Origin of the sequence: Nonomuraea sp. 10N515B (assembly GCF_052245915.1) — a bacterium.
Lineage (GTDB): Bacteria > Actinomycetota > Actinomycetes > Streptosporangiales > Streptosporangiaceae > Nonomuraea.
Map to the genome: position 1 here is coordinate 54,120 of NZ_JBQQBQ010000013.1, position 104,635 is coordinate 158,754.

At 67.5% G+C, this 104,635-nt stretch carries 143 protein-coding genes and 3 pseudogenes (1 of these 146 running past the window's edge); 59 read left to right on the top strand and 87 right to left on the bottom strand.

Going from position 1 to position 104,635, the window contains the following annotated elements; all coding sequences use genetic code 11:
• The first annotated feature begins 190 nt into the window (after positions 1-190).
• Positions 191-547: a hypothetical protein gene (locus ACTWQA_RS21205; protein ID WP_305915048.1), complete on the top strand. Its 357-nt coding sequence runs from the start codon at positions 191-193 to the stop codon at positions 545-547.
• Positions 548-565: 18 nt separating this feature from the next.
• Complete coding sequence (locus ACTWQA_RS21210) at positions 566-931, top strand: ClpX C4-type zinc finger protein (protein ID WP_443160886.1); 366 nt, start codon at positions 566-568, stop codon at positions 929-931.
• A 223-nt stretch (positions 932-1,154) separates the two neighbouring features.
• Here ACTWQA_RS21210 and ACTWQA_RS21215 read toward each other — a convergent pair whose 3' ends face one another.
• Positions 1,155-1,637 (bottom strand): CHRD domain-containing protein, encoded by a 483-nt coding sequence (locus ACTWQA_RS21215; protein ID WP_443160887.1) that lies wholly within the window; start codon positions 1,635-1,637, stop codon positions 1,155-1,157.
• A gap of 123 nt (positions 1,638-1,760) precedes the next feature.
• Positions 1,761-2,330, bottom strand: a complete 570-nt coding sequence (locus tag ACTWQA_RS21220; RefSeq protein ID WP_443160888.1) for a CGNR zinc finger domain-containing protein — start codon at positions 2,328-2,330, stop codon at positions 1,761-1,763.
• 72 nt (positions 2,331-2,402) lie between these two features.
• Here ACTWQA_RS21220 and ACTWQA_RS21225 point away from each other — a divergent pair, with 72 nt between their 5' ends.
• The 3 genes from ACTWQA_RS21225 to ACTWQA_RS21235 all read left to right on the top strand — a co-directional run bounded on the left by ACTWQA_RS21225 (position 2,403) and on the right by ACTWQA_RS21235 (position 4,219).
• Positions 2,403-3,161: a class I SAM-dependent methyltransferase gene (locus ACTWQA_RS21225; RefSeq protein ID WP_327585803.1), complete on the top strand. Its 759-nt coding sequence runs from the start codon at positions 2,403-2,405 to the stop codon at positions 3,159-3,161.
• Positions 3,162-3,417: 256 nt separating this feature from the next.
• Complete coding sequence (locus ACTWQA_RS21230) at positions 3,418-3,843, top strand: archease (protein ID WP_305915043.1); 426 nt, start codon at positions 3,418-3,420, stop codon at positions 3,841-3,843.
• A gap of 100 nt (positions 3,844-3,943) precedes the next feature.
• A complete protein-coding gene (locus ACTWQA_RS21235) occupies positions 3,944-4,219 on the top strand; it encodes an isoamylase early set domain-containing protein (RefSeq protein ID WP_443160889.1) in 276 nt (91 codons plus the stop codon).
• Positions 4,220-4,247: 28 nt separating this feature from the next.
• On the opposite strand, the gene ACTWQA_RS21240 is transcribed toward ACTWQA_RS21235, so the two are convergent.
• The 3 genes from ACTWQA_RS21240 to ACTWQA_RS21250 form a co-directional block, all read right to left on the bottom strand.
• Entirely contained in the window at positions 4,248-4,703 is a 456-nt protein-coding gene (locus ACTWQA_RS21240; protein WP_443160890.1) for a hypothetical protein, read from the bottom strand.
• 143 nt (positions 4,704-4,846) lie between these two features.
• Positions 4,847-5,596: an SDR family oxidoreductase gene (locus ACTWQA_RS21245; RefSeq protein WP_443160891.1), complete on the bottom strand. Its 750-nt coding sequence runs from the start codon at positions 5,594-5,596 to the stop codon at positions 4,847-4,849.
• Positions 5,597-5,885: 289 nt separating this feature from the next.
• A complete protein-coding gene (locus ACTWQA_RS21250) occupies positions 5,886-7,223 on the bottom strand; it encodes an MFS transporter (RefSeq protein WP_443160892.1) in 1,338 nt (445 codons plus the stop codon).
• Positions 7,224-7,441: 218 nt separating this feature from the next.
• Between ACTWQA_RS21250 and ACTWQA_RS21255 the strand changes: the two genes are divergently transcribed.
• Entirely contained in the window at positions 7,442-8,170 is a 729-nt protein-coding gene (locus ACTWQA_RS21255) for a FadR/GntR family transcriptional regulator (protein ID WP_443160893.1), read from the top strand.
• Here the strand turns inward: ACTWQA_RS21255 and ACTWQA_RS21260 are convergent.
• Positions 8,143-9,450, bottom strand: coding sequence for an L-fuconate dehydratase (locus tag ACTWQA_RS21260; protein WP_443160894.1), 1,308 nt, complete (start codon positions 9,448-9,450; stop codon positions 8,143-8,145). The genes ACTWQA_RS21255 and ACTWQA_RS21260 overlap by 28 nt on opposite strands.
• Positions 9,451-9,640: 190 nt before the next feature.
• On the opposite strand from ACTWQA_RS21260, the gene ACTWQA_RS21265 reads away from it, so the two are divergent.
• The 9 genes from ACTWQA_RS21265 to ACTWQA_RS21305 all read left to right on the top strand — a co-directional run bounded on the left by ACTWQA_RS21265 (position 9,641) and on the right by ACTWQA_RS21305 (position 16,489).
• Complete coding sequence (locus ACTWQA_RS21265; protein ID WP_443160895.1) at positions 9,641-10,666, top strand: zinc-dependent alcohol dehydrogenase; 1,026 nt, start codon at positions 9,641-9,643, stop codon at positions 10,664-10,666.
• On the top strand, positions 10,663-11,424 hold the full coding sequence (locus tag ACTWQA_RS21270; protein WP_443160896.1) for an SDR family NAD(P)-dependent oxidoreductase: 762 nt from the start codon (positions 10,663-10,665) through the stop codon (positions 11,422-11,424). The genes ACTWQA_RS21265 and ACTWQA_RS21270 overlap by 4 nt, the downstream gene beginning before the upstream one ends.
• Before the next feature lie 101 nt (positions 11,425-11,525).
• On the top strand, positions 11,526-12,191 hold the full coding sequence (locus ACTWQA_RS21275) for a maltokinase N-terminal cap-like domain-containing protein (RefSeq protein WP_443160897.1): 666 nt from the start codon (positions 11,526-11,528) through the stop codon (positions 12,189-12,191).
• A 111-nt stretch (positions 12,192-12,302) separates the two neighbouring features.
• Positions 12,303-13,283, top strand: a complete 981-nt coding sequence (locus ACTWQA_RS21280) for a threonine ammonia-lyase (RefSeq protein ID WP_443160898.1) — start codon at positions 12,303-12,305, stop codon at positions 13,281-13,283.
• A 226-nt stretch (positions 13,284-13,509) separates the two neighbouring features.
• Positions 13,510-13,911 carry a hypothetical protein gene (locus ACTWQA_RS21285; RefSeq protein ID WP_327585819.1) on the top strand — a complete coding sequence of 134 codons (402 nt, stop codon included), beginning with the start codon at positions 13,510-13,512 and terminating at the stop codon, positions 13,909-13,911.
• Positions 13,912-14,044: 133 nt separating this feature from the next.
• Positions 14,045-14,215, top strand: a complete 171-nt coding sequence (locus ACTWQA_RS21290) for a hypothetical protein (RefSeq protein WP_443160899.1) — start codon at positions 14,045-14,047, stop codon at positions 14,213-14,215.
• 179 nt (positions 14,216-14,394) lie between these two features.
• Positions 14,395-15,423, top strand: a complete 1,029-nt coding sequence (locus ACTWQA_RS21295; protein ID WP_443160900.1) for a LysR family transcriptional regulator — start codon at positions 14,395-14,397, stop codon at positions 15,421-15,423.
• Positions 15,424-15,776: 353 nt separating this feature from the next.
• On the top strand, positions 15,777-16,163 hold the full coding sequence (locus tag ACTWQA_RS21300) for a type II toxin-antitoxin system RelE/ParE family toxin (RefSeq protein WP_443160901.1): 387 nt from the start codon (positions 15,777-15,779) through the stop codon (positions 16,161-16,163).
• Complete coding sequence (locus ACTWQA_RS21305) at positions 16,160-16,489, top strand: helix-turn-helix domain-containing protein (RefSeq protein WP_185068243.1); 330 nt, start codon at positions 16,160-16,162, stop codon at positions 16,487-16,489. Before ACTWQA_RS21300 ends, ACTWQA_RS21305 begins: the two co-directional genes overlap by 4 nt.
• A 566-nt stretch (positions 16,490-17,055) precedes the next feature.
• On the opposite strand, the gene ACTWQA_RS21310 is transcribed toward ACTWQA_RS21305, so the two are convergent.
• The gene (locus ACTWQA_RS21310; RefSeq protein ID WP_443160902.1) at positions 17,056-17,556 is read right to left on the bottom strand and encodes a hypothetical protein; all 501 of its coding nucleotides are present in this window, start codon (positions 17,554-17,556) and stop codon (positions 17,056-17,058) included.
• 170 nt (positions 17,557-17,726) lie between these two features.
• Between ACTWQA_RS21310 and ACTWQA_RS21315 the strand changes: the two genes are divergently transcribed.
• Entirely contained in the window at positions 17,727-18,185 is a 459-nt protein-coding gene (locus tag ACTWQA_RS21315; protein WP_443160903.1) for a hypothetical protein, read from the top strand.
• Between the two features lie 913 nt (positions 18,186-19,098).
• Here the strand turns inward: ACTWQA_RS21315 and ACTWQA_RS21320 are convergent.
• From ACTWQA_RS21320 to ACTWQA_RS21330, 3 genes and pseudogenes are all read right to left on the bottom strand, one after another.
• Positions 19,099-19,641 (bottom strand): hypothetical protein, encoded by a 543-nt coding sequence (locus ACTWQA_RS21320; protein WP_443160904.1) that lies wholly within the window; start codon positions 19,639-19,641, stop codon positions 19,099-19,101.
• Between the two features lie 315 nt (positions 19,642-19,956).
• On the bottom strand, positions 19,957-20,643 hold the full coding sequence (locus ACTWQA_RS21325) for a response regulator (protein WP_305915028.1): 687 nt from the start codon (positions 20,641-20,643) through the stop codon (positions 19,957-19,959).
• 82 nt (positions 20,644-20,725) lie between these two features.
• Positions 20,726-21,376: pseudogene (locus ACTWQA_RS21330) on the bottom strand (sensor histidine kinase); the annotation flags it as partial.
• Between the two features lie 51 nt (positions 21,377-21,427).
• Here ACTWQA_RS21330 and ACTWQA_RS21335 point away from each other — a divergent pair.
• The gene (locus tag ACTWQA_RS21335; RefSeq protein WP_443160905.1) at positions 21,428-22,207 is read left to right on the top strand and encodes a hypothetical protein; all 780 of its coding nucleotides are present in this window, start codon (positions 21,428-21,430) and stop codon (positions 22,205-22,207) included.
• Positions 22,208-22,659: 452 nt separating this feature from the next.
• The gene (locus tag ACTWQA_RS21340) at positions 22,660-23,733 is read left to right on the top strand and encodes a serine/threonine protein phosphatase (protein WP_443160906.1); all 1,074 of its coding nucleotides are present in this window, start codon (positions 22,660-22,662) and stop codon (positions 23,731-23,733) included.
• Positions 23,734-24,163: 430 nt separating this feature from the next.
• On the opposite strand, the gene ACTWQA_RS21345 is transcribed toward ACTWQA_RS21340, so the two are convergent.
• A complete protein-coding gene (locus ACTWQA_RS21345) occupies positions 24,164-24,712 on the bottom strand; it encodes a C40 family peptidase (protein WP_443160907.1) in 549 nt (182 codons plus the stop codon).
• 359 nt (positions 24,713-25,071) lie between these two features.
• Here ACTWQA_RS21345 and ACTWQA_RS21350 point away from each other — a divergent pair, with 359 nt between their 5' ends.
• From ACTWQA_RS21350 to ACTWQA_RS21360, 3 genes are read left to right on the top strand one after another with little or no spacing between them, the layout of a single operon-like run.
• Positions 25,072-25,260: a hypothetical protein gene (locus ACTWQA_RS21350; protein WP_443160908.1), complete on the top strand. Its 189-nt coding sequence runs from the start codon at positions 25,072-25,074 to the stop codon at positions 25,258-25,260.
• Positions 25,261-25,292: 32 nt separating this feature from the next.
• On the top strand, positions 25,293-26,462 hold the full coding sequence (locus ACTWQA_RS21355; RefSeq protein WP_443160909.1) for a sensor histidine kinase: 1,170 nt from the start codon (positions 25,293-25,295) through the stop codon (positions 26,460-26,462).
• Positions 26,459-27,133: a response regulator gene (locus tag ACTWQA_RS21360; RefSeq protein WP_443160910.1), complete on the top strand. Its 675-nt coding sequence runs from the start codon at positions 26,459-26,461 to the stop codon at positions 27,131-27,133. Before ACTWQA_RS21355 ends, ACTWQA_RS21360 begins: the two co-directional genes overlap by 4 nt.
• Here ACTWQA_RS21360 and ACTWQA_RS21365 read toward each other — a convergent pair.
• The gene (locus tag ACTWQA_RS21365; RefSeq protein ID WP_443160911.1) at positions 27,045-27,962 is read right to left on the bottom strand and encodes a major capsid protein; all 918 of its coding nucleotides are present in this window, start codon (positions 27,960-27,962) and stop codon (positions 27,045-27,047) included. The genes ACTWQA_RS21360 and ACTWQA_RS21365 overlap by 89 nt on opposite strands.
• Before the next feature lie 280 nt (positions 27,963-28,242).
• Entirely contained in the window at positions 28,243-28,911 is a 669-nt protein-coding gene (locus ACTWQA_RS21370; RefSeq protein ID WP_443160912.1) for a hypothetical protein, read from the bottom strand.
• A gap of 259 nt (positions 28,912-29,170) precedes the next feature.
• Between ACTWQA_RS21370 and ACTWQA_RS21375 the strand changes: the two genes are divergently transcribed.
• Positions 29,171-29,812 carry a hypothetical protein gene (locus tag ACTWQA_RS21375; RefSeq protein ID WP_443160913.1) on the top strand — a complete coding sequence of 214 codons (642 nt, stop codon included), beginning with the start codon at positions 29,171-29,173 and terminating at the stop codon, positions 29,810-29,812.
• A 426-nt stretch (positions 29,813-30,238) separates the two neighbouring features.
• Positions 30,239-31,009, top strand: coding sequence for a hypothetical protein (locus ACTWQA_RS21380; RefSeq protein ID WP_443161125.1), 771 nt, complete (start codon positions 30,239-30,241; stop codon positions 31,007-31,009).
• A 189-nt stretch (positions 31,010-31,198) separates the two neighbouring features.
• Here ACTWQA_RS21380 and ACTWQA_RS21385 read toward each other — a convergent pair.
• A pseudogene (locus tag ACTWQA_RS21385) lies at positions 31,199-31,420 on the bottom strand (helix-turn-helix domain-containing protein); the annotation flags it as partial.
• Between the two features lie 101 nt (positions 31,421-31,521).
• On the opposite strand from ACTWQA_RS21385, the gene ACTWQA_RS21390 reads away from it, so the two are divergent.
• On the top strand, positions 31,522-31,737 hold the full coding sequence (locus ACTWQA_RS21390; protein ID WP_443160914.1) for a hypothetical protein: 216 nt from the start codon (positions 31,522-31,524) through the stop codon (positions 31,735-31,737).
• 313 nt (positions 31,738-32,050) lie between these two features.
• On the opposite strand, the gene ACTWQA_RS21395 is transcribed toward ACTWQA_RS21390, so the two are convergent.
• Positions 32,051-32,503, bottom strand: coding sequence for a hypothetical protein (locus ACTWQA_RS21395; protein ID WP_443160915.1), 453 nt, complete (start codon positions 32,501-32,503; stop codon positions 32,051-32,053).
• An 89-nt stretch (positions 32,504-32,592) separates the two neighbouring features.
• Between ACTWQA_RS21395 and ACTWQA_RS21400 the strand changes: the two genes are divergently transcribed.
• The 4 genes and pseudogenes from ACTWQA_RS21400 to ACTWQA_RS21415 all read left to right on the top strand — a co-directional run bounded on the left by ACTWQA_RS21400 (position 32,593) and on the right by ACTWQA_RS21415 (position 37,576).
• Complete coding sequence (locus tag ACTWQA_RS21400) at positions 32,593-33,714, top strand: DUF4062 domain-containing protein (protein WP_443160916.1); 1,122 nt, start codon at positions 32,593-32,595, stop codon at positions 33,712-33,714.
• 1,136 nt (positions 33,715-34,850) lie between these two features.
• A pseudogene (locus ACTWQA_RS21405) lies at positions 34,851-35,378 on the top strand (FAD/NAD(P)-binding protein); the annotation flags it as partial.
• Between the two features lie 291 nt (positions 35,379-35,669).
• Positions 35,670-36,698 carry a hypothetical protein gene (locus ACTWQA_RS21410; protein ID WP_443161126.1) on the top strand — a complete coding sequence of 343 codons (1,029 nt, stop codon included), beginning with the start codon at positions 35,670-35,672 and terminating at the stop codon, positions 36,696-36,698.
• Positions 36,699-36,916: 218 nt separating this feature from the next.
• Positions 36,917-37,576, top strand: coding sequence for a hypothetical protein (locus ACTWQA_RS21415; RefSeq protein WP_443160917.1), 660 nt, complete (start codon positions 36,917-36,919; stop codon positions 37,574-37,576).
• Positions 37,577-37,938: 362 nt separating this feature from the next.
• Here ACTWQA_RS21415 and ACTWQA_RS21420 read toward each other — a convergent pair whose 3' ends face one another.
• Positions 37,939-38,667, bottom strand: coding sequence for an XRE family transcriptional regulator (locus tag ACTWQA_RS21420; protein ID WP_443160918.1), 729 nt, complete (start codon positions 38,665-38,667; stop codon positions 37,939-37,941).
• Positions 38,668-38,821: 154 nt separating this feature from the next.
• Between ACTWQA_RS21420 and ACTWQA_RS21425 the strand changes: the two genes are divergently transcribed.
• From ACTWQA_RS21425 to ACTWQA_RS21435, 3 genes are all read left to right on the top strand, one after another.
• Positions 38,822-39,175: a hypothetical protein gene (locus ACTWQA_RS21425; RefSeq protein WP_443160919.1), complete on the top strand. Its 354-nt coding sequence runs from the start codon at positions 38,822-38,824 to the stop codon at positions 39,173-39,175.
• A gap of 4 nt (positions 39,176-39,179) precedes the next feature.
• The gene (locus ACTWQA_RS21430) at positions 39,180-39,632 is read left to right on the top strand and encodes a GntR family transcriptional regulator (protein ID WP_443160920.1); all 453 of its coding nucleotides are present in this window, start codon (positions 39,180-39,182) and stop codon (positions 39,630-39,632) included.
• A gap of 82 nt (positions 39,633-39,714) precedes the next feature.
• Positions 39,715-40,281 (top strand): HD domain-containing protein, encoded by a 567-nt coding sequence (locus ACTWQA_RS21435; RefSeq protein ID WP_443160921.1) that lies wholly within the window; start codon positions 39,715-39,717, stop codon positions 40,279-40,281.
• Here ACTWQA_RS21435 and ACTWQA_RS21440 read toward each other — a convergent pair.
• Positions 40,249-40,725, bottom strand: coding sequence for an NUDIX hydrolase (locus tag ACTWQA_RS21440; protein ID WP_443160922.1), 477 nt, complete (start codon positions 40,723-40,725; stop codon positions 40,249-40,251). The two genes, ACTWQA_RS21435 and ACTWQA_RS21440, sit on opposite strands and share 33 nt — an antisense overlap.
• Before the next feature lie 2 nt (positions 40,726-40,727).
• The gene (locus ACTWQA_RS21445) at positions 40,728-41,468 is read right to left on the bottom strand and encodes a helix-turn-helix domain-containing protein (RefSeq protein ID WP_443160923.1); all 741 of its coding nucleotides are present in this window, start codon (positions 41,466-41,468) and stop codon (positions 40,728-40,730) included.
• A gap of 151 nt (positions 41,469-41,619) precedes the next feature.
• Here ACTWQA_RS21445 and ACTWQA_RS21450 point away from each other — a divergent pair, with 151 nt between their 5' ends.
• A complete protein-coding gene (locus ACTWQA_RS21450; protein ID WP_443160924.1) occupies positions 41,620-41,835 on the top strand; it encodes a hypothetical protein in 216 nt (71 codons plus the stop codon).
• A complete protein-coding gene (locus tag ACTWQA_RS21455; RefSeq protein WP_443160925.1) occupies positions 41,832-42,023 on the top strand; it encodes a hypothetical protein in 192 nt (63 codons plus the stop codon). The genes ACTWQA_RS21450 and ACTWQA_RS21455 overlap by 4 nt, the downstream gene beginning before the upstream one ends.
• Here the strand turns inward: ACTWQA_RS21455 and ACTWQA_RS21460 are convergent.
• Positions 41,983-42,351 carry a GntR family transcriptional regulator gene (locus ACTWQA_RS21460; RefSeq protein WP_443160926.1) on the bottom strand — a complete coding sequence of 123 codons (369 nt, stop codon included), beginning with the start codon at positions 42,349-42,351 and terminating at the stop codon, positions 41,983-41,985. The two genes, ACTWQA_RS21455 and ACTWQA_RS21460, sit on opposite strands and share 41 nt — an antisense overlap.
• Positions 42,352-42,460: 109 nt before the next feature.
• Here ACTWQA_RS21460 and ACTWQA_RS21465 point away from each other — a divergent pair, with 109 nt between their 5' ends.
• The 9 genes from ACTWQA_RS21465 (at position 42,461) to ACTWQA_RS21505 (ending at position 48,382) form a co-directional block, all read left to right on the top strand.
• Positions 42,461-42,790, top strand: coding sequence for an SCO3933 family regulatory protein (locus ACTWQA_RS21465; RefSeq protein ID WP_443160927.1), 330 nt, complete (start codon positions 42,461-42,463; stop codon positions 42,788-42,790).
• A complete protein-coding gene (locus tag ACTWQA_RS21470; protein ID WP_443160928.1) occupies positions 42,783-44,102 on the top strand; it encodes an FtsK/SpoIIIE domain-containing protein in 1,320 nt (439 codons plus the stop codon). The genes ACTWQA_RS21465 and ACTWQA_RS21470 overlap by 8 nt, the downstream gene beginning before the upstream one ends.
• A gap of 18 nt (positions 44,103-44,120) precedes the next feature.
• Entirely contained in the window at positions 44,121-44,780 is a 660-nt protein-coding gene (locus ACTWQA_RS21475; protein WP_443160929.1) for a DUF2637 domain-containing protein, read from the top strand.
• 20 nt (positions 44,781-44,800) lie between these two features.
• On the top strand, positions 44,801-45,136 hold the full coding sequence (locus ACTWQA_RS21480) for a hypothetical protein (protein ID WP_443160930.1): 336 nt from the start codon (positions 44,801-44,803) through the stop codon (positions 45,134-45,136).
• A gap of 17 nt (positions 45,137-45,153) precedes the next feature.
• Positions 45,154-45,315, top strand: a complete 162-nt coding sequence (locus tag ACTWQA_RS21485) for a hypothetical protein (RefSeq protein WP_443160931.1) — start codon at positions 45,154-45,156, stop codon at positions 45,313-45,315.
• Positions 45,312-45,443, top strand: coding sequence for a hypothetical protein (locus ACTWQA_RS21490; protein WP_443160932.1), 132 nt, complete (start codon positions 45,312-45,314; stop codon positions 45,441-45,443). The genes ACTWQA_RS21485 and ACTWQA_RS21490 overlap by 4 nt, the downstream gene beginning before the upstream one ends.
• Positions 45,444-45,577: 134 nt before the next feature.
• Positions 45,578-46,915: a replication initiator gene (locus tag ACTWQA_RS21495; RefSeq protein ID WP_443160933.1), complete on the top strand. Its 1,338-nt coding sequence runs from the start codon at positions 45,578-45,580 to the stop codon at positions 46,913-46,915.
• Entirely contained in the window at positions 46,905-47,087 is a 183-nt protein-coding gene (locus ACTWQA_RS21500; protein ID WP_443160934.1) for a helix-turn-helix domain-containing protein, read from the top strand. The genes ACTWQA_RS21495 and ACTWQA_RS21500 overlap by 11 nt, the downstream gene beginning before the upstream one ends.
• On the top strand, positions 47,087-48,382 hold the full coding sequence (locus ACTWQA_RS21505; RefSeq protein ID WP_443160935.1) for a site-specific integrase: 1,296 nt from the start codon (positions 47,087-47,089) through the stop codon (positions 48,380-48,382). The genes ACTWQA_RS21500 and ACTWQA_RS21505 overlap by 1 nt, the downstream gene beginning before the upstream one ends.
• Positions 48,383-48,563: 181 nt before the next feature.
• Here the strand turns inward: ACTWQA_RS21505 and ACTWQA_RS21510 are convergent, their stop codons facing one another.
• The 4 genes from ACTWQA_RS21510 to ACTWQA_RS21525 all read right to left on the bottom strand — a co-directional run bounded on the left by ACTWQA_RS21510 (position 48,564) and on the right by ACTWQA_RS21525 (position 50,403).
• Positions 48,564-48,932, bottom strand: a complete 369-nt coding sequence (locus ACTWQA_RS21510; protein ID WP_443160936.1) for a DUF397 domain-containing protein — start codon at positions 48,930-48,932, stop codon at positions 48,564-48,566.
• A complete protein-coding gene (locus ACTWQA_RS21515; protein WP_443160937.1) occupies positions 48,835-49,665 on the bottom strand; it encodes a helix-turn-helix domain-containing protein in 831 nt (276 codons plus the stop codon). Before ACTWQA_RS21515 ends, ACTWQA_RS21510 begins: the two co-directional genes overlap by 98 nt.
• 134 nt (positions 49,666-49,799) lie before the next feature.
• A complete protein-coding gene (locus tag ACTWQA_RS21520) occupies positions 49,800-50,063 on the bottom strand; it encodes a GntR family transcriptional regulator (protein WP_443160938.1) in 264 nt (87 codons plus the stop codon).
• Positions 50,064-50,157: 94 nt separating this feature from the next.
• Positions 50,158-50,403, bottom strand: a complete 246-nt coding sequence (locus ACTWQA_RS21525) for a winged helix-turn-helix domain-containing protein (RefSeq protein ID WP_443160939.1) — start codon at positions 50,401-50,403, stop codon at positions 50,158-50,160.
• 209 nt (positions 50,404-50,612) lie between these two features.
• Between ACTWQA_RS21525 and ACTWQA_RS21530 the strand changes: the two genes are divergently transcribed.
• The 7 genes from ACTWQA_RS21530 (at position 50,613) to ACTWQA_RS21560 (ending at position 55,853) form a co-directional block, all read left to right on the top strand.
• Positions 50,613-50,867, top strand: a complete 255-nt coding sequence (locus ACTWQA_RS21530; protein WP_443160940.1) for a hypothetical protein — start codon at positions 50,613-50,615, stop codon at positions 50,865-50,867.
• 5 nt (positions 50,868-50,872) lie between these two features.
• On the top strand, positions 50,873-51,100 hold the full coding sequence (locus tag ACTWQA_RS21535; protein WP_443160941.1) for a hypothetical protein: 228 nt from the start codon (positions 50,873-50,875) through the stop codon (positions 51,098-51,100).
• A gap of 181 nt (positions 51,101-51,281) precedes the next feature.
• On the top strand, positions 51,282-52,658 hold the full coding sequence (locus ACTWQA_RS21540; RefSeq protein WP_443160942.1) for a hypothetical protein: 1,377 nt from the start codon (positions 51,282-51,284) through the stop codon (positions 52,656-52,658).
• Positions 52,655-53,116 (top strand): transcriptional regulator, encoded by a 462-nt coding sequence (locus ACTWQA_RS21545; protein WP_443160943.1) that lies wholly within the window; start codon positions 52,655-52,657, stop codon positions 53,114-53,116. The genes ACTWQA_RS21540 and ACTWQA_RS21545 overlap by 4 nt, the downstream gene beginning before the upstream one ends.
• Complete coding sequence (locus ACTWQA_RS21550; protein ID WP_443160944.1) at positions 53,116-55,218, top strand: hypothetical protein; 2,103 nt, start codon at positions 53,116-53,118, stop codon at positions 55,216-55,218. The genes ACTWQA_RS21545 and ACTWQA_RS21550 overlap by 1 nt, the downstream gene beginning before the upstream one ends.
• 210 nt (positions 55,219-55,428) lie before the next feature.
• Positions 55,429-55,653, top strand: a complete 225-nt coding sequence (locus ACTWQA_RS21555; protein WP_443160945.1) for a hypothetical protein — start codon at positions 55,429-55,431, stop codon at positions 55,651-55,653.
• A complete protein-coding gene (locus tag ACTWQA_RS21560; RefSeq protein WP_443160946.1) occupies positions 55,650-55,853 on the top strand; it encodes a hypothetical protein in 204 nt (67 codons plus the stop codon). Before ACTWQA_RS21555 ends, ACTWQA_RS21560 begins: the two co-directional genes overlap by 4 nt.
• Positions 55,854-56,142: 289 nt before the next feature.
• Here ACTWQA_RS21560 and ACTWQA_RS21565 read toward each other — a convergent pair whose 3' ends face one another.
• The gene (locus ACTWQA_RS21565; protein WP_443160947.1) at positions 56,143-57,675 is read right to left on the bottom strand and encodes a helix-turn-helix domain-containing protein; all 1,533 of its coding nucleotides are present in this window, start codon (positions 57,673-57,675) and stop codon (positions 56,143-56,145) included.
• A 54-nt stretch (positions 57,676-57,729) separates the two neighbouring features.
• Here ACTWQA_RS21565 and ACTWQA_RS21570 point away from each other — a divergent pair, with 54 nt between their 5' ends.
• From ACTWQA_RS21570 to ACTWQA_RS21580, 3 genes are all read left to right on the top strand, one after another.
• The gene (locus ACTWQA_RS21570) at positions 57,730-58,074 is read left to right on the top strand and encodes a hypothetical protein (RefSeq protein ID WP_443160948.1); all 345 of its coding nucleotides are present in this window, start codon (positions 57,730-57,732) and stop codon (positions 58,072-58,074) included.
• 134 nt (positions 58,075-58,208) lie between these two features.
• Entirely contained in the window at positions 58,209-59,132 is a 924-nt protein-coding gene (locus tag ACTWQA_RS21575; RefSeq protein WP_443160949.1) for a radical SAM protein, read from the top strand.
• A 2-nt stretch (positions 59,133-59,134) separates the two neighbouring features.
• Entirely contained in the window at positions 59,135-60,295 is a 1,161-nt protein-coding gene (locus tag ACTWQA_RS21580) for a protein-L-isoaspartate O-methyltransferase family protein (RefSeq protein WP_443160950.1), read from the top strand.
• 121 nt (positions 60,296-60,416) lie between these two features.
• Here ACTWQA_RS21580 and ACTWQA_RS21585 read toward each other — a convergent pair whose 3' ends face one another.
• The 5 genes from ACTWQA_RS21585 to ACTWQA_RS21605 form a co-directional block, all read right to left on the bottom strand.
• Positions 60,417-60,698: a hypothetical protein gene (locus tag ACTWQA_RS21585; protein WP_443160951.1), complete on the bottom strand. Its 282-nt coding sequence runs from the start codon at positions 60,696-60,698 to the stop codon at positions 60,417-60,419.
• A 122-nt stretch (positions 60,699-60,820) separates the two neighbouring features.
• Positions 60,821-61,225, bottom strand: coding sequence for a hypothetical protein (locus ACTWQA_RS21590; RefSeq protein WP_443160952.1), 405 nt, complete (start codon positions 61,223-61,225; stop codon positions 60,821-60,823).
• Positions 61,183-61,977, bottom strand: a complete 795-nt coding sequence (locus ACTWQA_RS21595) for a peptidoglycan recognition protein family protein (RefSeq protein ID WP_443160953.1) — start codon at positions 61,975-61,977, stop codon at positions 61,183-61,185. The genes ACTWQA_RS21590 and ACTWQA_RS21595 overlap by 43 nt, the downstream gene beginning before the upstream one ends.
• Positions 61,974-62,708: a DNA-methyltransferase gene (locus ACTWQA_RS21600; protein ID WP_443160954.1), complete on the bottom strand. Its 735-nt coding sequence runs from the start codon at positions 62,706-62,708 to the stop codon at positions 61,974-61,976. Before ACTWQA_RS21600 ends, ACTWQA_RS21595 begins: the two co-directional genes overlap by 4 nt.
• A gap of 161 nt (positions 62,709-62,869) precedes the next feature.
• A complete protein-coding gene (locus ACTWQA_RS21605; protein WP_443160955.1) occupies positions 62,870-63,214 on the bottom strand; it encodes a hypothetical protein in 345 nt (114 codons plus the stop codon).
• A gap of 185 nt (positions 63,215-63,399) precedes the next feature.
• Between ACTWQA_RS21605 and ACTWQA_RS21610 the strand changes: the two genes are divergently transcribed.
• On the top strand, positions 63,400-64,161 hold the full coding sequence (locus ACTWQA_RS21610) for a DUF4190 domain-containing protein (RefSeq protein WP_443160956.1): 762 nt from the start codon (positions 63,400-63,402) through the stop codon (positions 64,159-64,161).
• On the opposite strand, the gene ACTWQA_RS21615 is transcribed toward ACTWQA_RS21610, so the two are convergent.
• From ACTWQA_RS21615 to ACTWQA_RS21750, 28 genes are all read right to left on the bottom strand, one after another.
• Positions 64,092-64,343 carry a hypothetical protein gene (locus ACTWQA_RS21615; protein WP_443160957.1) on the bottom strand — a complete coding sequence of 84 codons (252 nt, stop codon included), beginning with the start codon at positions 64,341-64,343 and terminating at the stop codon, positions 64,092-64,094. The two genes, ACTWQA_RS21610 and ACTWQA_RS21615, sit on opposite strands and share 70 nt — an antisense overlap.
• Positions 64,336-67,545: a hypothetical protein gene (locus tag ACTWQA_RS21620; protein ID WP_443160958.1), complete on the bottom strand. Its 3,210-nt coding sequence runs from the start codon at positions 67,543-67,545 to the stop codon at positions 64,336-64,338. Before ACTWQA_RS21620 ends, ACTWQA_RS21615 begins: the two co-directional genes overlap by 8 nt.
• Before the next feature lie 4 nt (positions 67,546-67,549).
• Positions 67,550-68,734: a hypothetical protein gene (locus ACTWQA_RS21625; RefSeq protein ID WP_443160959.1), complete on the bottom strand. Its 1,185-nt coding sequence runs from the start codon at positions 68,732-68,734 to the stop codon at positions 67,550-67,552.
• Entirely contained in the window at positions 68,727-72,203 is a 3,477-nt protein-coding gene (locus tag ACTWQA_RS21630) for a phage tail protein (protein ID WP_443160960.1), read from the bottom strand. The genes ACTWQA_RS21625 and ACTWQA_RS21630 overlap by 8 nt, the downstream gene beginning before the upstream one ends.
• Positions 72,204-72,235: 32 nt before the next feature.
• The gene (locus tag ACTWQA_RS21635; RefSeq protein WP_443160961.1) at positions 72,236-72,427 is read right to left on the bottom strand and encodes a hypothetical protein; all 192 of its coding nucleotides are present in this window, start codon (positions 72,425-72,427) and stop codon (positions 72,236-72,238) included.
• A 29-nt stretch (positions 72,428-72,456) separates the two neighbouring features.
• Positions 72,457-72,942 (bottom strand): hypothetical protein, encoded by a 486-nt coding sequence (locus tag ACTWQA_RS21640; protein ID WP_443160962.1) that lies wholly within the window; start codon positions 72,940-72,942, stop codon positions 72,457-72,459.
• Positions 72,943-72,945: 3 nt separating this feature from the next.
• Positions 72,946-73,500, bottom strand: coding sequence for a phage tail tube protein (locus ACTWQA_RS21645; protein WP_443160963.1), 555 nt, complete (start codon positions 73,498-73,500; stop codon positions 72,946-72,948).
• 3 nt (positions 73,501-73,503) lie between these two features.
• The gene (locus tag ACTWQA_RS21650; RefSeq protein WP_443160964.1) at positions 73,504-73,782 is read right to left on the bottom strand and encodes a hypothetical protein; all 279 of its coding nucleotides are present in this window, start codon (positions 73,780-73,782) and stop codon (positions 73,504-73,506) included.
• Positions 73,782-74,111, bottom strand: a complete 330-nt coding sequence (locus tag ACTWQA_RS21655) for a hypothetical protein (RefSeq protein WP_443160965.1) — start codon at positions 74,109-74,111, stop codon at positions 73,782-73,784. Before ACTWQA_RS21655 ends, ACTWQA_RS21650 begins: the two co-directional genes overlap by 1 nt.
• A gap of 1 nt (position 74,112) precedes the next feature.
• Entirely contained in the window at positions 74,113-74,523 is a 411-nt protein-coding gene (locus ACTWQA_RS21660) for a hypothetical protein (protein ID WP_443160966.1), read from the bottom strand.
• Positions 74,524-74,545: 22 nt separating this feature from the next.
• On the bottom strand, positions 74,546-74,986 hold the full coding sequence (locus tag ACTWQA_RS21665; protein WP_443160967.1) for a hypothetical protein: 441 nt from the start codon (positions 74,984-74,986) through the stop codon (positions 74,546-74,548).
• Between the two features lie 10 nt (positions 74,987-74,996).
• Positions 74,997-75,443 carry a hypothetical protein gene (locus tag ACTWQA_RS21670; RefSeq protein ID WP_443160968.1) on the bottom strand — a complete coding sequence of 149 codons (447 nt, stop codon included), beginning with the start codon at positions 75,441-75,443 and terminating at the stop codon, positions 74,997-74,999.
• 79 nt (positions 75,444-75,522) lie between these two features.
• Positions 75,523-76,173, bottom strand: coding sequence for a hypothetical protein (locus ACTWQA_RS21675; protein WP_443160969.1), 651 nt, complete (start codon positions 76,171-76,173; stop codon positions 75,523-75,525).
• A 3-nt stretch (positions 76,174-76,176) separates the two neighbouring features.
• Positions 76,177-76,560, bottom strand: a complete 384-nt coding sequence (locus ACTWQA_RS21680; protein ID WP_443160970.1) for a hypothetical protein — start codon at positions 76,558-76,560, stop codon at positions 76,177-76,179.
• A gap of 9 nt (positions 76,561-76,569) precedes the next feature.
• Positions 76,570-77,499, bottom strand: coding sequence for a phage major capsid protein (locus ACTWQA_RS21685; RefSeq protein ID WP_443160971.1), 930 nt, complete (start codon positions 77,497-77,499; stop codon positions 76,570-76,572).
• 70 nt (positions 77,500-77,569) lie between these two features.
• The gene (locus ACTWQA_RS21690; RefSeq protein ID WP_443160972.1) at positions 77,570-77,947 is read right to left on the bottom strand and encodes a capsid cement protein; all 378 of its coding nucleotides are present in this window, start codon (positions 77,945-77,947) and stop codon (positions 77,570-77,572) included.
• 3 nt (positions 77,948-77,950) lie between these two features.
• Positions 77,951-79,387, bottom strand: a complete 1,437-nt coding sequence (locus ACTWQA_RS21695; protein ID WP_443160973.1) for a hypothetical protein — start codon at positions 79,385-79,387, stop codon at positions 77,951-77,953.
• A 3-nt stretch (positions 79,388-79,390) separates the two neighbouring features.
• Positions 79,391-81,448 (bottom strand): phage portal protein family protein, encoded by a 2,058-nt coding sequence (locus ACTWQA_RS21700; protein WP_443160974.1) that lies wholly within the window; start codon positions 81,446-81,448, stop codon positions 79,391-79,393.
• The gene (locus ACTWQA_RS21705; protein ID WP_443160975.1) at positions 81,441-81,659 is read right to left on the bottom strand and encodes a hypothetical protein; all 219 of its coding nucleotides are present in this window, start codon (positions 81,657-81,659) and stop codon (positions 81,441-81,443) included. The genes ACTWQA_RS21700 and ACTWQA_RS21705 overlap by 8 nt, the downstream gene beginning before the upstream one ends.
• A gap of 45 nt (positions 81,660-81,704) precedes the next feature.
• Positions 81,705-81,980, bottom strand: a complete 276-nt coding sequence (locus ACTWQA_RS21710; RefSeq protein ID WP_443160976.1) for a hypothetical protein — start codon at positions 81,978-81,980, stop codon at positions 81,705-81,707.
• 17 nt (positions 81,981-81,997) lie between these two features.
• Complete coding sequence (terL, locus tag ACTWQA_RS21715; RefSeq protein ID WP_443160977.1) at positions 81,998-83,548, bottom strand: phage terminase large subunit; 1,551 nt, start codon at positions 83,546-83,548, stop codon at positions 81,998-82,000.
• The gene (locus ACTWQA_RS21720; RefSeq protein ID WP_443160978.1) at positions 83,545-83,829 is read right to left on the bottom strand and encodes a hypothetical protein; all 285 of its coding nucleotides are present in this window, start codon (positions 83,827-83,829) and stop codon (positions 83,545-83,547) included. The genes terL and ACTWQA_RS21720 overlap by 4 nt, the downstream gene beginning before the upstream one ends.
• Positions 83,829-84,731, bottom strand: coding sequence for a hypothetical protein (locus ACTWQA_RS21725; protein WP_443160979.1), 903 nt, complete (start codon positions 84,729-84,731; stop codon positions 83,829-83,831). The genes ACTWQA_RS21720 and ACTWQA_RS21725 overlap by 1 nt, the downstream gene beginning before the upstream one ends.
• A 262-nt stretch (positions 84,732-84,993) precedes the next feature.
• Entirely contained in the window at positions 84,994-85,416 is a 423-nt protein-coding gene (locus tag ACTWQA_RS21730; protein ID WP_443160980.1) for a hypothetical protein, read from the bottom strand.
• Between the two features lie 13 nt (positions 85,417-85,429).
• Positions 85,430-85,717: a hypothetical protein gene (locus tag ACTWQA_RS21735; RefSeq protein WP_443160981.1), complete on the bottom strand. Its 288-nt coding sequence runs from the start codon at positions 85,715-85,717 to the stop codon at positions 85,430-85,432.
• Between the two features lie 16 nt (positions 85,718-85,733).
• Positions 85,734-86,273 (bottom strand): hypothetical protein, encoded by a 540-nt coding sequence (locus ACTWQA_RS21740; protein ID WP_443160982.1) that lies wholly within the window; start codon positions 86,271-86,273, stop codon positions 85,734-85,736.
• A gap of 10 nt (positions 86,274-86,283) precedes the next feature.
• Positions 86,284-86,622, bottom strand: coding sequence for a hypothetical protein (locus ACTWQA_RS21745; protein ID WP_443160983.1), 339 nt, complete (start codon positions 86,620-86,622; stop codon positions 86,284-86,286).
• Between the two features lie 13 nt (positions 86,623-86,635).
• On the bottom strand, positions 86,636-87,436 hold the full coding sequence (locus tag ACTWQA_RS21750; RefSeq protein WP_443160984.1) for a hypothetical protein: 801 nt from the start codon (positions 87,434-87,436) through the stop codon (positions 86,636-86,638).
• Positions 87,437-87,488: 52 nt separating this feature from the next.
• On the opposite strand from ACTWQA_RS21750, the gene ACTWQA_RS21755 reads away from it, so the two are divergent.
• Positions 87,489-87,830, top strand: coding sequence for a hypothetical protein (locus tag ACTWQA_RS21755; protein WP_443160985.1), 342 nt, complete (start codon positions 87,489-87,491; stop codon positions 87,828-87,830).
• On the opposite strand, the gene ACTWQA_RS21760 is transcribed toward ACTWQA_RS21755, so the two are convergent.
• From ACTWQA_RS21760 to ACTWQA_RS21810, 11 genes are all read right to left on the bottom strand, one after another.
• Complete coding sequence (locus ACTWQA_RS21760) at positions 87,827-88,078, bottom strand: hypothetical protein (protein WP_443160986.1); 252 nt, start codon at positions 88,076-88,078, stop codon at positions 87,827-87,829. The genes ACTWQA_RS21755 and ACTWQA_RS21760 overlap by 4 nt on opposite strands.
• 95 nt (positions 88,079-88,173) lie before the next feature.
• Positions 88,174-88,317: a hypothetical protein gene (locus tag ACTWQA_RS21765; RefSeq protein ID WP_443160987.1), complete on the bottom strand. Its 144-nt coding sequence runs from the start codon at positions 88,315-88,317 to the stop codon at positions 88,174-88,176.
• 8 nt (positions 88,318-88,325) lie between these two features.
• On the bottom strand, positions 88,326-88,601 hold the full coding sequence (locus ACTWQA_RS21770) for a hypothetical protein (protein ID WP_443160988.1): 276 nt from the start codon (positions 88,599-88,601) through the stop codon (positions 88,326-88,328).
• Positions 88,594-89,007: a helix-turn-helix transcriptional regulator gene (locus ACTWQA_RS21775; RefSeq protein ID WP_443160989.1), complete on the bottom strand. Its 414-nt coding sequence runs from the start codon at positions 89,005-89,007 to the stop codon at positions 88,594-88,596. The genes ACTWQA_RS21770 and ACTWQA_RS21775 overlap by 8 nt, the downstream gene beginning before the upstream one ends.
• 233 nt (positions 89,008-89,240) lie before the next feature.
• The gene (locus tag ACTWQA_RS21780) at positions 89,241-89,696 is read right to left on the bottom strand and encodes a hypothetical protein (RefSeq protein WP_443160990.1); all 456 of its coding nucleotides are present in this window, start codon (positions 89,694-89,696) and stop codon (positions 89,241-89,243) included.
• Between the two features lie 85 nt (positions 89,697-89,781).
• Positions 89,782-90,108: a hypothetical protein gene (locus ACTWQA_RS21785; RefSeq protein WP_443160991.1), complete on the bottom strand. Its 327-nt coding sequence runs from the start codon at positions 90,106-90,108 to the stop codon at positions 89,782-89,784.
• The gene (locus tag ACTWQA_RS21790) at positions 90,105-90,284 is read right to left on the bottom strand and encodes a hypothetical protein (protein ID WP_443160992.1); all 180 of its coding nucleotides are present in this window, start codon (positions 90,282-90,284) and stop codon (positions 90,105-90,107) included. Before ACTWQA_RS21790 ends, ACTWQA_RS21785 begins: the two co-directional genes overlap by 4 nt.
• Complete coding sequence (locus tag ACTWQA_RS21795; RefSeq protein WP_443160993.1) at positions 90,274-90,498, bottom strand: hypothetical protein; 225 nt, start codon at positions 90,496-90,498, stop codon at positions 90,274-90,276. The genes ACTWQA_RS21790 and ACTWQA_RS21795 overlap by 11 nt, the downstream gene beginning before the upstream one ends.
• Positions 90,495-90,908 (bottom strand): helix-turn-helix domain-containing protein, encoded by a 414-nt coding sequence (locus ACTWQA_RS21800; protein ID WP_443160994.1) that lies wholly within the window; start codon positions 90,906-90,908, stop codon positions 90,495-90,497. Before ACTWQA_RS21800 ends, ACTWQA_RS21795 begins: the two co-directional genes overlap by 4 nt.
• A 5-nt stretch (positions 90,909-90,913) precedes the next feature.
• Positions 90,914-91,318 (bottom strand): hypothetical protein, encoded by a 405-nt coding sequence (locus tag ACTWQA_RS21805; RefSeq protein WP_443160995.1) that lies wholly within the window; start codon positions 91,316-91,318, stop codon positions 90,914-90,916.
• Entirely contained in the window at positions 91,311-91,499 is a 189-nt protein-coding gene (locus tag ACTWQA_RS21810) for a hypothetical protein (RefSeq protein WP_443160996.1), read from the bottom strand. The genes ACTWQA_RS21805 and ACTWQA_RS21810 overlap by 8 nt, the downstream gene beginning before the upstream one ends.
• A 122-nt stretch (positions 91,500-91,621) precedes the next feature.
• Between ACTWQA_RS21810 and ACTWQA_RS21815 the strand changes: the two genes are divergently transcribed.
• The 4 genes from ACTWQA_RS21815 to ACTWQA_RS21830 all read left to right on the top strand — a co-directional run bounded on the left by ACTWQA_RS21815 (position 91,622) and on the right by ACTWQA_RS21830 (position 93,072).
• On the top strand, positions 91,622-91,990 hold the full coding sequence (locus tag ACTWQA_RS21815) for a helix-turn-helix domain-containing protein (protein WP_443160997.1): 369 nt from the start codon (positions 91,622-91,624) through the stop codon (positions 91,988-91,990).
• Positions 91,991-92,070: 80 nt separating this feature from the next.
• On the top strand, positions 92,071-92,376 hold the full coding sequence (locus ACTWQA_RS21820; RefSeq protein WP_443160998.1) for a hypothetical protein: 306 nt from the start codon (positions 92,071-92,073) through the stop codon (positions 92,374-92,376).
• Positions 92,377-92,408: 32 nt separating this feature from the next.
• Positions 92,409-92,627, top strand: a complete 219-nt coding sequence (locus ACTWQA_RS21825; protein WP_443160999.1) for a hypothetical protein — start codon at positions 92,409-92,411, stop codon at positions 92,625-92,627.
• A gap of 40 nt (positions 92,628-92,667) precedes the next feature.
• On the top strand, positions 92,668-93,072 hold the full coding sequence (locus ACTWQA_RS21830) for a hypothetical protein (protein WP_443161000.1): 405 nt from the start codon (positions 92,668-92,670) through the stop codon (positions 93,070-93,072).
• Between the two features lie 53 nt (positions 93,073-93,125).
• Here the strand turns inward: ACTWQA_RS21830 and ACTWQA_RS21835 are convergent, their stop codons facing one another.
• Genes ACTWQA_RS21835 through ACTWQA_RS21855 form a run of 5 tightly spaced genes read right to left on the bottom strand, consistent with a single transcriptional unit; the run spans position 93,126 to position 94,931 of the window.
• Entirely contained in the window at positions 93,126-93,407 is a 282-nt protein-coding gene (locus tag ACTWQA_RS21835) for a hypothetical protein (RefSeq protein WP_443161001.1), read from the bottom strand.
• Complete coding sequence (locus ACTWQA_RS21840) at positions 93,404-94,207, bottom strand: hypothetical protein (protein WP_443161002.1); 804 nt, start codon at positions 94,205-94,207, stop codon at positions 93,404-93,406. Before ACTWQA_RS21840 ends, ACTWQA_RS21835 begins: the two co-directional genes overlap by 4 nt.
• Before the next feature lie 3 nt (positions 94,208-94,210).
• Positions 94,211-94,429 carry a hypothetical protein gene (locus tag ACTWQA_RS21845; protein WP_443161003.1) on the bottom strand — a complete coding sequence of 73 codons (219 nt, stop codon included), beginning with the start codon at positions 94,427-94,429 and terminating at the stop codon, positions 94,211-94,213.
• Positions 94,426-94,743 (bottom strand): hypothetical protein, encoded by a 318-nt coding sequence (locus tag ACTWQA_RS21850; protein WP_443161004.1) that lies wholly within the window; start codon positions 94,741-94,743, stop codon positions 94,426-94,428. The genes ACTWQA_RS21845 and ACTWQA_RS21850 overlap by 4 nt, the downstream gene beginning before the upstream one ends.
• Entirely contained in the window at positions 94,740-94,931 is a 192-nt protein-coding gene (locus ACTWQA_RS21855; protein WP_443161005.1) for a hypothetical protein, read from the bottom strand. The genes ACTWQA_RS21850 and ACTWQA_RS21855 overlap by 4 nt, the downstream gene beginning before the upstream one ends.
• 66 nt (positions 94,932-94,997) lie before the next feature.
• Between ACTWQA_RS21855 and ACTWQA_RS21860 the strand changes: the two genes are divergently transcribed.
• On the top strand, positions 94,998-95,552 hold the full coding sequence (locus tag ACTWQA_RS21860) for a hypothetical protein (RefSeq protein WP_443161006.1): 555 nt from the start codon (positions 94,998-95,000) through the stop codon (positions 95,550-95,552).
• 10 nt (positions 95,553-95,562) lie between these two features.
• Here ACTWQA_RS21860 and ACTWQA_RS21865 read toward each other — a convergent pair whose 3' ends face one another.
• The 14 genes from ACTWQA_RS21865 to ACTWQA_RS21930 all read right to left on the bottom strand — a co-directional run.
• Positions 95,563-96,210: a hypothetical protein gene (locus ACTWQA_RS21865; protein ID WP_443161007.1), complete on the bottom strand. Its 648-nt coding sequence runs from the start codon at positions 96,208-96,210 to the stop codon at positions 95,563-95,565.
• Positions 96,203-96,688 (bottom strand): DUF5662 family protein, encoded by a 486-nt coding sequence (locus ACTWQA_RS21870; RefSeq protein WP_443161008.1) that lies wholly within the window; start codon positions 96,686-96,688, stop codon positions 96,203-96,205. The genes ACTWQA_RS21865 and ACTWQA_RS21870 overlap by 8 nt, the downstream gene beginning before the upstream one ends.
• Positions 96,681-97,094: a YkgJ family cysteine cluster protein gene (locus tag ACTWQA_RS21875; RefSeq protein WP_443161009.1), complete on the bottom strand. Its 414-nt coding sequence runs from the start codon at positions 97,092-97,094 to the stop codon at positions 96,681-96,683. Before ACTWQA_RS21875 ends, ACTWQA_RS21870 begins: the two co-directional genes overlap by 8 nt.
• Positions 97,094-97,420 carry a hypothetical protein gene (locus tag ACTWQA_RS21880; RefSeq protein ID WP_443161010.1) on the bottom strand — a complete coding sequence of 109 codons (327 nt, stop codon included), beginning with the start codon at positions 97,418-97,420 and terminating at the stop codon, positions 97,094-97,096. Before ACTWQA_RS21880 ends, ACTWQA_RS21875 begins: the two co-directional genes overlap by 1 nt.
• Entirely contained in the window at positions 97,417-98,040 is a 624-nt protein-coding gene (locus ACTWQA_RS21885; protein ID WP_443161011.1) for a hypothetical protein, read from the bottom strand. The genes ACTWQA_RS21880 and ACTWQA_RS21885 overlap by 4 nt, the downstream gene beginning before the upstream one ends.
• Positions 98,037-98,630, bottom strand: a complete 594-nt coding sequence (locus ACTWQA_RS21890) for a hypothetical protein (RefSeq protein ID WP_443161012.1) — start codon at positions 98,628-98,630, stop codon at positions 98,037-98,039. The genes ACTWQA_RS21885 and ACTWQA_RS21890 overlap by 4 nt, the downstream gene beginning before the upstream one ends.
• Positions 98,627-98,965: a DUF7352 domain-containing protein gene (locus ACTWQA_RS21895; protein ID WP_443161013.1), complete on the bottom strand. Its 339-nt coding sequence runs from the start codon at positions 98,963-98,965 to the stop codon at positions 98,627-98,629. The genes ACTWQA_RS21890 and ACTWQA_RS21895 overlap by 4 nt, the downstream gene beginning before the upstream one ends.
• An 84-nt stretch (positions 98,966-99,049) precedes the next feature.
• Positions 99,050-99,685 (bottom strand): hypothetical protein, encoded by a 636-nt coding sequence (locus ACTWQA_RS21900; protein WP_443161014.1) that lies wholly within the window; start codon positions 99,683-99,685, stop codon positions 99,050-99,052.
• Entirely contained in the window at positions 99,682-99,927 is a 246-nt protein-coding gene (locus ACTWQA_RS21905) for a hypothetical protein (RefSeq protein ID WP_443161015.1), read from the bottom strand. Before ACTWQA_RS21905 ends, ACTWQA_RS21900 begins: the two co-directional genes overlap by 4 nt.
• Positions 99,927-100,319 carry a hypothetical protein gene (locus ACTWQA_RS21910; RefSeq protein ID WP_443161016.1) on the bottom strand — a complete coding sequence of 131 codons (393 nt, stop codon included), beginning with the start codon at positions 100,317-100,319 and terminating at the stop codon, positions 99,927-99,929. Before ACTWQA_RS21910 ends, ACTWQA_RS21905 begins: the two co-directional genes overlap by 1 nt.
• Complete coding sequence (locus ACTWQA_RS21915; RefSeq protein WP_443161017.1) at positions 100,316-100,795, bottom strand: hypothetical protein; 480 nt, start codon at positions 100,793-100,795, stop codon at positions 100,316-100,318. Before ACTWQA_RS21915 ends, ACTWQA_RS21910 begins: the two co-directional genes overlap by 4 nt.
• A gap of 478 nt (positions 100,796-101,273) precedes the next feature.
• Complete coding sequence (locus ACTWQA_RS21920; protein ID WP_443161018.1) at positions 101,274-104,129, bottom strand: YfjI family protein; 2,856 nt, start codon at positions 104,127-104,129, stop codon at positions 101,274-101,276.
• 32 nt (positions 104,130-104,161) lie between these two features.
• Entirely contained in the window at positions 104,162-104,629 is a 468-nt protein-coding gene (locus tag ACTWQA_RS21925) for a DUF2493 domain-containing protein (RefSeq protein ID WP_443161019.1), read from the bottom strand.
• Positions 104,626-104,635 carry the end of a hypothetical protein gene (locus ACTWQA_RS21930; RefSeq protein ID WP_443161020.1) on the bottom strand. It continues 341 nt past the right edge of the window, so only the last 10 of its 351 coding nucleotides appear in the window; its start codon lies beyond the right edge, outside the window — the gene reads right to left on this strand; its stop codon occupies positions 104,626-104,628. The genes ACTWQA_RS21925 and ACTWQA_RS21930 overlap by 4 nt, the downstream gene beginning before the upstream one ends.

Below are 104,635 nucleotides of genomic sequence, written 5' to 3' on the forward strand. Positions count from 1 at the left end.
ATAAGCCCCGGCAAGGTCGCCAAATACCACATTCAGCCGCCGACCGAACGGGCTTCAGGAAAGAGGTTTTCCCACCCGGGAGGAGAAACCTCTCCGTCAGGTGCATGGAGGTCTCCCCGAACGGCCCGGGTGATCCGCTCGCAAGGGTTGCGCGTCTACAGTTAGGCAACCTTGACCGGGAGGTGGCGGGATGGGATCGGATCTCCGCAGGCGGACGACCGAATCGGCAGTGCACACTGCTGAGTTCATCGTCTCTTCTGCTCGGCTGGCAGAGCTGCACGAATGCTCTGCATTGCTGCGCCGTACGAGGATGCGGGCCGAAGAGATCGTCGACGAGGCCCGCTCGTTGCTGGCCGCGGCCGAGCGCCTCGGCGACGCCGACCGCATCCTGAGCCTGCGGGCCCATGTGGACCAGGCGCGCCAGGCGTACTCCAAGGTGTTGACCGCTTACGTGACGATCTGCCGCAGGATCACCGAGGAGCGGCAGGCCATCTTGCAGGCACAGATGGAACGGGATCGGCGCGCGGGGTTGTCAGGTGCGGCCTGACGGGTCTAATGTCAGGCCATGCCTGACTGGAAGGACAAGATCCGCTGCTCCTTCTGCCACAAGAAGAGCTCGGACGTTCAGAAGCTCATTGCCGGTCCTGGTGTGCATATTTGTGACCAGTGCATCCAATTGTGCAATGACATCCTCGCGGAGGAACGACTCGTCGCCTCCACTGAGCCCCGGCTCCCCATGTGGGAGTCGATGACCGAAGAGCAAATACTCGAGCACCTTCCGAAAATCGCCGCCGTGCAGGCCCAGGTCGACGACAATCTGCGCGACTGGGTGGCGCATCTGCGCGGCAGGGACGTCAGCTGGGAGCGCATCGGGGCCTCGCTCGGCATGACCCGTCAATCGGCATGGGAACGCTTCAGAAGCGAGACCTAGGGCGTCAACCGCTGTGACGTCTGGGGCGTCATTACGTCAGGGAGGCCCATTATGCGCGTCCTTGACGGCCTCGCGGCGCCGGGTCTGGAAGAGCTCCAGCTGGAGCTGATTCTCATCCTCGCGCTGCAGGAAGAGGCAGAACGGCTAGCCGCCGAATGAACGGGCTCCAGCTCCCCGGCCCGCGCCGGGGAGCTGGAGCAGGGGGCCGGTTATACCCGGACCACTACCGGAGCTGGCCGCGGATGGCGCCCGCCGGGAACTTCTCGTTGTGGACGTTGACGTAGTAGAGGTGCGGCCACTTCACGATGCCGCGCAGCTCGCGGAAGGTCAGGACGACCTCGGCGTTCTTCTTGTTCTGGTGCTTGACCGCCTTGACGCAGCCGCTCGCGAAGCCCTTCGCCGGGGCCTTCAGCGTGACCACGATCGGGCCTGCCACGCCCTTCTTGCCCGCGTGGATGTGGGCCGCGGTGGCCGGCCTGATCTTGCGGGCCGCGATGGCGTAGCAGAGCTTGCCGTCGCGCACCCGGTAGGCGAAGGTGCCGAAGCCGTTGCGGTCGCCCGGCCCGGGGACCTCCTGCTTGCCGGTCAGCTTGACCCGGTCGACGTGCGGATATGCGGTATCCGCACTGGCCGGCCCGGGGAGCGCGACGAGTACGGCGGCGGTGGCAGCTGTGGCGAGGGTTGCCGCTGCCAGTTGTCTACGCATGGGATGAATTCCTCTCCCATCGGACTTCAGGACACCACCCATACGACCGAGCGGAAGACGCGGTTCATGCGGGTAAGAGGAAACCCGCCCTGTGGTGACACGGCCTTCACGATGCCGACGTGCTCAGCCGGCCTTGCTCCTGGCGCGGAAGGCGGCCGTCTTGACGCGGTTCTGGCAGGCCGTGGAGCAGAACCTGCGGGTGCCGTTGCGCGAGACGTCCACATAGACCCGGTCGCAGTGCGGCGCCGTGCAGACCCCGAGGCGGTCGCTGAACTCGCTGCCCAGCACGACCGCCAGCCCGGTCGCGCAACTCGCCGCCCAGTCGCCGGCCGTGGTGCCGCCGCGGCTGTGAAAGTGCAGGTGCCATGGCTCGCCGTCGTGCTTTTCGAGCAGCGGCCTGGCACGGGTCTCCTCCAGGAGCGCGTTGACCTGCGTGGCCGCGGCGTCGATGTCGGCCGCGGCGACGGCGGCGAAGACCGTCCGCAGGCGGGCGGCGACCTCGGCCAGCTCCGCACCCTCGACCGCGGTGACCGCGCGGTAGGCCGGATAGACGCTGCGCAGGCCCTCGGTGGCGGCGGCGCCGGCGTCGGCAGGCGCGGGGATGGGCCGTCCGCGCTGCTCGCCCGGGGTCAGCGCGTTCACCAGGGCGACCGCCACCCTGACCACCGCGTCTGTGTGACTGTTGTAATCCAATTGACCGGTTACACCTTCATGTCTTACGTTGTGACTGCCGAAAGCTTAGACGACGGTCACAAGGAGATGTTCGTGCTCACTCACAATGCCGCACGGGAATGGATCGCGCGCTGGGACCGCCAGCAGGAGGGCTACCTCCCCGATCGCGAAGAGCGGTTCACCGCCTTGATCGACGCCGTGGAGGCACTGGGGAGGCCCGATCCGCTGGTCATCGACCTGGGATGCGGGCCGGGGTCGTTGTCCGCGCGGCTGCTCGATCGGCTGCCCAAGGCCACGGTCGTGTCGGTGGACGCGGATCCGCTGCTGCTCGGGCTCGGGCGGGCCGCGTATCCGCAACTGACGTTCGTACCGGCCGATCTGCGTACGAGCGGCTGGACGCGGCTGCTCGGCCTGGACCGGCCCGCAGACGCCGCAGTCAGCACGACGGCATTGCACTGGATTTCCGGGCCTGACCTGCGCCGCGTCTATGCCGAACTGGCCGGCGTGCTACGGCCGGGCGGGCTGCTGCTCAACGGCGACCACATGGACACCGACGACGCCACGCCCGTGCTGGGGCGGCTGGAGCGCGCCGTGCATGAGCGCCAGACCGAGCGGGCCTTCGGCACGGACCGGCCGGAGGGCTGGCGGGCCTGGTGGGACGCGATTGCCGCGGATCCGGCATTCGCCGAGCTCAACCAGGAGCGCACCACGGCTGGGGCCGATCATCACGGCTCGGAGTCGCACCTGATGTCCCATCATGTCGAGGCGCTGCGGGACAGCGGCTTCACCGAGATCGGCACGCTGTGGCAGCACGGGAACAACCGGCTGCTGTGCGCCGTGCGAGGACACTGATCGGCTCGTGGCACGCCTTGCCACTCCTCGTCCGAGCCCGGCAGATACACCACGGTTGCCCACCGCCGATCCTCGCCCCGCGCCACGCGTACCCGCCCCGACCTGTTGAACCGTTCCCCATGGAGCAGGGCAGAGGCCGTCGCCCACGCCTGCGCAAACCACACGGTGTCTGCCGCGAAGGCCGCCGTAGCGGCGGTGCCAGGGGAGCTGGAGATACCTCTTCACAGCGGCGCGTCTTGCTGGTGGAGTGGACAGAGTGAGCAGAGGGCATCGCGCCGTGCCGCACATGGCCGGCATCGTCATGGAGGCGTGGGCGGACACCCGGGAGGAGTGCCTGGCAGAGACGGTGCAGGCGCTGGTGGAGAACTTCGCCGACGTGGGCGACGCCGTCCCGGACGACAGCGTCGTGTTCGTCTCGGCGGAGGAGACCGACGAGGCACTGCTCATCGGCGTGCTGGACGAGACCATCCACCAGGTGGAGGCATACGACCGGGTGGCGGTGGACGTGTCCGTGGACGAGCGCACCAAGGCCACCAAAGGGCAGGTCGAGGTGCGGCTGGCCACCGTGCCGGTCGCCGCGGTGAACCGGGTGGGCTCGATACCCAAGGCGGTCGCCGTCTACCACCTGCGCTTCGGCAAGACCGAGGGCTTGTGGCGGGCTCACGTGAATGTCGATTTGTGAATTCTGATGAAATGTAGGTTACGAGGCGTGTGTCCTATTCCTCCCAGCTGTCCGGTCCCAGCAAGCTAGGGCCGTTCCCCACATCCTGGGAGGGTTCGCAATGCTCAGGCGTACGCCCCTGTTCGGCAAGAAGACCCGCATCACCTTCGCCCTGCCCGCACACCAGCCCGACGGCATCGTCAGCGTCGTCGGCGACTTCAACGACTGGTCGCCCGGTCACCACGAGCTCCTGCGGCGCCGCAACGGCATGCGCACCGTGTCAGTGATCCTCCCGCCGGGGATCCACTACTTCCGTTATCTGGCGACCGGTGGCGTGTGGTTCGACGATGACACGGCCGACCACATCGACCAGCACGGCAGCATGCTTCACCTCTGACTTGAGGAAGCAAGGCCGTTCACCGGTGTCATGGCTGCTCGAGGCGTAGGAAGGTGGCGCCCTGGGCGGCCGCGCGGGCGCCGAGGACGTGGCCGTCGCACATCCTCGTCTCCGTCCCGGCCCGGTCGATCACCTTCCACGTCACCGGCTCCTTGCACGGTTCGCCGGGCCGGTCGTAGTTCCAGGTGCGGCGGCACACCCGGCACGTGGAGACGCCTGCACTGGAGGAGAGGGTGTTGCCGTGTTCGGGGCAGACGCTCCACGGCAGGCCGCACGGCTGGGCCTGGATCCTGGCCAGGTCTGTGGCCGCGCGCTGCAGGTCCTCGGCGCCTCGGGCCAGCCAGTTGGCGGCCTGCCCCGCCACCGCGAGGTGCTCCCGTTCCGGCGATCCGTTCGGGGCACCGTCGCAGAGTGCCCGAACCTCGGCGGTCAGCGCCTCGGCCCGGCTCGCGAGGGCGCGCAGGTGCGCGGGAGTGACGGTCATGCAGGCTCCCATCTCCGCAGGGACTGGTTGCTGATCTGGACCCTACGTCGCCTCCGGCGCAACCGGACCGACGGGAGATCCGGTTCCTCAGCCAGTTACGGATCCGCGCTCAGGACGGACGCGGGGCGCGGCGGTGAGCGCCGCTACCGGGCGGCGGTCTTGAGCCAGTCGCGGTATCGGATCTGGCCGAAGGTGGCGCCCTCACCGGGCACCAGCGTGCGCTCGCCCGGCACGCTGCCGAAGTAGCGGGCCTGCGGGTCGGTGACCACCTCGCGCGGGTCGCCCCAGCCGGCCAGGGCCTCGCGGAAGAACTCGTCCATCCGGAACTGCTCGGGCCCGGCCACCTCCACCCGGCCGTTCAGCGGCGTCCCCACCGCGACCCGGCCGACCGCCTGCGCGACGTCGTCACCCGCGATGGGCTGGAAGCGCACCGGCGCGATGTGCACCTTGCCGTCGATCGTGGCCTCGTCCGCGATGCCGCGGGCGAACTCGAAGAACTGCGTCGCGTGCACGAGCGAGAACGGGATCGACGACTTCTCGATCAGCTGCTCCTGGACGATCTTCGCCGCGAAGTAGCCGTTGTCCGGCATCCGCTCCGTTCCCACGACCGACAGCGCGACGTGGTGACCGACGCCCGCCGCCGCCTCCGCGGCCAGCAGATTGCGGGTGGAGGTCTCGAAGAACTCCATCACCGCGGCCGGCTCGAACGACGGCGAGTTCGACACGTCGATCACCACCTGCGCGCCCGCCAGCACCTCGGCCAGCCCTTCGCCGGTGAGAGTGTTGACGCCGGTGTTCGGCGACGCCGCCACCGCCTCGTGACCGTGCTCTCCCAGCTTCGTCACGAGCTTCGACCCGATCAGGCCGGTACCACCGATAACCACGATCTTCATGATGAGCCTTCCTGCCTCGCCGGGGCACTTGGTTGCCGGCCGGTCGCCAGCTACGACCGGGCAGCCTCCCGATCTGTGACAGCCTCAGCGAAATCTTTTTTTGGAGCTTCTCTTCGGCCTCCCTCCCCCGGCTCGTCTCTTCTCGCGCACGCCTCCAAGCAAAAGACTCACCTCAGGGCCTCCGGCCGGCGACCGCTCCGAATGGCGCGAAGAAAGGCGGGCGCCGCGGCGGTGCGCGGCGCTCCCGTCTCTACGACGAGGACGAGCTGGTGGCCGTGCTCGAAAGCCCTTAGGAGCCGCTCGTGGCGGCAGGGGCGGAGCCGATGAGCTTGAGCGGCTCGATCCTGCCCATGATCACAAGGTAGTTGAACGCCCCCACCAGAGCGACCACGCCGATCACCAACAGCGGCACGACGAACGACCCCGTGGCGTCCACCAGCGCGCCCACCACGATCGGCGTGATGATTCCGGCGAAGTTGGACGCGAAGTTCTGTACGCCGCCGAGAGATCCGACGTGCCTGGAACTGGGCGCGACATCGGCGGGGAGCGACCAGATGCCGGTGCCGGCGACGGTGAGGCTGCCGTACGAGATCGACAGGAGCGTCAGCGCCATCCACGCCTCCGGGACCAGCGCGGCGAACATGATCACCGACCCGCCGACGAGCCCGCCGACGATGACCGTCTTGCGTACCCGCGTGACCGAGGCGCCTCTGCGGATGGCCCGATCGGCCAGGAGGCCTCCGGCCCAGCCGGACAGCACCGCGAACAGGCCGGGGATGGCCCCGAAGAAGCCCAGCTTCAGCAGGGAGAAGCCGCGCTCGGTCACCAGGTACGACGGGAAGAAGGTGATGAAGAAATAGATGACGCTGTTCAGGCAGAAGAAGCCGAACATCATGCTCAGGACCGTGCGGTAGCGGAACAGCGACCGCCACGGGATCCGCGCGGCCTCCTCGCCGTCGGTCTCCGCCGTACGGGCGCCGCCGCCCTCGATGTACTCGATCTCGGCCGCGCTCGCGCCGGGGTGCTGCCGCGGGTCCCGGTAGTACTTCCACCAGACGAGCGCCCAGACGACCCCGACCGCGCCGATGACGACGAAGACGGCGCGCCAGTGCAGCCACGCGATGAGACCGGTCACGACGGGGAGCGCGATGACCGCGCCGACTCTGGAGCCCGAGTCCCAGATGCTGGTGGCGAAGGCGCGTTCCCTGGTCGGGAACCAGGTCGCCACGACCTTGGCCGCGGTGCTGGGGGCCGGGCTCTCACCGACGCCGAGCAGGAAGCGGAGCGTGATGAGGGACCAGAAGCCGCGGGCGAGCCCGGTCAGCGCGGTGAAGATCGACCACCACACCGCGGCGAGGAAGAAGGAGCGCCGCGGCCCGACCTTGTCCACGTACCAGCCGGCGACGAGCTGGCAGGCGTCGTAGGCCCAGAAGAACGCCGCGAAGACCAGCCCCTGCTGCGTCGCGGTCAGGTGGAAATCCTCCCCCATGAACGGCAGCGCGACGCTGAGACTCGCACGGTCGAGGTAATTGATCGACAGTCCGGCGAACGCCAGCCAGATGATCGTCCATCGGATCCTGGTCGTTCCCGTGCGTGACCTGACCGGCTGGGGATGCGCTTGCGTCATCGCGACGCCCTCCTTCGTGCGGGGGAGCAGCCGCCGGAAAGCCCTGACGAATGGCGTGACAAACCCGGACGGCTTTCCGGAATCATCTGATGAATCATGTGTTACGTCAAGGTTTCAGCAGGAAAATCGCGGACGACGGGCAATCACTCTGCACGATTGATCTGATGATTGACTTCTGGTACGGCCGCGCGGGCTGGCGTTGGCTTTAAACTGGTCAGATGACTACCCGCGAGCCGCGCGCATCGCAATCCGACATCGTGGTCGAGGGCATCAAGCACATGATCATCAACGGTGCGCTGACGGCGGGATCCCGCCTTCCCGTGGAGAAGGACCTGGCCGCCCAGCTGGGCGTGTCACGCAGCTCGCTCCGCGAAGGGGTCCGCGCGCTGGTCATCACCGGAGTGCTGGAGACCCGGCAGGGCGACGGCACTTACGTGACCGCGCTCGACCCGGGGATACTGCTGAGCCCGATCGGTTTCCTGGTCGACCTGCACCGGCCGGAGAACGTCGCCGACCTGCAGTCCGTGCGGCGCGTGCTGGAGACCGAGGCCGTGGCGCGGGCCGCACTGCGCATCACCGACGAGGAGCTCGACCGGGCCGAGCAGATCCTGGCGTCCATGGAGCTGCTCGTCCAGGCCGAGTTGATCGACCATGAGGCGGTCATGAACGCCGACATCGCGTTCCATCGCCTCATCGCCGCGGCGTCACACAACACGACCTTGGAAGCGCTGATCGAGGCGCTGGCCAGCCGTACCGTGCGGGCCCGCCTGTGGCGGGCCATCAACGCCGACGGAGCCGAGCTCGACACCCACAAGGAGCATCAGGCCATCCTCCAGGCGCTCAGGACACGGGATCCCGATGCGGCCCGGCTGCGGATGGGGGTGCACCTGCTCGCCGTGGAGCAATATCTGTCGGCGAATCAGGACTCCGTGGCCCTGGCCCAGTAGTCGCCGTCGGGGAAGGAGAACGTCGCCAGCGTGGCGTCGTACATCTGGGCGCTGTAGCCGGGGCGGGCCGGCAGCGTGTAGGCGCCGTTCTTGACGACGCACGGGTCGACGAAGTGCTCGTGCAGGTGGTCGACGTATTCCGTCACCCTGCCCTCGAGCGAGCCCGACACGGCGACGTAGTCGAAGATCGACAGATGCTGCACCAGTTCGCAGAGGCCGACGCCGCCCGCGTGCGGGCACACCGGCACGCCGAACTTCTTGGCCATCAGATAGACCGCGAGAATCTCGTTGACGCTGGCGAGCCGGGCGGAGTCGAGCTGGCAGAAGTCGATGGCCTCGGCCTGGAACATCTGCTTGAACAGGACCCGGTTCATCCCGTGCTCGCCGGTGGCCACGCCGATGGGCGCGACGGCCTTGCGGATCGCGGCGTGGCCGAGGATGTCGTCAGGGCTGGTGGGTTCCTCGATCCACAGCGGCTCGAACTCCGCGAGCGCGCGTACCCACTCGATCGCCTGCGGCACGTCCCAGACCTGGTTGGCGTCGATCATCAGGCTGGCGTCGGAGCCGATGACCTCGCGGGCGATGCGCAACCGGCGGATGTCGTCCTCGAGGCTGGCGCCGACCTTCAGCTTCACGTGCTTGTATCCGGCCTCGACGGCTTCCTGGCAGAGCCGCCGCAGCTTCTCGTCGGAGTATCCGAGCCAGCCCGCGCTGGTCGTGTAGCACGGGTAGCCGGTCGCGGCCAGCTCTGCGACGCGGTCGGCGCGGGTCGGCTCCAGCTCCTTCAGCAGCTCTACAGCCTCGTCGCGGGTGAGCACGTCCGACAGGTACGACAGGTCGGCGACGTCGGCCAGCTCCTCCGAGGTCATGTCGGTCAGCAACCGCCACAGCGGCTTGCCGGCGACGCGGGCCGCCAGGTCCCACACGGCGTTCATGACGGCGGCCATGGCGAGGTGTTCGACACCCTTCTCCGGCCCCAGCCAGCGCAGTTGCGAGTCTGACTTGAGGTGACGGTAGACGCCGCCCAGGTCCGCCACCACGTCCTCCACGGCCATGCCGACCAGGGGAAGTCCACGCTGCTTGGCGGCGAGCACGCAGATGTCGTTGCCCCTGCCGATCGTGAACGTGAAGCCGAAGCCGGACAGATCCGGGTCATCGGTCCTGATCACGACATAGGCGGCCGAGTAGTCGCCGTCCTTGTTCATCGCGTCGGAGCCGTCCAGGCTCAGCGACGTCGGGAAGCGTACGTCGAAGGCGTCCACGCCGATGATCGCGGTCATTCACTCTCCAGCGGAGCTCGTACGGTGCGTCACAATCTGTGACACCAGATCAGCTCTCGCCAGGATACATCTGATGAATATCCCTGCAAAGGCGAAGAGAGTCCCGCAAATACGGAGAGAATCACATCTTTCATCTGATGTCTGTTGTGTATGCTGCTGCCGGAACACCAGAGCGATGGGAGCCCGAACGGTGCTAACCGCCAATTACCTGGGGAATCAGAAGATCGGCATCCGTGAGGCGGATCCGTCGCCCCCGAAGGCCGGCCAGGTGCAGATCGAGGTCGCGTACACCGGAATCTGCGGCACTGACCTGCACATCCTCCAGGGACACATGGACGGCAGGGTCAAGCCGCCCGCCATCATCGGCCACGAGATGAGCGGAGTCATCGCCGCCGTGGGCGACGGAGTGACCGGGTGGGCCGCCGGCGACCACGTCACCGTCATGCCGCTGGACTGGGACGGCTCCTGTCCCGCGTGCCGTGCGGGCAACCAGCACATCTGCCAGAACCTCGTCTTCGTCGGCATCGACTCCCCCGGCGCGCTCCAGGGCCTGTGGAACGTCGACGCCAATCTCCTGGTCCCCCTGCCCAAGACCCTCCGCCTGGACCACGCGGCCCTGGTCGAGCCCGTGGCGGTCGCCGTCCACGACGTACGGCGAGCCGAGCTCGTGCCGGGCGACCGCGCGGTGGTCGTCGGCGGCGGCCCCATCGGCGTGCTCATCGCCGCGGTCGCCAGGCACGAGGGCGCGGACGTCGTGGTCGTCGAGATAGACCCGCGACGCAGACAGGCCGCCGCGGCCATGGGGTTCCGCGTGCTCGATCCCTCGGCCACCGACCAGGTCGCGTGGGTCGAGGAATGGACGCAGGGAGCCGGCGCGGACGTGGCGTTCGAGGTGTCCGGCGCGGCGGCGGCGGTCCTCGGCGTGACGGACCTGGTGAAGGTGCGGGGGACGGTCGTCGTGGTGGCCATCCATCCGCAGCCGCGGCCGGTCAACCTGCAACGTGTCTTCTGGCGCGAGCTGCGCCTGCTGGGCGCGCGCGTCTACCAGCGCGCCGACTTCGAACGCGCCGTCGAGTTGCTCGCCACGGGCGTGATCCCGGCCGGCGAGCTGATCACGGAGATCGTGCCGATCACCGGGACGGCGGACGCCTTCGCCGCCCTGGAGTCGGGGCAGGCCATGAAGATCCTCGTGAACGTCTCTGGGGGTACGGCATGAGCCGCGAGCTCTTCGACCTGACCGGGAGCACGGCCGTCGTGACGGGCGCACGCCGCGGCATCGGCCTGGCCATCGCCGAGGCGCTGGCCAGGGCGGGCGCCGACATCATCGGCGTCAGCGCGGCCATGGAGCCGTCGGGCAGCGAGGCGGCGCGCCGCGTGGAAGCGACGGGACGGACTTTCACCCCGCTCCAGGCCGACTTCTCCGACCGGGCGGCCGTCAGCGCGCTCGCCACTCACCTCGAGGGGCTCGGCGTCGACATCCTGGTGAACAACGCGGGCACCATCGAGCGGGAGCCCGCCGCCCAGCACCCGATCGAGCTGTGGGACCGGGTCATCGAGACCAACCTCAACAGCCAGTTCGTGCTCAGCCAGGCCGTCGGCCGATCGATGATCGAGCGAGGGCACGGCAAGATCATATTTATCGCGTCGCTGCTGAGCTTCCAGGGCGGCATCAACGTGCCCGGCTACACCGCTTCCAAGTCGGCGCTCGCGGGGCTGACGAAGGCGCTGGCCAACGAGTGGATGCCGAAGGGCGTGAACGTCAACGCCATCGCCCCCGGCTACATCGCCACGGACAACACGCAGGCGCTGCGGGAGGACCCGGAACGCAGCAGATCCCTTCTGGAGCGCATCCCGGCCGGCCGGTGGGGGTCGGCGAGCGACCTCGGCGGCGCCGCGGTGTTCCTGTCCAGCCGCGCCTCCGACTACATCTCCGGCATCGTGCTGCCCGTGGACGGCGGCTGGCTCGCCCGCTGACGTCCACGCCGCGTTGCTGGTCCTGTCGGCTGAAGAACCGCCCTGCCGGCAGATGGGAAGATCTGAAGGTCTTACCCGCTCAACGGAAGAGAACCCTCGGCATGGCCGTCATCCACCACACCACCCTCAAGCCGACCAAGCTGGAACTGCTCACCTCCTGGCTACCCTCCCGGCCGTGGTACCTCGGCGGCTCGGGCGAACCAGAATTGGCCAAGGCCGGCGGCTTCCGGCTGGACGACCCGCAGGGTGAGGTCGGGATCGAGTTCATGGTGGTCACCGACACCTCCGGCACTCACCCGGCCAGCTACCTGGTGCCGCTCACCTATCGCGGCGCCCCTCTCGCCGGGGCGGAGCACGCCCTCGTCGGCACCATGGAGCACGGGGTGCTGGGGCGGCGCTGGGCCTACGACGGCTGCCACGACCCTGTGCTGGTCGCCCAATTGCTGGCCTTGATCGAGGGCCGCGTCCAGGCCCAGGACCAAAACACCAGCGACATCCCCGACCGGGAGGTCACCCGCTCCTGCATCGGTGACGACCTCGCCGTCACGGACTTCACCACCACTGCCATCGACGACCACGAGGGCACCGAGCTGCCTGCACCGAACGGTACGGCCCTCCGCTTGCACCGGGTCCTGCGTCCCGCCCTGGACAACGCGCCTCTCCCCCCACCGGAAGCGACCGGCCACGTCGCCGGCGCCTGGCACCTGCCGGATGGCACCCGCGCGCGGGGGCTGTTCGTTGTCATGCACAGCGGCCCTCGTACCTAGATCTCAGCGAGGGGCGGCCTCGTCGAGGCCCTCCAGGGCGGCAGCCGGGAATGAGCGTGCCCCACGAGAGCCGCGATCCCCTGCAGGCCGGCGGCGCTACGCTGCTGAGTCATGCAGGAGACGCGCCTCGACACTGCTCGGATCCGGGCGGCTCGCCGGTTAATCGACCCGATTTTCCTCGACACGCCGCTGTACCGCTGCGAGGCGCTGGAGCCCGACCTCGGGTGCACGGTGAGCATCAAGCTCGAAACGGCGAACCCGGTCCGCAGCTTCAAGGCCCGCGGCACCGAGGTGGTCGCGAGCCTGCTCGCCGACAGCGGCTCGCGAGCCGTGGTGTGCGCCAGCGCGGGCAACCTTGGCCAAGCCCTCGCTTGGTCCGGTCGCGGACGGGGGCTCGACGTCACCGTCGTGGCATCCCGCTTTGCGCCCGCGGCCAAGCTTGATCGCATCCGCGCATTGGACGCCAGGTTGGAGCTGGTGGACGGCGACTTCGACCTGGCTCGCGAGCGGGCGGCGGCCATCGCGCGGTACGACGGCATCCGGCTGGTCGAAGACAGCCTGGACATCGAGACCTGCGAGGGCGCGGCGACCATCGGCCTGGAACTGGTGGACACCTTGCCGTCCTTCGACGCCGTCCTGATCGCTCTCGGCGGCGGGGCGCTGGCCACCGGTGTGGGTCATGTAGTGAAGGCCTTGGCGCCCGAAGTCGAGGTGATCTGCATCCAGCCGCTGGGCGCACCGGCGATGACACACTCGTGGCGCCAACGGCGCGTCGTCACCACCGACTCGACCAACACCATCGCTGACGGCGTCGCCGGTCGGCGTCCCATCCCGGCCGTCCTGGACGATCTCCTCCTGGTCGCTGACGACGCCGTCCTGGTCCAGGAGGCGTCGATCATCGCCGGTATGCGGATGCTCCTCGACCACGCCGGCCTCGTCGTCGAACCATCGGCCGCGCTCGGCATCGCGGCGATCCTCGAAGACCGTGACCGCTTCGCCGGCCGACACGTAGTCACCATCGTGTGCGGCAGCAACGTCGACGTAGACGCCTACCACCGCTGGGTCGGTGCGGCTCCCCTCCACAGGACCTGACAATCGCTCCTGCGCCTGGCCTTCCGCGGGGTGCTGACGGTGACGATCCCGCCCCTCTGAGATGGCCGCAAGATCGCCGGAGCCCTCGGCCCAGCTGACCAACCCTCGCGCTGACCATGCGGTGCCGTGTCAGCGGCGGCGTCAGAACGGCAACGGCCCGGTATCAGAGCGGTCGGCGATGGTGGACTTCAGAAAGTTCGTACCAGATGTGAAGGAGCACACCACCATGTCCGTCACCCTTACCGACCAGGACAAGCTCACCCTGCGGACCGCCGCGTGGGGCGCCGTCTCGCTGATGTCCGCCGCTGCTGCCGCCGGCTCGGCCCACAAGGCCGCCACCGGGTCCAGCATCGCTCTGACCTCCGCGACCGGCGTGGTCGGGCACGTGCTCGTCAAGGCGCCCAAGGGCCTGAAAGGCAAGTCCGTAGCCGCACTCGCCGACCAGGTCCTGCCGGCTCTGACGGCGGCCATGACCCTGCTCAAGCAGCAGGCTCCGGCAGAGGCCGACAACTTCCGCCGTACCGTCCTTGTCGCCATCGACGCGGCCGCGCGGACCCAGAAGGGCGAGCCCAGCCCCACCATGGCGGAGATGGCCCGCAAGATCACTGAAGCCCTCGACGCCGCTTGATGGATGTCGATCGTGCATCAAGCAGAGCGCGAACCGGGCCACGCCGAGCTCGCTGAGCTCGGCGTGGCCGGTTCACAGGCGCGGACGCCGGGCCCCGCGCAGGCGCGGCCGGGATGCCTGTCGCCTGGCGCTGTTGACGAACTTCGAGACGAACTTCGAGCGACATAGCCGGTTCGATGCGACGGTCAGCGCGCGTCCGCGACGCCGGCACTACGTCGTGCTGGTGCCGAACTTCCTGTTCTTCGGCTTCTTCTTCGGCAACTTCATCGCCGACTTCGTGGGCGACCCGCTCGGGACGTTCTGAGCCGTCAGCCCCGGTGGGTGGACCAGGCTCAGGAGAACGCCGATCTGGGCGGGCGACAGCGGCATGCCGCTGAGCAGCTCTTTCATGGGGATCACGCGTCCAGCCTGATGGAGATCGCGAGGCACGGTCCAACACCGAAAAAGGCCGGATTAACGCGGATCTGTTGTTAATGTTGCCGCGTGGACCTGCATCCCCGGCTGCTCAGGGTGTTCGTGACCGTCGCCGAGGAGCTGCACTTCGGCCGCGCCGCCGCCCGCCTGTACGTGGCCCAGCAGGCGCTCAGCCGTGACGTGCGGCGGCTGGAGGAGCAGCTCGGGGCGGCGCTGTTCACCAGGTCCACCCGGCGGGTGGAGCTGACCGCGGAGGGAGCGCGGCTGCTGTCCGGGGCCAGGCGGCTGCTCGCGCTGCACGACGAGCTGGTCGCGGAGGTCTCCGGCGCTCGAGGACCGCTGCTCGTGGACGTCAACATGCAGGGGCACGAGCCGCCGCAGCCGCTGGTCAGAGCCAGGGAGCTGGCGCCGGGAGTGGAGATACTCGCTCGCTTCCACGGCGGGTTGGCCTCTGGGGTCGCCGCCATGCGGGAGGGGCGTCTCGACGTGTCGTTCGGCCGGTTCGCCGGACTGCCCGCCGACGTGCGCAAGGGACTGGCCCAGGTGCCCGTGCGACTGGATCCGCTCGCCCTCCTGGTGCCCGAGCACCATCCGCTGGCCGCGCTGGAGGACGTGCCGCTCGGCGTGCTGGCCGACTTCCCGCTGGACGCCATGGCGGGCAACCCCGCCACCACCGAGTGGACCGACCTGGGCGAACGCCTGGCAGAGGAGTTCGGGCTCACCCTGGCCACGCCACACGCGCCGCCGGTCGGATCCCACGAGATGGGCCTCTACCTGCAACGGCACCAAGAGCCCGTGCTGGCCACGGCCAAGATCGGCGGGATCCCCGGCGCCGTGGTGCGGCCCCTGGTCGATCCCGTGCCGCTCGCCCTGGAGAACCTCGTCTTCCCCGAGGGCCTGCGGCATCCGGGTCTGGACGCGCTGCTCCAGGCCGTGACGGAGTTCCGGAGGGTGGGGCGCCGGCTGCGCCGCCCGCCGCACTCCTGGCTGCCCGAGGCCGACGAGGCGGTGCTGAGGCGGTCGGGACATGGTCACGGGGATCGCGATCTCCGGGGGCCAGCGGCACTGTCACGACCCGACATACCGAAGATCATCTAGTTGGATGAGTCGCATGTCATGCGATCAGAAATCACTTGGTCGAGTTAGGCGAAGAGCTGGCCCGAATCGGCGCTTCCTCCATCGCTCCGCTCCCGGCCACCGAGGCGGATGCCTTGGAGGAGGTGATCGGCGCGCCATCCCCGATGAGTTCCGGTCGTTTCTCCATCGATTCGGCCTCGGCGGCCACCCCCCGGGCCGGTGTTTGACCTGGCCTGGATCGCCGATGAGACGCGGCGAGAGATGAAGTACTTCTTGGAAGAGCCGAACATGGCGGTGTCTACAGGCCTTCCCCATCATCGCTCAAGGTGGACCATCTACCCGCCTGGACATAAGCTAGGTATTATAATGTGTGTATGGCCTGGGAGATCGTGCTGCTCGAACCTGTCGAATCATGGTTCCTCAAGCTCTGCGAGAGCGACCCAGAGTCCGCCTCTCTCATAGAAAGAGCCATCGACCGGCTTGCAGAAGTCGGCCCAGCTCTCGGACGTCCGCTGGTGGACACCCTGATAGACGGCGACATGAGCAACCTCAAGGAGCTACGCCCAGGCTCGCGGAAGCGAACCGAGATTAGAATCGTGTTCGTCTTCGACCCGGACAGGGAAGCCATCTTCCTTGTAGCCGGCGACAAGGCCGGCAGGTGGTCGCGCTGGTACGAGGAAGCAATCCCGCTGGCCAAAGCACGCTACGCCGAGTACCGCGCCGCGAAGTCGGCTGAGAGGAAGAGGGAGGACAAGCGATGAGCCCAGGACGCAACTGGCGTGAGGTCAAGGCGGAAGCGCACCGGTTGTACCCCGAACTGGCCGACCCGCAGCGGCAGGCCGCCGCCGACGCCCAGCTGGATGCCTACGTCGCAGGCCACCACTTGAAGGAACTGCGCAAGTCTGTCGGCAAGACACAATCCGAGGTGGCGGCTGCCCTTGGAATCTCACAAGCACGTGTGTCTCAGATCGAGAACGGTGATCTGGACTCGATGGAACTCGAGACCATCCGCGCGTACGCAGCCGCTCTTGGTGGTCACGTGGATGTGACGATCAGCGTCGGACCCCACTCGGTGCGGGTCGCTTGACCATGAGCCCGGCTGTCGATCGGTATGGGGTATCTCCCACACCTTGGTGTCGCAAGGTGATTTCACACTGTGGTTCGAATGGCTGGGACCCAAGAAGTTGTTCTCAGCTCCGATAGCTGGACGAGCCGCCACTGGGGTCAATTAGTGGGCACGGCGACGGGGTGCCAGAACCTCAGTGACCTTGGCGATGGCTTCAGCACATGCGGCTGCTGGTCGGCCAGTTGTCTCGACCAAGCACGCCGGGGCCACTGATGCCGGACGAATCGAGGACGCCCTATACGAGGCGGCCACGTTGGCCGTCGCAGTCAGCGCGGGTCTGTGCCGACGATGACAAGGCGGGCCGTCACGCGTTCGGACGTCTAGCGCCTCCCACAGCTCCCCTGCCTGAGCGATCCCCTTGTGGTCAGCGACAAGGCCGGCAGATGGTCGCGTTCGAACCGATTCGCCCATGAATCGCGGATGCAGATCCTCGGGTGCTCCTCCTGATCAGCGTCGCGGGGAGCGGTGGATACGGCCAGGATCGTCTGAGGAGAGCCGTTCCCTGTAAGCGCGAACATTTGCACTCGTCAGGTCGGGCAGGTCCTCTGCCGCCTCGATGGCTGCATCCCGGCCGAGCGCGAGGGGCCATGCGCAGACGAGATAGTCCTCGACTGGCTCGTCAGTGTCGGGGGTACCGATACGGGGGCGAGCCGAAGCATGCACCCGCAGCCTGTACACCCAAGCCCTTGAGGGGTAAGCGAAGGAAGATCTGGTGGAGGGGTATCGCCCATAAAGCCGAACAGGCGCATGTCCCCGATTGAGGTGGGGAACATCACCTCCTCCACGTCGGCCCACTGCCGCACCCCGTCGAGAGGAGGTGCGGAAGTGGTCGTCTGCACTGTGACGCTCACATAGCCGGTATGCACCCCGGTGAAAATTGCAGCAGCATCCAGGTGGGCAGCCACCAGTCCGTTAGGGGCATGACTCGGAGGATCGGCGTAGTCAACCTCGCCAAGGGCCTTGATGAGGATCTTGCTGTAGGAGACGAACACCTTGGCGGTGGCCGCCGTCGATGCGTTGTCGCTCATGCGGGAACCGTAGTCGAGGATCAGACGGCGTTAGACGGGAAGCCGCAACCCCGCACCCATCCCAATTGTTAACCGACCTTCTCCCTGCCCGCTGCGGCATACCCGCGCTATACCGGCGCTCCCTAGGGTCTAGCGAGACAAGAAGTCGTCAGAAGGAGAAGATCGTACGCATGCGGAAGATCGTGGGGCGCATCGCGTCTATCGGCACCGTGGGCCTGGTGGCGGCGGCCACGCTGGCCATGAGCACCTCCAGCGCCCAGGCGGCGAACTACTGGTCGTCCAGCGCGCCAAAGTACGCCACCAGCGTGGGCACAGTGACGTCGAAGACCGTCACGGTCACGCCTGACACGTACACGCTGCAGATCCGGTCGGGCAAGTGGGGCGGCAACTACTACCTGTGGGCTCGGGTCCCCAACCCCGCCGGCAATATGGGCGACAACGACATTCTCTGGCTGGAGGTTTACAACCCCTCGACGAGGAAGTGGGAATCCAGCGGCCATACATCGATCAAGAGCAAAACCGCCTACTCCAAGGCGCACCGCAGCAAGGCCGGCTGGGGTTACAAGGCCTGCGCGAAGGACGTCATGCCCGGCGGCAGCGCGGCCAAGTGCATCACCTGGTGGGTGTGAGTTCCTGAACGCGTACGGCACGCGTGCCGCGACAACGCGCACGCGTGCCGTATGTATGACTTTCGCCGATAAATGGCCGGGGGTTCTTCGGCACTGAGCTCAAACAGCGTCGCGAGCTGCAAGACCAGGCCCGCGAAGCGGATGGTGTCAGGTGGACGAGGTCGGACCTGGTGTTCACCACAAAGTACGGCACACCCATCGAACCGCGGAACCTCAATCGTGCCTTCGACTCGCATGGCAAAAACGCCGGTGTCACGCGAATCCGCGTCCACGACACCCGACGCCCGCCACACCTGCGCGTTCTGGGAGTGGACTCCGTCACGGGGTCTCGGCATGCTGTGAGGATGTCGCCTCCACAGTGCCCGCTTTGTTACGGTGACACCCTGCCGGTGTTATTCGGCCTGCCAACTCCCGCCGCACGCGAGGCTGCGGAATCCGGAGACCTGCGCTTGGCCGGTTGCATCCTGTGGGACGAAACCCTGGAAGCGAGCTGGGAATGCCGCCAGTGCCACCACCACTTCCCCGCTCCCAAGCGGTCAGCGTGGTCTGACGCCATCAACGAGATCGTAACCCGGCATGGCGAAGACGAGTCGATGCCGTAGCTGTACTGCACTGTTGCACAAGATCAAAAGGCCTTTCCGGAGTCCGGGAGGGCCTTCCACCTGGGACGAACGAGGGGAATCGAACCCCTGACCTTCTGTTTACAAGGTCCCCAAACGATCTTCATGATCGTTCAGGGCCGTCCGCCGCACCGGTCACCGGGAATCCGGCCTTTTCAGATCCGTTCAGCCCAGTTCATGATCGTCCATTCGAGTGGCTCCCAAGGTGGCTCCCAGCAAGGCCAATGGTTCACCTCGCCGAGGTACCCCCGGCCCTGGCGAGCACTTGGCGCCCGCGACGGACGAATCGTCTATCAATCGTCGATCCAGATGTACCACGGTCCGTCGAAGTGACGGTAGTAGCCTGGCGCATCGATGTCCGGCTCGCCATTCGGACTCCAGGCGAGGCCGTAGCTTCCGAAGAAGCCCGTGTCTTCGATCATGAAGCCGAAGGCCCGGCGGGATCCTTCAAGGTACTCGACGGGATATAGGCCGATCCAATTCCGCGTCCCCGGCGGCGTCCCCTCTGACACCGTCTTCGCGAAGTGGTCGAGGCTGCTGCGCGACAACTCGAAACGCATCCTGACCGGCGCACCGACGTAGACCAGTGAGCCGGCCAACGCCAAAATCAGGGGCGGCACAGCCCAGAACGGCCAGTTACGACGCAATGCGACTAACCTCCCCCGCCCGACAAGGACGACACCGAGCACGATCAGCCAGCCCACGCCGAACGACAGCCAGCCGACGCCGACGAGCATGAGCCACGTGAAATGCCACCCGGGAACACTCGTCGCATAAATCGTCCCGAGCCCCAGCCATACGGCGACCGTCCCCCATGCCCTGCCGCTGACGTCCATGGGAGCGCGCTGGCGAGACGCATTAGGAAGATCGCTCGTTATGTCCACCGCGTGATCCTAACTTTCGCTGGTGGCGATTCCGCCGAGCTGGCGTGTACGGATTGTGCAGAAATCCACGATCGACGTCGGGAGCTTCGTTCATGGCATTCATGCGCGCGCTCCTGTCGCCGGGAGCGTGATCGTGACCCCGGTCGGTAACAGGCTACGGATACACGGATGCGGCGCTGCTGGCGGTCCTGCTCAGCCTGCTGCTGTCGGCGTTCTCCCCCGTGGTCGCGGTCCGCGGCTTCCGCCGCACCCTGTGACGGGCGGGGGTCAGCCGTGTCTGCGGGGTCGCGCTTCGACCAGGCCGGCCTCGTAGGCGACGATGACGAGCTGGGCCCGGTCGCGGGCACCGAGTTTCGCCAGCAGGCTGCCGATGTGGGTCTTCACCGTGGCCAGGCTGACCTGCAGGTGGCGGGCGATCTCGGTGTTGGACAGGCCGCGGGCGACGTGTAGCAGCACCTCGCGCTCCCGATCGGTGACCCCCGCCAGGGCGCGGTTGCGGGCGGGGACGGTCAGCGGTTCCGGCCGCCCGGCGAACTCGGCGATGAGCCGCCGCGTCACGGCAGGCGAGATGAGTGCGTCGCCGCCCGCCACCACCCGGATGGCGGCGAGTAGATCGGCGGGCAGTGTGTCCTTCAGGATGAAGCCGCTCGCCCCCGCCCGGAGCGCGCCGTAGACGTACTCGTCCATGTCGAAGGTGGTCAGGACGAGCACCCGCACGCGGCTCTCCGGGCTCGCGCAGACCCGGCGGGTGGCCTCGATGCCGTCCATGCCGGGCATCTGCACATCCATCAGGATCACGTCGGGGTGGCAGCTCGGCACCAGCTCCAGCACCTCGCCACCGGTCCCGGCCTCGCCCACGACCTCGATGTCGGGCGCCGATTCGAGCAGCAGGCGCAAACTGCCGCGGAGCAGCACCTGGTCGTCGGCGATGAGCACTTTGATGCCCTCGGTCATGAGCCTCCGTCCCTTGTCGCCGGCGGTACGGCAGCCTGGCCGCGACCCGGAATCCGCCCTGTTCCCGCGGGCCGGCGGTGAACTCCCCGCCCTGGAGCAGGGCCCGCTCCCGCATGCCGATGAGGCCGTGCCCACCCACCTGGGTGGAGGGGACCCTACCGGCTTTCCCGTCGTCGATCACCTCGACCAGGACCTCCATGGGGGTCACCGCGACCGAGACCGCGCAGGACACCCGCTCCCCCGCGTGCTTGATCACGTTGGTGAGGGACTCCTGCACGATGCGGAAGACCGTGCTCTCCACGCCGCGGGGCAGGGCGTACCAGCCGTCCACGTTAATGGTGACCCGCACGCCCGCCTCTCGCGCCCGCCTGGCCAGGGTCTCCAAACCAACCAGGCCCGGCACAGGGGTGAGCGGGGAGTCCTCCGGGTCGCCGACGCCAGCGGATCGCAGGACGCCCACCATGCGGCGCATCTCGTCGAGCGCGCCGCGGCTGGTCTCCTGGATCACCTCCAGCGCCTTGACCGCCTCTCCGGGGCGATCCCCGGCCACGTGCACGGCGACGCCGGACCGCATGGCGATCAGGCTGAGGCTGTGCGCGACGATGTCGTGTAGTTCCCGGGCGATGCGGACCCGCTCCTCGGCCACGGCGAGGCGGGCCTGCTGCTCGGCGACCCTGGCCGCGCCGGTCCGCCGCTCCCGTACGGCCAGGCCGAGCAGCCAGGCGGCGGCCATGGTCAGCCAGCTCAGCCCGATCAGCCCGACGCTGCTCACCAGGTTGGGCTCGTGCGTCAGCGGTACCAGGGCGGCGACGCCGGCCAGGCCGGCCGCGAGGCCGAGGTAGGCCGGCGGGCCCGAGGTCGCCAGCCCGACCGTGTAGAGCACGAACGCCCACACCAGCCACGGGTTGATCAGCGCGCCGGCCTGCACCCCGACGGCCGCGAGAGCCAGCACTACGGCGAGGGTGGGCAGCGGCCAGAGCCGCCGCAGCCCGGCTGCGAGTCCCAGGGCGACGCCGAACAGCCCGGCATCCTCGCCATCACCTCGGAGAGCACCACAGGCATGCTGCGCCAGACGCTCACCGCGGTACCGCAGCGGCGCACCCTGCTGATGGCGAAGGCGCTGGTGGTCGGCGTGATCTCGCTCATCGCCGGCCAGCTGAGCTCGTTCGCCGTCTTCTTCGTCAGCCAGGCCGTGCTCGGCACCCGGGGCATCGGCGTGACCCTCGCGTCGCCGTACGCGCTGGCCTCCGTCCTCGGCGCCGGGTTCAGTTGCATGGTGATGGGACTGGTGGGGCTGGGTGTGGGGGCCGTGCTGCGCTCGTCGGCCGGAGGGTTCATTGTGATCTTCGCCCTGCTGTTCGTGGTGCCCGCGCTCATCTCGCTGCTGCCGGACCCGTGGAACGAGCGGATCGGCTCGCTGACCCTGCCGATGGCCTCCAACCTGCTGCCCGGCCGCATCCCGGACGCGTGGCTGCCGCCCGCCGGGGCGGCGCTGGTGCTGCTCGGATACATCGCGCTCGCGCTGGCGGCCGCATCCGCCGCCATCTCCCGCCGCGACCCCTGACCGTTCCGCGCCCTCCGGGCGGATCAGATCTTCACCGTTTACTCGTCGTCGGCAATTCCACACGCCAGGCGAAAGAGCCGCGGGTGATCGTGCCGGTTGCCCCGTAGGTCTCCAAACGATCTTCGGGGCTGCCCGAACACGTTCGTTGGGCTGGTCATCAGGGTTCCGGGCATTCGGACCCGTTCGCCTCAGTTCTTGATCGTCCGCTCGGGCCCAAGGTGGCTCCCAGAAAGCCCAGGGAACCGCCGTGCGCGGTGTCCGCGTGCGCGCCGACGGCAGCAGCCGGTCCAGCGTGTTGCGCGAGATAACCACCGGCGCCGGAGGTGCTCGTGCTGGCCGCCGCGCTCAAACGTGAAACCCGGAAAGGCCCATACCCGACGGGTGTAGCGTCGGACACGCGAAGTTGATCAGAGGGGTGCCTGCCATTGGACCTGCAAGACACACGGTTAGACATGTCGCAAAGTGAACGTGTCCACCGATACAGCGATGTCGCAAGCGCATTGGCGTTGCACAGTGACCGGCAGCTCGGCGAGTCACTGGAGCAGGCGCAGATTCTGGGCTCCGGGATCGGCGGTACCTCGGTACTGCTGGACATCGATGGCGTGCCGGTCTTCGCCAAGCGAATCCCACTGACCGACCTGGAACGCCGCGCGGGCAACGTGATGTCCACCGCGAACCTGTTCGGGCTGCCTCCGTTCTGCCAGTACGGACTCACCGCTCTCGCCGGGCCGGGCTTCGGTGCCTGGCGTGAACTCGCGGCCAACGTCATGACAACCAACTGGGTCCTGGCCGGCCGCAGTGCGGCCTTTCCGCTGCTGTATCACTGGCGAGTGCTGCCCGGAGCGCCACCACCCACCGATGAGCACGCCGACGTCGAGGCGGTCGTGCAGTACTGGGATGGATCGCCGGCGGTACGGGATCGTCTCCACGCCCTTGCCCGCGCCTCGGCCAGCATCGTGCTGTTTCAGGAGTTCATCCCTTACAACCTCGACAACTGGCTCGCCGCTCAGCTCACCGCCGGCCAGGACTTTGCGGTAGCGGCAAGCGCCATGGTCGAATCGTGCCTGCTCGCCGACGTGGCCTTCATGAACGGCCGGGAGCTGATGCACTTCGACGGTCACTTCGGCAACATCCTCACCGATGGTGAACGCCTGTACATTGCCGATCTCGGACTGGCGACCTCCACTCGGTTCGACCTGTCCAAGCAGGAGATCGACTTCCTGGAGCGCAACCGGACCCACGACGTCGGTTACGCGCTGATGCGGCTGGTCAACTGGCTCGTCACCAATATCTGCGGGGTGAAGGTGCCGCCGAACGGCATTCCGGGAGAACGCAACGAGTACATCCGAGCGTGCGCAGACGGCGCGGAACCCACTGGTGCCCCGCCGACCGTAGCCGCAGTGATCCGCCGGTACGCACCCGTAGCGGCAGCCATTAACGACTTCTACTGGGACCTGTACGGCACCAGTAGGACAACGCCGTATCCGAGCGAGAAGATCGAACGCGCCATGAGCGCAATGCGCTGATCCCCATCAGACCCGGCAGCACGAACCGCCGTGCTTGCGGGATTGCTCGAGAACGGCGTGGCGGCGGCTTTGCCGCCGACGGACGGGGAGCCGCATCCGGCCACGAGAACGGCACCTCCAGCCGACAGGAGAGATCGGGGGGACGGCGTGCAGCTCACAGGGACCCCAGGGGATTGGCGTGTCCGTTGACGCCTAGGTCGGTGACTCGGCGTACCTCTGTCTGTACGGCATGCATCACCCGATCTTGGCAAAGAACACCCCACACCTGAATCGCTGGGCGACCTGGAGCCCCCACACAGGGCAAGCCCGGGTGTCAGGAGAGCCCCTGGGCTTGCCGATTTCAGTAGTAGTGCGGCGGATCTAGGCCGCGACAGCCATCGCGTGCACCGCCACCCCGGCCGCGGCCGCGCCTGGGCGCCCTGAGGCTGTGTCAGGTGCCGGGGCGCACGGCGCCGACGAATGACGACATGCGTCTTGCGCTGAGCTTCTCGATGCGCACGCGTTCACCTGTCCGCGGCGAGTGGATCATCCTACCCTTGCCGACATACATGACCACGTGGCCGAGCCCCCTGAAGAACATCAGGTCGCCTGGCTGGAGGTTCCTCCAGGAGACTTTAGCTCTGGTGGCGACGAACTGGCCGCTCGCCACCCGCGGGAGCCTCACCCCGGCCTTCTTCCAGGCGTACCGGGTGAGGCCGGAGCAATCGAACGAGCCGGGGCCCTCGGCACCGTAACGGTACGGGGCGCCGATTTGTCTCTTTGCCACGGCCACGGCCTTGCGGGCCCGTTCCTTCTGTCGAGCGATCCTGGTCGCCTTCGCGGACCTGGTGGTGGCCGAATCGCTCGTCGCCGCCCGGGTCGTTGGGGCATGGAGGATCAGGCCTCCGGCCGTCACGGTCATCGTGAGGGCTACGCCGCTTAGGGCAAGGCGGGATAGCCGGAGGTTATGCAGAGAAGGCAGACACACCTTCTTCTCCAAGGTATCCGCCCACGGTCAGGGGGCGACTGCCTCGCTCTCGAACGGGCGCTGCTGTCCGCTCTGGCACGTGCCATGCTGACCCATGAGTCGACCTTTCTAGGCGGAAACACCGTGAACCTACCCTTCGTGTTCGTTCAGTTACGCGTCGCCCTGCTAAGGATCCTTTAGATCATTTGGAGGGTAGTCATCACCTAGCGCCTGTCGCGGTAGGTCCAGACAAAGCTGCGTTCAGCGCTTCGCACGGCCTACGCCCCGAAAACGTGGCCGCGCGGCCTCATGCTCATCTCCACCCGCTCTCCACCCTGATCTCCATCGTGCGGAGGTGCCCGTACCGCCGGGCGGTCCGTACGGTTCCGTCCATGAACAGACGCGAAGCAAGCCGGCTCGACCTCGTCAACGCGGTCATCAGCTGGGTGCTCGGCCCGAATGGGGGGAAAGTGGGCGGAAAGTCTATAGTCGCCTTGGTTGTCGTGGGGTTGATTGTCCTGGTGGGGTTCATCGGTTACCGGCTACTCGCCTTTGAACTCATCGCCAACTTGCGCAACTAACCGACGTCATGCAGTCCGGGAGCCACCATCACATGACCGACGCACCGCACAAGACGAAACGGCCGTCTTGGTGGGGCTATCTGTCCCCGGGATGGCGCGTTGAACGACTGGTCGGCACGATCATGATGGTGGCCGCCCCGCTGACGGCGCGTCCGGGCGTGCTCACCGGTACGACCTGGGCGTTGCTGGGCCTGAGCGTGGCCGGCTGGGCGGCCTTCGTCCTTTGGGAACGGCGAGCGCCCGCACCCGCCCTGGTGATGCTGGGCGCCTCGGCGCTCGCTGCGGCAGCAGCCGTCGGCTCGACTGCCGACGGGACGGCAATGATCATGTCGTGCGTGGGTCTGGTGGCCTTCTCCATGCACACGCGGCCCAGCCCTCTGGTCATCATGACGATGACCGGTGCGGCTGTAGCGGCGGTCGCCTTCTCGTGTGTGCTCCTGGAGCGATCAGCCGGTGACGTGTTCGGCAACGCAGCGGTGATGCTGGTCGTCGTGGTGCTGGGCTTGAGCCGCAGGCAGTACCGTGTCCAGGCCGAGCACGCGCAGCGCCTTCTGGAGCAAACCCGGCGCGCCCAGGCCGAGCATGCGCGAGCCGCCGCGCTGGATGAACGGACCCGGATCGCCCGGGAACTGCACGATGTGCTCGCGCACTCCCTGGGCGCCCTGAGCGTGCAATTGGAACTGGCCGAGGCGTTGCTGAGCGAGAAGAACGACGTGGACGGCGGATTGGACCGGGTACGGCAGGCCCGCCGACTGGCCGTCGAAGGCCTGTCCGAGGCACGACATGCGGTGGCCGCGCTGCGCGAGGACATCCCCCCGCTGCCCGAATCCGTGGCCCTGCTGACAGCGGCCCACCGCGGCAACCATCCAGCGGCCGTCTCCCTTGAGGTCGGCGGAATACCCCGCGCATTGCCGCCGGCAGCCACTGTCTGCCTGGTGCGTACCGCACGGGAGGCGCTCACCAACGCCGCCAAGCATGCCCCGCATGCCGCGATCACAATCCGTCTCGACTATCACGCCGACACCGTGACCCTCGCGGTCCGCAACGAGCCCGCTGCCACCCCGGCCGAAGGCGACCGCACCGGCGGGCCCGGCGGGTACGGTCTGACCGGCATGCGCGAACGGCTCGCCCTCGTGGGCGGCCGGCTCACGGCCGAGGAAAACAACGGGGGCTGGCAGGTGTTCGCGGAGGTGCCGGCGTGAGTGCTGCCACGGTCATGCGCGTGATCGTCGTCGACGACCAGCAGATCATCCGGGAAGGATTGGTGGCCCTGCTCGGCCTGCTGGACGACGTCGAGGTCGTCGGTGCAGCAGGCGATGGCGAGGGCGCGCTTCGGCTGCTGGAGGAAACCTCGGCCGACATCGTGCTGATGGACCTGCGGATGCCGGTGATGGACGGGGTGGAAGCCACTGAGCGCATCACCCGTCAGCATCCCCAGGTCGCAGTCTTGGTCCTGACCACGTACGCCGACGATGAGTCGATCATCGCTGCCCTGCGCGCGGGCGCTCGCGGTTATCTGACCAAGGACGCTGGGCGATCGGAGATCGCAGCTGCCCTTCGGGCCACCGCGTCCGGCCAGTCCGCCTTCGACGCTGCGATCTCCCAGCGCCTCGTGGCTGCCATGCTACGGCCGGATCCCGTCAATGCTGCACCGGTTCGCTGGAGTAACCCCGACGGGCTCACCCCTCGCGAGGCCGAGGTCTTGAGGTTGATCGCGCAGGGCATGAGCAACCAGCAGATCGCGGCCTCGCTGTTCATCGGCGAGTCAACGGTCAAAACGCACATCAACAACGCCTTTTCCAAGATCGGTGCGCGGAGCCGGAGCGACGCGATGCGCTACGCCTTTCGACATGGGTTGGTTCAGGAGGCCTGAAACTGTCCTCAGACGATGACCTGAATCGCCCCGTGTTCGGTGGAGACTGCCGGCTGGTCATCTCACAGATCTCCCGGCGAACCAGTGCGAGACCGCGCGCGAACTGGACCCGCACCCCCAACGTGCCGAACAGGTCCTGGATGCGGTTCGGGTTCAGGTCGCACGCGTTGACGCCGTTCTGCCTGGCGAGGTCAGCCAGGAACAGGTTCTTGGCCCACCATGGGAAGACGACCTCGAGGCTGATGCGGTCACACGGCGAGTGCCGCTCGATCATGTCTGCCGCCTGCAGCGCGACCGCGCCGTACACGGCTGACAGGGCCGCCATCGTCGCCGGGACGGTGACTGGGGTGGCGGTGGCGACGGCCCGGTTGAACAGCTCCTGCCGGATGCGGATCTCGTGTGCCACCATGGGGTTGCGCAGGCACCAGTTGACCAGCTCGGGGAAGTGCCGCTGGGTGAGGATGCCGGTTTCGAGGCAGACGCCGACCGCGTCACAGCGGACTTCGACCGGGTCCGGGCCCGGAATCTTGAAGCAGGGCTTCGTCGCGCCGGAGATGTCGTCGGCTTCGGTGTGCACCCACGTCAGGCTGGCGACGTCCAGCGACGGGGTCATGAAACACCTGAGGCCGCCGCGGGCGAGATGGATCTCGGGGGCGTCCCACAGCATGTCCGGGCAGGACACGCCGGTACACGCATATCGCCAAGGAGTGGCGCATCCAGCTCCGGAAGGATCTGTAGGAGGTGTGGGAGCAGGCGCTCGCCGAACGCGCCTGGTTCTGCCGTTGGCCGCAGCTGAGCAGCGACCGAGGCGTCGCACTGTCGCACTCACAGCGCATTCGATCAAGAAAGCCCGGCCTGAGGTGATCTCAGACCGGGCATTTCTGCTGGTCAACCCTAGAGCCGACGAGGGGAATCGAACCCCTGACCTTCTGTTTACAAGGGAAGGGCAGAGGCCTCGTTACTGGCTTCCTGCCCTGGTGAAGCAGTAGATGCGGATCGCTACCGGGTGATCGTGTATGGCGGTGTTGCTGTACGCACTGCTGTACAGCACCTTGCCAACTCGCTTCAGCGCTGTTGCCACCCAGTTCGCGTCGGAAGGGTCGCGCTTCTCAGCCAGCAATGGATGGATACCGGGCTGCCGCGAGGTCGTCGGTGAGGTCCGTCAGGGGGAGGTCAGCATTCAGCGCGGTGACCACCGCCTGCGTCAGCGGACGGAGGGCGTAGACGTGCCGCACCGCATTGAGATCCACGGGTACCTCGTAGTAGTCCTCCGCGAACCGCCGGAACGCCTCCGGAGACGGATCGACGAGCCGTGCGAACAGGTGCACCGCCCCATCAGGGTCGCCCACGCCGTTCGGGTAGTCGATCTCACCCACCCGCCAGCCGTCATCACCGGCCGCGCGCCACAGGCAGGCGGTCACGACCGGCAGGCCATGCTCGTCGCAGAACGCAGGCTCCTGCACACAGTGGCGGAACACCTCAGGGACGGAGTCGAGCACCCCGGGCCACGGTCCGTCATTGCCGTACGGGCTCATCGCCGCCTCGTGGTCGAAGCCCCGGATATACGCACCCGCCGCAGAAAAGACAATGGAGTATTCGTCTCCCGACCCGTTGCGCATCGAGGCCATCTCCTCCCCAGGACTCCAGCCCGCGTCGAAGGAGTGGTAGCGGCTGGACCATTCCGGGCTCAGGATGGCCTCCAGTAGTGCCACGGACCGGCACAGATCACGGAGCTTCGGGATCTCGGGCAGCAGACGGGCCACATCGTGAGCAGTCATGAGCCTCATCCAATCGGATGCCGGCGACATCTACCTGCGTCCTTTCGGACGGCATAGGAGTACCAGCGCTTCCGCAAGGGCTCCAGCCGAGGCAAGAGAGCACCGCTTAGGAGAGAGGCTGGGGTGTCTGACCAGTGACCTGCTGGTTCATCGGTCTGGCACGGATGCACCCGTCCTATTCCGCGCTCCACGGAGATGAGGGTGAACCGTCCGGGTCCAGCCCGTACTGCCATCTCTCGTGGCCCAGCAGCGAGCGGAGATGGCCAGCGTCGGCGGCGTGCCGGTAGAGGGCGTCGAGGCCCCCCCGATCACCAGCCTCTCCTCGCATTCGCTCAAGGTCGCGCAAGATGTAGAAATCACCAGCGTCGGCAGCTTTCAGGGCAAGGGCTTCGGCGCCCTCTCGGTCCCCGACCTCCTCCCGAATCCGTGCCAGGTGGGCGGGGGTAGGGCCGCCATTAGCCTCCGCGGCCTGCCGGAAGGCGGATTCGGCGCCCTTCAGGTCGCCGTTGTCGAGCCGCGCTCGCCACAGCGCCAACAGAGGGAAGATGTCACCGGCCTCGGCGGCTTCCCGGGCGATGGCTTCGGCGCTTTCCCAGTCCCCGGCTTCATCCCGCATTTCTGCGAGGATCTCGAAGCACAAGGTATCGCCAGCGTCGGTGGCTTCCCGGGCGATGGCTTCGGCACCTTGCCGGTCCCCGGCGTGCTCTCGCATCATCATCAGTTCGGACAGGGAATTGGGGTCACCGGCGTCGGCGGCTCGCCGGTAAAGAGCTTCGGCTCCCTCCAGATCTCCGACCTGTTCCCGCAGCCGCGCCAGACCGCGTATCGCATCTGGATCACCAGCTTCGGCGGCCTGCCGGAAAAGAAGCTCGGCACCCTCCCGGTCCCCAGCCCTCTCTAGCTTCTGGCCCAAGAATTTCAGGCCTCTGGGGTCCCCAGCGCCCGCAGCCTGCCAGAACAGGGAATCGGCGCCTTCCTGGTCTCCGACCCTTTCCCGCACCCAGGCTACTTTGATCATGGCACCAGGGTGGCCGGCAGTGGCAGCTCGGAGGCGCAGGTGGTGGGCCCATTGCGCACGGCCCCGGTCCTGGGCGGCTTCAGCGAGGCTGTTGAGGTCGTCGGGGTGAGTGAGATGTGTGTAGGCGGCGTGCCAGAAGGATGCTGGTGGACAGAGTAGACGGCGGGCGGTTCTTCCATGCTGTTCGAGATAGTCGGCGAGGCGGAGCATGGGGCCCGTTGGCGGGGCCTCAGCCCTGGTCGGCGTCGGACCGATCGGAGGACGACGCGCGGGGCGAGGATTTGTACGGCCTAGTGGGACCTGCTTGCCGTGGACAGGGCGGGCGAGGTCCGCGTAAGCGGCTTCTGCCCAGTCGTTGGCGAGGCGATCCCAATCGTCGTCGGTGAGATAATCGGCGGCAGCGTCGGTGAGAAACGCTTGGGGGAGGTGGAGGCCCATCCCGAGACGGCGGGCATCCATCGCGGCTTCCAGCAAAGCCCGGACGGTCGGGGCGCCGTGCTCGTAGCGGCGCAGCAGTTCGGGGGCGCCAGCGAGGTCTTGGGCAACGCGCCCCTGGGTGCCAGCGCGGGCAAGGGCACCCGCCAGCAGGCGGTCACCGTCCTGGGCAAGCCTTGCGGCAGCTCCGAGTGCATCATGGTCGAAGGTGTCGGGGACAGTCACTGTGCGGCCGGCGAGCAACTCCCGGGCGCGGCTGTGCGGGTCGGGACTGCCGGGTCTGGGGATGGTGGTGTATTGATCCTCGTACTCGGGCTAGAGGGTTCCCAGGATGAGGACCGTTCCGCGGCTAGGATCGGTGACGAGGGTATGCAGGGCGGCGGCGATGCGCTCGCCTGCTTGGGGGTCGCCAAGGTAGTGCTGGGCTTCGTTGAACCACACCACCGTGTGCGGCGCAACACGTTCGAGGTCGGCGAGCGCTGCTTCGGCCCTTGTCGGGTCGTATGGATGCCACAGAAGCCACCCCTCCGCGGCAAGAGGCTGGACAGCCTCCCAGCACGCTCGGGTCTTGCCCGTGGACGACGAACCGACCAGGACCAACATCCGGCTGCGGCCATCTATGACTTCGCGTACCGCATCGGCTAACACCTGGTCGTGAGCACGGCGGACATAGCCGGACAAAGCTCGTACCGAGCTGGCGGATGCGGCGGCTTCGGATGGATGGACCTCCAGGTCGTGCGGATCCCACTGCCCAATCGGCCGACCGGGGCCCTCGCCGCCTCCGGGCACTACACCGTTCCGGTGGACAGCAGCCCTACGCCGAAGATCTAGTAGCTCCTCTTCTGGTAGGCCGAGCACTCGGGCCAGCGCCGCGACGGTTTCAGCAGACGGGACGGCCCCGTCTGCCCGGAACGCTTCCTGGACGGTCGTACGGCCCAGCCCGGACCTGGTAGCGAGCTGGGTCTTGGTCAGCCCTTTGTGAGCCAGCCCATCGCTGAGCTTGTCACGCAGCTTGGCCAGCGGATTCTCCCGCCCATCGTGTTCCTCGCCTGGCATCAGGCCCCCAGTCGGATGTGTTCACCGACGTTCATCATCGTCCGGCCGAACCACGGCGAACATTACTTCGGCGAACTTCGGTCACGTCAGCATCCCACCGTGTGCAGGAGATCATCATGGCTCGTGTAATCATCGTCCTTCTGACCGTTGCCGTGGTCGTCGTGTTCGCGCTCCTGGTTGCCGCTGCCGCGGGCACACTGGCCCGCCTTGACGGCGCCACCTACCCGGCCGCTCTGATGCGTGCTGCCGCTACCTTTGCCGCTGCGATCATCCTCGCCACTGCTGTCGCCAGCGTGCTCACTCAGTACCTCAGCTGAACGGGAGCCTATGTTTGTGCTGATCAAAAAATGCCCCGGAAGTGTGCTGGCAGGAACCTGCTAGGCGAGTGCGCGCTACTCCGGCTATTTAGGCATGTTGAGCTGGGCGAACATCCTCCGGACTGTGATGGCAGCGAAAATCATCCTCCGGACATCCCCAGCCCGAAAGGGAGAGCACCCACGTCATCCGGTGGCAAGCCGACCCGGAGCGCAGGGCCGCCAGGCCCGAGGCATCCCCGGCGGCCCGACCGGCGGGGCGTGACTTGCCCCACCGTCATTAGCACCGGAAGCCGCGTGGCAGAGATCGCCCCGATCACGCCATGACCACACATACCAACAGCAGTGACAGGCCATAGAGCCCGATGGCGAAGTGCAGGGCCACCCACAGCCGATGAAGGCGGAAGCGATGCATACGGGGGAAGGCACGGTAGTGATCAGCGCGTGCTTTTACCAACCTCTCATCAGTGCCCAGTACTCCACGCTCCGCGAGGTCTTTGGTCAAAGCACGCGCCTGAGACAGGTGATAGGAAGCCCTCTCGTAGTACTTCGAGACAGCGACAGCGCCATACAGGCCAGCTATCGAGATAAAGACACACAAGGGCAGGACGTACAGCGAGAAGCGCTGCTGAACGATCAGAGCGCTCAAGGCGGCCGTGATGATAATCAGAAGGTTGCTAAGTGTCGAGCGCTGAGTCTCACACTGGCGTAACTGCTCCCGATGCTCCTTCCAGTAGGCGCGTATCGCTTCATCCGAGATCTCGGCCATCAACTCCGCCCCACCTGCATCCGGATACCATGTGCTGTACGAACCGCCCTGGTTCGCAAGTGAACCTCGACCAGTGGAGACACCATATCGTGAGAGTCTTCATCAGCAGCGTACGGAAGGGTTTGGAAGAAGAGCGCGACTCCCTCCCCGGCTTGATCACCGCGCTGGGCCATACACCAGTGCGCTTCGAAGACTTCTCAGCCCAGGCCACCCCGAGCAGAGAGGCATGCCTGGCCGCTCTGGAGTCCGCAGATGTCTGTCTGCTCCTTTTGGGTCCCAACTATGGTCACGTGTTCCCGGAAACGGGACAGTCGGCCACACATGACGAATGGGTGCACGCGCAACGTCTGGGGAAGCCACGGCTGGTCTACCGCAAGAACGGGGTGAGATTCGAGCCCGACCAGCACGCGTTCACGCGCATCGTGGAGGCGTACGCGACGGGCGTGTTTCGGGATTCCTTCTCCAACAGCGTGGAACTTCAGACCAAGGTCGTCCAAGGCTTGCGCGAGCTGGATTCAAAACCATCTCCCCTAGAATTCAGAAGGTTGGCCCAGAAGCCTCCCCTCATCTGGATCGCAAATGACGACAGAGTACATTCATCCGGAAGCAGCCAAGACTCTCTACTTGAACTACACGTCCTATCAGTAGATCACCCTGGGTATTCGGCCCGCGAAATGGATCGACTCGTTGATTCATTGGTCAGCCGGGTTCGCGGGACCGAATACATCGAGAGTGGCCAGGCACTCAACCTTTTCAAATCCCAGCATCACGCGGCCGTCAGTATCGAGAACGATCGGCGTCGCGCATGGAACAAACCCCAGAGCGGGGAGATCAGGGAAGTTCGGCTGTATAAGACAGGGCAGGTCTCCACCCGAGCAACCCTCCCCAGGGACCAGATGGGCTCAATTCTGGATCCCGAGGTGCTACCGAAGCAGTTCGCTGAGATGCTGCGATTGACAGGAGCGTTGGGCATCCTCCAACAGGGACATGTCGTTGTGGCAGCCGGCGTGCCGTCGGACGGACTTATCAGCGTCGATACCTTTGATCCGCATCGCTCGCGGTCCCGTGCCCAGCCGTTGGGCTTTGGCCGTTCGGTTGGCATTTACCGCACTGAACCGGACGAGTCCGTCAGTCTGGCAGCTTTGGAGACTGGAGCCAACGAAGTTGGCAGGGACCTTTCCCGAGCACTGTTTGATCGGCTACCGACGTAATTATTTGTAGTCCCCTGGTCCAGCAGACCGCTCCGCATGGAGAAGCTCGTTCTCCGGCCTCCTCAAGTACGAGGCCACTCACGGCAGGCTCGCCACCCCCAATCGTGGCACTGCGTTAGCACGCTCCGTGCACCAAAAATCTGCTTGCCCGGTGGCAAGCGGACCCGTACCGCAGGGCCGCCAGGTCCGAGACATCTGGCCGACCCGACCGGATCCGGGGAACATGCCCGCGACCGTAATTAGGAATGGAAGGCCCCGCGGCAGCATGACCTTCCGCTTTTCAGGCGGAGCAATCACGCTGCCTAGCTGACCGAGACCGTGGTCAGGCGGGTGTGTACGGTCGCGCGGATGTGTCGGCGTGTGGGGATGTAGCTGTCAGTTCTGCTGTCACCTCAGCCACAGTCACCCGGTGCCGGGGCCCGACGAAGGAGGGCTCCGGCGTCGATCGCCCCAGCCATGGTTGGCGGGCGCCGAAGTCTGCGATCGTCACGGCCTGACCACAGCGATGCGAATCAACGGCAGTGCCGTGGCAAAGGGCTTGTGCGCTGGTCAGACGTGTGACGGTGTGCGGAGTGACGAACTGCTGTAAGGGCTCGTTGCTGTACTCGTCTGCTGTCCGGCAGAGGCGAAAATGTCATGTCCGCTAGCAAGCGGACCATACCGCAGGGCCGCCGAGGCCCGAGTAATGGGAGCCATGCGGCAGCAAAGAGATCCTCCTTAGGAGGCGGTGATAACGCCCATGACATTCGCCGTGAGTTACAGAAACGCCTCACCTTCTGATCGCCTTTGATCGCTCACAGCCCTGATCATGCTCTCCATGGCTCCCAAAATCCCCTTTTTCAACGCTATCGGACACGACGCGGGCACGCCCACATGGGGTCGAGATCAGATCCGCTACCCAACAGGAATTCCCATGGCTACGCGCCCGTCCTCGGGCGTTCAAACGAACGCATATGGGGATCAAAGACTTCGTCTCCATACAACCAAAGACGTGCCATGCGAAATGGCGCTACGCGGGGTGAATGCAGCGGTTCAGTGACAGGCGCATCTCCGGTGATGGGTGGAGTGCAGAGGAAGGAGGGCGGGATGCCAAGATGGTAGGAGGTGGAGGAGTCGGTAGAAGATTGCGAACACGTATGCTTCGGATATGCATTGTGGGCATAGGCCCGCGCGGCCTGGGAGTGTTGGAGCGCATCCTAGCCGCCGTCACCACACACTGCTCACAGACTATGTCGATCGAAATCCATTTGGTGGATCCTCGTTGCACTGGCGCTGGAGTGCACGATGTGACGCAACCCGACTATCTCCTACTTAACATCATCTGCGGCGAAGTCTCACAGTTCCCTGACCCAGCGTCTGTTTCCTTTTCTCCTCCAACGCATGGGCCAAGTTTGTACGAGTGGGCAATCCAGCGAGACTTGAGATTTGACAACGTCTACTCGTTCGGCCTCCAAGGGCGACAAATAGAATCTGGAGATTTCCTTCCCAGACGTATTCTTGGAGAATATCTAAGTTGGTGTCTCAACTACCTTGTCTCACAGTCGCCGGCACACGTCAGGATCATCCGCCATGAATCTTCAGCAAAAACTCTTGCGCTTGGCAAAGGCAGGCCTGAAGTCGTGTTGCACAGCGGTGAACATATCGAGACTGATTACATATTCATCACAATTGGCCATGGACGCTCCGGGCGTAACCTCTCTCCACCAGAAACTGCCAGGGGCCTTGTGGCCAGGCCATACCCACTGCCTGATCAAATCGAAAAGATACGACCTAACGAGAGCGTCGCCATCGAGGGACTTGGACTGACTGCTGTCGATGCAATTCTTTCGCTTACAGTAGGACGAGGTGGAAGATTCGCTCAAAACACAGATGGGAGCAGACATTACATCCCCAGCGGCCGCGAGCCACGAATAGTCTGTTACTCACGGTCCGGACGGCCATATCGATCACGCCCTGTGGCCCCAGCTCCCTATCAGCCAATCTACTTTACAGCCGAAAAGATTGATGAGCAAAGAAGTGTGCTTGGGCAATTTGATTTTGAGGAAGACATACTTCCGTTGCTGTTTACCGAGATGCGCATGGCTTTTCGCCTCACCGAAGCACGCATACACTTGGGCGAAGTGGCGGCGCAATCGCTGCGAGAGCGGTTGGTCAACGTCTCATGCAGCGGGGATATATACACCGAACTTTTGCGTTTGGATAAAGATAACGGTCCGTTTGATCCTAGTGCTGCATATTATGGTTGGCTCAGTAGTGCGCTGCGACCTCAAGAGGGCCATATGTTCCACTCTGCGCGTGAGTATGAGACTGCCTACGCGAAGTTCATCGCAGACGATCTTGCACATGCGAAGCTAGGGGTCAGTGGAAGTGCGCTAAAGGCTGCGCTCGAGATCTGCCGGGAGCTACGTGATGTTATTCGTCATGCCGTCAACTTTGGTGGGCTAACAATTGGGTCGCAGGAATCGTTTTATCGGCATCACGCTAAACACATGGATCGAGCTGTTGTCGGACCACAAAAGGAACGCAACGCAGATATTCTTGCGTTGATGCGCACTTCGCAGGTGCTTCGACTTCCACTTGGGCCGAACCCGAGTGTCAACTACATCACAAGATCTCGCTCTTGGGAGCTTAAGTCTCAGCAGCTCCGCCAGAGTGTTGTCGAATCAGTGGACTGGTTGTATTTGGCGCACATCGATGGCAGCGTCTCGGACGCGGGTGCGGAGTTCGTAAATTCGCTCTATCGTCGAGGAATATTTCGTCCATATCGGACCGATAGCTACATAATTGATGCTCCCGACGTCACCGAACGATACAACCCCATCGGCGCAGGCGGCCGCGAGTGTCGGTACATATATCTCCTCGGCCCACTTCTGGAGGGCGTAACTTACTATAACAGATACGTCCCGTCGCCGAGCAAATATTCGCGCGCAATGGACGAGGCCGATAGGTGCGTTGCCGATTTGTTTGGCCAGGTTCTTATTTAGAACTTTGCTGGTTGGAGGGAGTACGTGAGTAACTGATCACTTTCAACGGGGTCTTTGTGAGACTTTTTAGACGAACAGGCTTTTTTGCAGTGGCAACTGCAGCAGCCGCCACCGTAATTCTCCTAAGGGTTCTCCGTAGAGCACGGCAAGCATCAAGCGATAGCACATCAAGTGGTCCGATACAGCCTCCAGTCGGTGGCGTCGCCGACGCTATGGACGTGGATCGCGATCCATTGAGGTTGGTGGCCGATGCTCACCTTCGAGAGTTTGACGCTATTCGGCGGGAGATTGAACTTCGCCTCCAGCATCGCGAACGTATGATGACCTATTTCTTCGTACTTACAGGCGCGCTACTAGCATCTCAAGTTATATTTGAGAAATTCGCGTCTATTCAGCAGATCTTTGTGCGTGATCCGATTGTGTTGTTGGCAATCGGATTCGCCTTGCTCTGGTTTCCCGTCGAGACTGTGATGTCGTTCAGTTATATGCGTCACATGGGACGCTATGTGAAGGATATACTTGCCCCGAAATTGACGGCGATAAGCGAGTCTATAGATAGTCAAACTGCGCATGGGCGTCGCTATAAGAATTGGCAGGATGCGGCTATTGCGCCGGATATTCGAGGCCAATTGCGCTGGGAAGCATATCTGAAGATATCTAAGCCATACGCTTACCCGTACTTTGGATTCTCGCTTTTCGCTCTTATTCGACTTCTTATTCTGTTTGGACCCTCGTTGTTTACAATATACCTGTACGCGGCAGTTCGTCTAGCTGGTCCGCGACCAGCTTGGTGGCTTCTCATCGTTGAACTTGGCATAATCCTCGCGATGTCCTTCACTCTAGTCACTGCTATTGTTCGCACGGCAGGGAGCAGGTAAACCGAGTCAGTCTTGAGTAGGAGTAGACCCACCCCATTAGATATTCAGCCACTCGTACGGTCAGCCCGCGCGAGATGATCACCTCAGGATCGGAGAACCTCGCCGGAGGCGCAATCTAACATTCAGGGCCGCGGCGGTGCGTCATGCGCTGTGCCGTACTCCGTGATGAGCTTCGACCCACTTGAACTGTTCGCTGTGGCGGTTCAGCGCGTGGGCGGCGCGGGTCGCGATCGGCCGGAGAGCCGCAGCGCGGCCCGCTGGCCGCACCGCGCGCGCCGGGCCGCCGCAGGCGGGCCGGCCTTGATGACGTGGAGAGAAGTTGCTTTCTGGTCTGGCCGTAGCTGCGCCTGTTGGGGTTTGAACTACTTGCTGTGAGGTTGTGTGGCGGTCCAGATGCGGTTGAAGCTGGTGAGGTAGGTGCTTGCTGGTCCCTGGTCGTCGGTGTGGGTGAGGTGCATGACGGGGGCTTTGGCTGCCGGGGTGCCGTAGGCGTGCGTGTTGACGAGGAGTTGTTCGTCTGCGCGGTAGATGGAGTTGTAGAGCACCGTGTGGTGGAGCCGGATTTCGACTCCTCGGACGTCGAGTAGCGCTCGGTACAACGTGAGCGCGTTCTTGACCCTGGCCGCCATCACCTCAGCCCCGATCCCCTCGTCAGCTCCCCGCGCGGCGACTTCCTGCCCCTCGGGATCGCCCAGGAGGATGCGGACCTTGACGCCGCCCTTGGCTTGCTCGGTGAGGATGTGGAGGGTGGCTTGGTCCTCGGCGAGGAACAGTGCGCTGTAGGCGAGGATGCCGATCTCCTGGCTCGCGCTGTTGAAGAGGTTGCGCCAGACCTGCTGGGGGACAGCCCAGCGGTGTGGGTAGATCGCCTGTACGCCGTCGGCGAGGGCTTGGTGTCGTGGGGCGACTTCCGGCCATAGATCGGCCTCGTCGACCTGGAGGAGGTCAGCGACGGCCCAGCGGTGGCGCGGGTAGGGGATGCGGCCGTTGAGCCATCGGCTGACCGTCTTGGGGTCGACCGCCAGGGCTGCGGCGATGTCAGTGGTGTTGAGTCGGGCCGCGGCCAGTGCGTAGCGGAGGTTGTTGTTCATGTGACCGGCCTGCTCCTCTCGCAAGACGACCTTCCTCTGCGACGTTAACATCAGACGTCCCTAGACGTCCCTAAGTTGCGGTGTTCCCGCCCCCATCCACGGGGCGAACCTCGACGCACACGAGTAAGCCGCACGGACGTCAAGGAGGACGAGGGTGCAGACAAGCCAGACCATCAAGGAACAGCAACGGGCTTACGTGGAGCGGCTGCTGATCGCGTTGGGCAAACAGCTCGCCGAGCGGGGCATCACACCTGTGCTGGTCACCACTCAGGACGGGCGCCCGGCCCTGGACGTGACCGACATCCGCTACAGGACGAGGCGGGTGTTCGTGCACCTGCCGTTCTCCTGGTTCTACTGGGGTGATCAGCACGATGAGCGGGTCTCGTTCCTGGAGATGGCCGGCGCCGTAGACCGAATCGAGCAGGCCGCGTGCCAGGGATGGCCTGAGGGCGAACAGGGTGACCTTCGCATCGAGCTGGATAAGATCCTTGGTGCCTACCGCGACTGACCCTGTGGCCTCGGAGCGATGGCTGACCGGCGGGCGGGTCTATACCCAGATCGCCGATCGGCTCCGAGCGCGAATCCGCTCGGGCGAGTTTCCGTCGGGAACTGCGCTGCCGTCCGAGGCGGAGCTATGCCGGGCCTTCGGGGTGGCGCGCAACACGGTACGGCGCGGGCTAGCCATCCTGGAGGACGAGGGATTGTTGGTCACCGTTCCGTCCAAAGGCCGCGTGGTTGCCGGGGAGAGTACGGCCGTCCCGTACCGCTACGAGGAGATCGCCGCGCGGTTGCGGGAGCAGATCGAACGCGGTGACCTCACCCCTGGTGCCGCGCTGCCCAGTGAGGCCGAGCTACGGCGGCAGTTCGCAGTCTCGCGCAACACGGTGCGGCAGGCGCTGTCCGTGCTGGAACGCGAAGGGCTGGTCGTGGCGGAGCATGGTCGGGGACGTTTCGTCCGGCAATGAACCGCCGTAAGGGAGGACGTCCCAGGACGTCCAACCTCGCCCCCTAGATTCGCCTACGTCCCCGATGTCTATCGTGAGCATCGTGGGACATATCGAATGGGCATACGGCCTGGCCAAGGACCTGCTGGAGACGACGTTGCCCCGGCGCTGGGCGCACACCCAGGGAGTAGCCGCGCAGGCCGAAACCTTGGCCCCGATCCTCGGCCCGGACACCGACACTTTGATCGCCGCCTGTCTGCTGCATGACGTCGGCTACGCCCCCGACCTGGTCGGCACCGGCATGCACCAGCTCGACGGCGCCCGCTACCTGCGCGACGTGGCCGGGGCCGGCGATCAACTGTGCCGCCTGGTGGCCTTCCACTCATGCGCGGACAACGAGGCCCGCCAACGGGACCTGTTCGACGTCTTGGCCAAGGAGTTCGACCAGGAACGACCGGACCTGGCCAGAGCACTGACCTACTGCGACATGACCACCGGCCCCGATGGCCGGCACCTGGACGTACGTGACCGGCTGGCCGAAATTCACGCCCGGTACGGTCCCGAGCATGTGGTGAGCCGGTCGATCGCCGATGCCACGCCGTGCATCGTGTCCTCGGTGCGGGCGGTGGAGGCCGCTCTATCCGATGTACGGCAGGCCGACACCGGCTAGGTAGTGCTCGATTCGCATCCGCATCGACCGATCCATCGGCAGCGACATGATCTCTTCCCGAGGTACCCAGCGGACCTCTCGGGACTCCTCACTCGGAGTCGGCTCGCCGCCGGTGGCACGGGCGGTGAGGACGATGGAGAACTCTTGGCGGGCTTCGCCGTTGGATGTGTAGAGGATCACGTGTCGGGGGTCGCTGTAGGTCCCGACCAGGCTGATGATCTCGCAGGCGATTCCGGTCTCCTCGACCGTCTCCCGGACGGCCGCCGCAGGGATGGACTCGCCCAGGTCGATCGCGCCGCCGGGCACAGCCCAGTTGTCGTTGTCACTGCGGCGAATCATCAAGACGTCCCCAGCCGTGTTGGTGACGATGACATTGACCGACGGGACCAGGCTGTTCGGGGCGGGCGCGTTGGGGTCGTCGTAGAAGTCGATCCGCTTGGCCACGATCAGGACTCCACCAGGACGGCTTGCGCCCACACCTTCTCGAAGCTGTCGGCGTAGGTGGTCACCATCTCCCCGCCGGCCACCCTCCGCAGATGCAGTACGGGCGCGTTCCCGGCGCGGGTGCCGTACACGTGCATGTTGACCAGATAGTCATCGTCGGCCTGGTAGATCGAGTTGTACAGGATCGTCTGATGGAGCCGGAGCTCGAAGTTGTCCAGGCCGAGAAGCGGCCGGTAGAAGACCAGCGCGCTACGGATCTGGGCAGCCATGCTGTCCCCGACGCCCTCGTCCGCTCCCCGCTGGGCAACTTCGGCGCAGTCAGGGTCGCCAAGCAGGATGCGCACCCGCGCTCCCGCCCTCGCCTTCTCGCCAAGCAGGCGCACCATGGCGGCATCGTCGGCGAGAAACAACCCGCTATAGACCAGGACGCCAATCTCCTCGGACGCGGCGGTGAACAGACGTCCCCACGCGTCCCGGGGAACAGCCCAGCGGTGCGGATAGATCGCCAGGACCTCGCTCTCGGAGGCGGCGACCACTTGTTCCCGCGAGAGAGCCTGTGGCCACAGGTACGTCTCGTCCACGCCCAGGTAGGAGGCCGTGGCGAAGCGGTGCTTGCGGTACGGCTCGCGGCCCTTGGTGATCCACCGCTCCACCGTCTTGGGATCGACCTCGATCGCCTCGGCCAGATCCGCGACGCTCACGCCCTTTTGCAACAGGGCCGCGCGCAGCCGTTCGTTCGCCATCTCACCTGCTCCCAAGGACGTCCGGGGACCTGGCCATCGTAGGCCGGACGTCTTGAACATGTCCCGTCGTGTAGTGATCTCGTCCTAGCTCTCCGTCGCATTCTCGGTTGCACAAGCCACAACGGCCCCCGACCGAAGGAGGAGATGCGCAATGACCAACACGATCACATTCCCGGACGAGACGCCCTCGTGTGAGTGCGGCAACGCCCTGGCCGAGGGTCAGGTCCGGTGCTCCAAGTGCCTGGCGAGGGATCGCTGGATGCGCAAGGAGCGGGCCAGGAACCGGCGCAACCGGCGGAGAGTGGAGAGGCGGCGTCCCCCGCGCGGTCCCCGTACCACCGCTGCGGCGGGGGTGAGCTGGGCATGAGCTGGCTTCCGCTGATCATCGCCGCCCTGCTGGGCGCGACGCTGCTCGTCGGCTACGTCCTGGTCCTGATCGGCATCCGCCGCGAGGACAAGGCCCTGAATCTGCACCAGCGCCCGAACGGCACGTCGGCGTCACTGGCGCGGAAGGTCACCGGCTGCTACGCCCGGAACGGCGTGTCGTGGACGTAGCCAACTGCTCCTCGACCTTCGTAAGGCGCGCCGAAAGGTCCTGTACGGCAGAACGCAGCTCGGCCACCTCGCCCGCCAGGTCGCCGGCGGCTGGGGCGTCGTCGAAGTCCCGGACGAAGACGCCCTTGCCCTGCTGGCCGATCACGAGCCCTTCGTTCCGGAGGATGCCGACGGCCATCTTCACCACCGAGAGCGAGGCGTCGTACTGCTCGGCGAGTTGCGCGGTGGACGGCAACGGGGTTCCGGGCCCGAGAGAGCCGCCGCGGATCTGCGCGCGGAGATCGTCGGCGATCTGGAGGTAGCCGGGGCGCCCGGTCTTCTTGACCATCGCTGTCCATCACACCACGAAACAGCAACCAAGCCAACCGAGAGGACGTTGACAACTGAGCCAACTAGGTTAACTATGTTGGCTAGGACGAATAAGGAGGTCAGCTGCTATGCGCACCATCCCGATCCCTGTGGACACTCGCAAACTCACCATCACCTGCGTCAAGGCCCCGCGCCCGCGCCTGCTCAACAAGGACACCGGCGAGATCAAAACCGACAAGAACGGCAACACCGTCTACGAGGTCACCGTCTCCGTGGAGGACGAGTCAGGCCGGATCGAACTGGTCCGCATCGGCATCGCCGGAGAGCCGTCCATCACGCCCGGCGACCAGATCAACGCCGTCGATCTCGTCGGCTACGTGTGGGAGATGTCCGGCCGGTGGGGCATCTCCTACCGCGCCTCGGCCCTGCTCCCCGCCAGGGAGACCGCCGATGCGTGACCTGCTCATCCAGCTCACAGCCCTCGCCGCCATCGCGGTAGGGCTGTGGGCCTGGCGCCGCTGGCACTACCCCTCGTTCTGGCCGATCCTCGGCTTCCCGCTCACCGCCCTGTCCGTACGAGCGTCATGGAGAAGGGTCGCCCTCGGCTGCGGGCTGACCAAGAAGCGGCAACGCTGGTGGTTCACCACCGTGCCCGGCCTCGTCGCCTCAACCGGCATCGTGAAGGTCAAACGCCGCTTCCAGCGGGTCGCCGTGGACACCAAGCCGTTCATCTGGCTACCGCTGCCCACCCGCTACGGCTGGCGCGTCGCCCTCCATACCTTGGAAGGACAGACGCCCGGCGACTACGCCGACGCCGCAGAACGCCTCGCCCACTCTTGGGGCGTCCACGCCGTACGTGTCTCCTCACCCCGACCCGGACGCGTGATATTGGCCGCGACCATGCGTGACCCGCTCGTCAAGGTCGATCAGCTCCCGCCCTCGCTCGAGTTGCTTACGGTCACCGTGGGACGGCTGGAGACCGGCAAGCCCTGGATCATCGACTTCCGTACCGTTCCGCACTGGATGAACGCCGGGGCGACCCAGTCGGGCAAGTCCAACCTCGCCAATGCCCTCATCGTCGGCCTGGCACCACAGCCGGTGGCGCTGGTCGGCTTCGACCTCAAGGGCGGCGTGGAGTTCACCCCGTACGCGCCCCGGCTCTCGGCCCTAGCCACCTCCCGCGCCGAATCGCTCACACTGCTGGATGACCTGGTCGCCCTGATGATCGACCGGATGGGGCTGTGCCGTCAGGCCGGTGCCCGCAACATCTGGCAACTTCCACCCGCCATCCGGCCTACTCCGATCGTGGTCCTGGTCGATGAGCTGGCCGAGCTGTACCTGATGGCCGACAAGAGCGAGAAAGACGAGATCGCCCGCACCTCAACCGCCCTGCTACGCGTGGCCCAGCTCGGCAGAGCCTTCGGCATCTACCTGTTCTGCTGCGGCCAACGCATCGGCTCCGACCTCGGACCCGGCGTCACCGCCCTCCGCGCCCAATGCTCCGGACGCATCTGCCACCGCGTCAACGATCCCGAGACCGCCACCATGACCCTCGGCGACCTCGATCCCGCCGCCCTCGTCTCCGCACGTGAGATCCCCGCCGAAACACCAGGCGTCGCCATCGTCGCCAGCCAGGACGGCCAGTGGTACCGCGCCCGATCCTTCTACGTCACTGAGGCCACCGCCGAACACGCCGCCAAGACCCACGCCCACCTCACCCCGTCCTGGGACGGGATCACCGCCCACCTTCCCCAACCCGTCAACGCCTGAACCACGAAGGGAGGAACGATGCGACGCTTCGCCTGCTGGCTGCTCGACACGGGCCCGGTCCTCATTCTGGCCGCCATCGCGGGTGCCGGATCGTTCACCCACATCCGCGACACGGCCACCGACCACGGCCAAACCGGCTGGATGTCCTGGGCGGTGGCCGTGTGCATCGACCTGACCTGCGTCATGGCCGCCCGCGAACGCCAACGCGACAAGAAGACCGGCAGGGAGCGCCGCGGCCCGATCTCCTGGCCCGTCCTCGTCCTGACTGGCGGCATCGTCCTGTCTCTGGCCGCCAACCTGCAACAAGCCGACCCCACCATATGGGGCTGGATCACCGCCGCCACCCCGGCCGGCGCGTTCCTCATCGCCGTCTCCATGCTCGAACGCCGCGCAACGGCCACCCGTCCCGAACCGTCCCCGGTCCCGGAAGCGGCCTCGGTGTCCGTCCCGGTCCCGTCTTGTTCCCCGGCCCTCGTCCCAGCCAACCAGGACGCGCAGGACGACCAAGACGAACGCCAGGATGGCCCCGCCCCGGCCCTGATCGACTACGCCCGCCGCGTCGCTGACGAACACCACGCCAAGCACGGCAAGCCCATCACCCGCGACGCCCTACGCGCCCGCCTGGGCGTGTCCAACCAACTCGCCTCCGACCTACTCCGCACCATGCGAACTGCCTGACCAGAAAGGGGAACGTTGCAATGACCGACAATCGCCGCACCGCACTCATCAACGGCCTGCTTGACCTCGCCGCCTTCCTGGAGACCCACCCCGAGGTGCCTGTCACCTCCAGCGTCACCGTCCGCCACTTCCCCAACCACGACGACGACGCCGATATGCGCGCCGAGATCGACCAGATCGCCGCCCGTGCTGGCTCCCACATCGACTACGAGGACTCCCCGTACGGCCACTACGCCACCTCGGTCTTCTTCGGCCCGGTGGAGTACCGCGCGGTCGCCATTCTGGCCGACGCCCGCGCCCGCCACGACGCCGAAAGCAGCTACCGCGGCTGCATCCAGCCCGACCTCACCACCTGACACGAGGAGAAGCCATCATGAGAATCCGCCTCGACGGCACCCGCGCCGAAATCATCGACGCCTTGTTCCGCCTACGTCTGAACTTCACCGTCTCCGGCGTCTCCCGCGCCTATCCCGACCGGGGTAAGCCTCACCGCTGGCGCTTGTACGTCACCACGCACCCACGGGACAGACGGTGAACACCCCAGACGAGCAACTCCCGACCGTCCACTACCGCTGCTGTACCTGCAACGGGACCGGCATCGACAACGACCGCAACCGATGCCGCGACTGCGACGGCACCGGCATCGACAACCACGGCGCCTAACGCGCAGCGCCCCCGGCCTGGCCGCACATCCGCCAAGACACACGCCAGGTCGGGGGCCATCCCCTCACCCGAACGAGTGAAAGGAGGTCTCCATCTTGCCCGCATGCACCACGAATCCGCACGCCCTTACGGGCATGATCGCCCGACTCAACGCCCCAGACTACGACCGCTGGGCCGCCCAAATCCGCTCCACCGGCGGCTGTCGCCAACCGATCCACCTACGCGGCAAGGTCGACCACTACGACCGCGCCACCGGCCAACTCCTGCGCCGCTACACCACCCGCCACGAACCCGACGGCGTCCTGCGCCTCCCGTGCAAGACCCGCCGCGCCTCCCGCTGCCCAGCCTGCGCCGAGATCTACCGCGCCGACACCTACCAGCTCATCCGCGCGGGCCTCATCGGCGGCAAAGGTGTCCCCGACACGGTGACCGCCCACCCGACCCTGTTCGTCACCCTCACCGCCCCGTCCTTCGGCGCCGTCCACTCCCGCCGAGAAAAGGACGGCAAGGTCCAGCCCTGCCACGCCCGCCGCGACACCGCCACCTGCCCGCACGGACGCGCCATGTCCTGCACGACCAAGCACAGCCCCGCCGACCCTCGCCTCGGCGAACCCCTGTGCCCCGACTGCTACGACTACACCGGCAGCGTCCTGTTCAACGCCCTGGCGCCACTGCTTTGGAAACGCTTCGCCGACTCCCTCCGCCGCCGCCTGGCCAAACTCGGCGGCCTGACCCTCAAAGACCTCCGCGAACACCTCACCGTCTCCTTCGCCAAGGTCGCCGAATACCAACGCCGCGGAGTCGTCCACTTCCACGCCGTCATCCGCCTCGACGGCCCCGGCGGCCCCGGCGCACCACCACCGACCTGGGCCACGGAGGACATCCTGACCCAAGCCGTACAGCACGCCGTCCACGCCGTCAGCGCCCTCGTCCCCGCCATCGAGGACAAGCCCGCCCGCCTGTTCAAGTGGGGCCAACAGCTCGACATCCGCCCTATCACTCTGGGCGGCGACCTCACCGAACAGGCTGTCGCCGGATACGTGGCCAAGTACGCCACAAAGGCGGCCGAATGCGTGGGCACCCTCGATCGTCGCATCAACCCTCTCGACAACCTCGACGCCTACAACCTGCGCGACCACGCCCGCCGCCTCATCGCCGAATGCCTCCGCCTTGGCACCATCGCCGACCTGGCCGACCTACGCCTCACCCACTGGGCTCACATGCTCGGCTTCCGTGGCCACTTCTCCACCCGATCCCGCCACTACTCCACCACCCTCGGCGAACTCCGCGCCGCCCGCGAACGCCACGCCCGCGAACACGAGATCACCACAGGCCGCCTACCCCTCTTCGACGAGGACACCGTCCTGGTGATCAGCGAATGGACCTACGCAGGCAAGGGCTACAGCGCCGGAGACCGCCTCCTAGCCGCCGCGCTCACCAGCACTCCGCTGGGAGGACCGCATGAGCGCTGAACTCCTCACCGTGCCCGAGGCGATGGCGGTCCTCAAGGTCAGCCGCTGGACCCTTTACAACCTCATCCGCTCCGGCGAGCTCAGCTCCGTCATCGTCGGCGTCCGCTGCCGCCGCATTCCCCAAACCGCCCTGAGCGACTACGTCACCCGACTATGTGAGGAGGCCGCCTGATGCCCGCCAAGACCGCACTCGCCACCCCGGAGGAGCCCAAGCGCCCCCGCAAGAACCGCCGTACCCGTGCCAACAACGAGGGCTCGATCTTCCCGTACAAGAACGGCTGGGCGGGCTACGTCTGGGTCACCACACCGGAGGGCAAGAAGACCCGCAAATGGGCCTACGGCAAGACCCGGGAGGAGACCCACGAGAAGTGGCTCAAGCTCCACGAGCAAGCCCGCGTGGGACCCGTGGCAACCAAGCACGAGACGGTGGCTGCCTTCCTCAAGCGCTGGCTGAACGAGGTTGTGGAGCCCAACCGCGAACCGACGACCTACGTGGCATATGAGCCTCTGGTCCGGCTGTACATCATCCCCGGAATCGGCAAGAAGCGGCTCGACAAGCTCACCGTTCGCGACGTCCAAACCTGGCTCAACACGCTTCCGACGCTCTGCACCTGCTGCGACCAGAAGAAGGATCACAAGCGCCCCGAGAACAAACGCCGGTGCTGCTCCATCGGCCAATGCTGCAAGAGCTACCCGGCCCGATACACGATCATCGGCATCCGCCGCACCCTTCGGGCCGCACTCGCCCACGCGATCAAGGAAGAACTGATCAGCAAGAATGTCGCTACCCTCACCACGCTGCCCAGCGCCAGCAAGACCAAGAAGCGGCGTCAGCACGTGGTGTGGAGCGTCGACGAAGCCCGCCGCTTCCTCGAACACCTTCGCTCGGTCGACGACTCCCTGTACGCGGCCTACGTCCTTATACTCGCCCTCGGCCTGCGCCGCGGCGAGGCGCTCGGCCTGACGTGGACCTGCGTAGACCTCGATGCCAAGGAACTATCGGTGGCCAACCAACTGACCCGCATCCGCGGCGAGCTCCTCCACCGCAACACGACCAAGACCGACGACTCAACGGCCTCCCTGCCCCTGCTTGGGCTGTGCGTCACCGCTCTCCAACACCGCCAACACAAGCAAGAGCAGGCGCGCAAAGATGCTGGGGAAGACTGGAAGGCGTCGGATCTCGTCTTCACCACCAAGTACGGAACCCCCATCGAACCCCGCAACTTCAACCGCGCCTTCGAGGCGCACTGCCGAAAGGCCGGCGTCCCCCGCATCCGCGTTCACGACACCCGCCACACCTGCGCCTCGCTCCTGGCCGCCCTCGACGTCCACCCGCGAACCGCGATGCGTATCCTCCGCCACTCACAGATCTCGGTGACCATGAACGTCTACACCCAGATCCCCAACCCGGAGACCCGCAAGGCCCTCGACAAGCTCAACCAGAGCCTCGATCGAACCAACGACTGATGCGGTTGCTGTACACCGCTGCTGTACAAGATCGAAAAGGCCCCTTCCGGAGTCCGGGAGGGGCCTTCTACCTGGGAGCCGACGAGGGGAATCGAACCCCTGACCTTCTGTTTACAAGGCGTTTCCGGGCATATCCCCCCACCTGCCCGGAAACGTATCACAGCAGGTCAACGGGCAATTCTCAGCTAATCTCAGCGCGACTGAGCGCATCCTGGGACAGCCGCCGTCTCCCAGACCGTATCCCAGCCCGGCGAAGACGGGCCCACTCGAACTCCCGCTTGCGAGCGCCGTCCAAGAACGCCGCCCACTCCGCCCGCGTGTAGTGGATCATCGGGCCGTTCGGATCCTTACTGCTGCGCACCAGCACGCCATTGCGCACCGCCGCGACCTCCACGCAGTTGTCGCCCTCGGCCGTGCTGCGCACACTCTTTACCCATACGAGCATCGCTCGCCTACCCCTCCCCCAACGCGGCTGCCAATTTCGCCAAACGAGCCTGTGACTCCTCCAGCGACAGCGACACCGCCTTGAGCTGATCATAAATTGCGACATATGCCGCCACCCGCTCCGGCTCATCCCTGAACATTGACTCCGCGGCCGTCTCCAGAAAGAGCAGGCTCGGATCCTCAGCGAAATCCAGCAGTGTGAACGCCTCCCCCATCGCCGGATGGGCACCCACCTCATCGGGCAGGATGCGAACGGCGATGTTCGGCATCGCCGACAGATCCAGCAGATGCCGCAGTTGCTCGGCCATCACCTCCTGGCCGCCCACCCGCTTGCGGATCGCGGCCTCGTCGATGACCGCGCACAGCGCAACCCGGTCAAGGATGACCTGTCGCCGCATCCGCGCCGCCACGCGTTGCTCGATCTGGTCCTGCCTGCCTCCCTCGAACAAGGCGCGCGCGTAAGAAGCCGTCTGCATCAGCCCCGGAATGACGGAAACCTCACGCGTCCGGATCGCAGTCGCCTCCACCTCGAACTGGACCAGTTCACTACGCAGCACGTCCCGGTACTCGTACCACCATCCCCGCGCCCGTGACTGTCGTGCCAGCTCCAGCAGCTCGTCGCGGCGCCGGGCGTCATCGACGCCATACAGGTCCAGGAGGTCCTTCACATCGCGCGGGTTCGGACGCCGCCACTGATCGCGCTCAATAGTCGTGATCTTTGACGGCGTCCAGCCCAGCCGCTGGGCTACCTCGGCGCCATCGAGGCCAGCCTCTTCCCGGAGGCGGCTCAATGCCCGAGAGAGGCGCCGCCGCCTAACTGTCGGGCTGTATGTCGTCACCGTGAGGACTCCATCACGACTGGTAAAGAAGCGCTTACGTGCAGGTTAGGCGATCCTAATGGGCACATGACGCCGTATTAGCCGGAACTTCGAATGTCGGAAATCTACGAATCGACGCTCCGAATGTCGGAAACCTACGAATCGACGGACTCCCCCCTCTCCTCGCGAGGGACAACGTATGTGCCCTTGCCTGAGATGGGGCGGACCAGGCCATCGCGGGCGAGCTTGGCGAGAACCTTACGTACCGTGCCTCTCGCCACGCCGAACTCCTGCTCCAACTGGGTGATCGACGGCACCGGGTTGCGCGGTTTGTAGACCTCGGCCTCGATCCTTGTGCGGAGTTCGTCATAGACCTGCTCCCACACTGTTTGGTCCGGCGCCGGCTCCCACCTCGTCATGTGGCAGACCGTAAGAGGGCATAGCAGTGCCCGGCCTGTCGAGGCAGGGCATGGCAGGGCGTAGCAGGGCATGACACGGTGGCTCGCACAGCCGCTAGGCATCCTCCTGAAGCGATCGATCCACTACGAACGTGCCCTTCTGGGGCAAGGTCTTCAGCACGCCTTCCTCGCGGAGCTCCAGCATCGCGCGCCGGATAGTGCCGACCGACACCCCCAGCTCGTCGGCCAGGCGCCGCTCCCCCGGAAGCGGCATCCCAGGCCGGTATTCGCCGCCCTCGACGCGGCGTTTAATCTCGTCCGCGACCTGCTCCCAGGCGTACGCGTCCGGCCGTAGTTCCATGGTCAAAACGCTACTGACCTGCGAAGCTGCACTATTCAGCGGGTTGCAGTGCACTGCACTATGTTGCAGGGATAGCAGTATGTAGCAGGCTGGTGCAGACTGGTGGGAGACATAAGGCGGCCCCGGACGCGGTGATCTCACCCACCGGCCGGGGCCTTGATCGGAACTGAGGTCCGACCCATGAGCAATCGTATGATCCGGCGCACATCATGAGCACCCCGTCGAGGCTGTTCATCCCCGAGTGCACCGTCGTCTTCACCGACGAGGGGCCAGCGTACCTCATCACCCATTGGAGCGGCCGGAAGGCGCTTGCGCACACCGAGCGGCAGGCGCATCTCGCCGGGCTCGCGCTCCGCCTTGGCCGTGTCATTTCGGCCGAGCCCGTGCCGGACGACGCTCCGCCCCTGCGGCCCATCGGACCACCGCAGGACCGACCAGGCGCCCCTGCCGCTCCCCCGGTGTGATCGCCATGCCCGTCTGGGAACCGCATGTACCCCGCAGCCCGCGGTCGCGGGTAACGGAGCAGTCGTGCTGCGCCGCGTACGAGTGGTGCTCCGAGGGCGGCCAATACGTCATCCTGCGCCCAGCTGGTGACGGCTACGAAGAGACCGGCCGCGGGATCTACGCCCGCGCGCGACAGGTCTGGAACGAGCTCCTCGAGCAGCACGCCGAGAGCCACAAGCGGCGAACCAAGTAACTCCCATACGAATCAAGGACCACCCGCCCGGCGGCAACCAGGCGGGGGCCCTTCAACCGGCACCCCTATCACCGAGAGGGCCGATTCAGTGCTCAACCTATTCGAGATACCTGATGTTGTCCGCCCCGCCCTGCCGTGGATCCACCTGGGCCTCCAAGCCTTAGGCGCAATCCTCGCAGTGGTGGTCGGCGCCTACCTCTGGCGCGCGGCCCGCCGGCGCCCGCTCCCCGACGTCCTCACCATCGTGGCCGCCTCGATCGCAACCGGCGTCTCCGCGGAGGGCATGTGGCGCTTCTCCGGTGACGTGCTCGGCCTCGACGGGCCGCTCCGTCTCCTCCTGTTCGCGTTCATCGAGGTCGCGATCATCACCAGCGCAGTCCGCGCCCGCCGCAACATGCGCGAGAACTTCTCCGCCGGCATCGACGGCATCGCCGTGTGGGCGCTCACCGTCCTGACCGCCGTGCTGTCCAGCATGGACGCGCGCAGCCTGCCCGAGGCCGTGTTCCGGCTCGCCGCGCCGCTCGTCGCGGCCTGGCTGTGGGAGCGCGGCATGGCCATCGAACGCCACCGCATCCGCGGCACCGGCCGCATCAACTGGCGCCTTACCCCCGAGCGGGTGCTGGTCCGGCTCGGTCTGGCGGAGGCCCGTGACCGCACAGCCAGCGAGGTCGACGCCCACCGCCGGCTGACCCGGGTCGCGCTGGCAGCCAAGCGCGTGCACCAGCTCCAGCACGCGGACGCCTCTGACCGCAAGTTTGCCAGGGCCATCAGGAAGCGGGACCGGATGCTCGATCGGGCAGTTGAGCACACCGGCCTCGCCCGCGACCGGGTAATGCAGGTCGCTCTGCTCGACACGGTCACCGCGCTCGGCGGCGGAGACGACCTCACCCGCAAGCTCGGCACCGCGCCGCCGCCGTGGGCGCACCTCGACCACCCTGCGGTCACCGGCCAGGCCCGGCACAGCGAGGCAGTCGAGCTGGCGGCGGCGCTGGACCGGTACACCGCGACCCGGCGCCCGGCCGAGCCGCCCGCGACCGACGACCAGCCCGCGACCGGTCGCGACACCGCGTCAGCCACCCCCGGCGACGGCACCGAACTGCCCCTGCCTCCCATGGCCGGCCGCTCGTGGCGGCTGCCACTGCTGCCCTGGACGCGACAGGCCCGGCGACCGGTCGCAGTTGAACACGGCGACCGCGAGCCGGTCTCGGTTCCGGTCGCCGAGGTGGTCGCGCGGCCAGCCTCTGAAGGGGAGGCGGTCGCGACCGACCCGCGACCGGTCGCCGACCGGAAGATGCCCGATGAGCAGGACAGACGCCGCGCGGTCCGATTCTGGGTCGGCCGGGCCAAGAAGCTGAACCCGCCCTCGAAGCGGGACCTGGCGAAGTGGTCGGGGTTCTCCGAGACGTGGGCGTGGAGCTGTATCCAGGAGGCTCGCCAAAGCATGATCGACGACGGTTGGACGTTCGACGAGAAAGGCGTTCCGCAGCCGCCGCGACCGGTCGCCGATCCGGGCGCGACCAACGGCTCGTCTGCGACCGGTGCGCAGGTGCCATCGTGACCGCGGTCGCGGCGTTCGCCGCAGTCTTCGCCGCGCTGTACGCCGCCCACACGGTGGGCGACCACTGGTACGGCCAAACCCACCGCCAAGCCGTCGGCAAGGGCGCCCGCACCGCCGAGGGGCGGCGGCACTGCCTCGGCCACGTTCTCCTGCTCGCGCTGCACAAGGCGGGTGCGCTCGCCGCGGTGTGCGCCGTGACTGGGCTGCGGCTGCCACTGCTGTGGGTCGCGGCCGGCCTGCTCGTCGACGCCGTCAGCCACTACTGGGCCGACCGTAGGTACACCCTCGCCTGGCTCGCCGAGCGCACCGGCAAGGGCGACTTCTACCAGCTCGGCCAGCCCCGGCCCGGCCGAGACGACGCCCCACACCTGGGCACCGGCGCTTACGCCATGGACCAGTCCTGGCACGTGGCCTGGCTCTTCGTCGCGGCCCTCATCATCGCGGCAGGTGCCAACTGATGAACTGGGCCAACCGGCCCGCCCAGCCTGACCCGCAATTGGTGCGCGGCGACGACGGCGTGGAGCGGGTACACCGCACCGCCGAACTCGCCGTGCCCACCCTGGCCGACATCGAGCCCGCGAGCACCACGGAGCTGCGGCCCGTCTTCCCCGCCTGGCTCACCGACCGGCGCACGGCCGTCGCCACAGTCCGGCTGAAGGCACGCCGGCGCGCCCGAATCGTGGCCTCGCACCTCGTACGGTCCCCGATCTACCTCTGGCGGCTCATCCTCTGGGCGCTCCGCGGAGCCCTGGCGGTGCTCGGCCTCTTGCGCGAGTACGTCAACGCCGAGGAGTACCGCGATGTCGTCTCGCAGGCGAAGGCGCTCGGCGACGTCGACAAGGTCAAGGCGGAGCGCCAGGAGCGCCGCGCGCAGCGCAAGGTGCGGCTGCGCCTAGTCGGCATCGTGCTGCTTGCCGTCGCCTTCGCACTGCGGATGGCCGCCTACACGTGGGGCGCCATCGCCCTTTACCTCACCGCCGCCGCCCTGTTCGTCGTCCTCGTCGTCATGGGACGCCTGAGCATCGAAGAGAAAGCCCCGCCCATCATGGACAAGCCCCAGATCCCCATCCAAGAAGACCTAGCGCCCGAGCATCTCAACGCCGCGTTCCGCGCTGCCGGGTTGCTCAAAGAGAACGCCGCCCTCACCCTCGGATTCGAAGGCATCTGGCGCGACGGCAACGGCTGGGCATGCACCACCGACATGCCCCGCGGCGGAGGCAAGACCGCCGCCGACGCCATCGCCAAGCGCGACGTCCTCGCAGCCGAGCTCGGCGTCGACGAGATCCAGCTCATCATGGACCGCGTCCGCGCCCACGCCGGCGGCCACGGCCGGCGCCTGTCGATCTGGCTGGCCGACGACGACCCATATCTGCTCCAGGGCGAGCCGAAGAACAACTCTCCCCTGATCGGTATCGAGAGGTTCAACCTCTGGGATGGACCGATCCCCTTCGGCCGAGATGCCCGCGGCCGCCGTGTCGACCTGGACATCAAGTGGCAGTCGGTGTTCTTCGGCGGCCTCATGCGCCGAGGCAAGACCTTCACGCAGCGTCTGCTGACCGCGGCCTGTGTGCTTGACCCGTACGTCGACGAGTATCTGGCGGACTTCAAGGGCGGTGCCGACTGGGTGCCGATCCGCCAGGTTGCAGTCCGGTATGTGACCGGCGTCGAGGACGATGCGCTGCTGGCGTTCGACTTGATGCTGGACGCGCTGCTGGCCGAGATGAACCGCCGGTTTGCGCTGCTGCGGGATCTGCCGACGTCGATCTGCCCAGAAGGCAAGCTCACGCCGCAGATCCAGCGCAAGTACAAGCTCAACTGGATCCGGCTCACCGTCGACGAGTTGCAGGAAGCGCTGGTCGCCTACGACAAGGACAAGCGCGAGGAGGTCATCAACAAGCTGGCCCGCATCGCGCGGCGTGGGCCCGCGGCCGGGTTCATCCCCGACTACGCCTCCCAGCGGCCGGACGCCGATTCTGTGCCAGCCAAGCTGCGCGACATCGTAACGTTCCGCGCCTGCACGCAGGTCGGTGACCGGACCTCCTCCGACATGGTGCTCGGTAAGGGAAAGGCCGCGTTGGGAGCGGACGCCTCGGTGCTGTCGGAGGAGCACAAGGGCGTCAACGTGCTGGTCACCGGGCCGACGAACTGGGTCACGGTGATCTGCGACTACCTTGACGGGCCTGCGTTCTTGGAGATCTGCCTGCGCGGGCGCCGACTTCGCGAGGAGGCCGGCACTCTGAAGGGCGAGGCGGCCGGGGACGTGCTCGCGCTGGCCGAGGCTGCCGGGCAGACGATCCCTCCGGTGCTGAACGACGTGCTTACCGTCATGCGCCACTCCGACCGCATGCACACGCACGTGATCCTCACCGCCTTGGAGAACCTCGATCCGGAGGCGTACGGGGACTGGGATGCCGACCGGCTCGCGGCCGAGCTGGCGGCCGCGGGTGTGGACCGGAGCGGTCGGCAGGTGAAGGTCGACGGCGAGAACCGGAGCGGCTACAGGCGGGCGGACCTCGAGGCCGCGGTGCCCGCGACGCTGTGGCAGGAGCTGCCGCAGTGAGCCCCGTAACGGCCCTGGAGCGGGCGCCGCCGCACCCCGCTACCTCCCGTTACCTGCCTGCTCAGTGACCGCTACCGGGCCTGCTACGCCGGTAGCGCCCTCCCGCTACTTGATCGAGATCGGTAGCGGCCTCCGAACACCGTTCGGATCTCGTGTCGGGTAGCGCCCCCTCCCGCTACCCGGTAGCCCCCGACTCTCTTGGAGATGACCATGGCCAAGACTCCGGCCCGGAAGCCGGCGGCGAAGAAGAAGGCGGCAAGGAACCGCCGCAAGATCGTCAAGGTGTCCGTCAAGTTCGGGCTCTTCCGCTGCTCGCGCTGCCGCCGCAACTACAACATCCCGTGGCGGCACGTGTGCATGATCGGGTTCACCTCGGCCGAGGCCCGCCGTGCTCAGCGCCTCGCGGCCCAAGCACGCAAGGCCAAGAAGCCATGAGCGACGTCGAGTACGGGGCGCTCTGGTTCGCCCTCATCGTCGCTGCGGTGATCCTCATCGTCTTCTACGACCGGTTACGCCACCGGATGAGGGCGTGCCGCAGGTGCACCCACGGCCGGATCTACAGCCCGTTCTCGGACCGATGGCGGGTCTGCCACGCATGCGACGGGACCGGCGTTCGCGTCGCCGGCCGGAAGTGACAGGAGGAATTTCGTGCAATCCAGAAGCAGCGGCATCGGATGGTTACTCGTCTTCGGCATGGCGATCATGGGTCTCGCCGCGATGCCCGAGGACCCGCCTTCAACGCCGGCCCCCGCCACGCACCAATCCGTCCAGCCGGAGAAGCCCGAATCGTCCATCGAGCCGCCAGCCACCACATGCGACGGCGATGTCTGCTGGTGGACAGATCTTGGAAGACCCGACAAGTAGCCGGCGGCCGCCCCGGCCATCCTCGAGGGCCGGGGCACACCGCCCTTTCTCGGGGTCGTCTCAGGCTCGCGTCAACGCCCGCAGCTCCTGCGCAGCAGGGAGGGCCGCCGCACTTGCCGGCACAGCGTCAGCGATCTTTCCTACGATCAGGCGCCGCTGCGGAGTAAGCTGCGGCACTCCCTTGGCGATCTCCACAGCTCGGCTCACGCCCTCATCGACATCGCCATCGTGGATCTGCACCAACGCCTGGATCAACCGCAGGTTGCCGCCGGCCAGTCCGCGAGGGAGGTTGGCGAGGGCCTGGTCCACGGCGCGCCGTGCTTCCGCCTTGTCGCCGAGGAATGCGTACACGAGAGCGGTGGTGCGCAGAACGGACGCCTCGGGGTAGCTCGTGCCGATGGAGCAGCCGAGCGCCCGCTCGGAAGTGGCGTGATCCGGGAGTTGTTCATAGCAATCCAGCAGATCGTGCAGCGCAGCCCTGGCGTCGTCCCGCGCGCCCTGGGCTGCCAGGAGCTTCGCGCGCACCTCGTACGCATACGCCAGGCCCACGCTGGCAGCACCGGTGGCGTCGCGTATGGCGCCGGCCACCATGTTGGAGACGATCGGCGAGGGCGTGGCCTGCCAGAACGCCGCATCTGCCTCTCTGGCGCGCACCCACACGGACAGGCTCTGGTCCCTGGCCGCGTCGGCGGCGCGTCGTGCAGTCCTCGACGATAGTCGGGCCGCTCGCTGCTGGCCCGCGTCGCTCCAGTCCGTGGCCATCAATGCGGACAGGCGAGCGCACACCTGATGGAGGCCAGCCTGAACGGGGGGGCGTGAGCGGTTGAGCAGGCCGGTGACCTCGACGAGATCGGCCGCGAGGTCGGACACCATCGCGCCGGGGGGCTGCGAGTAGTAGAGCTGACCGTATTCCCAGACGGTGCGCTCCCATTCGTCAAGGTCGAATTCATCCCGGATGCCCAGACTGCGTTCCACGCCAGCCAGGGCGGCTTCTAGGCTGCCCGCTGGGATCGTCGCTCCGGCGGCCAACGCCCCGAGCAGCTTCATCGCAGCACGACGTTGCATATCGTCATCCTCGTCCCATCTTGAGGGATTTCGGTTGCCGAGCCTATCTTCGCCTACTCCGGCCAGTCCGGCGATGCTGGAATGAACGACCGATATGCCGTCGGCGCTCAGCGGTGGTCGAGGCGCGACGTGTTCGCGCAGATGGTTGATCTCCCGATCCGTCTGCTGCATGCGGCCGGCCAAGGCGTGTAGGGCGATGAGGATCCCGCTGGCGTCGGTCTCTGTGTCCAGGCGTTCTGCCGCGTCGGCCTGAGGATGGGCTACCCCACGTTCCCATTTGGAAAGGTCGCCGTTGTCGACGTAGGCGGCTTTGGCCAGTTCGCGCTGCGTCAGCCCTCGGAGTTCGCGCCAGTGGCGAAGTTCGGCGCCGAAGAGGTGCCAGGGTGAAGCGCCCGGTTCGAGGGCGTCGGAGGCGCGCGGCATCGTGCTCTCCCGGTTTGCTGGAGGATGCTGGAATTCCGCTTTCCAGCGTCCGCCATCTTGGATGTTTTCCCCGAGTCCTTTCACTATGACATTGCGCTCGGTCATGGAAGCGCGAAATCGGCAAGGACAATACCCCCTGATCAGAGAGGGTTCTTGATCGTGGATGCGGGCGTGAACGGCGTGCTGACCGACGACGAGTTGGCGGCGGTCCTCGAAACGAGCGCGCAACTGCCCCCAGACCTGAAACCTCGCCAGCTCGATGTTCTCCGCACCACATATCCGGGCTGGGAGATCTGGTACGGCTACGACTCGTCGGGATGCCTGTGGTGGGTCGCCGATCTACGTCGCCCGCTCACCACGGCCATGCAGGCGGCCGGCGTCCTTGCACGGGTTCAGGGCCGTGACCCCATCGAGCTCGCGTCTGCGCTGGCCTGGCAGGTGTCCTACCTGTTCAGGAGTCAGGCGGGCACGCCATTCTCCCAGCCCCCCGGCCCGCCGCGGTGATGAAAGGTGCGGATCCCGCGGCGGGCCGGGCGGTGGCCCCGCGCCAACCCCGCCCCACATCTGACCCAGACGGGGTCCTCCGAGTGCGGGGCCACCATCCACCAGCTTCCCGAGAGAGTAGAAAGGGGCCCCACATGACCATCGCACCCCCCGAGCCTGACCTCGGCTTCCTCTGGCTCGAGCTCACTGGCCGCTGCCAGCTCGAATGCGTCCACTGCTACGCCGACTCCGGTCCGAGCGGCACCGACGGCAGCATGGGCTACGACGACTGGATCCGGGTCGTCGACCAGGCCGCCGCCCTCGGCACGCGCCTCGTGCAGACGATCGGTGGCGAGCCCACCCTGTATGCCGGACTCCCCGGGCTGGTCGCGCACGCCCTCGCCAGAGGCGTCGAGGTGGAGGTGTACACGAACCTCGTACACGTCACCCCCGCCATGTGGGAAACGTTCGCCCAGCCCGGCGTCCGGCTCGCCACCAGTTACTACACCGACGACCCCGCGCAGCACCGGCAGATCACCGGCCGCAAGACCCTGCACCGCACCCGTACCAACATCAGTCAGGCGCTGGCGATGGGCATCCCGCTCCGCGTAGGCCTGATCGACCTCGGCGACGGACAACGCATCAAGCAGGCCCAGGCCCAGCTTGCCCAACTCGGCGTCACCAACGTCGGCCTCGACCGGATGCGGCTCCTCGGCCGGCCCGCCCGGCGCGCCTGCGATGCCTCCGAGCTGTGCGGCAGGTGCGGAGACGGCAAAGTCGCCGTTCTCCCGGACGGCACCGTCGCGCCCTGCCCCCTCGCAAGGTGGCTTTCCGCTGGCGACATCCGTACCGACTCGCTAGCGTCCCTAGCAGAGCAGGCGCACCAGACGGCCAGGCACGTGATCCGCCCAGCACAGCCCGACGCGTGCCGGCCACCGTGCGAACCGCAGTGCCACCCAGGCCAGGACCAGTGCCCGCCGGAGAAGGACGGCTGCGTCCCGCAGACGAGATGCAACCCCAACGAGTCGTGTAAGCCGAAAAACCCGTGCAAGCCCGATGTCACACCGCCGAAGAGGTGATCATGCCAGGCGACACCACATGGTACGAGGCCCGCACGCAGCAGCTGGCCAGCTACCTGATCGACGCAAGCGTGCTCGACCCGGCCGACCGCGACAGCCGCATATGGCTGGATGCGCTGCGCGAGGTGCCTCGTCACCTCTTCATACCGCCTCGCGCGTGGGCGGAGCCGCAGGACGACCGGCCCAGCCAGCTGATTGACCGCGGCGCCGACCCCGATGCCTGGTGGGACGCCGTTTACTCCAACTGCGCGATCATCACGCAGCGCGGCGACGGCGGCGCGGATGTGGCCGACAGGCGCGCGCATCTCACTTCCTCGAACTCGTCGCCGCACGTGGTGATGGAGTTCTTGCGCCTGCTGGAGCTGGACTCCCATCAACGGGTCTTGGAGGTCGGCACCGGCACGGGGTGGACAGCGGCGATGCTGGCGTGGCGGTTGGGCGATGACCAGGTCGCCACGATCGAGGTGGATGAGGCTGTCGCCGCGGTGGCCGCCGAGAATCTCAAGGCGGCTGGCATGGCTCCGGCCACGCTGGTGGGCGGCGGTGAGCTCGGCGTGCCGGAGCGGGCCCCGTTCGATCGGGTCCATGTCACGTGTGGCGTGCGCCATGTGCCGTACGAGTGGGTGGAGCAGACCCGGCCGGGCGGCTCGATTGTGATGCCGTACATGCTGCCGCATGGTCAGTGGGGTGAGCAGCTGCGCCTGGATGTGCTCGACGACGGCACCGCCGTGGGCAGTTTCCATGGCGGCTGTGGGTTCATGATGCTGCGCTCCCAGCGCAGGGACAGTTGGCCGCCGTACTCGGAGGATGGCGTCGAGGGCACGACGCGGGTGGATCCGCGGGCGGCGTGGGCGGCTCTCAATCAGGGGTTCGGGCTGAACTTGGCCGCCGCCGCGCCGCACATCGCGATCAGTACGGCCGGTTGGGAGCAGCAGGACGACGACTGGACGTGGGTCATGCGGCTGCGGGACCTGCGCGGGGACGGCTGGGCGATCGCGACCTTCCGCCCGGGCGAGGAAACGCACGTTGTCCAGAGTGGCGACCGCCAGCTGTGGACGGCTCTGGAGGCCGCGTTCATGGAGTGGCTGCGGGCCGGGCGGCCGGGTCGCGGCGAGTACCGGATGATCGTGACGCCGGGCGGCCAGGACGTATGGCTGCCCTGAAGCTCTGCGCCCGAACGCACGAAGACGCCCCCGCCCTCCCGAAGGAGGAGCGGGGGCGTTCCGTCCCAGGCGTCGTCAGGACGCTACGCCGGCTATTCCCGCCTGGCAACAGCGTGACCAGCTATCTCGGCTCCACCCGGCCCTGAACGACTAGCGGCCGCCCGTAGTTGTCCCGCGGGTCGGACACCGGCGTGACCTTCCTCTGGCTGCTGAACCACGCCCACGCGAAGAGCGCGGCGTCGAAGAGCTGCTCGACACCCGTCTCGGTCAGCTCCCACTCCGGCGGGATCCAACCCAGCGCGATACCGAGCCGAGCCAGGCCCATCAGGACCAGGGCGACCGCACCACGCACCATCAACGGATAGCGCACGGCGAACGGGGTCCGATCGGAAATGTGCGTCACTGTCCCTCCTCGGGGGACGGCCCTCGGACGAGGGCGGAAAACAGGAACCTGGGCGGAGTCGCCGCAGGTAGGTGGCCCGTACCGTCCCCTGATGAGGTACAGCCGGGCCAAGTCATCGAGCATCAGGCGGTCCAGCTGACGCTGAGCCCGAGCGCATGGCGGACGCCGTCGTAGCGCTCGTTGGCGTCGCTCGTGCGCTGGATCTGGAAGTCGATCGGTAGTCCGGTACGCGTGCGGCCGAGCTCGGAGATGGCCGCGCACAGCAGCGCCCATCGATTGTCCAGGCGGCCAGGTGCCGGTGCGTGGAACTGCGGGAACAGGGCGTCGAACTCGTCGTCGGGCAGCATCAGCCGCACATCCACGTCCCGCCACGTCTTGCCGCGCGCGGCCGACCCGACGAGATAGGGCAGGTGCCCGAAAGCCTGCTCGACCTCGCGAGCGAACGCGTCGAGATGCAGTAGGGCGGGCATGCCCACACCGGCGCTCACGTTGCCGCCGGCGGCCGCCAGGACCACGTCATCTCCCACGTGGCCCGGTCCACCTCGCCCGTGTCCGGCAGGCCAGTCGCCCGCTGATAGCCGCGGCACACCGTCCGGGAGTCCGGCCCGTACCAGCCGTCGACGTCGATGTCCCAACCGCGCTTGGACATCTTGGCCTGCCACGTCTTCACGTCGTCGCCGCGCTGCATCGGATCCGCCACGGCCAGCGTGCGACCAGGCCACTGCGGAACGCCGTCCCTCACCACCACCTTCGGCGGCGCGGGCTCCTCCTCGTCGCCGCGGACCAGGTCCATGAAGTCGTCCCACGGAAACGCGGTGCCCGGGTCGGTGTGGTCGGTCTGGCCGAACGCGCGGGAGACGTCGACATGGCCGCAGATGCCGCGCTTCCCGCCCTTCACCTCGGCCGCGGACAGGCGGCGCAGGGGAACGTCCCAGCGGGCAGCGATCTGCCGGACCAGGACGGCCGCGCGCTTGAGCATCGCCACGTGGTTGTCGTCCCGCCAGCGCGACGCCGGGCCTTTCTGCGGGTCGCACAGCTCCACACCGATGCTGTCGGTGTTGGGAGGCGCATGGTAGGCGACGGTGCCCTCGCGTACGCAGGCGATCGTCTCACCCGGGTCCACGATGTAGTGGGCGCTGCCGCCAGCCCTGTCCGACCGGAAGTAGCGGGCGACGTTGCGCGCGCCGCCATCGACGCAGGGCGACACGGTGCCGTGGATGACGATCCTGGTCACTCGGTTCTGGGCGCCGCCGTGCTTGGCGGCCTGTACGAACTTCAACGTTCCTCCTGTCCGTGTTCGGCCTCGGCGAGGCGCTGGCGAGCGATGTCGGCGTAGTGCTCGGTCAGCTCCACGCCGACGAACGAGCGGCCCTCGGCGAGGGCCGCCACGCCGGTGGAGCCGGATCCGGCGAACGGGTCGAGCACCGTCCCGCCAGCCGGGCAGATGCGCATGAGCTCGCGCAGTACGCTGACGGGCTTCTGCGTGATGTGCTGGCGCTCGCGGCCGCGGGGCTGAGAGCCCTCCACCAGGCCCGGCAAGTAGATCGGTGTGTCGTGCCGAACCGGAGCACCGTGGCTGCCCCACAGGATGTACTCGCACTCGCGGCGGAAGCCGTCGCGCTGCGGCCGGCTGATGGGCTTGCGCCACGGGATGATGCCGCGCCAGGTCCACCCGGCCGCCTGCAGCGCGTCGGAGGTGGCAGCTGTCTGGCGCCAGTCGCAAAACACCAAGCAGGAGGAGCCGGGCCGGGATAGGCGCAGTGCCTCGGCAAGTATCAGGGTCAGCCAGTACGTGTAGCCACGCTGGTCCCGATTGTCGCCGGCGAAGTCGGCCAGGGCGTGCCCGGCGTCGCTGGAGACGTACTTGTCGCGAGCGGTCTGCTGGGCTCGTTCGCTGCTCGTCCTGCCGCCGGAGTTGTACGGCGGGTCGGCTAGGACCAGGTCGATGGAGTTGTCGGGCAGGGTGGGCAGGATGGCGAGTGCGTCGCCGTGGTGGATGGTCCAGGACACTGGGTCTCCCCTTCGGGTCGCGTACACCCGCGGGCGGGTGAGCGAGTCGAGGTGAGGGGGTTGAACCCGGGGGGTCCTGGCCCCAGCTACCCCCCGGTCGAGCTGGGGCCAGGAGCCTGGTGGCGGTGGTCAGTCGCCAAGGGGAAGGTCAGCGGTGAGATCTACGGATCCGTGTGCTGCGTGAGGTGTGCCGCCATGGAGTCCTCCACGCGGATCACCCGCTGCTGGATGTCCTCCACACGGTGGGAGAGCCCGTTGGAGACGATCGCCTTCACGGCGCTGGTCTCCGTCTCCACCGCGGCGAGGCGTTCAGGGAAGCCCGGGCGCCGCTCCACGCCGGGGCTGGCCTCGACGCCGAACCAGTCATCCAAGAATCGAGACACACGGCGGAACATCCGCCACCCCCAGCGCAATGGTCGAAACACGAGGTAGACAACTGCGGCCACCCCGGCAGCGAGGGCTGCGAGTGCGGCGGCCAGGTCGAGCAGGAAGTTCCCGGTGGTCAATCACGGCTCCTTGCGGGGCTCGTACGGCCGCAGCCGTGGTGGTCAAGGGGTGCCGCCTCGCGCGCATCCTCCGATTGGCGAGGCGGCACGCTACGGGTGTCCGGATCTGGACACGTGATCTAGGTAAACCGGACGCATGCTTGGAACGTCCCACAGCGTCCCCGTCATCTATCAGGAGCCGCCCTATGGGTTACCCGCCCCAGCCGTCACAGGATCCATACGGGCAGCACTACCACTCCGGGCCGCAGTCGTCCCCGCCGTACCAGCCGCAGCCCTACAGCCAGCCCACCCACGGCGGCGGCGGGTACGAGCAGCCACCGCCAGCGCCCAAAACGAACGGGCTCGCCATCGCCAGCCTGATCCTCGGCATCACTGGGTTTATCACCTGCGGATTCACGAGCATCCTCGCCATCGTCTTCGGGCACGTCGCACTCAACCAGATCCGCCGCGACGGCACCGACGGGCGAGGCATGGCGTTGTCCGGTACGATCCTCGGCTGGTTCCTCACCGGCGCCTGGCTGCTCTTCTGGGCACTGTCCTGGACGGGCGTCATCTCGTCGTTCATCTACGCGGCGAACGTGACGCCGCCGCCTGGGCCGGCCCGGAGTCGGCTCGATGTCGGCACGCAGCCGGGCCAATCCAGCGCACCGGCCGCGAGCGGCGAGCACAAGGTGACGCTTGAGGCGGTCGGCACGGACGGCGCCACCTCCGCAGGGAACATCACCTACAGCCAGGACTTCCGCATCTCACAGGAGCGTGGCGTACCGCTGCCCTACGTGAAGGAACTCGCTTACGACGGCGGGCAGCCGCACCTGTACCTGTGGGTGCAGAACGCCGGCGACAAGGGCACGATCACATGCCGGATCAAGATCGACGGTCAGGTGGTACGCGAGGCCAAGATCGACTCGCCGTTCGGGGTGTGCACGGTGACGGCGGACAAGCCCTGATCCTCGCCGCCGCCGCGCAGCTGCTCGAGCTCGGCGGCGAGCCGGTCACGCTCTGCCGTCAGCTGCTCAACGTGGGCCCACAGCATCGCGTTCTCGTCCAGCGCGTTGTTGCGCTGCCGCTGAGTAACGGCCAGCGTGGCGGCGATCGATACGGGCGTGTTCTGCCCAGGCTGCTCAGACATTCGGCTCCTTGATCGTGTAGTAGCGGTACGGGCCGCTGCCGTGGATATCCACATCTGCGCGGAGCGGCTCGACCAGCAGAGGCGGCACGTCCTTCCGGATGGCCTTCACGAGCCAGAACACGCGGCGTCCGGGCGTGCCAGAGATCGTGAAGCGGCCGTCGACCGGGTACGTCGCGGACACGCCGTCCGGCACATCCCGACAGCTAAGGAAGACCGCCCGCCCCTCCGGCGACGTGAGGTCCTCGAAGTAGGCCGGCAGCTCCACATCCACGATCCCGTCCTCATCGAGCTCCACCTCGCCCCAGTACTCCACGCCGTTGTACGGGCTCTCGGTGGTCGCGTGGACCAGGTACCGGCCGGGATCGGACGGGTGGTCGATGATGAACGTCTTGACGACGGTGTTCGTGTCGTTGCGGACGAACTGGATGTTGCTGCCGTTCCAGAAGGAGCGGAACATCCCGTTGCCAGGACCAGACTGCACCTCCCAGTTGAACGCGCCTCCAGGGCTGGTGGCTCCCGTGCCAATGATGAACACACGCCCGTCAGCCACACAGGTTATGCCGGAGATGGTGCCACTCCCGACGTAGTCTGCCAGGCCCACAAAATTGCTGTCGGTTGGGTTGCAGCTAACGACATATTTTCTGCCGCTGATTGGCGCCGACTGAATCTGCAGGACGTTATCGCCGCCGAGGGTCGCGGAGTGGATGTAATGGTACGTGAACTCATCCTCGTAAAACCGGATCTCGGGCTCAATGGCGAAATCGGGGTTGATCACGAGCCTTTTCGCCACGCCGCTTGTGGTGCTTGTGAGCCGCCCAACGATGTTGACGTCGCCAGAGGCGGAAGCGAGGCTGAAAGTCTGCGCGCCCGAACTGTTGTAGCCTCGCAGGCCGTTCTGATCAAGCTCGATACGCGCTCCTGTCGCACCAGAGCGCAGAGTGAAAAGGCCATTCGTATTTAACGAAACGGTCTGCGTGCCGCCCGAATTGAAGAGAGACAGACCGCTGGCACTGGACAGATCGATTCGGGCTCCGCTGGCCGCTGACCTTAACGTAAACGAGCCCGCGGACGACAGGTTGCCGATCTCAGTCGACCCGTTGAACACCCGCAGGCCCGCGCTGTCGAGCTGTACCCGGGAGCCAGACGCCGCCGATCGCAGCGTGAACGAACCGGTGTTGGACAGCGTCACCAGCTCGTTGTTGCCGCTGTCGTAGCCATGCAGTCCGGTTTCGTTGAGCTCCACCCTCTGGCCGCTCGAGGCGGTTCTGATGCTGGCACCCAACAGCCAGTTCGCCGAGACCGTCCCAGCCGCCACCTTGTCGACCGTCAGCGACGTGATATGCGAGTCGTCGATCAGCAGGGCCGTCACGCCCGCCGCCGCTGACGGCGCGCTGCGGTTGCCTGCAGTATCGACCGCGATCACTTTGACCTGGCGCAGGGTGGTGTCGCTCTCGGGGACGGTGCCGACCGCGGCGATCTCGGCCTGCATCATCCCCGCATTGGCCGCGATCTTGCCGCGCAGCGTGGTCTCGTCAGGGGTGAAACCAGCGGTTGAGCCGACGTGGACCTCGAGGTGATCGAGGTCCAACTCGAGATTCCATTCGCCCCCGGAGGCTTGACCGAGGGTGTGCGATACCTGGATGGCGATCAACGACGCGGCCACCGCCGGCGCGGCCGGCGTCGACGGCGGTATCGTGTCAGCGCTCGCGGTCGCAGTCTCGATAATCGACCACTCGCCCTGATGATTGCTGGAGTCGACCGCGCGAATCCTGAAGTCGTAGACCACGCCGGGAGACAAGTCCCAGATCATCGCCTGCAGGCTGCCCCACGGCGCATAGGCCGTCTGCCACTCGGCGGCCGGGGACACCCCGAATTGGACCTCGTAGTGGTCGCCGTCGAGGATCGTCGAGGAGTCCGAGTTAAGTGGCAGCAGCCACGACACCAGCATTTTCGCCCGGGTTGTGCCATCCGTCGCCTCATACACACCAGACTCGAAAGGCAGATCCCAGCTCACGACGCCGGGGATCGTGCTGTCCGGAATCGGACGCGGCCCGACGGGCTCCGTACCGCCGCTCGACAGGGCCCGGAGCAGGTCGCCGACATCAATCGTCGTCTCCCCGCCCTCCCAGTCCACGAAGGGGGTGAGGTCGTGCCAGCCGCCAGTGAGGTCCCGGTAGGCGACTGTCATGCCTTCTCGGATTGGCCAGCTTGCGCCAGCCATTCTCAGCTTGACGGGATTGATGCGTTCGCCTCTGAAGACGATCTCGTTGTCCGGGTCCACCAGGTCGGTGTCCGGGTCGAACACCCAAGCCCAGTCGCCCACGCTGAAGGCCCCGACCACGTCGTAGTCGTCCGTGGTCAGGCGCATCGCGTTGCGGGTGGAGACGAACTTGCTCAACTGGACCTCGGCGCGAGTCTGCGCATTCCCCGGCGCCGTCGTGCTCTCGCTGATCACTCGCGTCCGCTTGATCGGCTGGCCGCGCAGGTCCTTGTACGGGTTGTTGGGGTTGTTGGCCGCGCCGGTGACGATCGCGTCGCCCTCGCCCTCGGCTAGGAGCACGAGGCGAGATGTCCAGTCGTCGACGTCCTGGGCGACGCCCATGTCACCACGTAGGCCGTGCATCGTCAGGTCATCGCCGTCGGTATGCCGATTCGGCCTGCGCCGGACGATCACCGTGTCAGGGATTTCGTTGTACAGGTCGGTCGCCAGGCCCCCGTCAAGCCGGCAATCGCCCGTCACCCTCCACTCGGCGCCCATCGTCGAGCAGATGTAGTCCACGGCCTTGCGCTTGGACTGCCAGACGTGGCGGCCCTTGTACGTGCCCGGCACCGAGTACAGCGTGCCCTCGACGACGGCCGTGCCGCTCCCCAGGATGGCCCTGATCGCGTCGGCGAAGGTCAAGTTGTTGATCTGGACGGGCGCCTCCAGGATGTCGCCCTTGTCGTCCGCGTCGCCGAGCCAGACGGCCGTGGACTGGCCGTCGATGGTCTTGCGGATGTGGTCAACATCCTTGCCGGTGAGCACGCCCACGTAGCGCGCCATCGTGAGCAGCTGGTCGCCGTACTCCAGGGGGTTCAGCCTGCCCGGGATGAACGCCAGGTGTCCGAAGTACTGCAGCTGATCGAGGATGGCGCGGGGCGTCTCCTCGAGGAGCGTGAGCTTCCACGAGCCGAGCCCCATCAAGACTTCGGTGACCGGCACCTCGTCACCTCCTCACAGCCGCGACGGTTTCCGGCAAAGCGCCGATGTACTGATCCCTGAGGTGCTGCCCTTGGTCGCCCGCGACGGCAGCCGCTCCGCCGGCCACGACGCCGAGGTAGAAGTCGAGCACCGTCACGCTCGACTTCGTCAGGCCTCCGTTCGCCTGCGGCGTGTACGACCTGGCGGAACCGATCGTGACCCGGTTGCCGTCAGCGTCGTCGGAGCTGCGCACCAGGTACCCGGTGTTGTTCGTCAGCGTCTCCGCCGTCGCCAGGTATGCCGCCAGCGTGCCGGAGTCACCTCGTTGCAGGAAGGCCTCTATGATCCGGCTGCCGCGCCGGAGCGTCAGGTCTAGGTACACGCGGCCCACCGGGCTGCGCGCCGCGGCGAGTCGCACGACGCACTGCTCCAGGTCGTTCCTCAGCACGCTCGCTGAGTCCCATGAGCCGACCTGGATTCCGCCGACATCGATCCACCAGACCTTCGGCCGCCACGCGGCAGCGGTAAAGCTGGCCACCTCGAGGCTGCCGCCGGAGGTGAGTGGACGTACCCGGACGAGCCCGTTCGACATCTCCCAGTCGTCGGTCACGAGGGGGTGCGCGGTGCCTACCCGCTCGGTACCGAGCGACAGTACCCGAACGCGACCGCGCAGGAAGTCCTCCACGCGGCAGCCCCACCGCGGGTTCACTCCGACGGGGATTCCGCGGTACACCGTGATGTCCCCGTCCGTGCTCGTGCGGGTCAGCAGCCCGGGCGCGGCGGGGCCCGTGTAGTAGGCGTAGGCGCCGATGGCTGGCGCGCTCCACCTCTCACCGACCAGGCTGAAATCGTTCTGCCGGACGGCGCCGCTCAGCCTGCTCTCGAGGTCGACGTCGGTGTCTCTGCCATGCCGCTGAAGACTGATCTTCCAGGCGATCTCGGTGATGCCCTGCCGCTTCCGGTCCTTCACTTCGCCTGAGGCCGACGAGATGGTGTAGTAGCCGTTCCGCTCCTGCTTCTCTTCCCACACCGCCTGCACCAGCGCGCCCTGGCCGCCGAGCACACCGTCGAAGCGGTCCCAGGTCTCCTCCCGGGTGAGCATCGGACATACCTCGAGCCCGTTGATATGCAACGACCAGCCCTGATAAGCCGACTCGGTGAAGCTCATCGTCTCCCGGAGAGTCAGCCTGCCGAGCTGGAGGTCAGCCATTCGCGTACACCTCCCGCTCGAGCTCGCGGATCGCCTCGCGCAGCTGCTCCACCGTCCGCCGATACGAGACCGGGTTCGACGGGTCGAGGACGCCCTGCAGGTTGATGTTCTCCACGGTGATCACGCGTGGTGCCGCTGCGCCAGTCGACGCGGCGGGTGTGCCGAATGTCCCTGGGAAGGCGGGGGGCGGCGACGCTGGCGCGGTGAACGCGCCCACGGTGGCGTCCGCCATGCGCTGGGCAGCAGCCTGGAGCATCGGGCGTCCGGCGTCCATGCCGACGACGACGCCTTCGGGGATTCCCTTGCCGATAGCGGCGAATACTCGGCTAGGCGAATTGATTCCGAGAATGCGTTTCGCCCATTCGGCGAGTCCCCCAAAGAGTGACTGAAAGTTGTTGACGAGCCAATTCCATAGGGAGACGGCTCCGTTCCAAAATCCGATCACCAGATTTCGGCCCGCGTTGTAGAGGAGACTGCCCATATTGCCGAGCGCGCTGACGATCCGTCCTGGCAAATCGCGGACGAGGGTGAGAACGTTGTTGATGCCTTGGCTGACCGCGGTGCGGATGTTGTTCCAGGCGGAGGCGACGGCGGTTCGGACGTTGCCCCATGCCTCATTCCAGCGTTGGAGTATCTGGCCGAGGACGTTGGAGATGGTTTGCCGTACCGATTCGATCCCGCCCGTAACAGCGTTCTTGATATCGGCCCACTTTGTGCTGGCGAAGGTCTTCAGGTCGTTCCAGATCTTGTTCCACTTCTCGGAGATCTGACCGAGCACGTCGGCGATCTTGCCGCGGATCTCGTCGATCTTCATCGCGATGTAGTTCTTGATCAGATTCCATCGGGTCTGGACCCACGTGAGGACCTGGCCCAGCCACGTGGCGATCATGTCTGGGAGCCGGCCGAACCACGAGACGATGTCCGCGATCCATTTCACGCCGTCCCGGAACCAGCGCGTCATGCCGTTGATCAAGTCGGGGATGATCGAATTCCCCACCAAGATGTCGTACATGCGCTGGAAAATCGCGATGATCCGCTCGATGTACGGGGCGACGTCGGCGACCAGCTGGGCCAGGACGATCCCCATTCGGGCGATCTCGATCGATATCTTCGACAGCTCGGGCAGCATCGGCAGCAGCGCGGGAAGGAGGTCCCGGACAAACTTGATCGCCAAGTCGGCCAGCAGCGGAATCAGTGGCTGTATATCCCTCGCGAGCTGGGCGAACGCGGGGATGAGCGAATTGATCATCACGGGAATCAGGTCAATCAGCGGCGGCAGCAGCTGCGTGATCAGCGCCGCGCCGATGTCGCCGAACGCCTTATAGATCGGCTCCATGAACGGGATCATGGTGGCCAGCGCGTCCGAGATTGCCACCAGGGCGGGCTCAAGCGCGGACGCGAGAGCAGCGATGATCGGGGCGAGCGCGACGCCCAGGTTCGTCAAGGCGCCGCCCAGTACCTGCAGCAGGATGCCCGCGATCTGCGTCAGATGCGGGATCAGTGGCGCCGCAGCGATCACCAGATCCGACAACGCCTTACCCAGCGCCAGCAGCCCGGCCTGCACCGGCGGCGATGCGAACGCCTTCGCCAGGTTCTCCGCGATGGCGACCAGGCCGGGTCCCAGGGCGGCCAGGGCGGGACCGAGCGCCCGCAGGGCGGCAGCCAGAGCAGGGGCCAGCGCCAACGCGATCTCCGCCAGCTCGGGGACGATCAACGCCAGGGCTTCTCCAAGCGCAGCGAAGATGTCGCCGATCGCCGCGCCGAGCGGCTCCAGGGGTCCGATGGCCGTGACCATGCGGCCGAAGGATTCGACCATCTTGACCAGGCCGGGGCCTAGGGCCGCGATCCCCTTGCCGAGCACGGTGATCGCGTCCGCCAGCACGGGACCCAACGCGGTCGCGACCTTGGCCGCCTCGGGAGCGATCTTGGCCACTGCCTTCCCCAACGCGGACAGCACCGGGACCAGCGCGCGGCCGACCTCGTCCAGTGCCCGGAAGACCGTGACGAGCACGTCCTGGCCCTCGGTGCTGTTGACCCACTGGGCGAACTTGTCGACGATCTGGCCGAGCACGCCGAGCGCGCCCGTGCCGGCGTCCCTGGCCGCTTTGAAGACTCCGGACACGATGTCGCCGACGTCCTTCGCGACCGCGCCCAGCTGCTTGAGGACGGCGAGCGCGCCGTCCATCCACTGCCACGCCTGGCCAGACGCCGCGATCTGGCTCATCCACTGGCCGAACTTGGTCAAGTTCTCAGTGAGGCCGCCCGACAGACTGGCGAGCCAGGAGGAGCCGACCGTCCCGAGGTCCACGAACCCGCGCAGCAGCGGCTGCAGTGAGGTACGCAGGGCGAAGACCAAGCTCCCCGTGTTGTCGAGGACCGAGTTGAACTGGAGGACGCTCTGCTCGGCCGTCGCGAAGACCAAGGCCTCGCGCACCAGCGCACCAAACTCGGTGGCGAGTCCCGCGATGTGGGGCTTGAGCCCTTCGAGCGACTTGGCGAAGTTCTCAAGCGAGCCGCTGAGCTGGGAGAAGAATCCCTCTTGAGCCGCCGCCTGGAAGTTCTTCAGCGCGGGGAGGGCGCCCTCCTGGAATTCGGTGACGAAGTTCCTCGCGCTGCCGGTGAGCTTGTTCAGCGCCTCCTCAAGCATCTTGCCGTCGCCCGCCCACAGGGCGTGCATCGCCTGGCCGACGCCGTACGTGGCCAACTTCCACGTGGTGAACGCCGCCGCCCCGGTGAGCACAACCCCCGGCAACGCGGCCAGGAGCCCGGCCAGCGGCGCCAGCTCGGCGGCCAACGTGACCAAGTACCCCGCCGACGACGCCGCCGCGGCGCCGAGCGTGGCCACCCCCGCAGCCACGCTGCCCGCCACGGTGGCCGTCGACCCCAGTCCCGCAGTTAGCCGACCGAGCGATGGCAGTATCCCCTCGAGCGCCTGACGGCCGAGCTCCCCGATCCGGCGCAGCACATCGCCGAGGCCGCCCGCGGCAGCACTACCTCGCTGGAATCCGCGACTGAACCCCCGGCCGGTCTCCTCGCCGGTAGCCTCAGCCTCGCTGACGAACCGGCCGCGCTCGTCGTGCCATCGCCCCCGGGCGTCCTGCGTAAATCGCCGGCCGAACGCCTGCCCGGCAGCGGCGCCGGCATCGTCGCCGATCTTCTGCGCGACGGGGACAAAGGTGTTGCCGTCGTTGCCGAGGCGGACGGCGCCCTCTTCGGCCATCCGGCGGCCGAAGGACTGGCCCGCCGTTTCGCCACCGTCGTCGCCGATGTCGGCGGCCGCCGACGCGAACCGGCCGCGCGAGTCCCGCAGTCGGGCCGCGGCGCGTTCGGCCATGCGGTCGCCGAGCCGTTCCCCGGCTGCCGCCCCGGCGTCGTCGCCGACTCCGCGCAGGCCATCGCGGATGTCGTCCTTGAAGGAGGACGTGTCGGCGCGGACGCGGACGAACGCCTCGGCGAGCGGGGTAGCCATCGCACCCCCCGCCGGGCTTCTCTGGTGGTGGGCTATCCGGCGGCGGCTATGAGCGCTTCGATCATCTGCCTGCGCTCTTCACGGTCCTGCTTGGGCGCGGTCCCGTACGCGTCGGCGAACGCGGCGTGGGGATCCGCGCTGACGTCCTCGGCACCCGCAACGGCAAGCAGGGCCTGGGTCTGCAGGAGGTTGGTGTACCAGTCGATCCAGCACGCATGGATCACGTCGAGGTGGTCGGCCAGGGGCAGGTCGGTCAGCCGTAGGAGACGGCTGCCGGCGTAGGCACCGTCTCCGTCTCCTGCTGCTGCACCTGCTCGATCGGGACTTCCTCGACGGTGCCCCTGGAGAGCGAAACGACCTTCGCAGTAGCCGGCGCGGTCGCTGGCCCAGCGGACGAGTCCGAGGGCCTCTGTGTAGGGCGCTCGGCGCCGTCCGTGATCAGGTCGCCGAGGATCTGGACCAGGATCTGGCCGTCCGTGCGGTTCTTGCGGCAGTGCGCCCGGAACCGCTGGTAGGTCTGGTCGCCGAGTAGCCCGGAGTAGACGTCGGCCAGGATGGCCATGCCCTCAGGGCTTTCGGCGTCGACGCCGCGCTGGGCAAGCCGGGCGTACTCCGACAAGTCGAGGATGCTGACGGCGGATTCGCAGACCCAGGTGACGCCGTCGAGGTCGAACTCCAGCGACGGCAGGGCGGCGCTGGACTGCTGGTCGCTGCGGGAGGTATAGGAGCGCTTCACCATGGGTTAGGCCCTCCGCGGTGCTTCGAGGATGGCCTTGAAGGGCGTGAGCGCCTCGGGCTTGGTCATCAAAAATTCACAGTTGATCAAGGCCTTGTCGGCTCCCTTGCGGCGGGGGATGCCGATCTGGCCCTGCGACAGGCACTGCCGGTACACCCACCTCTCGCTGTGATCTTCGCTTTCGAACCCGATCATGACGTTCGTCTCCTGGCCGAGCTCCGGCGGCTCGAAGGTCACGATGCCCGTTCCGGCGGTGATCGTGCCGCCGTTCATCGCGACCTTCAAGTTGCTGGCCGTGATCTGTGCGAGCGCGAAGTTGACGCCCATGTTTCTGCCGGTCAGCGCGATAGCGACCGGGTCGAGCTCTTCGGCGACGACGACCGGCTCCGACTCGAGCTCGTAGGTGAACTCGCTGCCCTCGTTGGTGTAGCCGAGCTCAGTCCACGCGGCGCTGACACTCGCCCACGGCGTGGTCAGGTTGGTCGGCTCGGTCGTCCCGAGCGGCGCGAGGTACAGGTATCCGGGGCCGAGACTGATTGCCTGCGGCTTGCCACGGGCCATGGGTCACCCTTCCTTCTCTGTGCTGGCGGTGGGGGCCTGGCCCTCGTCGGTCGCAGGCTGAACGGTGGGAACAGGAGCAGGTGCGGCGGCTTCTGCCTCATCGGGCCGGCGGACTTTGTGCGCCCAGCCGAACCTCTCGACGTGCTCGGGCGGCACACGGTCGCCGATGGCGTGTGCGCGGGCGGCGCCGATGTACAGCGACTGAGTGGCGATGTAGTACGGCGGCGCGGCCGGCGCCTCCAGCTGCGCGGTGGTCGTCTCGGGTCTGATCGCGCGGGCCATCACACCGCCCTGAAGACGCCGACGGTGACGCTGGCCGCGTCAGGGGTGTACGTGATGCTCGCCTGACCGTCCGCACCGGCGTACAGGCTGGACGGGAGCGGGATCTTCCACCGCTCGCCAGCCGGGATGGGGATGCTGCGGTCCTGGATGGTCAAGCCCCTGACGGTGCCCGGTGTCGCGATGACCAGGGTGCGGGTGGCCGCGTTGGCGTTGTTGACCTCAAGGAACACGTTGTCGCCGGTCGGCGCGGTGTCGCCGCCGCCGGCCGCGGCCACGAGGGTGGATGCCGACCCGTCCGGGATCAGCACCTGCAGGGGTAGAGCCGCCATGTCACTCTCCAGGGATGAGGTAGAAGGTCGCGTCGACCTGATACGCGTACTGCTCGCCGTTGCCGGCTCTGTTGTCGATCAGCTGGGGGCCGACGACGTCATCGGCCACGAGGCAGGTGGCGCCGCCCATTGCGGTCGGAATGCCGGTGAGGGCAGCGATGGCGTTTGCGTACGCAGTGGCCGCCAGCTCGGCCGCCTCGTCGTCGGGGCCGTACACCACGCCGGCGATACGAGCCTGGTCCGCGGGCTCCTCGGCGTTGAGCGCGTCAGCGCCGTCGAGCCGGTACAGCAGCACGTAGCAGCCGGTCGCCGGTGACCGAGTCGGGATAGTGCGGAAGGCACCGCCACTGAGCGGCCTGCCTTTGCCAGCCAGGGTCGGATGGCCGTTGACCCACTTCAAGACAGCGGTCACGGCTGCAACGCGCGGCATCGGGTCAGGCCCCGCGCAGCTGGTAGAGAGCGCGCCGAAGGTAGGCGTACGGACGCGTGCCCGGGTGATTGACCACCCGCGCCCACTTCGGGCCGGTCTTGTCCGTCCAGTGCAGCCAGCCACCCGGGCGCTTCGGCTCGATGCGGTGAGGGCGCGTGCCGACTTCCATGAACAGCCCGTACGGGGCGTTGTCGCGAGCGGTACGGGCGGGTGAGGAGATGTCGGCGTAGACGCCGATCAGATCGCGGCCGCGGTCCCATCGGATCTTCGACCGCATGTAGCCGGGCGGCCGGCCCGCCTCGATGTCCCCGGCGGGGCTGACGTTGGCGTAGCGCTTGGATGTGCGGGTGACCTGCCGGGCCAGCTTCGCGATCTGCAGACCGACCGGCCCTTCGTATGACTTGAGCACCCGCCAGAGTTCGGGCTCGTTCCAGACGATCAGCACAGCGGCCTCCTCAGAGCGGGTAGTCGCCGTACCAGACCGGATCGGGCATCGACCAGACAGGCAACAGGCTGCCCTCGGGGCCTGAGCCCTGGTCATTGATGGCGTCGATCAGCCGCTGCAGGGCGTCCTTGGCACGCTGGTCGAGCTGGTCGGCGACGCTGACGTCCGCATCGCGGTTCGGGTATGCCAACTCGATCGAGGCGGCGGTGCGTAGCGCGGCTGCTGCTGATGCGAGCTCTTGCAGGAAGGCCGGGGTGGCAGGGATGCTGCCGCCGGCCGCGCCGAGCACTTCTACCACGGCGGCGGCGATGTGCCGGCGCGCCGCTTCGTCGGTCGGCGTGGTCTGCGCGGTGAACGTGTTGAGGTACTCCGTCGAGCCGGGCGGCTCGATCGGCCGGGTGCGGGTGGGGACATGGTCGGCCACCTGCTCCAACGTGGGCGTCCAGGGTTCGGCCACGATCCCCTCCTATGTTGTGGTGGTGGCCTGGCCGGCGGCGAAGGGGAGCGCACGCCGGCCAGGGCCACGCCTGGATGGGTCAGGCCGCCTTGAAGACGGTGACCCCCCACGTGGCCGCCGCAGGGTCGACCGCGGCAGCCGTGATGTTCGCCAGGCGCACCGTCACCGTGTTCGCGGCAGAGACACGCCCAGCCCACACCAGCCCGGCCTCCACCGCGGCCGGCGGAGCCAGCGCCACCGTGTCCCCCACCGCAGCCCCCGTGACCGCGATCGTGAGCTCGAGCTGGCCTGCGGCAGCGATCGAACCGAAGTTGAGGCTCGCGGATGCGAAGAGCGGCTTCCCCGAGGCCGCCGCAGCGCCGAGTACCTGAACCTTCGCCCCAGCGGCGGCCGAGGTGAGCGCGACCCCGGTCTGCATGCCGAGCGCACCACCGGCCAGGGGCAGCACGGTGTCGGCAGTCGCGCCCACCTTCACTGCCTGGCCGGCCGTAACCCCGCCCGCGCCGGCGACGAGCTCGTGCACGACCCCGGCCAGCGGGTGCACGGTGACCCGGCCCCCGTTGGCCGCATCATGTGCGGCGACGCCCACCGCCTTGACGCTGTCGGCCGCGGCTGGCGCGAGGGATCCGCTGCCCGACACCTCGACCTGCTGCCCTCCGACGATGGACGCCGAAGCGGTGCTCGTGAAGGGCAGTTGGTTGACCGTCTGGAGCGGCGTGTAGTCGGCCACCGGTCAGCCCTCGCGCAGGGCTGCGATGAGCTCGTCGCGTGACATGGCGGCGGCCTCCTCGCGTGACAGGCCGCGCGCGACGGCGTAGTCCACCCACGCCTTCTGACTGGAGCCAGGCCCGGTCGGAGGCGGCGGAGCGGGCAAGCCGGGACCGTCCGCCTCCTCGCCTTCCCCGGTCGACTCCGGCGGCGTGGCCGGAGTCTGCGGGGCGGGCGGTTCAGCCGATGCCACCTTCTCGATCATCTTCTTGCGCAGGTGGTGGGCCAGCCACTCCGCAGGCACGTCATCGGGGACCAGCGCCCCCTCGCCGAGCCCGACCATGCGCACGCCGTCCTGCGTCACTGTACGAGCGATGACGTAAGGGGCGATCACCCTGTAGCGATCCACCGGCACCTCCTAGACGCCGGTGTTGATGAGCTCGACGGCCGCGCCAGGCTCCTGAACGACCGGCACCGTCAGGCGGCGGCCCTGCAGGTCCCACTTGTCGGCGCTGTCGACGCGGATGGACTTGACCTGGACGGCCAGATCCGACATGGCGTAGCCAGGGGCGTTGGCCTGCTCGTCCGCCATGCCGCCCAGCTGCGTGCTGTCCAGCACCGTCGGTGTGGTGATGGCCGGGGAGACGACGATCCGCAGCCCGGCGATGACCTCGACCTCTCCCGTGTACACCGGAGAGTCCATGGTCTCCCGGCGCAGCGCATTCGTGATCTTCTCGTCAGACATGACGATCGCGTACGCGGTGTCGTTCAAGGCGAGGGTGTCGGGCATGTAGCCGAGGTTGAGTCCGACCACGACGGCCTTGGCCTCGAGGATGTCGCGCAGGATGGTCGGCGTCGCGCCAGTCCAGGCGACGCCCGCGCTCGCGGTGACGTCGAACGTCTGCGTCACCGCACTGCCGATCGCGCTCATCGTCACGCTGTCGACCTGCTTGATGATCGAGTTGACCACCTTGCGCAAGTTCCGGTCGACGGCCGCGCCGCCGTACACGTTCCGCGTGATCTCCTCGTCCGTGATCGGGACCTTCTGGCCCCACTTGCTCACGGCGGCGATTCCGGCGGTGCCGGTCGGCAGATTCGCCGACGGGTATTCCGAGCCGGCGCCGACCGCGGTGACCGCCCTGTCGGTGACGAACGGCTCGCTCATCTCGTACAGGACCGCGCCGCCGGACGTGCGGAACCTTTGGGTCAGCAGCCTGTCCGACACGAACCGCAGGTCGCGGAACGTCCTGAGCCGCCGCTGCAGGGCGGTGGGCGAGTTTAGGAACCGGCTGATCGTCTCCAGATCGCCCGCGAGGGTGGGCGGCGGAGGCGGGTAGCTTCCAGGCATCTGCCTGTCTCCTTACATGCGAAAGCCCCCATCAGTGGTGGGGGCTCCTTCGAGGGATGTGCCTGGGGGCCTACCGGCCCAGGACCTGGACCTTGGCGGCCGCGGCCGCCGTCGTGAGTGCGATACCGACGCGCTGGTCGAACGTGCCGGCGCCGAGCGGCAGCACCGCACCTGAGGTGACGCCGACCTTGACGGCCGCGCCGGCGGTGATACCGCCCGTGCCGGCCACCATCTCGTGGACGACGCCGGCCAGCGGGTGCACCGTCACCACGGCGCCGGTCCCGGCGTCGTGCGCGGCCACGCCGACCACGCTGGCGGAGTCGGCCGCGGCCGGGCCGACGGTTCCGGAACCGGAGACAGCGACGAACTGGCCGCCCGTGATCGCGGCCGAGGTGGTCGCGGTGAAGGGCAGCAGCCCTCGCGTGAAGATCGGGGTGTAGTCGGCCATGACTTAGACCGCCTTCGAATCGGGCGGGAACAGGCTGGCGTACTCCATGTCCACGCCGAGGTCGTCGTCGCCGGGCAGCCCCAGGTCGGAGACCGGGATGCTGCCCGGGGTGAGACCGGCGAGCAGCTGGGCGGTGCCCTCCGGGTCCGCCTCGGCGACGCGCAGCCAGTGCTCACGCCGCGAGGGCGCGAACTTGCCGGCGCGGATCGCGTCGTCGACCATCCGCTCCCTGTCGTTGCGCTGCTGGCTGGCGCGGATGTCCTCCAGCTTGCGGATGCGGGTCTGCATGTCGTCCCACACCTGCCGGTCCACCGTGACGGTGCCCGGCGCGTTCTTCGCGGTCTTCCCCGGCGAGCCCTCACCGCTTGCGGCGAGCTTCTCGACCCCGGCCAGGACGGCGTCCGGGTCGAGGTCGGCGTCGGCGGGGAGGCCGAGCGCGGCCCGCAGCTTGGCGGCCTGCTCGTCACTGAGCTGCATGTCAGCGTCCTCCTTGGTTGGCCCGCCCACCGGGGTTTCGGTGACGGGAGTCTGTGTGTCCTCCGGGCTGCTATCGGTCAGCCCGGGATGGGGATCGGGATTGGTGGGCGCGTCGTCCAGCACGGACATGTCAGGCGGGACGGACTCGGCGCGGCTGGCGAACACCGCGGCGGCCACCTTGGCCGGCTTGTCGACGTACTCCACCGACACGGCCACGGCCTCGCCGAACGACGGCTCATCGCCGTCCAGCTCCACCGGCACCCGGTAGTAGCCGCCGGTGGAGTCATCCATGACGATGAGCTGCAGCGGGTCCAGCTGGATCTCGCAGATCCACCGCGTGTATCCCGCGTGCTCGTAGTAGCGGCGCCGCACATCCTCGCTGGAGACGCCGGCCGCCAGGTCGGGGCCGGGCCGCTCTGGCTCGGGCGGGGGCATAGGCCCTCCTTTGATCGTGATGGTGACCGGCTCGCCGCCGCCGTCCGCAGAGGCGGCGACGTCGTACAGCGCGGCGATGTCCTGCAGGCTGTCGAGCGTGCCGATGCCCGGCGCGGTCACGCCGAGCAGGGCGACGGCTGTGATGACCATCTGGTGCGAGTGGCCGATCTGACAGCGGAACTCGCGTGTCGCCTCGATGCTGCGGTCGGGGTACGCACTGGCCAGGACCTCCGCCAGCCACGCGGGCATCCCCCGGTAGTCGCCGACGACCGTGTTGCCGTCGTCGGCCAGCCGCATCCCGGTGATGAACCCGACCGCGGGCTCACCGTCGAACCGCGGATCCACGTGCCCGAGCTTCAGCGCGGGGTTGCGGACGGCCGGGCAGTCGAGAGCGCCGATCGCCGCGGCGAGGTCCTCGCGGGTGATGGTGGCTTCGCCGCTCGACAGCCGCCATGTGCCGGCCTGCGCCAGCTCGACGCCGGGGATGGAGGCGAGTGCGGCCGCGCGGGGCACGTCGATGTCGGCCACGGCCTACCTCCGATCCCAGATGGCGATGACCTGGCCCCGGCAGCGGACCCCGCCGAGGCACTTGATATAGGCGCCGTTGCCGTACGCCTTCTCGGCCGCCTCGAGGTCCTCGAACCTCGCACCGTCGAGGTCACGGCAGGGCTTGCAGGTGTTGCGGTCGAGCACCTCGCTGGCCAGGTAGCGGGCGGGCGGCGCCTCGTGGAGTACGGCGAACCGGCCCGAGGTCTGCGCGTTGCTCAGCGCGCCGCCCACCTGGTCCCGTACGGCACGCAGCGACAGCGCGGCCAGGATCGCCACCACCTCCGCGGCGACCGCCGCTCCGGCGGCGCCCGGTACGGCGAGCCGGAGAGCAGCTGCCGCCGCGGCGCCGGCCAGCCCTGCGGCGAGGAGCGCGGCCACGGTGGCGGCCACCGCGCTCAGCTGGTCCTCCTCGACCGGGGGCTCCTCGACGGGCACGCCCTGGGCGGCGGCCTCGGCCATCATCTGCTCGGCAGACACCTCCGCGAGCTCGAGCATGGCCACGGCCAGGAGCTCGGCCGCGTCGGCGCTGTCGATGGTCAGGCCGGTGAGCGCCTGCAGATCGCCGTCGTCGACCGCTGCCTCGATCTGTGTGGCCAGCTGTTCGCGCCAGTCCTCAGCGATCGAGGGCCAGGCTTCGAGCACGGTGTCGAGCGCGTCCTGCCACGCCTGCTGGAGCGCCTGCGGGTCCATGCCGGAGGCGGCCTCGTCGCCGGTGAGCGTGCGTCCGCCGTTCGCCGGGGTGGCGGCGCGCAGCGCTCGCGGCCCACGGCGGCTGGCGGCCAGCGCCTGGTCCCCCCGCTCCGGAGCGGGATCCGGGCGCGGCGTCGGCGCGGGCTGTGATCTTTCCGGGAGTCGCCACGCCTCGCGCACGTAGGCCTCGAGCGCGGGGTCCGGTGCGATGGCGCCGGATTTCAGGAGCATGTCGAGCGCCTCGGCCGTGACCTCCTGGCGGGAGCCGACATCCTGCACGACGATTCTGGGTGCAGGTTCGTCGGGGCCCCAGTTGAGGTCGACAAGGTCGGTGACGATGCCGGGCATCCCGGTCTGGCCGGTGGTGGCGGTGTCGGCCAGCTCGTCGGCCACCGATTGCAGAGACAGGAGGAAGAGGTCGAGGAACGAGTCGCCGAGCGCGCGGGAGCCGTTGCTGGTGTCCCCGAGATCCATGAGTCCGGCGAGCGCTGACCTGCTCATTTGCTGGTCGAGGTAGTGGATGAACCCGAGCGCGTCCGGGACGCTGCCGGTCAGGCCGGTGAGGTTGAGCTTGTATCCGTGCGGGATGCCCACGCCGGACTGGTCGCCCACGCGGAGCGCTGATGCGAGCCGTTGCGCTTCGGCGACCTGCGCCGCGGTTGCGCCGGGCGGTGCCTCCATGCTGGGGACGCCCATGCCGAACCGCCTGATGCTGGTGGCGTGGACCCTCCATGTCTCATGCTTGAGCAGCCACGCGCCGTAGCTCGCGCGCAGGACGGATCGGCCGGTCCAGTTGGCCGCCTCGCGATCGTGGACGTACCAGACGAGCCTGTTCGCGGGGATCGGGCGCGTGGCGGCGAGATTCTGCGTGATGCTGGCGACGCTCTCGTCAGCGGCGAGCTGGATGCTACCGATGGTGTGTGGCATCCGCTCGCCGAGATTCACGAGCCGGGCCTGCTTGCCAACGATCGCATAGCGGCGCTCGAACGGGACGAAGCCATAGACCAGTGACAGGAGAGCGACCCGGAGGTGATCGGTCCAGCGGACGCCGCGCCGCCTCGCTGGGCCAGGCTCAGCGTCCATCCCGAGGATCGGCAGGCCGAGGTCGTCAGCCACCATGGCCACGACCTCGTCACGGCAGCCGGCCGGATGGACCGCCCACGTGGCCCGCCTGATCGGCAAGCTGTAGGCGGCGAGGACGGCGGTGAGCTGCGGGTCGTGCCTCATCACGCTGTAGGTGCGCGCGCTGAGCGGCCAGGTGAGGTCGGGGATCTGCTCGAGCAGGTCGCCGTACCACTGGCCATAGTTCGAGTCGAGGTGGCCGATGTCGCGGGTGGGGGCGCTAGCCATCGGCGGGGCCCTTCTCGAACTCGTCGGCGGCGCTGCGCAGGAGGTCCGCGATTCGGCGGCGGAACGCGGCATGGTCGACGTGGAACTCGACCTGCCACAGCCCGACGGCGTCTCGTCCTGCTGGGGTCGAGACGATCGGCAGGTCTACGGTTCCGATCTCGGCGGTGGTGCTGCCGATCTGAAGGGTGACGGACACACTGGGCTTGACCATGGCGATCACCCCGCTCAACACTCGAAGGGAAGGGGACAGGGACGCTCAGACGCGCGGCGGCCAGGACCAGTGGGACTCGCCCTCGCCCTCCGTGCGCGACGTAGCCCAGTACGAGCAGTTGCCGTCGAGCAGCACCTGCAGGTTGGCCGTTGTGGTGGACGGGTCGAAGACCCGGACGACAACCGCCGGGTACACGTCGCCCGCCTTCACCGAGTTGCGCTGCACGCCCTGTCCCGCGTATGCGGGCAGGTTCTGGTCAATCAGCGCGACGTCGCCCTCGCTGAGCGTGTAGTGGACGATGCGGCCGATGGTGGGTTTCATCAGGAGGTCCTCCGAGGTCAGTAGTTGATGCTCATCGGGTCGAACCCGCTTGTGCCGCCGGTCGCCGCGGCGTACGCCTGCCCGATTGGGCCGTCGTCGTGCTGCGCGGCGCGGCGCGCGTCCACCTGTGCGGCGGTCTCCATCGGCAGCCAGTGCGCCGAGACGACCCGGGCCGCGTACGAGAGGGTGTCCACCTGGTCGTCATGAGCCGCGCTGGGGAAGCTGGCCAGCTCGTCGCACCACTCGTCCAGCCAGTCCACATGCGACGGAAACCACACCCGTCCTTGCCGGACACGGTTGGTAGCCGGGATCGCCCGCGTCACCTTGTCCGTCTCCGCCGCCAGCGGCTGCACCGGGATCCCCGCCGCGGTCGCGTCGACCGCCAGAGTGGTGGTGATGAACGACTGCTCAATGAACACTGTGTCCGCATGCCAACGCTGCTGCAGCGGCCGCACATGGTCCCAGTGCTCCGCCTCCTCCAGCCGGCCACGGTTGCGGCCGAGGAGGATGAGGTCGCCGTCCGGGGAGATGGCCCACGCGGAGGCAACAGTCCAGTCCGCGCTGGTCCTCTTGCTGGCGGCGAGGTCGACGGTGATGAATCGCCAGCAGTCGTCCAGCATGACCGCGCGGCCGCCGAGGTCCACACGCTGGCCGCCAATGACCCCATGTCGAGAGCGGTCTGCGGGCATCTGCTGCCAGTAGCGGAAGTCGGCCCGCTTGAATAGGTTGCCCTCGGCGGCGGTTGGCGTCTGCTGGTAGATGCTGTTCCACACGTACGCCGAGCGCTTGGCCTGCAGCTCGCGGAAGTAGCCAGGCTTGCGGCGCTGCACCGATGTCAGTTCCTCGCCCGGGCGGCGGCCGAGCGGATCCCCGGGGCCAGCGATCGCCGGGATCCGGACGGTCCGCCAGTCGCCCGGCTCGCGCACCTCGAGTCGCCCGGCTAGGTCGTCCTCGTGCCAGCGGGTCATCATCAGCACAACGCGCGCCCTCGATGAAAGGCGGGTGGAGCCGTTGGACTCCCACCAGTCCCAGGCCGCGTCGCGATACGTCGCCGACTCCGCTTCGGCGCGACCACGTACAGGGTCGTCGATGATGAGCACGTCAACCGGCTCACCGGTGATACCGCCCGCGATGCCGACGCAGATCAGGCCGCCGCCTTGCTCGGTCTCCCACCGGCCGGCGGCGCGGGAGTCCTGGCGGAGAGTGATGTCCAGTTCGGGGTGGGACAGGAGGTCTCTCCTGATCGCGCGGCCCCAGCGTTCGGCCTTGTTGTCGGCGTACGAGACGATCGCGATCCGCAATGTTGGGTCGTGCGAGAGCAGCCAGGCCGGTGTGCGGCGGCTAATCTTCTGGCTCTTGCCTTCCTGCGGCGGGCAGAACACCATCAACCGGTCGTGCTGGCCACCGTCGAACAGCGCCACCAGCTCGGCGTCGATGAGGTCGAGCATCGCCGTCTGCCGGTGCGTACGGTCGAGCGCTATGGCCATCGCGCCGGGCGTCGCCCACTTGCGTGTCTTGACCTGGAAATGGCGTGCGGCCAGGACGAACGGGTCCAGCGTCGCGGTCATGGCGTGCCGACCGTCACTACCCCCGACCGGCGCACAGGCCGCTCCGTCGGCGTCGTCACCCTCGTCCACACCACGTACTCCCCCGGCGCCAGCACCATGCTGGTGCCGGCCCCGATGATGAGCGTGGCGTCCGTGCCGTCCCACACCGCTGCCCGATAGTCGCTATCGGCGGGCTCGCCGGCGTCCTCGAGGATGATGGCGATCTCTACGGGGAACACCGCGGCGTCCGCGTCGTGGGAGACGCGCAGCATCTCCTTGGAGCTCGCGGGCATGTAGGCCACTACTCTCCCCCCAGGCCAGGCGGCCCGACGGGCCAGCTCGTGCGCGCTGTTCCGACAGGCCACTGCAGTGTTGGGCGGCCGATTGGCCAGCCCAGGCCGGGCGGCCCGACAACGATGCGAGGGCTCTCCGGCGGGGTCGCGTCGGACGTGCCAGTGGTATTCGCCGCGAGGGTCGGCAGACTGGCGGCCAGCACGCCCAGCGGTTCGAGGTTGACCTGCCCGGCGAGGGCCGTACCGAGCGAAGGCAGGAAGGCGGCGATGCCCCCGGCCGACTGGACGGTCCCGGCCACGCCGGCGGCCAGCGGCGGCAGCGGAACGGCGAATGCCCCCGGAACAGCGACAGCCCCACCGGCCGAGGCTTGAAGAGACGGCAGGCCCGTCACGACCGCGCCTGCCGCAGTGACGGTCCCAGCAGCCGCGGCCTGGAGCGACGGCAGCCCGGCGGCGACCAGCCCGGCGGCGGTGGCCGTTCCAGTCGCGGCAGCGTTGAAGGCGGGCAGCGTCGCGCCTGCTGTGCCCACCACGATGACGCTGCCCGAGGTCGCGGCAGTGATCGAGGGGAGCGAGGCATTGAGCGCACCGGCGTTGGAGTCGGTGAGCGTGCTGGTGCTGCTGCCTGGCGTGCCGTCCCAGGTCGCGCCGGAGCTGTCCCCGTCGAAGTACGGCTGTAGCGTGCTGGTCTGCTCGATCAGGCATTGCGTGTAGTGCGCCGGGTTGGACGCGTAGTTCTCGCCTGTGACCACGAACCGCGCGGACACAGTGCCGCTGACGGCAACATCCGACCGGCTGATCCGTGTCACAACCCCGTCGCTGGCGGTGAACGCGCTGCTGGAGAAGCCGAGGCTGCCTCCACCACCGTCCAGGAACTCAATGTAGACGGTGCCGTTGATCGGGAAATTCACAGGCCGCACGTACACCGACACCGTGTACGCCAAGCCGGGCGTTGCCACCCCTGGCGGTCCGAACGCGACCGACCCGTCGCTGTAGAGCGCTGCCCACTGCCTCGAGAACCCCAGACCAGTGACGTCTGTCCGAACTGGCGCAGCTCCGTTGCTGGTCCACCCGGTCACCTCGTTCGCGACCGCGGGGTTGGGGCACAGGTTGTGGCGCGTAGCCATGCCTCACCCGTCCCCTCCGCTCAGCTCAGCTCACGGAACCGCCTCATCACGGCTCGCTCCCCGGCATGGTGATGGTGCCGGAGGTGATCTGCACGGTCGCGCCAATCGAGATCGTGGTGGTGTTGAGGATCAGCTCTGCGGGCGCGGACGTGCCGGCTGCTCCGTCTTGCACGGTCGCCCCATCGCGGTCCACGATCCGGAACCAGCCGGCGGTCCCCGCAGCAAGGCCCGAGGCGGATAGCGGAGTGCCGAGCAGCGTCGCCACGCCGTTCGATGCGGCTGTGAACGAGGGGTTCGCGAGGTTCACTTCTGCCAGCAGCGTGCCGCTGGGTGCGGTGTCGGCGGTGGCGGGCTGGGTGCCGCTGTAGATGCGCAGCCTCGCCGTGGGGTTCGTGGTGCCGAGGTCTGCGCGGTCGACGACGGCGTCGCACGCGGCCGAGCGGACTGCGTTGGGGATGCGGGTGACCATCCGGGCCTCCTCCTCAGGTGATGTGCAGTGGGTAGGGCCCGAGGACGGGTATCTCAGGCGCGGAGGTGATCTTGACCCAGATGCCGTACGTGCCCCCCTTGGCGAGGGGGAAGAGAGTGCCAGGCCCGATGAGGATGGCGACCGCGGTGCCGAGCCACGCCGCGACCTTCCAATCGCCGGACGCCGGGTCCTGGCCCTGCGGCAGAATCGCCATGTGTACGGGCAGCTCGGTGAGCTCGGGAGGCCCCTTGGTGATCGGCACCTTGACGTACTCGACCGTCAGCCACGACATCCGCAGCACGCCGCGCCTCCTCTGTTTAGGTGGTCGGGCGTCCTGCGGCCCAGCCGCGAGTAGCGCCGTTGGCGTCCCAGGAGCGTGTGGGCGGGCGGGACAACCAGCCGGGCTCTGGCTCGCCCGGGATAACCGGGATGTCGTAGATGACGTTGGTCGGCAGTTCGGCCGCGAGGCTTGGCAAGGTGGCGGCGAGCTGGCCGGTCACGATCACGGTGCCGGAGGCGTCCGCGCCCAGCGCGGGTAGCTCGGACGCGAGGATGCCGAATCGGACGGTGCCCTCCGCAGCCGCGCCGAGCGCGGGCAGCGTAGCGGCGAGTTCGCCGGGAGCGTCGGTCCCGCCCGTGGCAGCCGCGCTGAGAGCGGGGAGCGTACCTGTGAGGTCGCCGGCGATTTTCGTCTCGCCTTGCACAGAGGCGGACAGGCTGGGCAGCGTGCCGGCGGCGGCGCCTGAGACCTGGACACTTCCTGCGGCCGCCCCGCTCAGGGCTGGCAGGCCCGCCGCGATGTCCCCATCGGGGTTCGGGATGGTGCGCGGGAGGGTGCGGTCGCGGTAGCGGGACATCAGTGCCCGATCAGTCGGGTGTGGTGATCGCCCACGGGAACGATCGGCCGGTCCCGGCGGTCTGCTTAAGGGTGACCGTCGCCGTCTGCGGTACCGGAACCGGAAGCGAGATCTTGATGGGGACGTCCTGGGCGCCCGTGAAGAGGGCGTAGTAGGTGACGCGCTCAGTGCCGCCGTTGAGGACGTTGGTCTTGATGCGGAGCTCCAGTTCGTCCGCAGTACCGGAGCCGTGCGTCATCGCAGCACAGTCGACGTGGAGCGTGTACGTCTTGCCGGCCGTGAGCGTCGTCAGGGTGTGTTCGACGCCGATGGTGGCGGCTTGCGTGCCGGAGGCGGTGACAGTCAGCACGGGGCCTCCTTGATCAGTAGGTGAAGCCGTAGACGGCGACTTCGATCGCCGTCGTGCTGGTGTTGTTGACCGCGAGGCAACGGGCCGCCAGGCGTACACCGGCTGGCAGGCAGACTGACAGCGGCCAGAACTCTGGCGAACGTGGGTGCATGATTTCGTCGTCTCGCGACCACACTGCGAAGTCAGGGATGACCACTGTCTCGGAGCCGGCCGGACCCACGGCGATATCAATCAGGTATTCCATGTTGGGCAGCAGACTGGAGATGCCCTGAACCAGCACCATCAGCGCATGGATAGGAGCCGTCGTGGCGGCCGTGAGCTCGGTGTAGCTGCCCTTCACGTTCGAGGTGCCGCTCGGTGTCACATTGATGCCGCCAGACGACGCGGGGACTGTCCCGTAGGGGGTAACACGCCCGGGGACGGAGAGGCCGCAGTCTGGCTCGCCGTGAAGGATGTGGGTGCGGATCCTGACGAACTGTGACGTGAGCTGGGCGGAAGCGCGGGCACGGACGGTGGCGCCCGCGGGGATGTGCAGCGGGAAGAGGGTTCCGCGATAGTCGCGGTTGCCCATAATCAGGTCGGGCGCGATGACGGTTTCTGACCCGGCGTCCCCAATGCCGATGTCGACGAGGATGGCCCGGTCTCCGGCTGTGGTGAATCGGTCTGTGGCGAGGTTGATCCAGGCGCCAGGGGCTGGGATGCCGCTGATGAGGGTGATCCAGGAGCCTTTCGTGTTGGCGGTGGCGCCGGTCTGGACGTTTACCTCGCCTCCTACCGATGCTCTGGTGGGGAAGGGCGGGATTGGCCACTGCATGATTCATCACCCCGCTTGACACTCGATCGAACGCCTGTACGAGACTGGTCGCATGGAGCCGTCACGCGTCGAACTGCAGAACTGGCCCGCCGACAGAGGTGCCGGCGGCTGGGTGGCACCAGCCGGTGAGCCGCTCCAGCGCTGGGTCGTCAAGCGGGTCCATGCTCGGTACGTGGCGCCGGCGGTGCCTTTCGGGGCCACGGACGGAAAAGGGCGGCCGCTGCGGAAGCGCGGCGAGTACCACGCCTACCTGGTCGACCTGAGCGGCGACGACTGGGGCCTGCCGGACTACGAGCGGGTGCTGGTCCACCAGGCGCCGCCGGTGGGCATGTGGTGGATCAAGATGCCGGATGACGAGCACTTGGCGCGGATGGAGAAGTACCGGGTGGACTAAGCGGCGTTCTGCCAGCGGGTGCGGAGCTCGGCGCGCAGCTGGTCGCGCTCCTCGGGCGTGGGCGGCACTGGCTCGCCGCGGGTGATGCAGCCGTCGATGGTGGCGAGGTCGTGCCAGTCGTAGTACGTGCGCCGCTCCTGGCGGCCGAGCTCGCGGGCGGCGTACCTCTGGGCCCACTTCCGGATGGTGGCCGGCTCCTTGTAGAGCCGGGCGGCAGCCTCGGCGGCGGTGACGGGTTCAGGGGTCACGTTCACCCCCGGAAATGCGTGATGCCCTCGGCCGGACTGGCTGAGGGCATACGTGATCTGTCTGCGCGAAGTGTGACACACCTCTGACCTGGGATTCAAGAAGGCGCCACGCCGAGCCACTCGCCGACGGTCAGGCCGAGTGCGATCTCCGGGACGTGGACCGGGAGGACATGGGGGATGACGAGCACGCCGTCGGCGACTTGGTGCACGTCGCACGGAAGGGTGGGAGCGGCCGTCATGTGATCGATTATCCCAGGTGATCGGGCATGTTGGTGCGCATCCAGTAGTCGCAGGCTGGGCAGAGGTCGAGCCAGCGCGGCCCGACTTCGGGTGAGCGCTTGGGCGTCACAATGTAGGCGCACGCGGCGCGCTGACCGCACCTGAGGCAGGTATGGATCTCGTCGCGTCGCCGGTGCTCGATGTGGTCGCCGTCGGCGAGCGCGGGTGCCGGGGGTAGGAGGGTGGGCTCTGTGGCGAGGAGCGTAAGCATTCCTTCGACGGCGTTCCTGGCGTGGTCATCCACCCTGTTCATCCTTCCGCGCGCGCCGGTAACCGCGCCGCTTGCTCATGACATCGTCCACTGTGCTGCGTCGCCAGCGTTTCACCCCGTACTCGACCTCGTCCGGCTCGCGCCAGCGGCCGCGTGAGATGTCAGCGTCGATAGTGCCGCGCGCCAGGCCGGTGTACTCGACGATCTCGTTGATCGTGAGCAGGTCGTCGGGGTTGCCCTCGCTCGGCAACTCGGGACGTACCCACAGGCGGCGCACGAGCTGGTCGACGGCGGCGGCGTCGTACTCAGCCCACCGGCCGCGCCGGCCGATGGGGGCCGGCCAGTCGGGGTGCTTGCGCCAGGTGTCCCGCACGGTCTCCAGACTGCGGCCGTACCGTTCGGCGATCTCAGGAGGGATGAGCCCTTTGCCGGATACCATGGAAGTCGGCTTCCTCTCGTTCCGCGAGACTGGATTGTCGGCCTGCGGGCCTGGCAGGGGTGCCATTCAGGATCCCTTGGGATCCACCCTGCCAGGCCCTTTGTCGTGTCCGGACGCTGGCACTAGCTCCGGTGTGGCGAGCCCGGCCGCGACTCGCCACCTCCGGAGTATTGGCGGGTTGGTTCCACTGCGGGCCCTGGCCCGGGCTGGCGACCCGGGCCAGGGGAGGAGATTTAGTCCTCCTCGGTGTCGTCGATCACCCCGTGCAGGTACGCATTCACCAACGTGATGTTGGCGAGAACGTCCGAGATGAGGGCGAAGACGGCGTCCTCACGCCAGAGGTTTTCTTCCTCGTGGTATGCGATGTGGGCTACATCGAATGCCGAGAGGAAGTCCAGGATGGCCAGCTCCAGGTGAGCCTTTGCCCCGTCGGGCATCGGGATCTCCCGGATGATCTGGCGCGTCCTCTCCATCCGCTCGCCGAGCTGGCTCGGGTTGAGCCCGATCAGGTCCAGCTGGACCGGGATGGGGAGGTCCGCGAGGACCATTTGGAGGACGTTGATCGTATCCGTGATGGCCGTGACCATCCGCTGGATACGCCGCTCATGGCTGTCTGCCATGGGCTTTCTCCCTTCCGCTGTGGATTTGTCAACCTGCCGCCGGTCGGGGGTGCCAACCCCTTCCGACATCTCTATTATGCAGGATTAGTCCGGTGATTTGCAAGATGCTGGGATCAAGAAAAGCGGACGAATCCCAGACCCGCCCGCCTGCCCGTTACCCCAGGTCAGATGCCAGCAGCTCAGCATCCCTCACCGTGTCACCTTCGATCACCGCCGTGAAGCGACACCCCGGCAACGCCTCCAGCTCGACGCCGAGCTGCTCGGCGAGCGCGGCCGCGGGCACGCGCAGCGGATCGTCGTACGGGTGGTACATCGTGACCACCTCGGCCAGGTCCCCGAACAGCAGCTGCACGTGGCACTGAACGCGCATCGGCGGCTCGCCGACGTTGCGGGCCGCGTCGGCCCCATGCTCCCAAGCGTCCTCGTCCGGCTGGGTCGGGTGGTGCTCCCGCAGCGTCCGCGCCACCTCGTCCTCGGTCACGTCCATCTCCCTACCCTCCTGGTCCCGGCCCGTACGGCGGCCACGCGCTCGTCGGCCGCCTGCTGGTCGATGTGGATGCTCGGCGGCCACCAGCGGATCCAGATCGTGGGGGCGCAGATCTCGATGACGGTCTGGGCGATCGCGCGCAGCTCGGCTCGCAGACGGTTACTCGCCACGGTCGCGCATCTCCTCGTCCTCGTCGACGCCAAGGTGTTCCCGGATCGCGACTGCGACCTCGTGGTTCGGGCCCGCGCCGCGTTCTCCGCACGAGCACCACCAGGTGCTGCGGCCGGTCGCACGGATGACGGGCTGTCCGTCGTCGTCGAAGTCCTCGTACTCGCCTTGGTCGACCTTCGCCTCATGGCCTGCCACGCTGATCGTGTTCTTCATCTGGTGCTCAGCTCCTCGTCGGCCAGGGCCGCCAACATGCTCGCCGCGGCGGAGAGTTCACGCAGCTGCTCGGGACCCATGCTGGCCAGCGCCCGCAACGTCCCCTCCAGATCACCGCGATACGCCTGCTCCATCGCCTGCCGAGCCGCCGCTACGTGCTCGGCCTGCGCCACGCCTCCGGGCTCAGCGATGCCGGCAAGCCGCAGCCCCTCGGCGAGGTCGATGTCGAGCGCCTGGCAGAGCTTCCGGACGGTGCGCGGGATGGGCGGTTCGAGGTTGGTGGCGAGCCGGTCGTAGGTTAGCCGGCCGATGCCTGCGTGGCGGGCGAGTTCGTCTCGGGTCCAGCCGCGTTTCGTGCGCTCGGCTTCGGCGCGTTGGTGGAGCGGAGCGGCGGGCGGGCGACTGCTCATGCTGGTCATCCTCTTCTCGCTCTCCGCCGGCGGCGCCGGGCGTACTCGCTCTTCATCGCGGAGCGTGCGCGCCGCTGCTCCTGCGCCAGCTCGCGCATCGCCGGCGTGCTCACGATCTCGTTGAACGCCTTGGTCACGGCCGCGAAGCTGCGCGCCAGCTGCTCGGCGACCGGGCGGAACGCTTCGGCGAACGCCTGCATCTGCTCGCCGAGCCTCGCGAAAGCCTGCTGTGCCCGTTCCGGGTCGATGACCAGGGGCTGGAGCGCAGTTACGACCTGCTCGTAGGCGGGAGAGTTGACCAGGTGCTCATGGTGCTTGGGCGGTTCGGCGGTCCACACCATGGCGTCTTCGCTGTACCCGTCCCAGTGGATGACGTCGTCGATCTGGTCGAGGATGTCGCGATCAGCCATCCTGCTCTCCCGGCTCTGTGCGACGTCGTGCGGGGGCCGAGCCGTAGCGGGCGAGGAAGGCGACGATCACCTCGGACAAGGAGCGGCCTTCCGCCGCCGCTCTCTCCTTGGCGGCATCCCAGATCGGGTCTGGCACGCGGACGTTGCGGAGCGGCGTTTTCCCGGTGGCGGGGCGTGGCATCTGCCCTCCTAGCTGTAGATACAGAAACTCTAGCGGAGGTGGGCGGAATCGTCTTGACGTGTACCTACATAAACTCTCATACTGTAGGTACATAAACAAGCGTCCAACAGGGAGTACGCGAGATGGCCACCACCCTCACCACCCGCGAGATCGCCCAGGCCCACCGCGTCTCCCTCCGCACCGCCCAGCGCTGGGCCCAGGCCGGCAAGCTCAACGCCGTCAAGATCTCCGGCCGGTGGGTCATCACCGTCCCCGCCCAGCTCGACGACTACAAGCCCCACCAGGTCACCTCCGCCCGCGACGCGATCGAGCAGGGCGCGATCCTCCCCACCTCCCGGCCCGGCATGTACACCGCGGTGTCGAGCGATGGCACGACCACGTACTTGACGCACGCTGCGGGGTGCACGTGCCGAGCCGGGCAGCTCGGCCGCCGCTGCTGGCACCGTGCCGCCGTGGCCATCCTGACCGCCGCCGTACAGCGCGCCGCCTGACCTCCTGCGATCGACCCCCGGCCCCAGGCAGCCTGGGCCTACCCTTCCCCACCACCCACCCGCCCCGCTGGGAGAACCCCGTGCACGACAACGACCAGTTCATCAAGGACCTCCACCGCGACGTGACGACGATCCTCCAGCTGATGGACGCCGTCGAACGCGCGGAGACACCCGAAGAGAAGGCCGCGGCTCAGCGGGCTCTGGATGAGGAGGGACGCCGTCAGCAGGTCGCGGGCCTCGAGCGGCTGCGCCAGAGCTACAGGGACCAGCTGGAGCTCGATGGGATTCTCCGCGCCTCCGCGACCAGCCGCCCCTCGTGGAGGGGCGGACCGGCACTCGACCTCGAGGCCGAGCTTGGCTACCTGCGCGAGCAGGACGACGACTAACCCAACCCCCACCTCGCCCCAGGGAGAACACCATGGCTAACCTGCACCTCTGCTGGCACGGCGGAGACTGGCAGTGCACCGACGGCACCAGCATGGGCCGCATGAGCCCCCGCGCCTGGACCTATTTCTGCCACCAGCGCCGCTACTCCAAGTTCGTCTCCGGCGCGCGGCACCCCGGGCAGTGGGGCGTCCTCGCCTACAGGCAGTACTGGTACAACGCGATCCTGCGTGCCGAGACGCAGGGCGAGTAGCCTTTCGACAGCCCCACCACCACCGAAAGCGAGGCCTGCAGTGGGCGCCATCCAAGAGCCAACCCCCGAGATGGGGCCGTACCGCGTCGAGACACGACGCGAGTCGTTCTACCTGACCGCGCCGCGGGAACGGCTCGCCAACACCGCGACCACGTGGAGCATCCCGGCCGAGGACGTGCCGTGCGTGCTCGCCGCGCTCGACCTGGTGACCGGATCGTCCCACAACTGGTACTCCTCCTGGGTGGCCATCGGCAGGCCGGTCACGGGCGACGTCCCCGAGGTGACCGGCGACTACCCGGCGGCGGTGGACGGCGCCCGGGTCACCTTGTCCGGTCCGGCCTGGCTGATCGAGCGGACCGACGACGACTGGCCGTACAACTCGATCGAGTTGGGCTACGACGCTGTCGTCCCGCTCCGCGCGGCGCTCCTGGCTGCCAGCCGGTAACTGCCCGTTCGGCTCTCAGGCGGTCTGCCCCGTTGCGGGGGAGGCCGCCTTTCTCACGTCTCCTCACACTCGGGCATGACCGCCTCGATCACCGCTATCACAGGCACAACCGCCTCCGGCGACGTCGGATCCGCCGACGCCATCGCGACCTCCAGCTCGTGCAGGATCGGCCGCAGAACCTCGAATGCGGCCCGCAGCGTGTCGAGGGCGTACGGGCTCTCCTTGCCGTGCTGTTCGGCATGATCGACTCTGGCCAGAGCCTCTTCCTTCGTGATGTTCTGCCGGTTCGCCAGCACCGCCGCGACAGCGTGCATGCCTCGGTCGCTCAGTGTCATGATGCGGCGATCTCCCGCTCGTGGTCGTGCTCGTCGGCCTGCTCTTGGTACTCGCGGTCATGCTCGGCCTCGTTCAAGAGCCGCCCGCACGACGTGCACTCGTAGTAGCCGTCGTCACGCCGCTGAACCTGCCGCTCCCGACAACGCGGACACTCAATCGGGCTGCGCCGCGAGGCCGGGTCGGACTTCGACATCCAGAGCAGCCGGCGATGCCAGCGCAGGATTCCGAGCCCGACCTCGACGGACCAGGGGTCGAGGAGGATGTCGTCGAGCTGGCCGAGCAACCAGCCGATCGTCACGAGGCGGGCGTGTGCGCCGCGAGCCCGGCGAGGCCGGTCAGGGTAGCCACGGGCTGCACGCCACTGGTCTTCGACGTCGACCAGGTCGCCGAACAGCTCGTCGAGCGTGTCCACGATCACCGTGTGCGCCGGGGCCCGGGTGCCATTCGGGCCGGCCATGGCGGCACCGCGGTGGCCGTCGACCGCCGCGGCGAGGAGAGCGGCGATGTCGTCGAGCTCGCCGAGCGCGTGCCGGATGGTTCGGGGACAGCGGCCGCACCAGACCGGGTTGGCCATGGCGACGGGGATGCCGGGCTGCTGCGGCCGGTCTGGTTCCCTGGGCTCGATGGGGTAGATGAGCGGGATCCGCCACGCTGCGAGGTCGGCCTGGTGGCGCTCGTACGCGTTGGCGTACAGCTCCATCTCGTAGCCATACCGGATGATGGCCTGGTCGTAGGCGTCCCATGCCTTGCGGGCCTGGTTGTTGCACGGGCCGGGGCAGGCGTCCGCGGTGATCGGCAAAGGTCATTCCCCCTGTTCGTGGTCCATGTCCGGCAGGTCTTTGGCGATCCACAGCGCGCCGGCGGGCACCAGCTCGTGCGCAACGACTCGCACGCTGGGGAGCAAAGCGCAGGCGGCGGCGATGCGTTCGTGGTCGTCGTGTGTGCAGAACAGGTAGACGGGCTGCGGCCGGCATTCCTCGATGGCGCGGAGGATGCAGGCGATCGTGGTGCGCGGGGTCATCGGCGCCGCCGGTGGTGCTCGCGCTTCACCTGGGTCGCGGCCGGCCAGCGGATGGCGAGCCCGTCCTGGTCGAACCTCGCGCTCTCCTTGATCAGGCGGCGGCGCGACCGGGCGGTGCCGTCGTCGCTGAACACGCGGGTAAGGCCCGTTCGCCGGTCGCGCGTGATGATGACGGTGGCGGGCCACCGGATAGGCGGCCCGGTGCGGGGGAGGTCATCGATGACGACGAGCCCGTGGTCGAGGACGTGGCCAAGAGCGGTCCAGCCGGGCCCATCTGGGTCGGTGCCGAGCGGTGCGATCCAGGCGCGGTTCATGTGCGTGCCTTCCGGTAGCGGAACACGATCTCGCCCTCGGCTCCGACCGTGACGCTGACGGTGTGTCGGTACTCCCAGCGTTCGCCCAGCTCGCCGCGGAGCCGGTCGAGGATCTCGGTGATGTCGTGATGGTCGGCGGGCGGGTCGACGCTGTACTCGACGATCTCCCAGCGTTGGATGACTGCCACGGGTCAGTCCTCCTCGTCGAGGTCGAAGCTGTCGCAGTGGCCGCGCGGCTGCCCTAGCGTGGCCGCATGACGAAGGAGATGGTCATCGCCGTCATCGCCGCGGGCGCTGCCCTGCTCGGCAGTCTCCTCACCGGGGGCTTCGCGTTGCTCACCCAGCGCCTGATCCGCAAGGCTGCCGAGCAGAAGACACAGCAGGAGATCCAGGATCGGGACCGCACCCGCTTCCACGAGGCGCGCCGAGAGGTCTACGCGGACTTTCTCGCAGCAGTGAGCGACGCCGCTGGGACACTGTCGCATGGCGCGATGGAGCGTCAACGGGCGGCCGGCCATCCTGCCGATGAATCCGCACCCCAGCTCCGACCTTTGGTTGGCCAGTTTGGCCCTGATGCTCCGATGCGTATGACGCGGCAGCAGGCGATCGTCAGCATGCTGTCGGGATCGCCCAAGGTGCGGGAGGCCAGCGGGGCACTGGTGACGTCCGTCCTGGGATTTCTTTTCGTCGAGCCGTCGTCGGACCACGCGGAGTGGAACCGTGCGCTGATGGCCACTTTCCATCAGCAGCGGGAGGCGTATTACCGTTTCGTCGAGGCCGCCAATGAGGAGTTGACTGGGTTGATTTAGCGAGGTCGGGTCAGCCACGCTGGCCTCCTTCGAGTGCTTCGCGGATGCGCTGGCAGGCGTCCACGTAGGTTTCCCAGCTGGCGGGTTTCCCGGCGCCGTTCATGACGAGGTCGAGGTCGTCCCAGCGGACGGTGACCTGGTCACCGCGCGGTGCGCTGCTGAGGGCCTCGCTGAGGTCCTTCAACACCTGCCGTCCCCAGGCGCGGTCTACCTCGTTGGCGGCGTGGATGGCGCCGTACCCGTAGACGTCTGCGATGTGGCGGACGCGGGCGAGGGCGGCGTGAACGTGGCGAAGCTCGTCGAGCGCGCCGTCGTGGTCGGCCATAAGGCATCGGCGGGCGGCTGCCGCGTTGTCGCGGACGTGCTCGACGACCTGGAGGCGTCTCTCGGGAGTGGCGTCGTTGTACTTGCGGAGCCACTCGGCCGGGGTGAGTTGGACGCCTTCGGCGGGTGGTTCGTCAGCTTCGCCGGCGCGGAGGCGGGCGACCTCCTGCTCGGCTGCCTCGGCGCGCTGGCGAAGCTGGTCGATGTCGGTGATGTCGTTGCCGTGCTCGTCCACAAGGATCGGGTTCTGGCAGGTGAGGCTCTCCATGGGGGCGACGACGCGGCCAGCGCAGACGAAACAGCCGCCGCAGGAGCGGGTGCGTTGCTCAGCCACGGCGCACCGCCTCCTCGATCCAACCGAAGTGCTCCGCGGTGTTGCGCAGGATCTGGAGCAGCTGGTCGCTGATGCCGAACCGCTTCCGCTGGATCTCCAGGCTGCGGGAGAGGTCACCGTCGGCGTGCCGCTCGCTGGCGGCTTTCCAGTCGGCGAGCATCTCGACCAGGTCGATGAGGGTCATGCTGGCAATCCCGTCACGGTGATGTTCGGGGTGATGCCGGTTGTGGGCGTAGTGGTGCTGCAGCGCCTCGCCCATCGCTTCGAGGAAGCCCTTGTACTCCTCGCTGCCGTAGGTGGAGTGCTTGAGCTTGGGCGTGTACTCGTTGAAGATCTCCAGCTCGGGCGGCTCGGTCTTCGACAGGTCGTGCTCGGTGGAGCGTTCGACGAGCTCGGTGATGGCTTGACCCATGAGGGTGCCGACGCGGAGGGAGTGCTTGAGGGTGTCGGCGGTGCTGTCGTACGGGTGGTTAGCCACCGTGGGCCTCCTGACGTTGTGCGGGGGTGGGTGCTTTGGATTCGTCGACCAGCCGCCGCGTCTCGGTGTCCGATAGCAGTTGGCCGTCCGCCGGCCGGCAGCCGTGTTCGCATGGCATGGCCTCGGATGCTCCCCAGGCGCGGCAGATGGTCGGCCTCAGCTCGTACACCGAGCACCGGCCGTCCTCGAGGGCGGGGCAGGTGTAGTCGCCGGTGAGGAGCAGCTGCGTGACGGCCTGCTGGGGTTCGGGGATGGTGACGCCGGCGCGCCGGATCTGGGCTCGCTCGTACGGGTGCATGTCGATGGGGCCGCACGAGTCCTGGCACAGGCCCTTGCAGGCGACGTCGGGGATCTGGGCGTAGAGGCCGGCGAAGTGCTCGGCCAGGCGCTCCTGCCAGGCGGTCATCAGAAGGGCCCTTCATCATCGTCGTACGGCGCGTCCACCGCGGCTGCAGTGCGGGGCGCGGAGGCGAGCTCCCAGCGGGACACCGGCGCCGGCCGGAAGAGTGCGGCCGCGCGGCGGGCGATCTCCTCGGTGGTCGGCGTCAGGGCGTACACCGAGGAGGGCGCGTAGTACTGGGTCATCGCCGGCTGCCCATCAGCCTCGGGCACGTCGATCCTCAGGAAGGATCCACCGGCGATCGAGGCCTCGGTGACGCGGCCGGCGAGGCGGCGGTGGCCGAGAATTTCGAGGATGACCCACTGGTCGAAGCTGCTGCTGGTGTCGGTCATGCCGGGGTTCCTTCCTGGTCGAGGGTGCCGTTGAGGGCGTGGGTGACGTGGGTAGCGCACGCCTGGTAGCCGCGCCTGTAGTCGCTCTGGTCGTCGGCGTGGAGCTGGGTGTTGAGGTTCAGGGTGGCCAGGGCGCGGACGATCGCTGTCTCGGCGGTGACGGCGCGGCCTTCCAGCGCTTTGATCCGGCGGGCGTGCTCCTGCCGAAGGGACCACATGCCATCCCTTGTCGCTCTGCGTGCCTCCTCGGCGTTGGCCACCTGCTCGCGCGCTTCGTCGATGTGGGGTTGGGCGATCTGCTCGGCGCGCTGGTCGATGTGGGCCTGCAGGTTGGCCAGCATCCGCCCCAGGTGGGCGAGCAGGGTGTTCTCCAGGCTGATGGTGGCCGCCTGGCGGTCGAGAATCTCCTGCTCCCACGGCGGGATAGGGGCTGGCGTGTAGTCGGCGCGGTTGATAGTGAACCGCTGCGGCAGCGTCATGCGTCCTTGCTGGCCCTGGTCGATGACGATGCTGGGCTCGTCGGTGACGGCGATCAGGTCGCCGGTCCATGTGGTGCCGCTGTCGGGGTTGGTGATGGTGACGCGGTGGCCGAGGAGTGCCATCAGGTGGGGCCAGTTCATAGTGCCTCGTTTCGGCGGTGGGGCATGATCGCGGAATCGTGCGCGGGCGGCGCTGTGGTGGCGCCTGGCGGGCGATCACGGCTGTCGTGATGTCCGGATGCCTGGTCGGCCGGAGAAACGATCACAGCCGCGCTGCCGCCGATCTGGGCGAGTACCGCCGCCTCAACGTCGGACGGCAGCGACCAGAGCCGCTGCGTTCCCTTGCACGGAACCGGCTCGGCCAGCCGGCGGACGTTGGCCAGCTCCCAGTGCCACATGCCGTCCGGCTCGCCGAGGCCCATCGCCCACTTCGAGCAGGTGAACGCGCCGTCAGTGTGCAGATGCCGCTCGCGGGGCGACCGGATGCAGGTGAACGACCGGTGGATGTCCACCAGCTCGACGACAGCGACGACGGCCGACATCTCGGTCGTCAGCACGTACTGGCCTGTCAGCTCGAAGACGCGGCGCGCGGCGCGGTGGCCGTCCCAGATGCCGCCGGCGTGGATGGCGAGCAGTCCGCGGTGGCTGGTGGTCCAGCCGCGGTTTTCGATGGTCTTGCCGAGGGCGGTGATGGCGTAGGCCCAGGGCTGGCGCACGGTCAGGGCGATCACGGCTGGGCCTCCTCGTCGGAGAACAGCTCGTACAGGTGCCAGACAAGGCCATCCAGGCGTTCGGTGGTGCCGCACCACATGGCGGAGGCGGGGATGGGCTGGCCGGTGCCGAACACCTGGAACGTCCTCTCGACCGCCGTCACGCCGTCGCGGTCTTCGTGCTCGACCCAGAACTCCACACGGTGGGTCACGTTCGCGTGGGCGACTCCGATGCGCTTGGTCGCGACCTTGTGCGGGCCGTAGGTGAGCTTGAAGGTGTGCGGACGGCCGTCGATCGGCACTTCGTACCGGAGGACGGTCTTGGTCGGGGGTTGCGGAGCGTGAGTCTCAGACATGCTGATCACCTCTACTTGTGCGGGAACAGCTATTCCCAAAAGTTACGGAGAGTGAGAATTGCCCGAGGTTGCGCAGGCCGCAAGTCACGGTCCCGCCTCTCCGGCGATGGCGAGCAGCACCCGCGGCACCACCTCGGGCACCCGCGCGCGCTGCCCGGCGGTGAGCTCGAGCGCGTCGAGGATCTGTGAGATGGCGCCGGCGATGAGCGCGCCCTGCTGCTCGGTCAGCTTGATGATTGCCTCATCCACGCCGGCCCGCTTCGCTGCAGCGCACACGTCCACCAGGTGTTTGCGCTCCTCCCGGTACAACTGCAACCACGCGTTCGGCTTCGCGGCCCGGGTGGTGTCGACTCCGGCGAACTCACCGGACCCCTTGTCGATCTCCTCAGTGACGCCCCACACGAGATCGTCTGGGTCCATTTCGGCGATCTTCGCGCCGAGCCATGCCACATGGCCGGCCGTGCGATGCACCTCCTGCAGGAGAGCGAGGCCGGGTTCGATCTCGACCGGTAGGCCGTAGGTGGCGACGTCGCGGCGGGCCTGTTCCAGCCGGGCGGCGGCGACGTGGTTGGGGGTGGATCCGCCGTGGAGTTTGCACCGGCCGATGCCGGGGTGGTCGGTGCCCCATCCGGCGGGTTGGGTGCAGGTGTCGCCGCTGCCGTCTCGTTTCTTGCCTCCGCACTTGCCGTCATGACCTGGCGGTTCAAGCGTGGTCGTCATGACGTGGGCCTGCATTCGGTCTCGTCGTCCTCGAGCGGCTCGCCGTCGGGGATGTTCCAGCTGGCGTTGCCGTTGACCGCGATGCGGTTGCCTACGGTCCAGTACGGGATGCCGAGGCCGGCGTCTTCCTCGAGGGTCATTACCTCGCCGCCGGTGTAGTCCTGGAAGACGTGGCCGCAGCGGGCGCAGTCTTGGTAGAGGCCTCCGAAGCGGGGTTCCCCCGCGATGTGGATGGTGGCCATCACAGCTCCTCCGGGCGGACGAGGTGGGCGACGTGGATGCTGTACTCGGCGAGCATGCTGATGGCGACGTCGGTGGCGATGGACGCGGCGCGGGCTACATCGACCTCGGTCTCGTCCTGGACGTGCGCTCGCAGGTGCTGGCTGATCCGCTCATACAGCAGCGCATCGGGCTTCAGGTCCGCGCCAGTACGGCGGGCCCACTCCACTGATAGCCGCGGGGTGGGGGCCTGGTTGGGACGTGCCGGCGACTCTCCGGGCTTGCCCTTGGTGATGAGGAGGAGTGCCCAGGTGTCGCGTCCGATGAGGGTGCGCCAGTAGACGGGGCGGTCCATCTCGGGTGAGGCCCAGGCGGTGGCGAGCTTGGCGAGGCTGCGGATGGGGGTGCGGGTCACGGGGTGCTCCGGTCGGGGACGTGGATGATGTACGGCTTTCGGCCGGTGGGGCATCGGCTGGTGCGGTAGTGGTGGCCGGGTGTGGGGTCGTGGGCGTGGAGCTGGGCGCAGTGGGGGCAGGTGACGGCGGCGATGGTGCGGCCGCTGTTGGGGAGGGTCATCAGCTCTGCGGTTACGTGGGTCGTGATGAGGCAGATGTCGGCCTTGTAGGGCTCGGTGGTGTGGGCGCAGACGGTGGCGCACCGGCTGAGGGTGACGGGGCAGAGTGGCCACGCATCGGCGTCGTCGGGTGGTTCTGGGGTGCCGCAGGCGAGGCATACCGGGGCGCAGTCGGTGAGCTCGTTCCATTCCCTGTCGCGGCGTGGTGGGCGCTGGTGCTTGCGGCGGTCGAGCTTCTTGACCCGTCTTGTCGGCTTGGGCCGTGGCGCGGGTGGGGTGTCGTCGCCGAAGAGTGCGTCTTGGATGACGGTGGTCATCGGCCACCGCCCCGGTTTTGATCACGCTGCGTTGCTCTTCGGTATATCCGGTATATCCGGTACCTGTGGGGTGTGGGTGTCCCGGGTTTGTGACTCAGGGTGTGCCGCTTAGACGGTATATATATACATAAAGTAGTTTGATCTTGATATACCTCACTATATAGGGGGTACCAGTCAAGGGCTCTGACCAGCCTTATCCGGTATGTCAGGAGCTTTTCCGGTATCTCTCCGGCACTTCCCGGTACATCACTCACCGTGACATTCGTGGGGGTGGAGGGGTGTCCGGTACCCGTCGGAGACATGTGCAAGGGGTACCGGATATACCGGAAATACCGAAGAGCCGCGTTTCCGCAGGTAAGACCCCCCTTTCCTTTCCGGTACATAGGTACCGGGCACATACCGGAAAGCGTTCTGACATACCGGATAGACAAGACCTTGCCGAATGAGTCAGCGCACGCAGCGTGCGCAGCGTGAGCGTTCACACGACCCTCCCAAGGATTTCCGGGTGCGGGATGAACGAGCCCTCGCCGAGGCGTCGGCCGTCTGCGCCGCGACGCTCGACACTGGCGATCCACCCCTGACGGGCCAGGGCGACGAGCGCCGCACGCACGCCGTTGGCACCGTGCTGCTTGACCCATGAGCGGCCACGGAGCCCGGCGCGGGCTTCGTCGACGGTGAACTCCTCGAGGCCCTTACGCCGGATCCACTTCAGGACGTGCTCAGCGGCCTCATCGAGGGGCCCCAAGCGGGGAGCGTCGTCGCCGCGGTTGGTGGCTCCCAGGACGGCCAGGGCGTGCGGGACAGCCCAGTCGGCGATCGTCAACGCGTCGAGCATCACGGCCGCGTCGACGGGCTCCTGCGGCGGGCGGCCAGCGGCGAGGTGGAGGAGCGCGGCGAGCCGGTAGGCCAGTCCCTCGAGCTTCTTGGCCCACCCCTTGATGGGCGCGAGGTCGCCGGCGTCCGGGTCGACGCGGACTTCCATCTGCTGCCGCCAGGCGAGATGCAGTTCCTCGGCGGGTTCGCTGATCTGCATGGGCACGGGCTCGAGGGGGTTGCCTTCGTCGTCGACGGGGCAGCCGCTGGGAAGGATGGCGCGGAAGACGCGGAACACGGTGGCGCGCCAGGCCTCCTCGAGGTGCTGGGGGACGTTGGGCGGGTTCTTGTCTCGGCGGCCGGCGAGGCTGTCGGGGCGTGCGATGAGGAAGCGGTTGAGTAGGCCCCGGTCGGAGACAGCGGGGCTGTTGACGGCGTCGGCGATGACGACGGGCTGGACGGCCAGGAACAGGCTGAGGGAGGGGCGGTCGACCTCGAAGGGTTCGCGGGTGATGCGTTCGAGCCGGTAGGGCTCGCTGCTGTCGAATGCCGTGAGGACGAGTTCGAGGTTGGGCTGGCCCTTGCTGTAGCGGCCGGTAAGGGTGCCGAGGAATCCACCTTCCGCGCTGATGATGGCGATGTGCCCGCCGGTGCGGTGCATGATCTTGCCGAGCACTTCGGGGGTGACGTCGCCGGCAAGCAGCTGGGGGCGCGGCGGCGGGGTGGTCTCGGCGATCTGCTGCTTGATCGAGTCGAGCTCGGCGAGCAGGTTGTCGCGTTGGCCGCCGTGGGAGTCCGCGATCTTCGTGATGAGCCGGTCGCGGGTTTTGACGGCGATGTCGTGGCTTTCGGCCATGTCGCCGTACTGGGCTTTCCAGTCCTCGCGGAGGAGCCGTTCGAGGTGGTAGATGGGGCCGGTGATGGCGGAGACTGCGGGGCTCTTGCCTTCTCCGGAGTCGGCGATGGCGGTGAGGAAGAGGTTGAGGGCGTTCTCGCGCCATTTGCCGGTGATGGTGGCGTGGCCGCCGACGAGCGCGGCCAGGGCGCCAAGGATGGCGAAGGCGGGTAGGTCGACGGGCACCTGCATGTAGATGGCGACGGCTTCGGCGAACTTGCCGACGTCGCCGGGGAGCGTGTGGACGGGGAACGGGGGCAGCACGAGGGGCTGCTCGTCCTCGTCTCGGGGGGCGGTCCAGACCTGGCCGTCGACGTGGCTGCGGTCGGGGTAGACGCCGCGGAGGATGTCGTGTTCGTCGGCGGCCGCCATGGCGCGGCGTACGTCGGCGGCGGCCTGGGCCCTGGTGGAGGTTCGTGGGCCGGTGGTTGGTTCGTCGGGCCATGGGACGTCGTCGGCGGGTGGCGTGGGCTGCCAGGGGCGTACGCCGCAGCGTTGGCGGATGTGGTCGAGGATGGCCGGTCGGAGGGCCCGGGCGGCGGGGGTGGCGTCGGGGTTGCCGGCGGCGGCGGCGAGGAGGTCCTTGGCCGCGGCGCTGTCGTTGCCGTGGTGGTTCCACCAGGCGAACACCTTGCCGTGGGTGAGCTTGTGGCCGGCCCCGACGGGGAGGTCGAGGTTCTCCGAATGGTTGACGCAGACGTGCGGCCAAGCGCGGACGGAGTAGGCGGAGGAGGCGCCGTCGCGCCGCCAGAGCTGGGCGCCGTCGCGTTCGCTGCCGACGTAGGCGAGACCTGCGGGCTCCAACAGGTCGCGCCACTCGGCGATCTCGGCGAGCGCGTCGAAGGGACCGACCGTCCCGGGTGTGAAGGAGGAGCGAGGGACCCTCGCGGGGGGCGGTTCCTTGGCCGCAGGCGTCGGGTCGGGCAGGTCGATGCTGTAGAGGAGCGTGGCGAGCTCGTCCAGCTGATAGGTGATGCCGGACGCCTCGAGGATGGTGCACGGCCTGGAGAGGCCCTCTTTGCGGTTGATGGTGCCGGGGATGCGCAGGACGCGGGCGAGGTCGCCGACGCCGGTGCCGTAGTGGTAGCCGAGGCGTTCGGCGCCTGCGGCGATGACGTGCTGCCAGCGCGTGGCGAGGGTGGCGATGTCGTCGAGGTCCTCGGCCGTGATCAGGTGGGGCTGGTCGAGCAGGTGCCAGGGGTAGAGGCCTCCGCCGGAGTGGATCCACATGGTGGGCTCGGGGAGTCCGGCCGCGTCGAGGATGCGGCGCGCGGAGTCGACGTCTGGCGGGAGGGGCTCGCTGGTCTTGTGGCCGGGGCCGGCGATGTCGATGTCGGCCCACATGCCGGGCAGGGCCAGTGAGTCACTGGCGTGGCCGCGGGAGCCGGGCGCGGGGGCGGTGCGCAGGGTGGTGACGCGGGTGTAGATGCCCTGTCTGCCCTGCTGGTCCAGGCGGCCGATGTAGGCGACGGCGGCGTTGATGCCGGGTTCGTCGGTGGTGAAGTATTCGCCGGCCCAGCGGCCGGTGGCGCATATGTTGATGAGGCCGGGGGCGCCTCCGTGGAGGGTGGTGAGCCAGGCGCGTGCTTGCTCGAGGTCGGCCTGGTGGTGCGGTTCGGAGGTCAACCGGTTCCCCTTGGTGCTGGTGCGTTGGTGGGTCAGGGTCGGGGCGGGTCCGGTCTTCGATGTCGGATGTTGGTCTCGATGCGCCACTCCTTGACGGGGATGTCGGCGGCGCGGGCTCGGTGGGTGCAGTCGGTGGCGCCGGGGGAGCTGTTGCGGATGAAGGCCAGGCAGAGGTCTGCGCCGAGGTCGACCATGCGCTGGTTGCGGTGGTGCCCGGCGAGGGGGCAGTAGGTGTAGCCGCCGCGGGCGGTGCGGCGGTGCGGCCTGGGCGGGCATGCGGGAGTGCACGTGGCCCAGTCGGCGGGGTGTTGCTCGGCCGTCAGCCCGGTCCAGGCGGTGGCGATGCGGTCGGCGATGGCGTCGGCGCCGCGCGGGCATGCGCCGTGGACGATGGTGACGTTCTCGGGTCCGTGCTGGCTGACGATGAACGCGATGGCGTCGCGGATGGCCTGCTCGTCGTCCCAGGTGCGGCTGCCGGTGATGAGGATGCGGTAGGTCATGCACTC

Bases quoted from the DNA above. Each gene is read 5' to 3' on its own strand.
- ACTWQA_RS21205 (WP_305915048.1), top strand. From the start codon at position 191: ATGGGATCGGATCTCCGCAGGCGGACGACCGAATCGGCAGTGCACACT.
- ACTWQA_RS21210 (WP_443160886.1), top strand. From the start codon at position 566: ATGCCTGACTGGAAGGACAAGATCCGCTGCTCCTTCTGCCACAAGAAG.
- ACTWQA_RS21215 (WP_443160887.1), bottom strand. From the start codon at position 1,637: ATGCGTAGACAACTGGCAGCGGCAACCCTCGCCACAGCTGCCACCGCC.
- ACTWQA_RS21235 (WP_443160889.1), top strand. From the start codon at position 3,944: ATGCTCAGGCGTACGCCCCTGTTCGGCAAGAAGACCCGCATCACCTTC.
- ACTWQA_RS21240 (WP_443160890.1), bottom strand. From the start codon at position 4,703: ATGACCGTCACTCCCGCGCACCTGCGCGCCCTCGCGAGCCGGGCCGAG.
- ACTWQA_RS21245 (WP_443160891.1), bottom strand. From the start codon at position 5,596: ATGAAGATCGTGGTTATCGGTGGTACCGGCCTGATCGGGTCGAAGCTC.
- ACTWQA_RS21250 (WP_443160892.1), bottom strand. From the start codon at position 7,223: ATGACGCAAGCGCATCCCCAGCCGGTCAGGTCACGCACGGGAACGACC.
- ACTWQA_RS21255 (WP_443160893.1), top strand. From the start codon at position 7,442: ATGACTACCCGCGAGCCGCGCGCATCGCAATCCGACATCGTGGTCGAG.
- ACTWQA_RS21260 (WP_443160894.1), bottom strand. From the start codon at position 9,450: ATGACCGCGATCATCGGCGTGGACGCCTTCGACGTACGCTTCCCGACG.
- ACTWQA_RS21270 (WP_443160896.1), top strand. From the start codon at position 10,663: ATGAGCCGCGAGCTCTTCGACCTGACCGGGAGCACGGCCGTCGTGACG.
- ACTWQA_RS21275 (WP_443160897.1), top strand. From the start codon at position 11,526: ATGGCCGTCATCCACCACACCACCCTCAAGCCGACCAAGCTGGAACTG.
- ACTWQA_RS21280 (WP_443160898.1), top strand. From the start codon at position 12,303: ATGCAGGAGACGCGCCTCGACACTGCTCGGATCCGGGCGGCTCGCCGG.
- ACTWQA_RS21285 (WP_327585819.1), top strand. From the start codon at position 13,510: ATGTCCGTCACCCTTACCGACCAGGACAAGCTCACCCTGCGGACCGCC.
- ACTWQA_RS21300 (WP_443160901.1), top strand. From the start codon at position 15,777: ATGGCCTGGGAGATCGTGCTGCTCGAACCTGTCGAATCATGGTTCCTC.
- ACTWQA_RS21305 (WP_185068243.1), top strand. From the start codon at position 16,160: ATGAGCCCAGGACGCAACTGGCGTGAGGTCAAGGCGGAAGCGCACCGG.
- ACTWQA_RS21310 (WP_443160902.1), bottom strand. From the start codon at position 17,556: ATGAGCGACAACGCATCGACGGCGGCCACCGCCAAGGTGTTCGTCTCC.
- ACTWQA_RS21315 (WP_443160903.1), top strand. From the start codon at position 17,727: ATGCGGAAGATCGTGGGGCGCATCGCGTCTATCGGCACCGTGGGCCTG.
- ACTWQA_RS21320 (WP_443160904.1), bottom strand. From the start codon at position 19,641: ATGGACGTCAGCGGCAGGGCATGGGGGACGGTCGCCGTATGGCTGGGG.
- ACTWQA_RS21325 (WP_305915028.1), bottom strand. From the start codon at position 20,643: ATGACCGAGGGCATCAAAGTGCTCATCGCCGACGACCAGGTGCTGCTC.
- ACTWQA_RS21340 (WP_443160906.1), top strand. From the start codon at position 22,660: ATGTCGCAAAGTGAACGTGTCCACCGATACAGCGATGTCGCAAGCGCA.
- ACTWQA_RS21350 (WP_443160908.1), top strand. From the start codon at position 25,072: ATGAACAGACGCGAAGCAAGCCGGCTCGACCTCGTCAACGCGGTCATC.
- ACTWQA_RS21355 (WP_443160909.1), top strand. From the start codon at position 25,293: ATGACCGACGCACCGCACAAGACGAAACGGCCGTCTTGGTGGGGCTAT.
- ACTWQA_RS21370 (WP_443160912.1), bottom strand. From the start codon at position 28,911: ATGACTGCTCACGATGTGGCCCGTCTGCTGCCCGAGATCCCGAAGCTC.
- ACTWQA_RS21375 (WP_443160913.1), top strand. From the start codon at position 29,171: ATGGCCAGCGTCGGCGGCGTGCCGGTAGAGGGCGTCGAGGCCCCCCCG.
- ACTWQA_RS21395 (WP_443160915.1), bottom strand. From the start codon at position 32,503: ATGGCCGAGATCTCGGATGAAGCGATACGCGCCTACTGGAAGGAGCAT.
- ACTWQA_RS21420 (WP_443160918.1), bottom strand. From the start codon at position 38,667: ATGAACAACAACCTCCGCTACGCACTGGCCGCGGCCCGACTCAACACC.
- ACTWQA_RS21445 (WP_443160923.1), bottom strand. From the start codon at position 41,468: ATGGCGAACGAACGGCTGCGCGCGGCCCTGTTGCAAAAGGGCGTGAGC.
- ACTWQA_RS21450 (WP_443160924.1), top strand. From the start codon at position 41,620: ATGACCAACACGATCACATTCCCGGACGAGACGCCCTCGTGTGAGTGC.
- ACTWQA_RS21455 (WP_443160925.1), top strand. From the start codon at position 41,832: ATGAGCTGGCTTCCGCTGATCATCGCCGCCCTGCTGGGCGCGACGCTG.
- ACTWQA_RS21460 (WP_443160926.1), bottom strand. From the start codon at position 42,351: ATGGTCAAGAAGACCGGGCGCCCCGGCTACCTCCAGATCGCCGACGAT.
- ACTWQA_RS21465 (WP_443160927.1), top strand. From the start codon at position 42,461: ATGCGCACCATCCCGATCCCTGTGGACACTCGCAAACTCACCATCACC.
- ACTWQA_RS21470 (WP_443160928.1), top strand. From the start codon at position 42,783: ATGCGTGACCTGCTCATCCAGCTCACAGCCCTCGCCGCCATCGCGGTA.
- ACTWQA_RS21475 (WP_443160929.1), top strand. From the start codon at position 44,121: ATGCGACGCTTCGCCTGCTGGCTGCTCGACACGGGCCCGGTCCTCATT.
- ACTWQA_RS21480 (WP_443160930.1), top strand. From the start codon at position 44,801: ATGACCGACAATCGCCGCACCGCACTCATCAACGGCCTGCTTGACCTC.
- ACTWQA_RS21485 (WP_443160931.1), top strand. From the start codon at position 45,154: ATGAGAATCCGCCTCGACGGCACCCGCGCCGAAATCATCGACGCCTTG.
- ACTWQA_RS21495 (WP_443160933.1), top strand. From the start codon at position 45,578: ATGATCGCCCGACTCAACGCCCCAGACTACGACCGCTGGGCCGCCCAA.
- ACTWQA_RS21500 (WP_443160934.1), top strand. From the start codon at position 46,905: ATGAGCGCTGAACTCCTCACCGTGCCCGAGGCGATGGCGGTCCTCAAG.
- ACTWQA_RS21505 (WP_443160935.1), top strand. From the start codon at position 47,087: ATGCCCGCCAAGACCGCACTCGCCACCCCGGAGGAGCCCAAGCGCCCC.
- ACTWQA_RS21510 (WP_443160936.1), bottom strand. From the start codon at position 48,932: ATGTCGCAATTTATGATCAGCTCAAGGCGGTGTCGCTGTCGCTGGAGG.
- ACTWQA_RS21520 (WP_443160938.1), bottom strand. From the start codon at position 50,063: ATGACGAGGTGGGAGCCGGCGCCGGACCAAACAGTGTGGGAGCAGGTC.
- ACTWQA_RS21525 (WP_443160939.1), bottom strand. From the start codon at position 50,403: ATGGAACTACGGCCGGACGCGTACGCCTGGGAGCAGGTCGCGGACGAG.
- ACTWQA_RS21530 (WP_443160940.1), top strand. From the start codon at position 50,613: ATGAGCACCCCGTCGAGGCTGTTCATCCCCGAGTGCACCGTCGTCTTC.
- ACTWQA_RS21535 (WP_443160941.1), top strand. From the start codon at position 50,873: ATGCCCGTCTGGGAACCGCATGTACCCCGCAGCCCGCGGTCGCGGGTA.
- ACTWQA_RS21550 (WP_443160944.1), top strand. From the start codon at position 53,116: ATGAACTGGGCCAACCGGCCCGCCCAGCCTGACCCGCAATTGGTGCGC.
- ACTWQA_RS21555 (WP_443160945.1), top strand. From the start codon at position 55,429: ATGGCCAAGACTCCGGCCCGGAAGCCGGCGGCGAAGAAGAAGGCGGCA.
- ACTWQA_RS21560 (WP_443160946.1), top strand. From the start codon at position 55,650: ATGAGCGACGTCGAGTACGGGGCGCTCTGGTTCGCCCTCATCGTCGCT.
- ACTWQA_RS21565 (WP_443160947.1), bottom strand. From the start codon at position 57,675: ATGACCGAGCGCAATGTCATAGTGAAAGGACTCGGGGAAAACATCCAA.
- ACTWQA_RS21575 (WP_443160949.1), top strand. From the start codon at position 58,209: ATGACCATCGCACCCCCCGAGCCTGACCTCGGCTTCCTCTGGCTCGAG.
- ACTWQA_RS21580 (WP_443160950.1), top strand. From the start codon at position 59,135: ATGCCAGGCGACACCACATGGTACGAGGCCCGCACGCAGCAGCTGGCC.
- ACTWQA_RS21610 (WP_443160956.1), top strand. From the start codon at position 63,400: ATGGGTTACCCGCCCCAGCCGTCACAGGATCCATACGGGCAGCACTAC.
- ACTWQA_RS21615 (WP_443160957.1), bottom strand. From the start codon at position 64,343: ATGTCTGAGCAGCCTGGGCAGAACACGCCCGTATCGATCGCCGCCACG.
- ACTWQA_RS21625 (WP_443160959.1), bottom strand. From the start codon at position 68,734: ATGGCTGACCTCCAGCTCGGCAGGCTGACTCTCCGGGAGACGATGAGC.
- ACTWQA_RS21630 (WP_443160960.1), bottom strand. From the start codon at position 72,203: ATGGCTACCCCGCTCGCCGAGGCGTTCGTCCGCGTCCGCGCCGACACG.
- ACTWQA_RS21640 (WP_443160962.1), bottom strand. From the start codon at position 72,942: ATGGTGAAGCGCTCCTATACCTCCCGCAGCGACCAGCAGTCCAGCGCC.
- ACTWQA_RS21645 (WP_443160963.1), bottom strand. From the start codon at position 73,500: ATGGCCCGTGGCAAGCCGCAGGCAATCAGTCTCGGCCCCGGATACCTG.
- ACTWQA_RS21650 (WP_443160964.1), bottom strand. From the start codon at position 73,782: ATGGCCCGCGCGATCAGACCCGAGACGACCACCGCGCAGCTGGAGGCG.
- ACTWQA_RS21655 (WP_443160965.1), bottom strand. From the start codon at position 74,111: ATGGCGGCTCTACCCCTGCAGGTGCTGATCCCGGACGGGTCGGCATCC.
- ACTWQA_RS21685 (WP_443160971.1), bottom strand. From the start codon at position 77,499: ATGCCTGGAAGCTACCCGCCTCCGCCGCCCACCCTCGCGGGCGATCTG.
- ACTWQA_RS21690 (WP_443160972.1), bottom strand. From the start codon at position 77,947: ATGGCCGACTACACCCCGATCTTCACGCGAGGGCTGCTGCCCTTCACC.
- ACTWQA_RS21700 (WP_443160974.1), bottom strand. From the start codon at position 81,448: ATGGCTAGCGCCCCCACCCGCGACATCGGCCACCTCGACTCGAACTAT.
- ACTWQA_RS21705 (WP_443160975.1), bottom strand. From the start codon at position 81,659: ATGGTCAAGCCCAGTGTGTCCGTCACCCTTCAGATCGGCAGCACCACC.
- ACTWQA_RS21710 (WP_443160976.1), bottom strand. From the start codon at position 81,980: ATGAAACCCACCATCGGCCGCATCGTCCACTACACGCTCAGCGAGGGC.
- terL (WP_443160977.1), bottom strand. From the start codon at position 83,548: ATGACCGCGACGCTGGACCCGTTCGTCCTGGCCGCACGCCATTTCCAG.
- ACTWQA_RS21730 (WP_443160980.1), bottom strand. From the start codon at position 85,416: ATGGTCACCCGCATCCCCAACGCAGTCCGCTCGGCCGCGTGCGACGCC.
- ACTWQA_RS21740 (WP_443160982.1), bottom strand. From the start codon at position 86,273: ATGTCCCGCTACCGCGACCGCACCCTCCCGCGCACCATCCCGAACCCC.
- ACTWQA_RS21750 (WP_443160984.1), bottom strand. From the start codon at position 87,436: ATGCAGTGGCCAATCCCGCCCTTCCCCACCAGAGCATCGGTAGGAGGC.
- ACTWQA_RS21755 (WP_443160985.1), top strand. From the start codon at position 87,489: ATGGAGCCGTCACGCGTCGAACTGCAGAACTGGCCCGCCGACAGAGGT.
- ACTWQA_RS21765 (WP_443160987.1), bottom strand. From the start codon at position 88,317: ATGACGGCCGCTCCCACCCTTCCGTGCGACGTGCACCAAGTCGCCGAC.
- ACTWQA_RS21775 (WP_443160989.1), bottom strand. From the start codon at position 89,007: ATGGTATCCGGCAAAGGGCTCATCCCTCCTGAGATCGCCGAACGGTAC.
- ACTWQA_RS21780 (WP_443160990.1), bottom strand. From the start codon at position 89,696: ATGTCGGAAGGGGTTGGCACCCCCGACCGGCGGCAGGTTGACAAATCC.
- ACTWQA_RS21795 (WP_443160993.1), bottom strand. From the start codon at position 90,498: ATGAAGAACACGATCAGCGTGGCAGGCCATGAGGCGAAGGTCGACCAA.
- ACTWQA_RS21800 (WP_443160994.1), bottom strand. From the start codon at position 90,908: ATGAGCAGTCGCCCGCCCGCCGCTCCGCTCCACCAACGCGCCGAAGCC.
- ACTWQA_RS21805 (WP_443160995.1), bottom strand. From the start codon at position 91,318: ATGGCTGATCGCGACATCCTCGACCAGATCGACGACGTCATCCACTGG.
- ACTWQA_RS21810 (WP_443160996.1), bottom strand. From the start codon at position 91,499: ATGCCACGCCCCGCCACCGGGAAAACGCCGCTCCGCAACGTCCGCGTG.
- ACTWQA_RS21815 (WP_443160997.1), top strand. From the start codon at position 91,622: ATGGCCACCACCCTCACCACCCGCGAGATCGCCCAGGCCCACCGCGTC.
- ACTWQA_RS21825 (WP_443160999.1), top strand. From the start codon at position 92,409: ATGGCTAACCTGCACCTCTGCTGGCACGGCGGAGACTGGCAGTGCACC.
- ACTWQA_RS21835 (WP_443161001.1), bottom strand. From the start codon at position 93,407: ATGACACTGAGCGACCGAGGCATGCACGCTGTCGCGGCGGTGCTGGCG.
- ACTWQA_RS21845 (WP_443161003.1), bottom strand. From the start codon at position 94,429: ATGACCCCGCGCACCACGATCGCCTGCATCCTCCGCGCCATCGAGGAA.
- ACTWQA_RS21850 (WP_443161004.1), bottom strand. From the start codon at position 94,743: ATGAACCGCGCCTGGATCGCACCGCTCGGCACCGACCCAGATGGGCCC.
- ACTWQA_RS21860 (WP_443161006.1), top strand. From the start codon at position 94,998: ATGACGAAGGAGATGGTCATCGCCGTCATCGCCGCGGGCGCTGCCCTG.
- ACTWQA_RS21875 (WP_443161009.1), bottom strand. From the start codon at position 97,094: ATGACCGCCTGGCAGGAGCGCCTGGCCGAGCACTTCGCCGGCCTCTAC.
- ACTWQA_RS21880 (WP_443161010.1), bottom strand. From the start codon at position 97,420: ATGACCGACACCAGCAGCAGCTTCGACCAGTGGGTCATCCTCGAAATT.
- ACTWQA_RS21885 (WP_443161011.1), bottom strand. From the start codon at position 98,040: ATGAACTGGCCCCACCTGATGGCACTCCTCGGCCACCGCGTCACCATC.
- ACTWQA_RS21895 (WP_443161013.1), bottom strand. From the start codon at position 98,965: ATGTCTGAGACTCACGCTCCGCAACCCCCGACCAAGACCGTCCTCCGG.
- ACTWQA_RS21900 (WP_443161014.1), bottom strand. From the start codon at position 99,685: ATGACGACCACGCTTGAACCGCCAGGTCATGACGGCAAGTGCGGAGGC.
- ACTWQA_RS21905 (WP_443161015.1), bottom strand. From the start codon at position 99,927: ATGGCCACCATCCACATCGCGGGGGAACCCCGCTTCGGAGGCCTCTAC.
- ACTWQA_RS21915 (WP_443161017.1), bottom strand. From the start codon at position 100,795: ATGACCACCGTCATCCAAGACGCACTCTTCGGCGACGACACCCCACCC.
- ACTWQA_RS21925 (WP_443161019.1), bottom strand. From the start codon at position 104,629: ATGACCTACCGCATCCTCATCACCGGCAGCCGCACCTGGGACGACGAG.